We start from the raw sequence: 115,343 nt of genomic DNA on the forward strand, positions 1-115,343 counted from the left end.
CACCTGCTCGATGGAGAGACCGATGTAGCTCACGCCCAGCCCATCAGGGGTATGCGGCGGCTGAACGAATGCAACCGGCCGTTTACCGGCCGCACTGAGCGCGGGGCGTAACAATCGGAGTTCACCTACACCGGCTTGCTGCACCAGCAGGTCGACGAGCACGCCGACCGGCCAGCCACCGCCGGGCAACTCTGCAGACAGCGCCGGGTAGCCCGTTTCCACGACGCGCCCACGGCCGCGTGCGAGCTGCGACGCCCGCCACAAGGACGGATGTATCTCTTCGGCCGGAACGGTAGCGGTGGACATAGCGCACGAGAAAACCTGTATATTTATACAGTATCGTACACGCAAATTCGTAGACGTGAACTGTCACTTTTATTTGGGAAAAGGGCCGCGCAACATACCTTGCTCGGCCTCATATCTCGCTTCTATTGCTCATAGGAGGTTTTTCGTGAGAGCAGATGAATGGGTTCGGGAGGCTGAACGCGAATCGAAGCTCGTCGATGCCTTATTCAAGGCGCGTCACCTGATTTCGATGCACAACGGCATGACCGTGAGGTGTGACGGCGAGGAGTGGCTGCTCGATTTCGGCGAGGAGCTGAAGATGATTGACGCTACGTTGAAGACAGCTGGAATCAACACCCAACGCTTTTAGCGGTAGCGAATCGCCGGGAAGTCGCCAGCGGAATGACTGTGACGTTGCACGTCCGTCGGTTAGCATCGCGGGGACCCGGAGCCGCGACGTCTGGCCCCTTGTGAATTGCCGCCGCGACTTTGTCTGCTTGCATAGACAGCTCCCGCAGGGCGCCGCTTATTGCCGACGACTTCTTGTAACATTCTCGCCTTGACCAATCCTCGCCCAGGCGGCGCATCAGCAGACAGGCATCGAATGGATATTTTTTACTACTGGCAGAAGTTTGAGCAAAATCTCAAGAACGGCGACGTCGGTTATTTTGGCTCCAACAATCCGAAAATCGTGCAACTCGCAGAGCGATTGCCGAAGCGCATCTGGGTGTTCAAAACGCCGAAGGGGATGAAGGGGTCTATCCAGGTGCTCGGTTCCCTGCTTGTCAGTGAAGAACCGCGTGTGGCTGTGGCTACCGATTATCCCAACGTAATCCACTGTGACCCGTTTTCGCCCGAATCCGTGATTTTCACAGACTCCGATAGCCACGAGCGCATCTCGGAGGTCTCAGCCTACTTCCAGTATCGATTCCATACTGCGTTCAGTGCCAACTTCAATGGCGATGCGGGGGTACAAGCTATGGAATCGAACGTCGTGCGCGGGCTCGAGCAGATGGTTGCAGGGTGGAATCGATGCCAGATGCTGGCGCGCGTTAAGGACCGTAAGAAGGTCCAACCAATCAATCCGTTTGCGCACCAATCGCACTGACCAAGGGTTTGGTGCTACATCACGCGCTCTAGGTAAGGTCTCGGCTGCAGATGACTGAACCGAACTGCGAGTAAGGAGAAGCTGTGAAGAAAATTGGACTTGCTTTACTGGTGGCCGCCGCCGCGCCGAGTGCGTTCGCCGTTGGGACGTACACGGAAGTTTGGAATCCGCCGGAGGCACGTGCGACCACGCCTCGGCACGTCAGGGCTGCGCACAAGTTCGCGAGTCATCGTCATGCGGTTCCGCGTGCGGTAAAAGTGCATGCGCGGCGCGCGCTGATGCCAGCGCCGAAACTCGTGGCGCACGAACGCCACATGCAAGAAGTCGCCCCAGCGAACGAGCCAGACATGTCGGAGATTCCGCACCAGCTAACACCCGAGGGCAATGTCCTTCGCGTGAGCTCGCGCGGGGCATCGGCAAGGGTCCGGCGCTGATGGGCTCAGAGCGCTATAACGGGTACAGCGTTTGGGGTCATGCGATTCTGCAGCAGGTAGATATTCTTCAGCAAGAAAGGTACGCCGCGAGCGGTACGATTACCCAGACCGGCAAGCTGGTCGAGACGTCAGGCGTTCTTGGCTATTTTGATACTGACGAGCAAGCGCTACAGGCGGGACTTGACTGGGCACGAGCATGGGTTGATGTCCACGGTTAGTGCACCCGGATGTCCAAGTGGGACAGCATATTGACATGCCGTCGCGGCGGAAATATAAGTTCGCTAGCTAAAGATGTCTTTAAGTTCTTTCTTCGAATGAGAAGCTTGCTCTGACGTCAAAGCCATCGATTGGATGGCAGTCTTTTTACACGGCAGAGGGTGGTCTGAGGAACACGTAAAAAGAGTCTTTTTCCTAAAGGGTCTTTTTCAAACCACGAAACGTCTGAGCAGGCGCGAGCATCGTTTACGTCAATAGAAGGCCCTGCGGCTATCGCTGGAGTACGCATGTGCTGCGGACAATGGTAAGGTTCGTGCCGCCGTTTCGGGGAAGCACGGGTCCGGCCCCCAACGTGAAGTTGTTTGCCCATATCACAACACAGCGCATGCCAAGCACTTTTCACTGGCTAATCGAAAGCAATTCCACCGTTCTTTAGCTTAGCGGAAAGCCACCCCCAAAGGTCTTTCGCAAGAAATCGGCGAACAGTGTTACCGCGCGAGGTACATGTGCCCCATATGGACGGACGACATGCAGTCGTGACGCAAATGTTCCGACCGGACGCCAATTTGGCAGCAGCACCTTTAACTTGCCAGACTGCAATGCCGCTTGCGCACTGAAGTCTGGTAATAGAGCGATACCCAGGTGTTCAAGTGCCGCATCGCGCAACACCTCGCTGTTATTGGCGGAAACCGGACCATTTACCGTCACGCTAACGCGCGATAGCTCTGCACGCCGACCAATCTTCTCAAACGACCATACACCTGAGCCCAACGTACGCGGATAGAAGAGGCAAGCATGCTGCGCGAGCTCCGAGGGCGTTTCGGGTATACCGCGTCGTTCAAGGTAAGTCTTAGAGCCAACAATCACCGAGCGCGTCTCACAGAGCTTCCAAGCCACATGGGTTTCAGGCACATGGGCACTGTGCCGAATGGCTAGGTCGAAGCCTTCACTGGCAATCGAGGTCAGTCGGTCCGATAATTCGATTTCAACACGCACCTCTGGATTTGCCCGCGCAAACTCGGCGAGTTGGGGAACGAGCTGTTGTCGTGCAAATGCGACTGGCGCAGTAACGCGGACGGTACCGTTCGCAACTTCGGACATTTCTTTCACGCTCGCGAAGCTTGCCGCGATGTGCTCGAACTGCGCGCGAGTGTCCTCTACGAGGCGCTTTCCCGCTTCCGTGAAACGCACGCTGCGCGTCGTCCGCTGCACCAGCGCTACGCCGGCTACACGCTCTAGTTCCGCGATACGCTGACTCATGGCCGCCTTGCTTACGCCGAGGCGAGTCGCTGCGGCCGTGTAACTGCCCTGCGACGCCAGCACATTGAGCCAATGCAGATTCGTCCAAAGCGCTTCAGCTTTCTGCGTGTCCATGAGGTACTCCTTGCCTTTAACGACCAATCATTATCCTGTGCGTTGCCACTGCGCACTGCGGTTGCCTTGGATAGCACAAGGCCGACACTAAAAAATTTGGTAAGTATGAACGCGAGAAGAAAGCAAACGCCGCTACACAGGGGAACTCCCTGCACAGCGGCATCACCGCCTTATGGCGACATCAGCTGATTGCTCCGACACTGGACGCGATTTACTTGGCCACAGGCATTGTGAATTCAGCACCCTTTTCGGTGCTTTCAGGCCAGCGTTGCATAATCGACTTCTGTTTCGTGTAGAAGCGCACGCCTTCTTCGCCGTACGCGTGCATGTCGCCGAACAGGCTGCGCTTCCAGCCGCCGAAGCCGTGCCACGCCATCGGCACCGGAAGAGGCACGTTGATGCCGACCATGCCCACTTCGATTTGGCGACCGAACTCACGCGCCACGTTGCCATCACGTGTGAAGCAAGCAACGCCGTTACCGAACTCGTGGTCGTTGATAAGCTGGACGGCCTCCGAAAAGTCCTGCACGCGCACGCAGGCAAGCACCGGCCCGAAGATTTCCTCCTTGTAGATACGCATCTCGGGCGTCACGTTGTCGAACAGCGTACCACCCGTGAAGAAACCATTTTCATGGCCAGCCACCTTGAGGCCGCGTCCATCCACAACGAGTACCGCACCCTCTTCGACACCGGTGTTGATATACCCCTCGATACGGTCACGCGCTTCGCGTGTGACGATAGGTCCCATTTCCGCGTCGGCTTCCATACCGTTCTTAATGACCAGTTGCCGTGTGCGCTCCGCAAGGCGCGGAACAATCTTGTCCGCAACATCGCCTACCAGCACAGCAACGGAAATCGCCATGCAGCGCTCCCCGGCAGAGCCATACCCTGCGCCGATTAGCGCGTCCACAGTCTGGTCAACGTCAGCGTCGGGCATCACAACCATGTGGTTCTTTGCACCACCCAGTGCCTGCACGCGCTTGCCGTGCTTCGCGCCGGTTTCATAGATGTAGTTTGCAATCGGCGTCGAGCCGACAAAGCTCACAGCCTTCACATCTCGGTGTGAGATGAGCGCGTCCACAACCACCTTATCGCCTTGCACGACGTTGAACACGCCATCGGGCAATCCAGCTTCTTTGAGAAGGCGCGCCATGAAGAGTGATGCTGACGGGTCGCGCTCGCTGGGCTTCAGGATGAACGTGCAACCAGCAGCGATTGCGACCGGGTACATCCAGCACGGCACCATGCAGGGGAAGTTGAACGGTGTAATGCCCGCCACCACGCCGAGAGGTTGGCGTACGGTCCAGTTGTCCATGCCGGTCGAGACTTGTTCCGTATAGTCACCCTTGAGCAATTGCGGAATGCCGCAGGCGAACTCGATTACGTCAATTCCACGCGCCACTTCGCCTTGTGCGTCGGCGAACACTTTGCCGTGCTCCGCTGTGATGATTGCCGCGAGTTCTTCCTTATGGCGGTTCATCAGTTCGAGGAACCGAAGCATGACGCGTGCGCGGCGAATCGGTGGCGTGTCGCGCCACTTCGGAAACGCTGCCTTGGCACTCGCGACGGCAACGTCCACGTCGGCCGCTTCGCCCAACAGAAGGCGGCGCGCGACTGCGCCAGTCGCGGGGTTGAACACGGGTTGAGCGCGGTCGCCAGTTCCGCGCTCGGTCTTGCCACCAATGAAGTGCACCACATCCGCGGAATCGGTATAGGCCTGCATGTCATCTCCTCATGAGTCGGTTAATGACAGCAGTGTAAAGAGACGATTCACGCGCGAAAAGGCACGATGGCTGAATTGTTTGTTTTGATTTTCGAACAATCACCAGCATCATATGGAAACTATGCAGCAACAACCGTGCGCTCTCGTCTGCACTACTTCATCACTAGGAATGCGAATAGAGGATAGCCCTAGCTCCGTTTTGGGACCTCTCACCTAAGCGACGCGGGTACCATAAATCGATTGAAGCTGCCTTCTTTGCACTCGACCGCTCGCTCCCGATACATTCAATCGAACCAAACTAATATGGGCGCTCCACGACATGTGCAGCACTGCGAGCTCTCCAAGCCAAAAAAGCTGACGCGAAGTGAAGCCGACTTGCGCCAACTCGTCACGCTACCTCTACGTTTCCGCTGATGCCACAATATTAAAAGCGGAGCCGCCGAGTGCCTAAGCTGAAGATGTCGAAAAAACGGAGGAAAACATGCGACTAGCGCACGTAGCTTTGTGGACGCGCGACATCATTGGTGCCGCCGACTTCTGGCAGCGCTATTTCAATGCCGAAGTCGGGCCACTTTATCGAAGCGCACGCCGCCCCGGCTTTACATCTTGCTTCGTCCGCCTAGCGCTGGACCAGTTTCAGATTGAGCTAATGAGCGCGCCGTGGGTTGAGGAAAAATCGACGGATGAGCGCCTCGGCTGGAACCATATTGCCATTTCTCTTGGTGACGTCAACGCAGTCGACGTCCTGGCGGAGCGTTGCAGAACAGATGGAATCCTGTTGTCGGCACCCAGGCTCACCGGTGACGGCTACTACGAGGCGGTGATAGTGGCCCCAGATGGCACGCGAGTCGAAGTCACCAGCTGAGAGCGAAAGGCTCGAGCGCCGATGCATGAGCAAAATAGGGCTGCAACGCCCAAATCATTGGAACGACACGACCATTCATCGACCCAATGTCCCTTCTAGTAGAACCAGGTATTCGCATAACGGCCCGCGAAATTGATAATATCGGCGGACCCTCGTCAGGGTAACCCCGTAAACAGACGCCAGACCTTCGCACACTGACGCACCAAGTGCGTCGCTTTGCTGCATCACGGGTACGCATGCGAACTATCGGCCCTCAATTTTGACAACGTACACTGCATTCGACTTGTGACGCATAGCCGCGCCAGCTCCCCGAACACAGATTTTGCCCTGACAAGGCACCCCCAGCTTGGATGCTTGATGAGGGATGGAATTGTCCACTATGTAGCATCCCAATCGCGCGAGGCGGGTCAGACAGACCAGCGTGTAACACGCGCTTCTCTGGTTTCCCCGATACGCTACGCGACTTTCAAGGCGACCACCTCCGCCTTACCAAACCGCGAACGTCGCACCACACGAAGACCCATTGAAACGCGGTACTTACTGCGCAAGAAAATCTAAGTCGGCTAATCCTATGCTCAGAATATTTCCAATAACACCGAGTTTGGCGCCCACATATCTATGCCACGCTGCTGCTGGCGCGCGTGATGAAACATATAAATCATTGAGAAGCACTGCGAGGAGGTCTTGAGGACATGGAAAGTATCGTAACCCGCGTAGCACACGAAGCGATGCGGTCCACAAACCAATCTGCCGACGCCGAATATTCGACGAGCCTGAACCGCGCACTGAGTGTTAATGACCTCATCGCGTACGGCATGGTCTACATGTTGCCCATCTCGCCGTTTGCCATGTACGGCATCATCGCGAGCGTCGGCAATGGCATGGTGCCGTTGATTTACATCCTTAGCGTGGTCGCTATGGGCTTTACAGCGCGCAGTTATCAGGTGCTGAGTAAGGAGTTTCCGAATGCAGGCTCGGCGTACACGTACGCACGGCACGGCATCGGCGAAGCGGCGGGCTTCTTTGCGGGCTGGCTACTGTTCCTGGACTACATCATCAGCCCTGGCCTGCTGGCAATCATCAGCGCCGCGGCGATGCATAGCTTCATTCCAGAAGTTCCGCGTTGGGCATGGATTCTCGGGTTCATCGGAATCGGGACGTTTCTCAACCTCGTTGGTGTCTCGGTTACAGCCAAAACGAACCGTGTCTTCCTCGTCATCATGATGGCGGTGCTCGTCGTCGTTCTCGGTGCGGGTCTCTACGCCCTCTATACAGGGAAGGGCAACGGAGGGCTGACCCTCGGTGCTATCTACAACCCACACACCTTTACTTGGGCCGCAGCAGGCAGCGGTATCCTCGTCGCCTCACTGAACTTCCTGGGCTTTGACGCCATCACGACCCTTGGTGAGGAAGTACGCCCTCAGCAGAAGCACCTACTCGGCTTTGCTGGAATGGCAACACTGGGGATTATGGCGGTTCTTTTCGTTGTGCAAACTTGGGTCGCCGCTGACCTCGCGCCCGGCACACATATTCTCTCTCCCGACACCGCGTTCTATGACATCTCGCAATACGCTGGAGGTAACTGGCTGTTCGGGCTCACGTCCATCGGCACCGCTCTCGCGTTTGGCATTCCTTGTACGATTGTCTCGCAGCTGGCCATTGCGCGAATCATTTATGCCATGGGCCGAGACCGCCAACTGCCCCACGTGTTCGCACGTGTGAGCACCAAGAGTCAGCAACCCTATGTTGCCAACCTCTTTGTGGCTGGGGTGTCGCTTGTCGTTTCTCTCGCATTCCAGGACCATCTCGACGAGCTCGCACTCTTCCAGAACTTCGGTGCACTGTCGGCATTCATGCTCGTCAACGTATCCCTGATTGGATACTTCTGGTTCAAGAAGGGCTCACGCGATATCCTCTCGCACATGGCTCTGCCTCTCATCGGTCTGGCCATCATCGTAGCCCTTATGTCCGCTATGCGACTGGCAACGTTGCAAATGGGCATGACGTGGCTGGCGCTTGGCCTCGTCTACTTCCTCGTCATGCGATATGCTTTGGGTCGCAAAGTCGCTATCGAAGTCTAACTCGTCCGATGCGAGCGGCGGGCTACTCAAACGGGGCGGTCGCCACACGACCGAACAAAGACCATCTGCCGGCGGCACGGCAATGGCCAGCGCTAAGTCCGGGGTGATTGACAATCCTCCGGACTTCTTGATTTTCTGCCAACAAACGCCGGACGACGAGTATCGCCTCAGCCGATAGCAGCATAGACAGCGTCACGAACATCTTGAGGAAAACGCCCTCCGACACCCTCCCACGTTGTGTTGGTCAACGACACGACCGTAAGCCCGTTTGTGGGGTCGAAAAACCAGTTGTGTCCGTACACTCCGCCCCACCCTACTGTTCCGACACGTTGCGGGGTCTTCATCACGGAAGGGTCCGTTAGCACAGCGCCCATATAACCAAAGCCCCACCCATCGCATTGCGCTCGCAGGCCTGCTCCGACGTGGGCAGCAGACATCAGGAGCGATAGTTCCGCTTTAATGAACCCTGCGCCGTCCTTTCGTACCACCTCGAGGACCTTCAGGATGTCCGACGCGGCCCCTACCATCCCCGCGCCACCCGATGGAAATTCTCCAACCGTATGGACACGCTGCGGAGAGAACCGGATTGCGCTTACACCTTCAGGCGGCACAACCTCTGCCGGCTCGGGCATCACCATCAACTGTCCCGTGCTATCGGCGTATGGAACCGCAAGCGCCGATTCTGATTGCACATAAAATGCCAGAGAGTCCAATCCAAGCGGGCCGGATATCAGCTCGTCGATGGCGTCCGATAGTGCGCATCCCGTCGCGCGCTCGATGATTGCACCAACGACATCAGTTGCAAGGGAGTATCGCCACGCGGTTCCCGGCTCGAATTGAAGCTTCGCTGTCGCCAACCTTCGGAGATTTTCCTCGAGGCTCAGGCCAGAGCAGTCGAGTCCATCAGAGATGCCCAGTTGCTCATATTCCGACCCAGTCGGCTCCTGAAAACGGTAGCTGAGCCCAGATGAGTGCGAAAGCAGATGATGCAGAGTAATTTCCGGCACACGTCCATCGGTGAGCGATGGTCGAAAATATGGTAACCAACGTTTGATTGGTTCGTGCAGGCTGAGAGCCCCGAGGTCTACGAGCTTCATCGTTGCGAGGCTAACGACTGGTTTCGTCACGGATGCCAGTCGGAAGCATGTTCCGATGTGTATCGGTATCGCAAGAGCTCTATTTGCAAAGCCGGCTGCCTCCTGGGCAATGACCTCGCCATCCCTCGCAACCAAAACCACACCGCCTGCGATGCGCGCCTGATTGACGGCTAGAGTCAACGCAGCACGCACACGTCGGCCGACTTCACTCTCGAGTCGCCCTTCTTCGCTCATTCACGTTCTCCTGCGTTGATATTAACTAGTGGAACGAATCCGACATCCGCCGATGCGAACCCTCGCGCGCAATTGCGCGTCCGCGAACTCGATTGCAGCATCCAGACAGACTACAATTAAGCAACGCTTTGAAACGTCGCGGCCGCAGTGATTTACTCCCGCTCCGGCTCTCAACGCCTCGCTCTCAGGCTCAAAAAATTATGGATTTAGTCGAACGCTATCTTCAGTTTGCTGGCTCGACCCTTGACGAAACTGGCCAAATTGGCGTCCGGTATTTCAGGCAGCCAATCGACATTGCGCAGAAGGCAGACGCCAGCCCTGTCACGGTTGCGGACATCGAAATTGAAGCAATGATTCGTGACCGGATTGCGCAAGCCTATCCATCGCACGGCATACTTGGAGAGGAGCAGGACTCCGTCAATCCATCGGCAGAGCTTTGCTGGGTGATTGACCCTATCGACGGCACAAAAAGCTTTATCAGTGGCATGCCTCTCTGGGGCACCCTTATCGCCCTGCTGAAGGACTCGCGTCCCGTTTTCGGCATCATCGATGTCCCAGCGCTTGGCGAGCGCTACGTCAGCACGTTAGGACGCGGAACAGAGCGCAATGGGCAGTCAATCAGAACGAGCAACTGCGATGAGCTTCGCGCTTGCAACATGTTCGCAACCTCGCCGGACATGTTCAGTGCCACGGAATTCCAGGTGTTTGACTCACTGAGCCGCCGGGCGCGATTCAGAAGATTCGGCGGCGATTGCTATACGTACGCCATGCTCGCGGCCGGGAAAATCGATGCTGTCATCGAAGCGGGTCTAAAACCTTACGACTACCTTCCCGTCGCACCGATTGTGACCGGAGCCGGAGGCTTTATGACTGATTGGAACGGCAAACCGTTGACGCCATCAAGTGACGGCCGTGTCATCGCCGCCGCAACCCCGGAGCTGCATCGTGCTCTGCTGGAAGAAACGGTTAAGCTCCAGCAGACAGAGATTAAATTCGCCGCCTCGTGAAGGCATTCACGTTCAGAGCCACAACCGCCGACCCGCGCTTTTTCACTCTGCGAGCGTCGCTCCCGAGTGTGTTCTAAGCGCGTGCACCGGTCGCGTCGCAACCGGTGCACAACTCACTCGTTCGCGTTGAGCCTACGTCTCAGCGAAACGCGCACCGATTCCCTATTACTTGGCCGTCGCAGTCGAGACGGGAGCAGCCTTGCCGTAGGGAACGTCGATGTTGCCAAGGCGACGCAGGCGGATGTTAGCCTGCTCCGCATGACCGGAGAAGCCCTCAAGAATGCACAGGCGCGAGCAGTACTCGCCCACGAGCACGGATGCTTCATCGGTGAGGATGCGCTGATACGTGCAGGTCTTCAGGAACTTGCCTACCCACAGGCCGCCAGTGAAGCGCGCGGCGCGTGACGTCGGCAGCGTGTGGTTCGTGCCGATGACCTTGTCTCCATACGCGACGTTCGTGCGGGCGCCGAGGAACAGCGCGCCGTAGTTGCGCAGACGGTTCAGAAAGAAGTCCGGGGCGCGCGTCATCACTTGCACGTGCTCCGACGCGACGCGGTCCGATTCGCGAATCACTTCTTCATCGTTTTCGCAAATGATGACTTCGCCGTAGCCTTCCCACGCCTTGCGAGCAATTTCGGCGGTATCGAGTTGGTTCAGCAAGCGCCCAACTTCCAGGAGCGTCTTTTCGCCAAGTTCCTTCGACGTAGTGATGAGCACTGCCGGCGAGGTCGGGCCGTGTTCGGCTTGGCCAAGCAGGTCGGTCGCGACAAGCTCGGCATCCACCGAGTCATCCGCAATAATCAGGGTTTCGGTCGGACCCGCGACCAGGTCGATACCAACCTGACCGTACAACTGGCGCTTCGCTTCAGCGACATAGGCGTTACCCGGACCGACGATGACGTCCACTTGCGGAAACTCGCCGATGCCCAGCGCCATTGCGGTCACGGCTTGCACGCCGCCGATGCAGTAAATCTCATCGGCACCGGCAAGATGGATTGCAGCGATAACCGGCGCGCTCGGGCGGCCTTCGAAGGGGGGCGACGTTGCGATAACGTGACTCACACCGGCGACCTTCGCCGTTACGATTCCCATATGCGCCGACGCAACCAGCGGATACTTGCCGCTCGGGATGTAGCAGCCGACCGTCTCGACGGGGACATTTTTGTGACCAAGAATTACTCCCGGCAGCGTTTCAACTTCGATATCACGCATGGACGACAGTTGATGGCGCGCAAAGTTGCGAACCTGCTCTTGTGCGAACTTGATATCCGTGATTTCTTGCTCGGTCAACTCCGCAAGGCAAGCATCGATTTGCTCTTGCGTGAGGCGAAACTGCGTGGGATTCCACTTGTCGAACTTCGAAGAATATTCACGCAGCGCTTCGTTCCCGCGCGCCGAGATGTCGGTAATCATTTCTTCGACAATGCGACGGACCTGCTTGGTGTCAGCTTCGCCAGTGGGTTGCGTGGTAGCCGACTTCAGATAAAACGACATGATTGCCCCTTATGATGCAACTCAGAAATTGAGTGGATTTCTTCAACGATAAAATTCGTGCGTAGCTGGGACTCTGTATGTAGAGTCCAAAAGTATTTCGTGGGAAAGCGCGTCACTTTTGAAGCGCACAGCCAGTATCGGTGGAGAAAAACGCCAACTCAATTTCGCGAGATACCTCCAAGATGACGCACTGTGACGCTATCTTGGATTGCGCGACATCCACGTTCATTGCGGGAAAAAACTCTTGCATCTCTAATTGCAATGGCGTTCGTTCATCGGTGAGTTGGCAAAATCAGTTACCGTGAAAAATGAGTCGAGGACCACTATTGGCGTGCGGGAAGTCGAACGAGTTCATTGAGTTGGTAAAGATAGACGCCCACACCCGCACGCCATCTCAAATGTGGAGACGAAAGCAAACTATCTTTCGGACTATGCGAACAGGACTGACGGCGCAGAGGCTTGTTACGCGACGTGAAACTGCAAATCCCCCTGTCGAACAGCCGCGTCGGTCTCCTTCCGCGCAATCATCACCTCGACCAACGCGGGTCCAGTGCTATCGAGCGCACGTCGGAATGCCCCCTCCAGCTGCGAAGCATGCTCGACACGCCACGCATCAAGGCCAAAGCTTCTTGCGATTTCCGCAAATGCCAAAGAGTAAGGGCGTCCATCCGGCAAGGAAAATTCGCCAATGCTCGGCCGTACGCCGAGCGAACCCACCGCACCGGATACAAACTCTGGCCCACTTTGATTGAAGACTACGAAAACCACAGGAATGCAATGCATGACGCTGACCGCCATTTCCTGCATCGATTGGAGAAAATCGCTGTCTTCAACCACGCATACGACTTGCCTCGCAGGCATCGCGAGCTTTGCGCCTATGGCAGCAGGAACAGCCCAACCACCGGCGACCGATACTCCCGGAGAAAGGAAGGTGCGGGGAACATAGACCGGGAAATGCTCCCGCGCAATGTCAGCAATGGCGCCCGACCCGACAACCGCAATGGCATCGCGGTACAGCACTTTACGAAGTTCGAGAAAGGGGCGAGGCGCGCGAATAAAGGTTTCGTGCGCCCCAGACTTGCTGGCGACTGCACTCCGGCACTGCTCACGCAGCTCGCGCATGAGTTCAATGAATGCCTGTCGACGGGCGGCTGTAGCTCGCTTCGGCTTTCCGTTCAGCGCGGACTTGAGGTCGACTAACGCGCTTTTCGCATCCGCGACGACGCCAACCTCGACGGAACAGTGCTTCCCGATTTCGTCCCGCTCGACGTCAATTTGAATCAGCTTTTTCCCTGCCAGCTCGTGTCCGCTGCACCCGTCTCCTTTAGCATTGGATAAGTCCGATAGACGGCTGCCCACCGCAACAACGACATCGGCCTTGCGCAGGAGCGCAGTTCCGCAGGAACTTCCCATCGAGCCCACAGACCCGGCATTCAGGTCATGGTCGTGAGGAATCACTCCAATACCGTTGCCCGCGACCAGCACAGGTACCGAAAGAGCCTCAGCCAATGCGATAAGCTCGGATGTAGCATCGGCAGCCACAACTCCCCCACCTGCGAGAAGGACAGGACGCTCTGCGCTGGCAAGAACACTAGCCGCCTGCTCAATGAGCCCCGGGCCCCCTCGCAACCTCTCTTGCGCGAGTCGGTTCTGGGGCGATTCAGAGGTCACATGGTCCGTGTGCTGCTGAATATCTACAGGGACTTCGAGATGGACCGGACCAGGCGTGGCCCCCAACACGCTGCTGAAAGCACGATGCATTGTCTGAGGCAATTCGGAGAAAACGCGCACCTTCAACGAATGCTTCAGGCTGCCTGACACAGAATCTGTGCCCCAGCCCGTGCAGGGCAGTGTGGAACCAGCCAAGACTGCGCTCGCGTCGTCACTCACCAAGTCTCCCGTGACGAGAAGCACCCCGCAGGAATCAGACAAGCAGTTGGAAAGGGCCGCTGCGGCGGTAAAGATTCCAGTTTTGGCAGGAAGAACAACGGCCATCGCGGTGCCACATGCGCGGAAGTAACCGTCCGCCATGTGCACAGCGCTCTGCTCGTTCACGACCCTGATGAAGGGAATACCGGCCCCTTGCACATTAAGACCCTCGAGAACCGCGCTGTTTCCGTAGCCGGGCACACCAGCGACATATTGCACTCCGTATGCGCGCAACTCCCTCGCGATGACCTGCCCGCCTGTTAACTTCACTCGACACTCCCGATATTTTGAAGCGTGAAAGGTGGCCTCGCATTGAGGCTAGCCTCTCGTGTACCAGTATTGGTGGTAAAAAAATGCAACTCAATTTCGCACTCGGCTGATTTCCGACGCACTCCGACGCACTGAGTGCCCCGTTAGCGTCCGACACCCTCTAACCCGCCACCGCACAGCCCCTGCCTGAGGACCTCGCGCAACCTTGACGGCCGCAAGGTTCCCTTGCGTCACTCAACCTCGTACGGCGCCGCTCAAAGAAAAGCCACCCTTGAAAAATCGCGACATCACGAAGTAGAGAACGATGACTGGCATCGAGTACAGAATGGAGAAAGCCGCAATCTGTCCATACCGAATCGTTGCGGAGCCAATGAAGCTGTAAATCGCAATGGGCGCGGGTTGGCTCGACTGGTCCGCAATCAACACAATTGGAATGAGAAAGTTGCCCCAAGCATTCACGAAGCTGAAAATGGCTGCAGATGCAATGCCAGGCATGGCCAGCGGAATGATGACTGAGCGAAGGATGCGAAAGGTACCAGCCTGCTCCATGCATGCCGCTTCTTCAAGGTCACGCGGAATCGCATCGATTGTGTTCTTGATGAGATAGATGGCGAACGGGAGCGAGGTGACGCCCAGCAGTACCGCTGTCGGCACCATGGAGAGCATGTCGTATTTCGCGAACATTTTGTAGACGGGCACGATGAGAATCGTGACAGGTACGCCTGAGAGAAAAAGGATGCCCAGCAGAATTGGCCCCTTCCATGGAATGCGATGGCGTGAGAACGAGTACGCAGCCAAGATTCCTGCTCCCGTTGAAACTACTGATGCTATCGTCGAGACAATTACGCTATTCCAAAGCGCTTGCGCATTCCCCTGCGCCAACGCGTCCACGAAATTGTCCAGCGTCAGCGTAGGCATCTGAATCTGCCAACCGGCGTGCTTGTCGACAGCACCCACCACAAGCCACAAGACAGGGATAACGAAGTACGCGCCGATGAGCAACAAAATGATGTTGGCGAAAAGTTTGCCAGACACCGGCTCGGCGCGGCGCTTGGCGCGCCCCGCGGGACGCGCGGAGTCTCCCGCCATCTTCTGAGCAGTCAATTCCATTTTGTGTTCCTTCATGATGCTTGTTCTCTAAGTTAGGCGGCAAGGGCCTTCCGCTTGCTCTTTCGAATCTGCCCCGGACGATATTGACGGGCGATGAGCACGAAAGCCAATCCCAGTGCTGAAGAGAGCAGCACAATGACGTTGCCAAGAAGCGCGCTGTAACCCAGCCGATGGAACTTGAAGCCCTGCAGATACGAGTAGATAGGCAGGATGTTGGTCTGGTTGTTGGGGCCGCCGCCGGTCATCAAATAGACGAGCGTAAAATTCGCGAACGTCAAAAGAGTCATCAGGAGCGCCGACATCAAGATGGTCGGCTTGAGCATCGGCAGCGTCAGGCGGAACAATCGCTGGGCGGCATTCGCGTTTTCAAGAATCGCCGCCTCGACCATCTCAGTCGGAATGCTCCGCAGCGCCGCAGAGAACATAATCATTGACAGGCCTGCGAGCGACCAGACATTTGCAACAGAGACAACCAACATCGGGTAGGTGTAAAGCAGGTCATGATTTACGTCACCCAAAAGGCGCGGAAATGTCCCTCCGCTCGTCGTAGCTGCGTACCAGATGACCGCAATCGTAATAGGTGGGAGGTTCCACGCGAGAATAGCCAGCCCAGACACCGCTTTACCAAGCGCGCCGCTTGCCTTTTGTATTAGGAGTGCCATCGCAAGCCCCAGGATGGTCGAGCCGAACGCTCCTGAGCCCACAACAAAGACCACCGTTTGCCAGAGCGAGCTCGTGAAAACATCATCACTCAGAAGCGTCTGGACATTTTGCAGTCCGGTGAACCAGTAGTTGACAGCGTGCGGCCCGATGAGCTGCAGGTTGGTAAATCCCAGGTAGATTGCGTAGAGGATGGGAAGCGCTAACAGCGAAAGCAAAAGTATGGCTGCGGGCGCCAGCAATACAAGGCTCACTGGACGAAACGTGGTCTGATTCATTTGAAAACTCTCCAGAACTTGCGCTGGCCGCCCGCGAGAAGCAGCCAGCGAACCGCACCGACTATCGCGCGGCCATCAACTTGTCGTTACCAAGCTGGTTCGACAGTTCGCTCTTCATCATGCGGACGGCATCATCCACGCTCATCTTCGGCTTCAGCACGAGGGCCTCGGTCGCAGCTTCGAACGCGTGCGCCCAGACCGGATAGTCCGGGTCGGCCGGCACGCTCTTCGCTACCGCGAGCAGCTTGCCGAATTGCTCCTGATACGGCGGCGCAAGTTCGGTGTACTGCTTGTCCGTCCAGTAGCTCTTCTGCGCCGGAACAAAGCCAGTCCAGTTCGCACCATCGATGGCGTGTTGGTTTCCGACAATCAACTGAACGAGTTGCCACGCGAGGTCAGGATGGGCGGTCTTCTTGTAGATGGAGACGTCCCAACCGCCAAACGCGCTGGCATAGCCCACGCCACCGCCCGAGACAGTCGGCAGCGGCGCGAAACCGACTGACTTCGCGGCTTCCGGCCAGCACGGTGAACACATAGACTTGCTCCAGGCGGCCGGGACGTAGTTGCCTACCAAGGCAATACCAATGTGGTGCTTCGGGAACTCGGGCGTTGCGAGCGCCGGCGAGTTTGCGTTCAGAATCAGCGAAGACGGTGCGAGTAGCCCTTCAGCCGAAGCTTGGCGGTAAAAGTTCAGGACTTCGCGAATTCCCTTGGTATCCACGGCCCACTTGCCAGACGCGTCCTTAATCGTCGGGTCACTCGATGCCATCAAAAGGTTGGCTGCCCCCAAAACCAGCGCCGAAGTGCCACCGGCGGGCCCCGTAATCGCCCACAACGGCCAAACCCCCGGGTCGCTCTTTTTAATCTTGCGTGCCGCATCAAACACGTCTTGCCAGTTTTTGGGCTTCCAGTCAGTTGGAAGGCCGGCCTTCGCAAAGACTTGACGGTCGTAGAGCAATCCCGACGTGTTGACGCCTTGGCTGACACCGATGACATCCTTCCCCGCAGTGGATTCCTGCTTGACCGCGTCCGGCACATCCTTCCACCAAGGGGCATTTGCGACGTATTGGTTGAGCGGCAAGAGATAGCCGCTCGCGGCCCACTGCGCCATCTCCTGGGCTGGCAATTGCGCGACATCAGGGGCGGCGCCCGAGTTGCCATAGGACATACTGACCTTGGTCACAATGTCGTCAAAGCCACCGGGAATCGGAACGAGCTGAACCGTGACACCAGGATGGGACTTTTCGAAATCAACCTTGATGTCGCCCCAGAACTTCTTCGTGAGCTCCGGGGTAACCATCACGTACTCGGACCCGTAAGCGAGTTTAAGTACGGTATCTGCATGGGCAACGTTGCAAAGCAACGAACCAGCGGACAACATCGCTGAAGCCACTGCGACCAACTTCTTACTGCTGCGAGCAAAACAACGCATTGCTGGACTCCTAGTGTCTAATGTTGAAATCAACCTACGCTTCCACCCCGCATTAGTGCCGGAGGCTCTTACCGGTATTCGCGTCGAAGTAATGAAGGTCAGCAGGGTCGAAAACGAGGTCCACCCGCTCGCCGAGTGCCACAGGCGAGAAGCTGGGGAATCTCGCATCAACCACTGTCCCGTTAATCGCAACACGCACGAAGTTCTCCGACCCGGTCGTCTCAATTGCCTCGACGACACCGGATGTCCGAACATCGCATCGTGCGGGAGCATCCTTGACCCAATGGATGTCGTCTGGACGGATGCCAATCTCGATTTTTGAAGGCATGGAGCCGTTGAATTCAGAGCGTTGAGCCGGAGGAAGGCGGAACTTCGCGCCGAGGGCGTGACAGTCAGCATCTGCGGACGCGAGGCTGATTTCGCTGGGCGCGATGTTCATCCGCGGAGAACCGATGAACGTTGCAACGTATCGGTCCACGGGGCGTCGGTAGAGGCGTTCCGGCGTATCAACTTGGAGGAGCCTGCCCCCAGAGAACACCGCAATGCGGTGACCCATTGACATCGCCTCAACCTGGTCGTGCGTGACGTAAACCATCGTGGTGCCGAGACGGCGCTGCAAGTCAGAGATTTCACTGCGCATGTGAGTGCGCAATGCCGCATCGAGGTTTGAGAGTGGCTCATCAAGCAAGAAGAGGCGCGGCTCGCGAATCATCGCGCGGCCGAGCGCAACACGCTGCCGTTGGCCACCGGAGAGCTCAGCGGGACTGCGCGAGAGAAGGTTGTCGAGTTTCAACATCGAAGCGACCTCACGGATGCGCTTCTCGATATCCTTGGGGTTTGACTTGCGCACCTCCATCCCAAACGCGAGGTTCTTGTAAATCGACATGTGCGGGTAAAGCGCGTAGCTTTGGAATACCATGGCAATGTCGCGCCGACCGGGAGGCAGGGCGGTCACATCCTTGTTCCCAATTGAGATTCGACCGTCCGTGAGGTCCTCAAGTCCGGCCAACATGCGAAGGGTCGTTGATTTACCGCAACCCGATGGTCCGACGAAAACGAGAAATTCTCCGTCCTCGACGTCCAGGTTGAGGTCCGATACGACGTTGGTTTCGCCGAACGTCTTGTAGACGTGCTCGAATTTTATCGATGCCATTGCGCTGGTCCCGCTTAACAGAGTGGAATGATGCGAACGTCGCCCTCGTGCACTTACAACGGGAGGTCTCGTGAAGGCCTATGCACTGGGAAGCGGTTCAATGTGAACGCAGTTTCAGCATCCAAAATGCTGGTCTCAATTTCGCAACCAAGCCAAACCTGACGCAAACTGACGCAAAGAGTTTTGGAGATTGCTGCAGCATTGCTCGAACTTGCTTTCATCTCCGCTGGACAAGCCCGCCTGGAACCGGCGGTCCCTTTCAAGCCGCTCTCCCCGTACCCCGAAGCTCTGCAGGTAAAGTGCGAATAGGACTAACCCGTACACAACGCCTTGAGCCTCTTCTCGAAATGGACCCAGTTGGTTTCCGCCCGAAAATCCCACCCAGGTACGAACGGAATATAGGCAATGACTGAGCGAGCCAAGGTTGAGCACAGGCCGGGGCATCAGGGCTCGTCCACCCTGTCGGCGCTCGACATACGCATTAGAAGGCTCAGAAGCAGGGTCTCATATTGCGTCGCTTGCTAAGGTGTCGTCCCGACGAAGAACTGCTGTCAAGCTCCTAGCAGGTGATGTGTCGATGCGCTTCGAGCGGTCGGCGCGAAGGTGTGCGCTCGTCCATTCGTGCTTCACGCGGGCTGCCTGCGGCGACCTATAGGGACTTGAATCGAGCACAGAGACCGCGTAAGGCATGATGGCCTCGGTGTCTGCCACCGCTGCAAATTCGACTTCGCGCAACTCGCCAGAAAAAAGGCGCAGGGCCTAAGCCCTGCGCCAAGAGGCTCGCAGGGGCCTCACGCATGGAGAACTGACGCTCGCGTCGACGAGTCGTTCCGGGATAACAATCAGGCAGCAGTGTTACTCAGCGGCAATTCAATAGCCGTGGTTGCACTTCTCGTCTTTCTGTCCTGCTTAATCATTCGACTCGCCTTCTCGGCAATCATCACCGTCGGGGAGTTGGTGTTTCCGGAGGTAATCGTCGGCATATTCGATGCGTCAACAACGCGTAGTCCGTCCACCCCGAAGACACGCAGGCGCGAGTCGACAACAGCGCCCACCTCGCCCTTTCGTCCCATCCGACAGGTTCCCACCGGGTGAAAAATCGTCGTACCAATATTTCCCGCGGCGCGAACAAGCTCCTCGTCAGTTCGGTATTGTTCCCCGGGAAGTATCTCTTGGGGCTCGTACTTCTCGAGGGCGTGAGCAGAGACGATACGACGCGTGTACTTGAGCGCATTCACGGCGACTGACTTGTCGAACTCGGTAGACAGATAGTTTGGGGCAATGGTGGGTGTGACCGACGCATCGGGCGATTTGATGTGAATCGTGCCTCGCGATGTCGGTCGCAACTGGCAAACCGATGCCGTGAAAGCGTCGAACGCGTGCAACGGTTCGCCGAATTTTTCGAGGGAAAGCGGTTGGACGTGATACTGGATATCCGGGCGCGCGCTCGGACCGTCCGTCCCGGAGTTTGCGAACACGCCGAGTTGTGACGGAGCCATCGCCATCGGACCGCTGCGCTTGATGAGATACTCCATGCCAATCGCGAGCTTTCCCCACCAGTTTGCGCTAAGCGTATTGAGAGTCTTCGCCCCAGAGACACGATAAGCCATGCGCAGTTGCAGATGGTCTTGCAGGTTCTCCCCAACTCCCGCAAGATTGCTCACAACATCAATACCAAAACGTTTGAGCAGCGTTGCGTTGCCCACCCCAGACAGCTCCAGGAGCTTCGGCGAATTGACCGCCCCTGCGCTGACGACGACTTCAAGATTTGCCTTCGCGCTCAGGTCCTCACCATTGACCTGGAAATGTACGCCGTTACAGCGTTTGCCGTCGAACGTCAGACGCTGCGTCATAGCCCCGGTTATGACGGTCAGGTTGGGTCGCTTCATCGCAGGGCGCAGAAACGCCTTGGACGCGTTCCAGCGGACTCCGCTCTTCTGGTTCACATCAAAATAGCCAACGCCAGAGTTGTTGCCACGGTTGAAGTCTTCAGTAAAAGGGATGCCAGTTTCTTGCGCAGCAAGTGCAAATTCTTCAAGAATTTCCCACTTCAGACGCTGCTTCTCAACACGCCACGGTCCACCTTTACCGTGTGCGTCACTAGCACTGCCGTGATAGTCCTCGCTATCTCGAAAGATTGGCAGGACAGACTCCCAGTTCCACGTCGAATCTCCAGTCAGTTTGGCCCAGTCGTCATAGTCCTCGCGCTGCCCTCTCATGTAAATCATGCCGTTGATAGACGAACAGCCACCAAGAACACGCCCGCGTGGATAAGACAGCGCGCGACCGTTGAGTCCGGCTTCCGCTTCCGTCTTCATGCACCAATCAGTGCGCGGGTTACCGATGCAGTAGAGGTAACCAACCGGTACGTGTATCCAGTGATAATCATCGGCACCACCTGCCTCAAGCAGCAAGACTGAGACGTCAGTGTCCTCGGACAACCGACTCGCAAGGACACACCCGGCCGTTCCAGCACCAACGATAATGTAGTCGTAACTACCTACGGAGCGTCTCGCCTCCCTATCTCCGACCTTTCCTGCCTGCATCACGTCTCCTGATTGCATCTGCGAGCCCAGGACAAGAGCAAACTGGTCCTCTCTACGCCTGCTTCCGTTGTCAGCTAGCGCCTGACTCGATAACTTCGCAAACCTCCCTACGGGTCAGCTCACATTGAGCGACAGTGGGACGATTCGCGTCTTCGACAATGTTGCAGTCAAACATCCTCCGTTTCCATTCCGCGGTCCTTCGCATAGCTTCGCGACGCAATGCTTCCTAGTGACGCACATCCTGCGTCAGCATGCGAAGCCATTTTTCAATCCTGCGAAATTGAGCCCGGATTTATGGCTGCCAACACTGCTTGTCACGCAACGAGCGTTGAACGCTGTGTTGCGTTGCTATTTGCAAGACCATCCGCCGTATCGAAGTGGAACCAATAACATTCTCAGACAACAGGAATCAGACATGAAGAAACTTACCGCGCTGGCCGCTGCATGCGGGCTCGCATTCTGTCTCAATGCGCATGCCGACAATAGCGTCACGCTCTACGGGATTCTGGATGCAGGTATCGGCTATATCCACAACAGCGGAGGGCAGAGTTCCCAGTGGAAGATGTCGACCGGAAATGTTTCGGAGAACGAGTGGGGTCTGCGCGGGACAGAGGACTTGGGAGGGGGACTGAGTGCAAACTTTGATGTCGAAAACGGATTCGATATCGCCTCAGGGCAGTTGCATCAGAACGGTCGTTTGTTTGGCCGCCAAGCGTGGGTTGGTCTCACGGCGCCATCATGGGGTGCCGTGACCCTTGGTCGCCAATACGACCCCATTTCTGACCTTCTTCAACCCCTCACAGCGGACTCATTTACCGGAATCTTTGCAACGCCAGGCGACGTCGACAACTACGACAGCAGCGCCCGGTTCGACAATGCAATTAAGTGGGTGAGCCCGGTTTGGAGTGGAGTAACTCTCGAGGCGATGTATGCCTTTGGTGGTGTTGCTGGCACCACCGGCTCCGGTCAGGTCTATTCTGGCGCAGCCGCGTATACTCACGGCCCGTTCTCGATTGCAGCTGGCTACATTCATATCGATAACGGCAACGCCACCCTGTCTTCGCGCGGCACATCGGCATCAGATTCGTTGTTCAATAGTGCGGTCAATGCTGCTTACGCGTCCACTCAGTCTATCGACATCGCGCGTATCGGCGGTCAATATGTAATTGACCAAGTGACAGTTGGAGCAGCTTACAGCTTCTCCAAATACGCGCCAGACGGAAGCTCTACGTTCACGGAATCACAAAAGTTCCAAAACGGCTCGGTCTTCGCGACCTGGCAAGTTACTCCGACATTCCAAACGACGGTCAGTTACAACTACACGAAATCGACCGGAGATTCCTCTGCCACATATCATCAGGTCGCTGCCGGCGTTGACTATTTCCTCAGCAAACGAACCGACCTTTATGCAGTTGCGGCATATCAGCATGCTAGCGGCCAAAACGGTGCCGGCGCAGCTCAAGCAGTAATCGGCTCTTACGATGTAAATTCCGGCGCTAGCTCTCAGGTCCTCGTCGTTGCCGGTATCCGTCAACGCTTCTGACAAACCTTGCGATTGCCACATGTGGTGTCATCATATGTGGCTATTCAATTTCTCGTATGTGAAGCAGTACATATCGTTTTTAGGCTGGCGTTGTCGTCAGGTAGCATTCGTGGACTATTGCGACAGACTGGGGCGCGAAGCCTTTCTTCGCGAACCTCACTTTGGCCTTCGCTGTCACATTGGCTGTCAAGCTAGTTCGGTGCCGGTCGCTCAAATCTCACGATTCACACTACACAGGAACGCGAGTCGATGACATCCTGCAGTTTCACTAATTCCTGCCCATCCGTAACCGGCTGGCAGCAACATGCGACCAGAGCCGCGTTCTTCGCGGCCGGCTTTGCCGTTGCTGCATGGGCGCCGCTGGTTCCATTCGTCAAGAACAGACTCGCAATCGACGAGGCGACACTAGGCTACCTCCTTCTTTGCCTCGGCGTCGGGTCAATCCTCGCAATGCTCAGTTCTGGAAATATCATTTCCAGGTTCGGATGTAAGCGCGTCATGAATCTGTCGATGGTGGTTGCTGCGGCAATGCTCAGTCTGCTTGGCACAGTGGATGGGCTCTACCAGACAGCCTTGGTGCTCGCAATATTCGGCGGCGCAATCGGAACGATGGACGTTGCAATGAACGCCCACGCTGTCGCTGTCGAACGACGCACGGGTCGGCGCATGATGTCGGGATTCCACGCGCTCTACAGCGTCGGTGGCCTCGCGGGCTCGGGCGGGGCAGCAGCAGCTCTATCAGCCGGCGTAACGCCGGCCACCACCGCTATCGCCGCAGCATCTGCCCTCATCATTGCACTCGCCATTTTCGGGCGACATTTCCTGAGCGAGAAGAACCAAATGCAAGGCTTGTCACTTGTTCTGCCGCGAGGGAGCGTCCTGCTGCTCGGTAGCATGTGCCTCATGCTGCTGCTCGTCGAAGGCGCGATGCTCGATTGGAGCGCTCTGCTCCTCTCCGGCTCCAAGGCAATGCCCGCATCGCATGCCGGTATTGGTTATGCGGTCTTTGCAGGCACCATGACGGCGATGAGACTCACGGGCGACTGGACCGCAGCAAAGCTGGGGGCGCGCCGCGTGGTACGCGCGGGAAGCGCACTCGGCGCCGCAGGTGTCGCATTAGCAGTCCTCGCGCCCGGCCCGGGCCTCACCATTTTCGGCTTCGCGCTTATGGGCGTTGGCTGTGCGAATGTGGTCCCGATACTCTACTCGGCGGCAGGAGCCAGCAAGTCCATGTCAGCTGAACATGCCATCGCGGCGACGGCAACGCTTGGATATGCAGGCACCTTGACCGGACCTGCTGCCATAGGCTTCATAGCTCATGGAGTCGGCCTGCCTGCTGCCTTCGGGCTCTTGGCCGCGCTGCTCGTAACCGTTTGCCTCGTATCAAATATTGTTCCCAAACACGAGCAGACTGACGCACTCGATTGACGGCAACGACGCACCTTTGCAGGGTGAGAGCGCTGCTAGCATAACCACTAGGCCGTCCTGCGTCACTTTGCGTCAGTTTCGACGTGGTTGCGAAATTGAGCGGAAGTTATTGGACGCAAATACTTGCGACATCTGCTCAAGCCGCGTTTGACTGACGCAGTCCTCGGCGCACTAACCCCAAATATCCAGAGTGACCATGCAAAGAAATCACGACGTTATCGTAATCGGCAGCGGAGTGGGAGGTGGCACAGTAGCTCGCCGCTTGGCCGAGAACGGGATTAACGTTCTGGTGCTCGAGCGCGGCGACTGGGTTCCCCGCGAAGCCGATAACTGGAGTGTCTCGTCCGTCTTCCACGAAAAGAAGTACACGGCCCACGACAGTTGGCTCGACGGCGAAGGCAGAGCATTCCGTCCGAACATCTACTACAACGTCGGTGGATGCACGAAGTTCTATGGTGGTAGTCTGATTCGCTTTCGCGAGAAGGATTTTGGCGTCCTCGAGCACGAAGAGGGGATTTCTCCAGCATGGCCTATCAGCTACGCCGATATCGAGCCGTACTACTGCGAGGCCGAATCCATCTTTGATGTCCACGGTGACGACAATGGAGACCCCAGCGCACCATGGCGCAGCCGCCCTTACCCGTCTCCAAAGCTAGTTTCGGAACCCTTGGTCCAGCGTATGGCCGACAGAATGCGTCATCTCGGGGCAAGTACCTCCGCACTCCCAGAAGGCATTGATTTCGGCCCCGGCGGGAAATGCATTCGCTGCAGAACGTGCGACGGATTTCCCTGCAAGCTAGGCGCGAAGAGCGATGCTGAGACGGCGTTGATTCAACCGGCTCTTGCGACAGGCCGCGTGGAGCTCGCTACGAATTGCTACGTCGAACGGCTTCTGCTTTCAGCGGACGGGAAGCGAGTTGATGGCGTCGAAGTGAAGCGCAACGGACAAGTCGAAATCCTGCAAGCGGATGTTGTGGTGGTCGCGTGCGGTGCCATCAACAGCACGGCGCTACTGCTCCGTTCGGCGTGCGACTCAGCTCCTGACGGTGTCGCAAACGGCTCCGGTGTTGTAGGCCGCAACTATATGGCTCACAACCAGACGGCTCTGATGGGTCTTGCGTTCGAAGAGAACGATACAGTCTTCCAAAAGACTCTTGCGCTGAACCAATACTATTTCGGTGACGCGGATTATCGCTTCCCTCTCGGGCACGCGCAGATGCTTGGGAAGCTTCAGGGCGGCATGCTTTCGGCGAATGTGCCGTTTCTGCCAAAGGCTGTGGGCTCGACCATGGCCCGCCATAGCATGGACTGGATTGCGTTCTCAGAAGACCTGCCCGACCCCGAGAACCGCGTCGTTCTGCGCGACGGCAAGATTCAGCTCGGAATCAAGCGAAACAACCTCAAGCCGCACCATCGCCTCGTCAAGAAATTGACGTCGTTGCTGAAAAAGTCTGGATATCCCATCGTTCTGGTAAAGCCACTGATTCGTCATTCAACATCGCACCAATGCGGCACCGTCAAGTTCGGCGTCGACCCGACAACGAGTGCTATCGACCCGTACTGCCGGAGCCATCAACACGAGAACCTCTTCGTGATTGATGCCTCATTCATGCCATCTTCCGCAGCGGTTAATCCCGCGCTGACCATCGTAGCGCAGGCGCTGCGTGCGACTGACCACATGCTGAAAAGGGACTTCGGGACGCCCTCACAGCACTCTGCTTGACACGTGTGACCCAGGACTGCGGTGAGCACACTAGCCAGGCCTTGTTTAGCCGATAAATAGAAAACGTAAACCGTGTCGCGGAAACGCGCGCATTTGAATCAAATTGCCATGCAAAGGAGCGATTCAATGGCTGAAAAGAAGGAAATGACCGGCGGTCAAATCGTCGTCGAGTATCTTATCCGGGAAAAGGTGCCTTACACGTTCGGCATCCCCGGTCACGGCAACACAGCGCTGCTCGACGCGTTTGTTGACCGCCAGAAGGAAATCACCCTCGTCCCGGCAATGCACGAGCAGGGGGCCTCGCACATGGCCGACGGCTACTATCGCGCGACCGGCCAAATCGCGGCAGTGTGTTCGTCGATTGGCCCCGGTGCCACAAACACCCTCACAGGCGTTGCAACTGCGTTCGCTGATTCGTTTCCGCAACTGCTGATTACCGGCGGCGTGCACACGTACATGACCGGCAAGGGCGTGCTGCAGGAAATCGACCGTCCGCACGGCGACAACTTTCCGCGCATGGCTGAACCCGTCGTCAAGCGCTGGTGGCAGCCGAGCCGGGTTGAGCAGATTCCTAGCGTGATGACGCAAGCGTTCAACGTCATGCTCGAAGGCCGTCGTGGGCCCGCACTTATCAACCTGCCGCAAGACCTGCAGGCTGATTCGGCAATGGTTGAACTGCCGCCGCCGCAAACCCATCGCGCGCACGGCCGCCTTCATGGCGACCCCGTTGATATCAGCAAGGCCGCGAAGCTTCTGCTTTCCGCCGAACGCCCGGTCATCCTCGCCGGTGGCGGCGTGATTGCAGCCGAAGCGACTGAACTCCTCGTTGCTATCGCTGAATACGTTGGCGCAGCGGTCACGACTTCGTTCATGGGCAAGGGCTCCATCACTGAAGACCACCCGTTGTACGCTTGGCCCTGCGGTGACCTCGGTTCCATCCCGGGCAATGCGATGACGCGCGAAGCCGACGTCATCCTGTCGGTCGGGTGCCGTTTTAGTGACCGTATCACGTCGTCGTACCGCCCGGGCGTTACGTTCGACATTCCGAAGACCAAGCTAATCCAGGTTGACATCGATGGCTTTGAAATCGGCAAGAACTACCCGGCCGAAGTGGGTATCGTCGGCGACGCAAAGGCAATCCTCTCCGCCCTGCTCGACGAAATGCGCGACCTCGCAAAACCACGCGATTACCAGAACGCTCCGCAGTTCAAGCGCCTTCAAACACTCAAGTCCGAATGGCTTGAGCATCTGCGTCCGCTGCGCGAATGCAATCACTCGCCGATGACGGTCTCGCAAGTTCTGTTTGAAGCTCGCAAGGTCCTGCCGCGCAACACCATCGTCGTCACCGATTCGAGCAACCCGCAGAACCAGGTGTTCAACGAGTTCCCAGTCTACGGCGCGAAGCAGCACATCACGCCCGGGGGCTTCTCGGGCATTGGTTTCGCGCTGCCTGCAGCGATTGGTGCAAAGCTCGGCGCACCGAACCAGCCGGTGGTCGCAGTCTGCGGTGACGGTGCTTTCCTGCAAACGGGTCAAGAACTGGCAACGGCTGTGATGATGGGCATCCCTGCGGTGTTCCTCATCATCAACAACGGCGGCTGGGGGGCCATCCGTAACCTGCAACTCAATATGTTCGGTGAAGACCGTGAAATTATCACGGGCTTCAAGACGCCGGACGGCTCACCGTGGTCGGCGCATATCGCGAATTTCGCGAAGTCGCTGGGTGCAGAAGGCGAACGCGTAGAGGACCCGCGTCAAATCGGCGCTGCCCTGCAACGCGCGATTCAGTCAGGCAAGCCGTATGTTGTCGAAGCGATTTGTTCGATTGAGCGGCCGTACAGCAACATGCATCCGACTGGCTGGTGGGACATCACCGTTCCGGCTTACCTCGGCGACCTCCGCGACAAGTACGTCGAAGGGCGCGGCTTCTAAGAGCTCGAGCATCAACTGATGAGCAAAGGTGCGGGACGGGCCACGCCGTTTCGCACCGCTCACTCCTGAATGCGCAGCCCCGCATCGAGATGCTAAACCTTCACGCTCGTACCTGAAATATCCGCAAACGACTTGAGATTGTTGGGTCGTACGCCGCTGCCGTACCACGTGGTTCTTTGACACGCCGAACCGCGTCATTGCCGGCCCGCGTGACAGCGTCAAATAGCAAGCTTCATCAATTGCGCCGGCTTGGCCGAGAGTTCGTCGCGTGCACGTCATGCGCTACAAGACAGGCTGACTAAGGTCCGCGCGGGACTTATCACGTGCCGCCTGCGTCGTTGCCTTGCTAGCTCCTTGAATTCCTACTGCTGGGGACTGAAATGAATCGTCGACTACGACTTGGGATGGTGGGCGGTGGCCAAGGCGGCTACATTGGATGGGTACATCGACTCGCCGCACGGCTGGACGACTGTTACGAGTTCGTCGCAGGAGCGCTGTCGTCGGATGATAAAAGAGCACAAGAGAGCGGCCGCGCCCTGTTCCTCGACCCGTCGCGCATTTATACGGACTTCCGCGAGATGGCCGCGGCGGAAGCTCAACGTCCTGACGGTATCGATGTGGTCGCTATAGTGACCCCGAATCATCTACACGCTCCGGTCGCGAAGGCATTCCTGGAGGCAGGCATCCACGTAATGTGTGACAAGCCACTCGCGCTATCGTTGGCCGAGGCCATTGAAATACGCGACCTGGCTCAATATAAAGATAAGCTGCTCGGCGTGACGTATACCTACTCGGGATATCCGATGGTGCGCCACGCGAAGGAACTCGTAGCGGCAGGAGAATTGGGCAAAGTCCGATTCATCGCCGTGGAGTATGTTCAGGACTGGCTGACGGAGCCCGTTGAACTGCAGGGAAACAGACAAGCCGAATGGCGCACGGACCCGAGCCGTACCGGCGCAGGTGGTTGCCTGGGCGATATCGGCACCCATGCGTATCATCTGGCGAGCTTCGTGACCGGAATGCTTCCCGACGAATTGTCGGCTGACGTCGCCTCCATGGTCGCAGGGCGCAGGGTGGATGACCATGTGCAAGCGACGCTCTTTTACCAATCTGGCGCGCGCGGCAACCTCATCGCCAGCCAGATTGCCGCCGGTGAAGGAAACGCGCTGCGCTTGCGCGTATATGGGACCAAGGGCTCAATCGCCTTCGACCAGGAACATCCCGACTTCCTCTGGCACACTCCGCTTAACGGAAACACTATGCGGCTTACAAAGGGGCGAGCCCATAGCCCTGCTGCAGACCATGCTGCACGCTTTCCTGCTGGCCATCCTGAGGGCTTCTTCGAGGCATTCGCCCAGCTTTACCGCGACGCGGCGCTTCAAATCGCGGCCAAGCTCGAGAACAGCCCGATTCCGGTCAGCAGCACCCTCCTCACGGACGTCAATGACGGTGTCGAGGGCATGCGTTTCGTCGAAGCTGCGCTCCGCAGCCATGCAGGCGGTGGTTCGAGAGTCACTATCCGCTGAAGGCCCTCAGATACGACCGAACAATTCCTTGTTGCTACCCCGTTTTTAAATGAGCACCTTGCGGTGCTCAGTATGATTGGGTATGTTGGGGTGCGAACGCTGCACGCCACCGTGAAGGCGTCCCCTCCCACATTAGATTGCCACTAAGTTTATGGACCGACCGCAAGACCGCACCAATCTCCAAAAGAACCTTGTGCTACTGGTCGAGTCATGTAGCTCAGTTGCCGGTCTATGCCGTAGCCTCGACATTAACCGGCAACAGTTCAACAAGTACCTCGCCGGCCAGCACGCCCCTTCGCACAAAGTGCTTCAGAAGATATCGCGCCACTTCATGATGGAGGTTCCTGACCTTTACCGTCAGCCCGCCGACTTCAAGCAGTTCTATGAAGGTTTCGAGAGCGAACTACCGATGGGACTTCGCTCGTCCTCACAATTCGCCAACTTTTTACCGTTTGCGAAAGCGTCGGTCGAGCCTCTGCGCGATTATTTAGGCGTTTACTACCGCTACCATAACTCGTCAATCTATAAAGGGCGGATTCTTCGGTCGGTTACATGCCTTTACGAGGCTGAGTCGACAATCCAGCACGTCACTGTCGAGCGCTTTCCGCTGCTGGACGGCAGCGGAAAGACGGGTTACTCCTTCACGTACTATGGATTCTGTTTCCTGATTGGGGACCGAATATTCATGGTTGACTTTGAAGGTCAGCAGCAAAACGAGCTCACCTTCTCGATATTGACTCCCCAGCACCGTCGGCCTATCCGTTTCTTGTATGGCCTGGTCTCCGGCGTAGCCTCATCCTCCTATCGCCAACCGTTTTCGACCAGACTCGCGTTCGGTTTCTGCGATAAGGGAAAAATCAAGAAGAAGCATCTGCACAACGCGACGGTTCTTTTGCCTAGTGATTCATCGCTGCCATTAGAAGTCCGCGAATACATGGCCGGTGACAATTCGACAATCATTTGGGGTGGCGAGGGTTAAGCGCTCGTCGCTCCGGCAGGCTTGCTAGCTCCTTCGATTTGCTCGCAAGCCGACAACTGAAGTGTCAGGATGGGCTACCGTAGACTCCGTAGTATCGGCAAAAGTGGAAGTCCCACCCCCCTGATGCTCGTCGGGGCGCCAGGACCAGAGCCAAATGGCCACCACCGAAAGAAACAGACCCACGATAAGTACCACAGCGACTGCGCCGAGCGCGGTGTCCGGTACAAGCTGCCTGAACAACTCATAGAGCGACAAGTTACCAGCAAGGGGCAAGGCATCCATCTATCTTCTCCCGGGGCGCGAAATTGCAGCAAGGTGACAAGAAGTCTCCCCCGCTGAAAATCACCAATCAACTTCGCAATCTGTCGCAAACATGCGCTAAACGACGCGGCGAGCATGTTCACAGATACCCCGTCGCCTAAGTTCCACCAACCCGAACGTCCTGCGCCAGTATGCGTCACTCCCGGACCACGTTGCGAAGTTGCGGCTGAAGTTTTGAAGTCAAATACTCTTTGTTAGCGACGGCCCACCGGTAAAACAGTATATCCGCGCGGCCGCGACGCCAAAACAGTACTATCCTCATATGAGACATAAGACGTGAGACGGCTTCTCATTGCTGCAGCGGTGCTTACCTTGACTGCATATCTGACGCGCACCTATCCCATGGGTGTTGCAGCGGGCACCCCTAAACGGTTTGGCCTCGAAATCGGGAAGCTCGAAGGGTAAACCGCAGCGGCGCTCAGTTGCGCCGTGCGGCGGAGACCCTCGCTCAATATGGACGTAGAAAATGAAACTCAAAGACACTCATCACGAGCAGATTCATGTGCTCGCGCCCCTTCGTGGCTCACGCGGATAGCGACTATCACCTAAAGCGCCCAACACTCGCGCTGTTGCACTCGCGCTGTTGACAAGATGACATCATCTTCATGCAAGGCTTGAATGAAATGAACGGTAAAGACACGAATTTGCTCGCGGCCTTCTGGACGATTGCAGGCGACACGCACCCCAATGACTCAGAATGGATTAGCCCAGACAGCCTCCAAATGCGAGCTGAGGCCGCATCCAAAGCTGGCTGGAAGGGGATTGGCCTAAGCCTGGACGATTGCCGCTACAGCGTGCAGAAGTACGGTCCCCCGGGAGTGCAACACATTCTCACGGACAACGGCCTGGAGTTCTTCGAACTCGAAATCTTGATGGACTGGTACACGACCGATGGCCGTCGCGAAGCATCTGACCGCGCACGCAGAGAATTCCTTGAATTCGGTAGCGAGCTAGGGATGTGCAATCTGAAGGTCGGAGTGAGCCACCTTGACCTGACTCCCACGAACCACAACCAGATGGCCGATGAGTTCGCAAAGCTCTGCGAAGACTTCGGTACCATTAACGCGACGGTTGGCCTTGAATTCATGCCGTTTTGCAAGGTCGCGAGTCTCGCAGACGCACTGCCCATCGTACGGGGCGCTAACCAGGAAAACGGTGGCCTCATCATTGATATCTGGCACGTGGTCCGCAGCGGCACTACCTATGAAGATGTTGCCGCGGTCCCGGCCAATCTTATCAAGGGCATTGAACTCAACGACGCTAACGCAAGCGCAATTGGCACACTGATGAATGACTCGACGTATCACCGGAAGGCTTGCGGTGAGGGAGAGTTTAACTGCCCATCCTTCATCAACGCCGCCAAAAAAGCTGGATTCCATCAGAATTACTGGGGAGTGGAGATTCTCTCCGACTTCCTTCGGAAAGCGCCCGTCGATGTGCGTGCCAAGCACGTCTTCGACACGACCATCGCTCAGTTCAATCCGGTTTGACCCACACGCGTCAGGCGCGATGCACGTTCACGCCACCTTCATCGTGAACACACACTCTGCGTAAATCAATCAAGCCCGTATGTTGTTTCCACGGGCTTCTGCACTTGCGTCAACTGAAGACGAGCGTTTCCAGTTGCCGCTTCATATCCTTCACCACGGCATAGCTGTTGCCTTGCTGTTGCTTTTTGCAGAAGGTCTCACTGCACCACCAGCCGTTGAAGCCCGTCGACTTCACAGCATCTGTCCAATCTCTCAGGTTCAACACACCGCTTCCCGTCGGCACATCTCGCAAAACCGTCTCTACCGGTATGCCACCTAGATACGGCAAGGAGTCGCATACGTGCACACCATAAATGTGTTCGCGCTCAACTTTCGAAAGCTGTTCCGGCGTTGCTCCCGATGTGTAGCAATGCCAGAAGTCGATAACCAGCTTCAGGTTTTCGCGACCGACTAGCCGCACAACTTCAACCTGCTCTTCAATGGAGTTGAGGGGAGCCCATGAGAGTGCTTCAAGGTAGACCGTCAAGCCGTACTCACGCGCGCGGTCAGCGATTTCCGTCAAATTCTTCACGGTCAGCTTCACTTGGTCGTCGTGGCGGTGCTGAAGAAGCCCGGTGTAACGATTAGAATAGCCCTTCTCGCTGAAGTCCATGACCGCCTGGACGTCCAACGGCCCAGAGACAATCTGCACTCCTTTGGCTCCGATGGCATGCGCCAAAATGAAAAGCTCATCCGCTTCCCGAAAGAGCTCCTTCCCGGCGCGGCCTTGCCGCTCGATGTCGACAAGAGCCCCAATCCCGTGGATGACAAAGCCGTCAAGCTCGTTTCGCAGGTCATCAACCGAATAGCCCGCATCGAGATATCTTCGCGCTTTGTCCTGCGATATCTCCACCGCCGAGTAACTTGCGCTTCGCGCGATATCAAGTTCCATAACCAACGTGGAATGCTTCGCGCCAGTCGTATTGAAGGTGATACGGTTTTTATCGAGGAACACCTTTGACTCCAATAATTTCGGCGGCTCGGTGTGGCACACCAATCTACGCTGGTCCGACTATCCGTGGTACTCGGTCAGCATCAACGTTGGACTGGAAAGGCTCCTTCCGCGGATGATGTCTGCTGCCTTCTCCCCAATCATTGTGCAAGCGGCGTTCGTGTTGCCCGACGGAATCTGGGGCATCACTGACGCATCTGCCACTCGAAGATTCTCAATCCCTTGAACTTGTAGTTCAGGGTCAACCACACTGAGTGCGTCGCTGCCCATTCGACACGTCCCGACAGGGTGAAGCGCCGCGCGCGCGTTCTTGCGAAGGTATTCGCCGAGCTCCGAGCGACTCTCGAACTGCTTACCGGGATAATGCTCGCGTTCGATGTATGGTCGTATCGCCGGTTGACTCATGATTTCCCGGCCGATAAGAAACCCTTCAGTCAGCCTGTCAACATCGTGTTGCTCCACCATATAGTTGGGCACAATCCGTGGCGGGTCCCCTGGGTCCGCACTGCGCAGCAACACCTCTCCCCGCGAATGCGGTTGCACATGTTCGAAATTCAGCGTGCACCCGGCCCCCCCCGGAACACTTTCAGTGCCTTCTTCAACACCCGCGCCCACAATAAAGAAATACTGCAGGTCAGGCGGCAGGTCGGTTTGCGTCCCTCGACAGAAAGCGCCCCCCTCAATGAGATTGGACGCGATGGGACCACTGCGCGCGACTGCATATTGAAGTGCGGCCCAAGCTTTCCAGTGCAGCTTTTTAAACTTGTCATAGCTGTCCGAGCCCGCCTTCATCTGATAAACGAGTGACATTTCGAGGTGGTCCTGAAGATTCCTGCCAACACCAGGAAGGTCGGCATGCACCTTGATGTCATGCCGTTCCAGCAGCGTGGCGTGGCCAATGCCAGAGAGCATCAGGAGTTTGGGCGTATTGATAGTCCCCGACGAAACGATGACCTCGCTATCCGCAAAGGCCTGCTTCCTCTCACCTGCAATGGCATATTCGACACCGACAGCCCGTTGCTTATCCACCAGAATTTTGAGCACCTTCGCCCCGACCAACACAGTAAGGTTTCCCCGCCTCTCCGCCGGCCGCAGGTAGGCACTCGCCGAGCTTGAGCGCAGACCATCCTTGACCGCGACCTGATATAGCCCACAGCCATCTTGCACACCTCCGTTGAAGTCAGGGACATACTGAAGCCCGGATTGTTGGCAAGCTTGCAGCCACTTTCGTGTTAGCGGATGGACACTCGCTGGGAAGCTGATACCGATGGGACCATCTGTGCCGTGGTGTTCGTTTGCGAAATCTGCATTGCTCTCCGCGCGTCGGAAGTATGGGAGAACGTCGCGGAACGCCCAGCCGCGAGCACCGGCGGCTTGCCAACTATCGTAGTCTTGCGGGTTGCCCCGCACATACACCATGCCATTGACAGAGCTACCGCCACCAAGGACGCTCGCCTGCACCATGGTGTCGTACTCTTCACGCTCGTAGCCGACTGCAGGCTCCCAACGGTAACGCTTAAGTAGCTCGCCCTGCGCAGTCTTGTAGTACGTGCCAGGGAATCGAATATACGGGCTTGAGTCCCTGGGACCCTCCTCAAACAGAATGACCGTCACCGATGGGTCTTCCGAAAGACGCGACGCGACGATGCAGCCTGTAGTTCCCCCACCCACGACCAAATAGGTTGCTGTCGTTGAACGAAGCTTGTTCATCTTGTATTTCGAGAATAGTGAAAAGACAGCTTCGCGGCATGACTCGCGTTGCGTCTATGAGATAGAGCCTCTTCGAACGCTCGCCCAGTGGCGCCAGAAACTCGACTAACCAACCGCAGACGGATTTCGGTCGATATGAACAAGTATTTTCGACCAAATATCCGCGTTCAATTTCGCAGTTCCGCTGTTAGCGACGCACAGTGACGCATATGTGCTGAGCCCGCCGGCTAGCCATCCGACTGACAATGGCAGCGCGTCACTTAGCTTCAGCAACTCACGAGAGTGCGAAATTGACCAAAAAATTTTGAACGAAGACGCTAAGCCTCTGGTCTCGAACCTGTCGAGAACGTCTTGGATTAGACCGGCGCATGATGGGGCACATCGTGGAGTACTGCCGCTAATGGCCTTCGATACGCCATCTACGGCTGCCCCAAGATTTAACAGAGGATGGAAATCTCAAGCCCTTCACTTCGCACGCACGCATGCATCCAATTGACATGTTCGCCTTGGTGGATTCTGCGCTGCCAGCACAATGGATTGGTTTTGTTGCACTTGGCGCAGTGGCGATTTTGACTGCTATCAGCATTGCTTTTGTTCTCACCGAAATCAGAAGCACGCGCAAAACTAGGTAGTTGACTATGTGGGGCCAAATGCGTTGATGTATTTATGTCTTGATAAGCTATGGTCACGGCACCGAGGCCTGATACTAAGCCTAACTCACAGAATGTCGCTCTAACGAGCGTCTCACGGCGAGCGGCGATTGAATGTAAAGCTGAGGATGAGATGCTTGCAATGAGAGGACGTCCCCGTTTTTTTGCCGAGGGGCGGCTACCGACCTTCACCCTGATGTCGCAGGGTCGAGGTATTGCGTGCGCGGTAACTCGCGATGCGCTGGAACGACATTTTCTGTTTCGACGGGAATCCGATGACGCAACGCTTGTCTCGGCTTTCGAACGCGGACTCAGAAGAATACTGGAGGTGGCCGACAGGAAAAGTCGGGCATTGCAGGGTGCTCGCATTCTCGTGACGGCCGCAGACCTCGGAACGGCATGAGGTGCATAATGGTACGTGGCCAAAAGCCGCAAATCACGGTGAAACCGCGTTGAGGTTCGGGAGCAGCTCGCATGGAAGTGAACGTTTTTTTTCACTCCCTGAGCAGGTCGTCTTCAATCTGAGTGCGAAGTACTGCGTCCTCGCCGCATCTCGTTTCGCCTTATAGCTGCGTGCCGAATTCTCGTCGATGACGGTCTCGCCGTCTTTACCAACACTTCCCCGCAGTTCGCTGCGTTGAAGGAGTCGGAGCACATGTGCTCGACTGACGAATATGACGTGTGCTACCTCGTCTACCGTCCCACCAGACCTCCGATACGGCGCTTCCTGAGATGCGCGACGACGAGGCAACGCCAGCAGCAGCTAGCTCTCGCGCAACACGAGCAGCACGGCGATGCACAAGCGAGCCTTCGTGCAGTTGGCTGTTACCAAGCCAGCAAGACACGCAGCCGTTGCATAAGCCAGTCCGTTTCAACGCGCGCCGTCCACCCTTTGCGTTCAATTGCTCTCCTCATGCGGTTTAGGGTAACGTCGCGCGAATGCTGAGGATGCTTCGCCGCGTCTTCAAGGGTCTTTCGAATAAGCTGCTGCGCGAGGTCTTCGCACATGTCCCACCTGACCCATCGCTCCTCCGCGGTCAGGCCGACGATAAGCCTGCCGTCAATCCATCTGCCCGCAAGTTTTGGCTGCGTTCCTGACAGCAAGGCGGGTGTGGGGTCCCAAGGAAAACCGTCAGGTACCTGCGAGGTCAACCGTTCATCGCGATGGCACCTCTCAGCGTCGCGCATCAGTTCGGCGACACTAATGTCTTCATCTAGCCGGTCCCATCTAAGACCAGCACCGGACGCAGAAATGCGGAAATCGCATCGTTGCTCAGGGGTTGCCACCCATAACTTCGAAAACCTCCGCAAAGGAATTCGCAGTATGCCTCCGTGTTTCAGAAAGACATTCAGACTATCGTCTTCCACATTTACTTTGATTGCTATCGGTCGAATGCGACTTATCATGGTACCGCTCTTTAGCGGCGAGCGCTTTGCGCGACGAGATGGGTGATAACTCGCTTCGCAACGTCCACAAAGCTCCTCGCTTTGCCGGTCGGGACCGTTTCTGATTGCAAAGCGGTGCCTGGAGCAGCGACGATTCGAATCTGAACGTACTCACCGACGACCGCGATTTGCACGCACGCTTCAGGTGTCGCTTTGTCATCCCCGACCGCTTGACGTTCAACGAAAAGGCTAAATGTGCGAGCGTCTGGGTACGGACCTAGCGGCCATTCGTAGCCATGCACATGCAGTGCCGTAGACGCGCTGTCCCACATTGGCTTCCTTGGGTCCACGTCGGCCGCAGCCGTGTAAAGCGGGTCAACGCCTTTTGGTTCAGCCTCGTGACTTCCGTTGTACATTCTGACGGAAGTGCGCGACCACTCCGCAGCCCACGCCGCGGCCATTCGACTTACTAACTTGAATCCCTCTTTGTTCTTCAGCACTTCGAGCGGGCTTCGCTCACCAAGGCTTTCACGCGGAGAAGTTAGAAAGTCCAGCCGTGCGTCCGACGGCGCTGTCGCAATGACCCGGCAAATTTCGGATACGCTTCCTCGCTGATTTGCCGGAACTGCTAGGGAAGCGGCGAAATACTTCACGCCGTCCACTTCAAGCATGAAAACACTGTCGTCTGAGAGAAGCGCGGCAAGCCTTTGCGGGGTTAGGCTGCCGCGTCTGCAAAATTCCGCTTTTGAAATCAAGTCCCCGTTTGCAATCATCTCGCGCCGAGAGGTCAACGCCTGCTGCCACAAATTCGCGCGCAGGATATCCTCGCTAACATCTTCGCCCGCTTCCAGATAAGCCTCTAGAACAATATGCTCAATACGCGCGATGACTTCATCTGGCAAGTATCCAACCTTGATGCGGTCCGTCGCCGCCAGCTGGAAGTTGTTTGCAGCAATTTTGCGCACAAGCGCGGACGCAACGAACTGCGCGAGGTCGAACTCCGCGTCAATGCGCCGCATCGCAATGTCCCAACCGCTATCAGCCACGAGCTACTCCAGACGCAGAAGGCAAAATGGGCATTTCTCGTATCTTCACGGTTGCGGCTCCTTAGGCATCCGCTTGCTGCTTCGCTCGTAAGTGACAGTCCTGCTACCCAGCGAAATGCGTCGCGAAATACGACGTCGCCCTGTATCCGCTATTGCAAGCATAGGTACCTGGGTGGTTTTTCCTGCGTTGTAGTCCCGAGCGAGCTGGCCGTAGCCGACATCTATGTCTAGCTTGCGAAAAGCTTCTGCCGCGATTTCCTCAAACGTCGCTGCCGGTGCAGGTTCGCCGGTGAATTTGTTAAGTCGTGTCTTGGCGTAAATTCCGAGCCCGACTCGTACCAGCCGCTTGGTCTTAACCAGCTTGGACAAGACTCGGCTAAGTTGCGCCGGGCTCCCAAGAGCGGCAAGCTCCGAACGCAGAATCACAACGCTGTGCCGCCTAGCAATTGAACGAGTCACTCGGTCCTTGAGTTTCACCGCGATTGTTCTCAATTCGTATCGTTGACCGCCAGTGCCCCCGAGGTCGGCAACTGTCCCATACCAGCATGTATGGCACGGCGCACCGCGCATTCAGCATCAGCCACCTCAGATTCCAATGTGTGAGCCCGATAGAGACGAGGCAACGCATAGCTTTATTGCCTGTCTCCGCGACGCATGCGCTGCATCAAGTCCGCGACCGCAGGATGGTGTTCCCTGCTTGCAAGGTGAAGTAGGACGGCGAGGCCAATCTCGGTAGGTGAGTGAGACGGGTCGACGCGCATGCGTGCGATTTTTACCAATGACTGGCCAGTAGCAACAGCCTCACCTCGAATTCGCCCCGATGTGTCGATAGATACGGTGAAGCGCGCGGCCGCATCTTGCACTTGCCTACATTCGCGTTCGACGAAGACAGTAATATTCGTTACGCGGGCGCGCTTTGCGCGTGCTGCCGGCTCAAGACGCGCAACCGCATTTTCGTCAGACACGAGCTGCGCGCTTTCGTATCTCGCCAGGGCATGGTATGCGTCGACCCAAATGTCGGTGCCACCGCCATGCTGAACGCAACGTCCGTATAGAACCTGAGCCCATTGCAAGTTAGACCCAAATTGCCCTGTGTACACTCCAATTACGATGCCCTCGTCCTGTCGAAATATCGTGTTCTCAATCGCATAAACTGCCATCACTATTCCCGCTGATACATGGCAGCCAGTTTTGCTTGCAGTTCCGCTAGCACCACTGGCGCGCTAATTCCTAAGACCTCATGTGTTCGTATCAGCTTCTCCCGACACCATGTTGGCCAGTGCAGGTAATCGTCATCAATAGCCAACCAATCATTCGGCCTGCGGCGCAAGACGTCTGCCCAGACTTGCATTCCCCGTGGCGCTTGCCGAAACAAGTCCACGTCCATTGCTTCGTGATACGTCGCACCTATGACTCGAGCTCGCAATTCTGGCGGCAATTTGCGCGCGACCCTCACAACGCTTTTGTAAACGCGTACCCACGACGTCGACAACACGATTCGAAGGTCTGGATACGGCAACAACACCTTTTCAAGTACTCCTACGTTCTCGAACAGTTTGTGACCGGTGGGCGATTCGATGTACGGCCCTCTACCAGGGCGCAGATGGACATTTTCAGGATGCAACACCCCGTCAAAGTCCAAGTACAGGATGAATCCGCCCGTTGCCGCCGGTGGGGGCACAGCGGGCGGTGGTGCTGACAAGTCGTTCATCTGCCCATCTTTGTGTTGTCGTACAGCCCGACTTCTTGCGAAATACGCGCTAGCTCGCGAAGCGCCCTGCGTGCAATTCTCTGCGGCTTGCGTCGGTAAGCTTCTGCTTTTGTCCGAGGCACGAACCTACGACCGCGGCGCACTGTTACTGGCCGCAAAGTGTGTTTCCGCAACAGCTTTTTGACCACGTACACCCGCGACACGAAAAGCAGCCGTGCCAACTCGGCAATTGACATCAGGTCGTGACTTTTGGCGGTAGCCATTCATGAAATCCTGCCTCTCTCCGGTCCAAGTTTGTGGAGTTTTCGGGTTCTTTGGCTGCTCCGCTGGCAAGCAGCAGTCACATCTTCGATTTCGATGTTTCCATCCCGAGGCCGTGTGCCAACAACTAGAAGCGGACTCCGTCGTCGCCGTGGATAGCTCTGACGAGCCCTAGGTCGGTCGGCGAAGCGCTTCAGAAACTCAAATACATCTTTTACGACGTATTTTAGTCTTTTACGCTCTGTACGCAAGAGGCTTTTGACGGAAAACTCTGTCCTTCTTAGAATTTTCTAAAAAATTGCATGTTGTTAAGGAAGGCTTTTGGTCTCTCGATTAGCTCTGAACGCAAGGCGCGAAATTTGACGCAGGCGCAACTAGCTGAGCTGGCCGACGTCCACCTGTCCGCCCTGAGCGCACTCGAGCGGGGCTTACGACCTGCCAGTCTGGATACCTTGGAGACTGTTTCGCAGGCGCTTGGCGTTCCGCTTTCAATCCTGTTCCGGCGAGCGGAAGACCTGCAACAAACAAACCCTGACCGATAGATGGACTGGCCGCAGCGTCGCCTTGGCAAAGTGTTCAGAGACTCAATTGCGCTTTTTTTAGACGAGATACAGACGAGGGCCTGTCAAGTTAAGCCCAGGCGTCACCGATGATTTTTACGCGGACGGCGTTCGCGAAGGCCACGATGTGATTGATGAACGGCGTCTGACTTGTTCGACAGTCAAAGAGGTGGATTGGCAAGCCAAGCTTCGACGACATCTTGACGCCAACGAAGAAGCTCGCGGTCAGATAGAACCGCACGGGGTGGCAGCAGCCAAGGGCGGTGTCTTGCTCGCAGGATGATTGTGCGCAGAGATAGGCCGAGGATGTCGGCAAGTTCGCTGGAGTCAAGGTAGCGGTACGGCGTAGAGGTGGAGGCTGATTTCATTCAGCCTGTAGACAGCCGACTTTAGCAGCCTATGGCTTCAACGCATGACCATCTTATGTAGGTCCTGCGTTTGCCTCTCTGGTGCCCGCACGCATGCCATGAAAGCAATTTGATAAATTTGTAACGTGGATGGCCGCCGTTTCACATCATGAAATGATGTGTAAACCTTGAAAACCATCAGTCCTCGCTGCGCGAGGATTGACAACGGCACAAACCAAAAAAGCTAACTGCCGGAATTCGACCGCCATGTGCTGGAGACCTTGCGCGAGCCCCTCGAGGCCGGCCGCATCACCATCTCGCGCGCCGCGCTGCAGGCGGATTTTCCAGCTGCCTGCCAGTTGATCGCCGCAATGAACCCGTGCCCCTGCGGATGGCGCGGCGACCCCAACGGTCGCTGCCGCTGCACGCCGGAAATCGCGGCGCGTTATCTGCGCAAGCTGTCCGGGCCGCTGCTCGACCGGATCGACATCCAGATCGAGATTCCTGCGCTCACGCCGGCGGAGTTGTCCGCACGTTCCACCGTCGCCGGTGAATCCAGCGCTTCCATCGCACTGCGGGTGAATGCCGCCCGCGGACGGCAACTGGCAAGGCAAGGCAAAACCAATCGGGAGTTGGGCGGACGGGAAGTGGACGAGGTCTGCCGCCTCGACGCCGCCGGTGAAGCTTTGCTGCGCCAGGCCGGCGAGCGCTTCGGCTGGTCGGCGCGTGCTTACTACCGGGTTCTGAAGGTGGCGCGGACCATCGCCGACCTCGCCGGCACCGCCATGCCGAGCGTCGCGCAGATCGGTGAAGCCATTCAATATCGGCGGGCTTTTGGGTCGGTATAAGGCGAAAAATCGGCTGTCAAGACTTGACTTATGCACATGCGCGCGTTCCAGACAGATCTGGAAACATCTGAAAGGCACACGCAAGCATGCATTCCAAAGGCATTGATTCAATTGAACTTTTTTGACTGATCCGAGCGGACTGAATCTGACAGAATGCCCACGGGATGGGCATCTCCGGCAAAAAATGCGAAGTTCTCAACAGAGTTATCCACAGGACCTGTGAGTAATCGGAAAACTTCAACGTAAACCGGGAATTAGCGCGCGATGCTACGAAGAAACTTTCACTGTGCACTGCAAGCTGTCGCGCGCGGAAGCGGCTAAAACTACCGGCTCAATACAGCTGGAACGACGAAAAAAACTGGTCGACCTGCTCCTGCTGCAAGGGCTTCGACGCAATGATCGCGGCCTGATACACGTGGCGGCCACGCGCCACCAGTCGCGCGTAGACGGTGCGCGTCTCGTGTGCCGAGCCGGCCTCACCGCTCAGCTTCATTTCCAGACCCGGCACCTTACCGCCGGCGGCGAGCGGGATTTGCACCGCGTGCGTGTCAGGCGCGGCGCCGACGTTACGGGCGAGGCCCGTGCGCAGGAATTCGAGGGCGGCACGCTGCGTCGCTTCGTCGTCGCTCGGCAGCATCACGGTGCCGACCGCGAACACGGCGTTGCCGGCTTCGGCTGTCTGCATCGTCATCTGCATAGGCTTACCGTCGATCTGGACCGCGCGCTGGTCGTTGTCCGGCTTCGCCGGCAGGTCGACCGTGTAGCCGTTGTCGTTATTCATGATGGTGCGCCAATCGAAAGTCGGCGAACACGCGGCCAACGCACCGCCCAACGCCAGCGCACAGGCCACCGTGCGGAACCCCGCAAGCGCTCGCTGCCAGCGAGACGCGGCGCCGGCCGGGCGGCCGTCCGCCTGGGTGACATTGACGTATGAAGAACGGATAACTGGACGGCCAAACGGGACTATCGAAATTCGGGCGAAGAAGCGAAAAGCGGTTCGGAGCATGGGGACAGAAGATCGGGCGGCCAGGAACGTAAAGTCTTATTATCGCTTCCCGGGCGGCCCGCTGCCGTGCAGCCGGAATGGGGCTACAATAGCGACGCTCGGCCGCAGCGGATTTAATCGTCCAGAAGCCGGTCCAAACGCAGTCCCAAAGCAGTCCCAAGCCAACGCACTGTCCCGCGCGCTCCGCGCGACTTTCGAGGTTCCGTTCATGAGCTCCACCCCGTCCACCGCCGCACGGCGCGCGAATCCGCTTCGCATCATCATCATTGCCGTCGTGGCTGTCGCGATTGCGATTGCCGGCTATTTCGCGTTCGCCGGCCAGCAGCGCGTGCCCGATGCGACCTTTACGTTGCTGTCGGGCCAGAAAGTCTCGACCGCCGACCTGAAAGGCAAGGTCTACCTGGTCAACTTCTGGGCGACCAGTTGCGACACCTGCATGAAGGAAATGCCGCAGATGGTCCAGACCTATAACCGCTTCAAAGGCAAAGGCCTCGAATTCGTCGCCGTCGCGATGAACTACGACGCGCCGATGTACGTGGCCAACTACACGCAAACCCGCCAGTTGCCGTTCAAGGTGGCCATGGACGACGGCTCGGCCGCCAAGCAGTTCGGCAACGTCCAGCTCACGCCGACCACCTTCCTGGTCGACAAGGACGGCAAGATTCTGAAGCGCTACGTCGGCGAGCCGCAATTCGCGGAACTCGACCAGTTGCTGGAAAAAGCGCTGAACGCGGCCTGATTGCCGCCTGGTGTGAGCTTGGTGGTGTCCTGCTTGCCACCTCGCTGGAACCTGATTGCACGAAAGTCTGAAGTAAAACCCTCTGCTCCAAACACGCCGGCGGCGAGGTCCGACCTCCTCGCCGCCGGTGCTTCAAATCCTCACCGTTCCCCTTCCCCTTTGGCCGCGAGGCCATATCGCTTGATCTTCTCGTAAAGCGTCGCCTTTCCTAGCTGCAGCTTGTCCGCCGCAACCGCGACGACCCCGCCGGCCTGCTCCAACGCCTCCGCGATCACCGCCCGCTCGAATTGCTCGACCCGCTCCTTCAACGGATGCGTCGCGGCGTCGTCGGCGGCGAGAGACATGACGGGGTCGTCGGCCACGCCGAGCACGAAGCGGTCGGCGGCATTGCGCAGTTCGCGCACATTCCCTGGCCATTCCCGTTGCATCAGGCTGGCACGCTGCCGGTCGGTGAGAATCGGCGCCGAGCGCTGATAGCGCACCGCCGCATCCAGCAGAAAGTGTTCGAAGAGCGGCACGATGTCCTCACGGCGCTCGCCCAACGGCGGCAGCGCGATCGTCACCACGTTCAGCCGGTATAGCAAATCGCGACGGAACGAGCCGTCCGCGACATGCTCGGCCATGTCGCCCTTCGCGGCGGCCACCACGCGGCAATTCACGCGAATCGGCTGATTCGAGCCGAGTCGTTCCAACACACCGTCCTGCAACACGCGCAGCAACTTGACCTGCAACGCGAGCGGCATGCTCTCGATTTCGTCGAGAAACAGCGTGCCGCCCGAAGCATGTTCGAGCTTGCCGATCCGGCGTTTCGCCGCGCCGGTGAATGCGCCGGGTTCATAGCCAAACATTTCCGACTCGAACATCGGTTCCGGCAGCGCGCCGCAATTCACCGCGATAAACGGTTTGTCACGGCGGGGCGACAGTTCATGCAGACTGCGCGCGATCAGCTCCTTGCCCGCACCGGTGTCGCCGTTGATCAGCACCGATGCGTCGGTCGGCGCGATATTCGCGATCAGCCGCCGCACCTGCTCGATCGCCGGACTACGGCCGATGATGCGCGGCGCCACCGTGTTCTGCCCAGCCAGTTCACGACGCAGCGCAAGGTTCTCGAGCACCAGCTTGCGACGTTCCAGCGCACGTCGCACGGTTTCGATCAGCCGTTCGGATGCGAAGGGCTTTTCAATGAAGTCGTACGCGCCGTCACGCATCGCCTGCACGGCCATTGAGATATCGCCATGGCCCGTGACCAGAATCACCGGTACGTCCGGCGCGCGCTCGTGGCACTGCGCGAGCAGTTCGAGCCCGCTCGCGCCAGGCAAGCGAATATCGCTGACAACCACCCCTGAGAAATCCGCGCTGATCATCTTCGCCGCGGATTCCGCCGATGCATGGCCGACCACCTCGAAGCCCGCCAGTTGCAGGCTCTGCACGCTAGCGCGCCGCACCAGTTCGTCGTCTTCGATATACAGCACCTGCAAGCCGTCGTTCAGCATGTTGTTCTCGTCTGATTCAGGAGCCCGTGGTGAGCGGGTCCGATGCGTGGCTCGTCTGCACGCGCGCGCGGCGCAGCGTCAACACGAATAATGCACCGCCGTCCGGCGCATTGCGCGCCACCAGTGTGCCACCGCAGTCACGCGCAATCGACGATGAAATCGCAAGGCCGAGCCCCAGCCCCTGACCCATTTCCTTCGTCGTGAAGAACGGTTCGAACAGACGCGGCAGCACGTCGTCGGGAATGCCCGGGCCGTTGTCGCGCACGGCGAACGACACGTTCGACTCGGCGGCTTCGATCTCGATCGAAATGCGCGGCGGCGTCATCCCCGCGGTGGCGTCGAGCGCGTTACCGAGCAGATTGATCAACACCTGTTCGAGCCGCAGATCGTCGCAATTGGCAACCAGATCGGAGAAATCGTCGGCGAGATTCAGCGGCGTGCGCGCACCGGTGCCGGCATCGAGCAAGGCGAACTCGACGTCGACGCCTTGCAGGCGCTTTTGCAGCAGCGCGATGACATTACGCAGCGCTCGCATGACCGGCGCTCGCGCACTGCGCGGCCGCGCGCGGCCGACAAACAACTTCAACTGATTAGTGATCTTGCCCATGCGCTCGGTGAGCGCCGCGATCGCTTCGAGATTTTCGCGCGCCGAGGCCTGGTCGCCGCGTTCGAGCAGCACGCGTGTGTTGTCCGAGAAACCGCGCAGCGCCGCAAGCGGCTGATTCAATTCATGCGTGATGCCCGCCGCCATCTGCCCCAGCGCGGCGAGCTTACTGGCCTGAATCAGTTCGTCGTGCGCGGCGCGCAATTCCTGCTCGGCGCGCGTTCGCTCGGCGACTTCCTTCTGCAACTGTTCGTTCGCCTGCGAGAGATCCGCGGTGCGCTCGGCCACTCGCTGGTTCAATTCCGCGTAGGCCTTTTGCAGCAGCGAACGGCTGCGCATCACTTCGCGCACCCGGGCACGGCGCATTCGCCAGTAGAACGCGAACAATACCAGCGATACGTAGCCGAAACCGGTCACGATGGTCGCCTTGCGCGCGTCGGCGTCGACCGGACCGACGGGCGACAGCGTGATCAGATGCCAGTCCGGCTCGCCCATGCCGCGCCGTGACGCCAGATAGCGCGGCGCATAGCGGCCGCCGCCGATGCGCACGATCTGCGCATTGCCTTCGAGCGTGCGCTCGATCGACACAGGCAGCGGCGCGATCGGTTGCTGCGCATATTGGCGCGCCTGGTAGATCGAGTCGGCGACTCGCCCCGACAACGGCCGGATCGTGTGATATTTCCACGCCGGCATCGACGACAGAAAGATCACGCCGTGATCGTCGGCGACAACCAGGGGCTCGGATGCATCCGCACCCTGAAACCATTCGAGATCGAGTTTGACGACCGCCACGCCGACGATCTTGCCGTCACGCCGCACCGGTTGCGAGATGTAGTAACCGGGCGCCTGCGAAATCGTGCCGATGCCGAAGAAGCGGCCGACGCCGCCCTTCACCGCATCGAGAAAATACGGCCGGAATTGATAACCCGCGCCGATGAAGCTGCCCGGCCCGCGCCAGTTGCTCGCGGCGACGCAATAGCCGTCGAGCGGAATGATGTAGGTGACCGTTGCCCGCGCGTGGCGGTTGAGGTCGTCGAGATAGAGATTGGCGCGCTCGACGTTGGCAGGGCTGGGATTGACCAGCACGTCTTGCACAATGGGATGTTCGGCCAGCAGATAGGGCAACGATTCGTAGCGCTCGAGCGTGCTTTTCAGCGCGCTGGTCGTGCGATCGACCCGGACCGCGGCGTTGCGCCGCAAATTGTCGATCCCGCTCTGCCACGCGATGCTGTATGTGAGCCCGCACGCCACCACGAGCCCGGCGACGAGCGCGAAGAGGATCAGCAGGCGGCGCGTCACGTTGGCAATTTCCGATCGGTGAGGATCGGATATTGTGGCATAAGGCGCCGCGCCGTCGGCGTATGCTTCGTCGGCCGACGGCGCGGGGTCCGGGCTCGCGGCCGCCGCTTTCATGGGTGGGCGTCCGCGGCCGAAGTCGTACTCGAGACGGTTGCCAGGCTTAAGCCCCGGCCGGCTCTTTGACCGCCACCTGCCCCCGCAACGCGGCGTTCAGCTTGTTGCGGTCCAGCTCCTTTTCCCATGCCGACACCACCACCGTCGCGACACCGTTGCCGACGATGTTCGTCAGCGCGCGGCATTCGCTCATGAAGCGGTCGATACCGAGAATCAGCACCATGCCCGACAGCGGGATGGTCGGCACCACCGCGAGCGTGGCAGCCAGCGTGATGAAGCCTGCGCCCGTCACACCGCTCGCGCCCTTCGACGTCAGCATCGTCACCGCCAGCAACGTGAGCTGCTGTGTCCACGTGAGGTCGATGTTGGTGGCTTGAGCGATGAACAGCACGGCCATCGTCATATAGATGTTGGTGCCGTCGAGGTTGAACGAGTAACCGGTCGGCACCACGAGGCCCACCACCGAGCGCGAGCAACCCAGCTTTTCGAGCTTCAGCATCAGTTGCGGCAGCGCGGCTTCCGACGAGCTCGTGCCGAGCACGATCAGCATCTCTTCCTTGATGTAGCCGACAAAGCGGAAAATGTTGAAGCCCACCGCACGCGCGATGATGCCGAGCACGACCACCACGAATACGACCGACGTCAGATAGAACGTGCCGATCAGCTTGAGCATAGGCAGCAGCGAACCGATGCCGTACTTGCCGATCGTGAACGCCATCGCGCCGAATGCGCCGATCGGCGCCAGCTTCGTGATGATGCGCACGATGCCGAACAACACGTGCGAAAGCCCGTCGATGAAGTTCGTGACGACCTTGCCCTTCTCACCGGCCGTGGCCAGCACCGCGCCGAACAGCAACGCGATCAGCAGGATCTGCAGGATTTCGCCTTGTGCGAAAGCCGACGAGAGCGTGTCCGGAATGATGTGCATCAGGAAGTCGACCGTGGTCTGGCCGTGCGCCTTCGCGGCATACGACGCGACCGCCTTGCCGTCGAGCGTGGCCGGATCGATGTTGAAACCGACGCCCGGCTTCAGCACGTGCGTGGCGATCAGACCAAGCACCAGCGCGAACGACGAGACGATTTCGAAGTACAGCAGCGCCTTGCCGCCGACGCGTCCGACCTTCTTCATGTCCTCCATGCCGGCGATACCGGTCACCACCGTACAGAAGATGATCGGCCCGATCACCATCTTGATCAGTTTGATGAAACCGTCGCCGAGCGGCTTCATGTCGACGGCGAAGTCCGGCGAATAATGGCCGAGCGCGATGCCGATGATGATCGCCACGATCACCTGGACGTACAGCACTTTGTGGATAGGTTTCTTCACGATGTTTCCTGCGATATGGGTGAGCTCAAGGCCTGCCACGCTGCGCATCATGCGAACGAATAGTCGTCACGCCTGTGCACGGCATTAGGCCGCGACAAGACGACGAATTCAGAAATACCGGGAGGGGAAATCAGACATCGTTGTCTCCTTGCTTTAGTTGTCGGACCGTTGCGGCCGCGTGATCTAAATTGCAAGGTCGATGCCAGCTTGATGCACGGCGAATCGCCTTGATTTTTATAGGTTTTTTAGCGTGTTACAGCACGCCCTGTCCGGGATTCCGGAAATCCGGACGAGGGGTGTCGGGAAACCCGGAATCCGCACAGGCAGAGAATCCGGGAAAACCCGGAGAGCCTTTTGGGCTGGGGCTTTCGCTCATTCCAGCAGAAACTGCCCGGCCCGCGCGTGGGAAGTTCGCACGCGTCAGCAGACAACGCTCAGCGGTGAGCGGTAAGCGCTGCCCACACCCACGTCAGGCACTAATGTTCGGTCTATGCACCGCCCTCTTCCAGTACCAACAAGTTCTCGTGCGAGAAACCCAGCGATACCGGTTGGCCCCGTTCGGGCAAGCCGCGATTCGGGTCGTTGAACACATCGAGTGAAATCACCGCGTCTTTCACACGGGTTCTGATACGCACCACCGCGCCGAGGAAATTCACTTCTTCGACGGTTGCATTCAGCGTGTTGCGGCCCGGCACGGCCGGCTCGAGCACAATGGCTTCGGGCCGCAGCGCGAGCATGCGTTTCTTGCCCGCGTCGTCCGCCGGCAATTCTTGCGTGGTGGTCAGTTCCTGACCGTCCACGGCCATCTTGCCGGTCTTCGGGTCGATCACCTGCCCCGCCAGGATGTTCAGCGTGCCGACGAACGACGCGACAAAGCGCGTGCGCGGATAGTTGTAGATCTCCGAAGGCGTGCCAACCTGTTCGACACGCCCTTCGTTCATCACCACGATGCGGTCCGAAATAGACAGCGCCTCTTCCTGATCGTGCGTCACGAAAATCGACGTGATACCCAACTCGCGCTGCAACGCCCGAATGTCCTGCCGCAACGAAATGCGGATTTTCGCGTCGAGCGCCGACAGCGGTTCGTCGAGCAACAGCACCTGCGGCTTGCTGGCGAGCGCGCGCGCCAACGCCACGCGCTGCTGCTGGCCACCCGACAATTGCCACGGATAGCGTTCGCCGAGATGCGGCAGCTTGATCAGCTGCAACATCTCCTCGACGCGCTTCTTGATCTCCGCCTGCGGACGGTGCGTGATCTTCAGCCCGAAGCCGATGTTATCGGCCACCGTCATGTTCGGAAACAGCGCGTACGACTGAAACACCATGCCGACCTTGCGCTGCCGCGTGCGCAGGTGCGTCACGTCCTTGTTATCCAGCCGGATGACGCCACGTGTCGGCGTTTCGAAGCCGGCGATCATCCGCAGCACCGTGGTCTTGCCACAGCCGGATGGTCCAAGAAACGTGATGAATTCGCCGCGCTCGATCTTCATGTCGAAGTGATGCAGCGCCGTGTTCGCCCCGAAGGACTTATGCAGATTTTCGATCTCGAGGAATGCCATGATTCACTGCCTTAGTCGATCAAATGAGTCCGTCAAACTTTCTGGCCGCTAAGCGCGCGGGCCGAGCCGAATACCTGAATCAAACCCATCGACGCCCACGTAATCACGAACGCGATGATCGCAAGCGCCGATGGTTCATACGCGCGGTTCGCGCCGATCAATTGCAGATACGGGCCGAACGCGGGGCGGTCGAGCAGACTCGCCAGCGTGAACTCGCCGATCACCACGGCAAAGGTGAGAAACGCGCCGGACAGAATGCCCGAGCGGATATTCGGGAAGATCACCTTGAACAGAATCGTCGGCCAGTTCGCGCCGAGACATTCGGCGGCTTCGGTCAGCGAGCGCACGTCGACCGCGCGCAAACCGGCGTCGACCGCGCGGTACATGTACGGCAGCGAGAGCGTGACGTAACCGAATACCAGCAGCAGGTCGGTCGCGCGTTCATTGGCCGTGAGCGGCAGAATCGAACTGCTGTTATAGATGCGCAGATAACCGAACACGATCACGATCGCCGGCACCACCAGCGGCAACAGCGTGATGAATTCGACGACCGGCCGCAGCTTCGGCAGCCGCAACTGCACGTAGTACGCGGTCGGCACCACCAGCAAAACGCCGACAATGATCGTCAGCACGGCCATCAGGATCGAATAGCCGAACGAAGCCTGAAACCGCGGATCGCTCAACACGACGCTATACGCTTCGAAGCTGTACACACCGCGCTTCATGCGCAGGCTGAATTCGAAGGTGGCGAGCAACGGAATCAGAAAGTACAGCGAACCGACAATCATTGCGGTCCACGCACCCACACGCGACTGGCTTTTCATCGACGCCCCCTTTCAGCGCGTGAACGCAGCCAGATGTAGCCGCCATTCGACAGGCCCGTCACGAGCACCATGCCGAGCGCGAGCGCGTAGCCGAGGTTCTGGTTGTGCATCACGTCGCCGCGAATCTGCGCGTACAGCAGGATCGTGACGATGTTCAGCGAACTGCCGGTCAGCGCGTAAGCCGTGGCAACCGCGCCGAACGAATTGGCGAACAGCAACAGCGTCGCGCCGAGCACGCTCGGCCAGAGCACCGGCAACGCTACGTGGCGCCAATATTGAAAAGCTGTGCCGCCGAGGCAGTCGCAGGCTTCGCGCCATTCGCGTTTCAAGCCGTCGAGCGCGGGCGTGATGATCAGCACCATCAACGGAATCTGGAAGTACAGGTAGGTCAGCGTCAACCCGGAGAAGCTCAGAACACTGAAGCCCGTCGAGTACAGATTGAGGCCGAGGTACTTCTTCAACAATACGGTCACGAGACCGACACGCCCAAGCGTACAGATAAACGCGAACGCAAGCGGCACGCCGGCAAAATTCGAGGCGACGCCGGAGAACGTCATCAACGTTGGACGAATCCAGCCGGGCAATTTGCCTTGCACCGCAGCCCACGCGAGCAGCGAGCCGATCAACGCGCCGCCGAACGCGGAAGCGGCGCTCACCTTGAAGCTGATCCAGTAGGCGTCCAGCACCGTGGGCTGGAGCAGATCACGGAAATTGCCAAGCGTGAAGTGGCCTTGCGAATCCTGAAACGCACCGACCATCAGAAAGCCGGTCGGCAGAATCAGGAACAACAGGGCGAAGGTGAAAAACGGCACCACGCCGATCCAGGCGAGAAATTGCGACGCGCGGCCCGGACCGTTGACGCGAGGCGTTGGCGTGGGCACAGGCGGAACCAGCAATTCCGGCTGCACCGATCCAGCATCCGATGAAGCGCTCATAACTCACCCTTAGGCAATCTGGCTAACGCGTGGCGCGCCGCTCTCGTGGAGCGGCGCGCTACCTTTGAAACTGCGCGTTGCGGTTAGAAACGGCGGCGTGTGCGGCATGCCATAGATCGCCGCCGCACTGCCGCCGCAACCGCGTGCGCCGCGACGATTACTTGACGTTCGCGCCGACCGTTTCGTCCCAATGCTTCGTGATGGTGTCCTTATAGGCGTCCTGTTGGGACAGCGTCGGGAACACCACATTCTTGTACGACGACGGCGGCGGCAGCTTGTCAAGCAGCGCTTGAGGAACCTTCTTGCCCGCCACCAGTTCGTTATAGCGCATCGGATGGCAATAGCCGGTCAGCCAGCCGATCTGGCCTTCGTCGGAATACAGGTATTCCATCCACAGCTTGGCGGCGTTCGGATGCGGTGCGTAGGCGCTGATCGCCTGAACGTACACACCGGCGACCACGCCCGTCTTCGGAATCACCACCTGCACCTTCGGATTGCCCTTCAGCGTATCGCGGTCGGCCAGCGCGTTGTAGTCCCAACGCACGACGATCGGCGTGGTGCCTTGCGCGAGCGATGCGGCCTTGCCGATCACCGGCACGAAGTTGCCGTTCTTGTTCAGGTCGGCGAAATACTTGAGGCCGGCCTTGTCGGCCTTGCTCACATCACCCTTGCTTTGCGACAGGCCCGCGGCGAACACGGCCTGGATTGCCTGATTGGCCGTACGCGGATCACCGGCCAGCGAGACGGCGTTCTTATAGTCTGACTTGAGCAGATCGCTCCAGTCGGACGGCACCTTGTCGATCATGTCGGCGTTCACTTCAAACGACAGCACGCCGTAGTAATCGCCATACCAATAGCCATCGGCATCTTTCGACTCTTTGGGAATCGAGTTCCACGAAGCGACCTTGTACGGCTGCAGCAAACCCTCGGCCTTCGCGGTCGGACCGAACGACAGACCCACGTCGATCACGTCAGGCGCCTGCGGACCCTTGTTGCCCTTGTTCGCCTTGATGGCTTCGACTTCGTCGCCCGAACCCGCATCCGGATTCAGTTCGTTGATCTTGATGCCGTACTTCTTCTGAAAGCCGGCGACCAGTTCACCGTAGTTGCACCAGTCGTGCGGCAATGCGATCACGGTGAGTTGGCCTTCCTGCTTGGCGGCTGCGATCAACGCGTCGAGCGGCGCGGCCGAAGCGCTGCTTACGCCAGCTGCGGCGACACCCGCGGCGGCCGACATCGAAAGTAAACGAGCTAACGCTGTGCGCTTCATAGTCTTCCCCATCCTCTGCCGAAATTGCTACGTTTGGAAAATTTCTAATTTCTGGCTCCAGGGGTGCACGCCTGTGCAAGCTCGCACTCGCGCACCCGCGCCATGCTCAGTCTGGCTTAGCTTGGATTCGCCGACGCCGACAACATGTCGTGTTCCAGTCTGTCGATGCGATCTGTACAAATCATGTCGACGCCCCATTGCGCGAGCAGCGTGGCCCGCTCGGGATCGTTCACCGTGTAGGCCAGCACGCGCAGTCCGGCCGCCTTGATCTCGGCGACCAACCGCTCGGTCAGGTACCGATGGCTTGCGTGCAACGACACGCAGTCCAGTTCCCGCACGATGCGCAGCCAGTCATCCGGCACCTCTTCGAACAGCATGCCGCGCCGTAGTGAGGGCGCGGCATCACGCGCCGCTGCGAGCGCCTCGAATGAAAACGATGACAGCAGCGGCGGCGTCTGCCCTTGCCACAAAGTCAGGGCGCCGCTTGCAACCAGGCGCCCGGTGATGTCGTCACGCCCGGGGCAGGGTTTGATTTCGATGTTCGCGGCAATGCCATCTCGTGCGCAGCGTCCGGCGGCCTCAGCAAGCGTCGGCAGGCGCGTACCGGCGAACTGCGGCCCGAGCCAGGCGCCGGCATCGAGCGCAACCAGTTGATTCCACGTGTGTTCAGCAGCGGCGCCATAGCCGTTGGTGGTGCGCTCCAACGTGTCGTCGTGCAACAGAAACAGCTGGTTGTCGGCGGAGAGCTTGGCGTCGAACTCGACCATGCGGTAACCGTAGCGCACGCATGCGTCGAAACCGGCCAACGTGTTCTCCGGCGCCAACGTGCCGCCGCAGCGATGCGCAACCAGCCTCGGATAGGGCCAGTCTGCGGATAAGGTGCGATCAATCCCGTTTCCCACGTCTCGTTACCTTCCAGATAGAGCGGGTTAAATATGCTCTCGACACGTTCTCGACTGCCACTGCCGTCATGCCACCATTGCGCCCTGCAGCCTCAACGCGTGAGCCCCGCGCGTAGTATCGCGCCATTGGGCGACACTGCGATAGCTGGCCGCACGGCCAACGCCGTACCCGCCGCAGTTCTATGGTCAGGATGCCGAACCGTGCCGCTTCTTTCCGCTTCCTGGCAGCGCCGCACGCAGCAGCGAATGATTCAGACGGCAGATCCCAAGGTTCATTATGGCGACGACATGAGTCGATTAAATTGCCAAAAAACGCCGCAAAATGCTCGAAATCGGACATTTCAATTCCTTTTCGAACATTTGATGTTCGAAACAGGCGCCGCGCTTCGATCTGCGAAGGCTAAGGTGAAATACACAAACTTGCAAGCTGCCAAAAAAATACAACACAATTCGGCTAAAGTAGTACGCTTGTCATTGTCCGGACACACATCCATGCCCACGATGGCACTATTAAAACAAGCCGTGTGAACGCGCATTCGCATCCAAGGAAAAATGCATGTGGCAGGAAGACCGTCATCAAAGAATTCGTGCGTTGCTGTCCACACTTCAGCGTGTGTCGACCGAACGGATCATGGCCGACCTTGGGGTATCGCGCGAAACGGTGCGGCGCGATCTGCTCGACCTGGAGGCCCTCGGTGAATTACGGCGCGTGCATGGCGGCGCGATCAAACCCGCCGACGAGGCGCCGATCGCCGAGCGCGCCCATATGCGCGTCAAATCCAAAACGGCGATTGCCAAGGCAGCCACTGGTCTGATCGCAAGCGGCCAGACACTTTTCATCGACGCGGGCACGACCACCGCGGCGCTCGCTGAAGAGCTGGCGAAACTGGCGAACCTGACGATCGTCACCAATTCCATCGACGTCGCGCTGAAAATGCGCGCCGTGGATCAAACGGAAGCGGCCAACGAAGTGATTCTGCTCGGCGGCTCGATCAGCGATCGTGCCATGGCGACCACTGGCGCCACCACGGTGCTCGACATCCAGCGCTATCGTGCGGATATAGCCCTGCTCTCGCCGGTCGGCATCGATCATCGGCATGGCGCGACCAACTACGATCACGCTGAAACCGAAGTGGCGCGCGCCATGGTAGCCAACGCGGACCGCGTGGTGATCCTCGCCGACTACAGCAAGATCGGTCAGCGCAGCCGGATTTCGTACTGTCCGGTCGATCAGATCGACGTGCTGGTCACCAACAAAAAGGCGGCCGAAGCCGCCGACTTTGCTGCGCTGAAAAAGAAGTTGGAAGAGATTGTTCTGGCTTAGGACACCGGCATGTTCTGGACGTCGCTCGAATGCTTTGTGAGAGCGGCACAAGCGGCTTTGGTACGGTCACTAGCGTAGCTGGCGCTAGTAAGCGACGCGCGCGACCAACACCGGCGAGCCGCTCATTCCTTCACATGCATGGTGTCGAGCGCGCGCTTGCGCAAGCGCGTATCGTGCAGCGCGCCGGCCGCGTCGAGCACCGGATAGGCCGTCGAACAGAACAGTGAATTAAGCCGCTTCATGTCGCTGATCAGATCCAGATGCAACGCACTGGTCTCGATGCTACGCAAGGTTTGCCCGGCGAGCCGGTCCAGATGCTTGTACGAGTACGCGCGCTCAAGATCGCGAAAGCGCTCCTTCTCCGCCAGCAGTCGCTCGGCGCAACGCAGATCGTTATTCAGAAACACCGACAGGCCAAGCTGCAGATTGCTGACCAGCCGCGCCTGCAGGTCGTCCAGTTCGCCCAGCCCCTCCTCTGAAAACGACAGCCGGTGCGCGATCTTCTTCTCCTCGATATCGCGGACGATCCGCTCGATGATGTCGCCCGCATGCTCCAGGTTGATCGTCAGCGAGATGATGTCGGTCCAGCGGCGGCTGTCGGCCTCGTCGAGTTGCTCGCGGGAGATGAGCGTCAGATAGGTTTTGACCGCGGCGTAGAGTTCGTCCACGTCGTCGTCCATACGGACCGTTTCGCGCGCCTTCTCGAGGCTGTTGTCATGGATCAGGCCCGCCACGTTATCAAGCATGGTGCGCACGATGTCGCCAATGCGCAGCACCTCGCGTGCCGCGTGCGCGAGCGCTAGCGTGGGTGTAGACAGCGCGGCGGCATCCAGGTGCAGCGGCCGCAGCTCGCCGTTGGGCAGAGGCCGGTCCGGCAGCACTCGCGTGCAGATGCGCGCCACCTGATCGATCAGCGAAAGACAGGCGCAGCAACGCAGCGTGTTATAGATCACGTGAAAGCCAACCACGGCTTCGCGTGGATTCGCGATCAGCACCGGTAGCCCGCGCACAAGCAAGGGCGCGAACGGCAGGATCAGCAACGCACCGGCCAGCTTGAATGCCAGACTGCCCAAGGCCAGACGCCGCGCCGCCGCATTTTGCGCGAGCGTGCCCATCAGCGCCAGCAGGCCGCTGCCGAGATTCGCACCGATCACGAGACACAGCGCCACCTTCAGCGAAATCACACCGGACGAGGCAAGCGTCGCTGTCAGCAGAACCGCCGCGAGACTCGAATAGGACAGCATGGCAAAGGCCGCGCCGACCAGTGCGTCGAGCATGGTGTCGCCGGTCAGCGCGCCGAACATCACGCGTACACCGGCGCCTTGCATCATCGGCTGAGCCGCTTCGACGATCAGGTGCAGCGCTAGCAGGATCAAGCCGAGCCCGATCAGCGTACGGCCGACCTGGCCGAGGCGCGTTTGCTTGCGCGACAGAAAGAGCGGCACGCCGAACAGGATCAGGATCGGCGACAGCCAGGACAGATCGAGCGTGAGCAACCGCGCCATCAGTGCCGTGCCGACGTCGGCGCCGAGCATGATGGCGAGGCCGCTGGTGAGCGGCAGAAGACCTTGCGCAGCGAACGACGTGACGATCACCGCCGTCGCATTGCTGCTTTGCACCAGGCTCGTGACGCCGACGCCCGAAAGGAAGGCACGCCAGCGGCTGCTGGTGCTGCGCCCGAGGACGCTGCGCAGATCGGCGCCGAGCACGCGCAGGATACCGGTACGTACGATGTGCGAGCCCCACACGAGGAGCGCCACACCAGCCAGAAGGTTAAGAAGAATCAACATAAGGCACTGCGCATCCGTTCCACTGCCATGACCCGAACCGCATGCCACACGAACCGGCACCCGGGGTGTTTATGACAGTAGTGTTGCACATTTTTGCCTTATTGTAATTTTGTGCATTTAAATATACGCTCGTGCCAAACTGTGGATTGCTGTGTACCGGCTCATCGTCCGGACTGCAATTCGCTCGATCACTTAGTTTGCCCACTTCACCACAAGGACTCTGGATGAGCCGCAACCTTGCGCTGTTCGACCTGGACCATACGCTGCTGCCGCTCGATAGCGATCAGGCGTGGGCCCACTTCATCGCCGAATTGGGCATAGAAGGCGCTGCGCAGCACGCGGAAGAAATCGACGACTACTACCGGCAGTATGTGGCCGGCACGCTCGATATGACCGCTTACCTGAACTACACATTGGCGCCGCTGGCTCGCCACTCGCGCGAGCAGCTCGACGCGTGGCATGCACAGTTCATGGAGGACGTGATTGCGCCGTCCATCCTGCCGGCCGCGCGGGCACTCGTGCAGCGTCACATCGAAGCGGGCGACCTGTGCTGCATCGTCACCGCCACCAACGTGTTCATTACGAAGCCGATCGGCAAGGCGCTCGGTTTCGACCATCTGCTGGGGATCGATCTCGGCACCGAAGGCGGGGATCCTTCGGCGCGCTTTACCGGAAACGCCGTCGGCGTACCGACCTTCCGGGAAGGCAAGATCACGCGAACCGAGAGCTGGCTGGCGTCGCTCGGCCATCGTCTGCAGGATTTTCCGCAGAGCTGGTTCTATAGCGATTCAATCAACGACGTGCCGTTGCTCGAGCGCGTCACCGATCCGGTTGCGACCAATCCCGACCCGCGTCTGCGCGCCATTGCCGCGGAACGCGGCTGGCCAGTGATTGAATTATTTGCTTGAGACTGTTGTTCGGGCCGGCGGTTATACACGCCCCTTCCACGGCACCAGCCGCCGCTCCAGCGCACGCATGCCGAGATCGAACAGCCACGCGATCAGCCCGATCAGCACGATGCCCATCACCACCACATCGGTACGCAGAAAGCTCGATGCATTGAGCACCATCTGACCGAGGCCGGCAGTGGCCGCGACCATCTCGGCGGCAACCAGGGTGGTCCAGCCAAAGCCAATGGCAATCCGCAAGCCGGTCAGGATCTCGGGCAACGCCGCCGGCAGGACCACATAGCGCACGATCTGCGCGAAGCGGCCACCCAGCGAGTACGCCGCATGAATCTGCTCGATGGTCGCACTGCGCACACCGGCGCGCGCCGCCATGGCGATCGGTGCGAAACAGGCGAGATAGATCACGACGATCTTCGCCGTCTCGTCGATGCCGAACCAGATCACCACTAGCGGCAGATATGCAAGCGGTGGCAGCGGCCGGTAGAACTCCAGCGGCGGATCGAGCAAGCCGCGCGCAACCCGGCTCACGCCCATCAGGATGCCGACCGGCACGGCCGTGACCGCAGCCAGCGCGAACGCGCCGAACACGCGCAGCGCGCTCCATGCGAGATGTTCGGAGAGCGGCAAGCCGCCCTGAATGCGCCCGTGCCAGGCATCCAGAAACGCGGCCCAAACGGCCTCGGGCGTCGGCAGAAAGAGCGGAGGCAGCCAGTGCAGATGCGTGGCGAGCCACCAGAGCGCCGCGAGTGTCGTGACTGAGCCCGCGCTCAGCGCCGCAGTCGGGCCTTCGCCCGGCAAGCGCCAGCCGCGCACCGGTCGTGCTTTGCGCTGCGGCGGCTCGTTTGTCTGGGTCAGAGGCACGGCGGCGCTCAACGATTCACGTGAAGCCGTCACGACAGCACCTCTTCCTGGTTGTGCTCATTTCGTTCGTGCAAACGGCGCACCAGCCGTTCGCGCCATTCAATGAACTCCGGCGACGACTTCACCGCCCGTGCGTCGCGTGTTTCGAGAAAGTGCCGCGCGAACGGCAGGTCGTAGCTCTCGGCGATACGGCCCGGCCCCGGCGTCATCACGACGAGGCGAGTCGCCAGAAACAGCGCCTCCTCCACGCTATGCGTAATGAAGAACACTGTCTTGCGTGTACGGCCCCAGACGTCGAGCACGAGCTCCTGCATCGACTCGCGCGTCATCGCGTCGAGCGCGCCCATCGGCTCGTCCATCAGCAGCACTTGAGGATCGCTTGCCAGCGCGCGTGCAATGCCCACGCGCTGCTGCATGCCGCCCGACAACGCGTAAACCCGCGAGCGCGCATGTTTCTCGAGCCCAACCAGCGCCAGCATCTCCAGCGCGATGCGCTCGCGTTGCGCCTTCGGCACACGCTGAAAACGCAAGCCGAGCGCAACATTGTCGAGCACGTCGAGCCAGGGCATCAGCGCGTACTTCTGAAACACGACACCGCGATCCGCGCCTGGCCCAAGCACGGGTTCGCCGTTCAGGCGCACCTCGCCTTCGGTCGGCTGAATGAAACCGGCGATGCAATTCAGCAAGGTCGTCTTGCCGCAACCGGACGCACCCAGCGCGACGACGAACTCACCCGGTTCGATATGCAGATCGACGTCAGCGAGCGCGATGTGCGGCGCCGTGCCACGTGCGCCTTCGTAGGTGACCTGCAGCCGCCGGATTTCAAGACCGCTCATCGCCGTGCCTCATAGTGCTGATGCTGATACTGATGAATAGCCACGCTCACACGTTACTGCGCCGCGCGCTGCACGAACTGCGGATCGACGCCAGTCGAGTAGTCGGCCAACACGTTTTGAATCGTGCCTTGCGTCTTCAGGAACGCAGCGGTCGCGGCGAGCGATTTAGCCGCGCCGGACTGCGCACCGCCCCCAAGCCATGCATTCGAGGCCTGCTGGGCCGGCGTCGGGAATGCATACAACGCGAGGCTCGCCGGCACTTCCTGCGCGGTGGCGCCGGACTCCTTTGCAACCGCCTCGACTTGCGGCGACGTCGCGGTCCATGCCGACGTGTGATCGCGATAGCTCGCATCGGTCGCGGCCAGCACCTTCACGAAGCGCGCGACAAACTCGGCATTCTGGCTAGCGAACTTGCGGTCGACGACAAAGCCGTCGAAAGTCGCCTTGCCCGTTTGCTGCGCAACCTGACCCGATGTGATCAGCACCTTGCCGTTCTTCTTCACCTTCGCCAGTACCGGGTCCCAGATGTAAGTCGCGTCGATGTCGCCACGCTCCCACGCCGCCGCGACCTCAGGCGGGCGCAGATTGACGATCTTTACATCAGACGGATTCACACCGGCGCTCTGCAGCGCAACCAGCGTATGAAAGTGCGAGGTCGACACGAACGGCACGCCAATCTTCTTGCCCTTCAGACCCGCGACGCTGGTGACGTTGGAACCGTCTCGCGCGACCAGTGCTTCGGCGTCGTTGATGTTGTCCAGAATCCAGAACAGCGAAATATCGACGCCTTGCGACAGGCCGGCGGCGATCGGACTCGACCCCGCTTCGCCGAGTTGCACCGAGCCGGAAGCCAGCGCGCGGATGACGTCAGCGCCGCTGCCGAGCTTGCGATAGGTGACCTTGTAGCCCGTGGCTTTCTCGACCTCGCCGGTGGCCTGCGCATAGCGCCACGGCACGACCATGTCCTGATACGCGATCACGACTTCTTTGGTCTCGGCGTGTGCAACGGAGGAAAACGGCGCGGCGAGCGCGAACAGCGTAGCGAACGCGGCGAGCGGACGGAGGAAGCGGTTCATCGAGAAGCCCCTTTAGCGTATGTTGTCTGGGAGGCTTTCGACTATAGGGAGTTTGCCCACGGGCGGTTCTAATTAATCCGCGATTGCTAATGACGTTGTTCGAGCATTGCTTTTCACGTTGAGTTGGATCGGTGTGACTGTTTTGATCAGCAGCGGATCGGTTCAAGCGGATGTTGGCGGATTGGAATGTCCTAATGCAAGCTGGCCATTCGGCGGATTGTCGTGCTTCTGCGACAGCGGCATGATCAGCGGGTTACTTTCAATTCGCATTCCTATGGTCGATTTTCTTATCCGCTTGAGCTGGTTGTTCTTCAATGTGGCCGTGCCTGTATTTGCGCCGGTTGCATTGCTTCCTCTGTTGAATTTTTCGCGCTACTACCGGCACGCGGCGCGAGGTATTACGCGGCGATCCATTCAGGACGGCCAGCTTTTCTGGGTCGTCATTTCGATGTGTGCGAGCGCGTGCTACGAGATTGGTAGTGCTTTGAGCGAAGCGTCGACGCACAGCACGTTAGTGCTCATGTTGGCCGCACTTCTCTGGCATGTGCTCTTCATCGTCGCAGCGTCAGTCCTGGTATGCCTGGGTGCGGCTGACGCAGCGGTTCGTCCAGCGCGTCACGCGGGAGAACAGGAGCGGGATAGTTGGCTGATGTGGTTCTCGATGCTCATAACCGTTGCCATAGCAGTCTCTTTTTCCGCATCTCATTATTCGTTTACCTAACTAAATTCAATGCTCTGAGCTATACTTTTCTCCTTAGTCTCAAGGAAATCCAACATGCCCAACTTGATCGACCGCCTCATCGAAGACCGCGCACTGCGCCACCGCTTCATCCTCTTTCTTTACCCGTTCACGATCATCGGCACAATAATATCCGTTACTTGCAGTCTGCTCGCGCGTCATTACCGCTAGGCAACGCAGGCAGATCACAAAGCGGAACTGCTGAACCGCTCACTCCCGCGCCCCAAAAAACAAAGCCCGCAACACGTGCGGGCTTTGCATTTTCAAACTGACAACACACTGAACCGTTAGACCACTCCGGCTCCATGCGCCTGCAGATCAGCGTGGTAGCTCGAGCGAACCATCGCGCCCACCGCGGCGTGCGTGAAGCCCATCTTGTACGCTTCTTCTTCGTACATCTTGAAGGTGTCCGGATGCACATACGAGCGCACCGGCAGATGGTGTTCCGACGGTTGCAGATACTGGCCAATCGTCAGCATGTCCACGTCGTGCTCGCGCAGATCGCGCATCACCTGCAGAATTTCTTCTTCGGTTTCGCCAAGGCCGACCATCAGGCCCGACTTGGTCGCAACGTCCGGATGCAGCGCCTTGAAGTCCTTCAACAGCTTCAGCGAGTGCGCATAGTCCGAACCGGGGCGCGCTTCCTTGTACAGACGCGGTACCGTTTCGAGATTGTGGTTCATCACATCAGGCGGGGCGGCGTTCAGAATGCCGATTGCGCGATCCAGACGGCCGCGGAAGTCCGGCGTCAGAATTTCGATGCGTGTTTCCGGCGAAAGCTCACGCGTCTGACGGATACATTCTACGAAGTGAGCTGCACCGCCGTCGCGCAAATCGTCACGGTCAACGCTAGTGATCACCACGTACTTCAGCTTCAGCGCGGCGATGGTGCGCGCCAGATTGCCCGGTTCATCCACGTCGAGCGGATCGGGGCGGCCGTGGCCAACGTCGCAGAACGGGCAGCGGCGCGTGCACTTGTCGCCCATGATCATGAACGTCGCGGTGCCCTTGCCGAAGCATTCGCCGATATTCGGGCAACTTGCCTCTTCGCACACCGTGTGCAGGTTGTGCTCGCGCAGAATCTGCTTGATTTCGTAGAAGCGCGAATTACCGGTGGCCGCTTTGACGCGGATCCAGTCCGGCTTCTTCAGCTTTTCGATCGGGATGATCTTGATCGGGATGCGGGCGGTTTTGGCTTGCGCTTTCTGCTTCGCGGTGGCGTCGTAGGCAGCGGCGGAGGCCGGCACGGCGTCGGGAGCGGGAGAAGCGGCGAGGTTCGCGGTAACGTCAGTCATTCGTTCGGTCCAGTCAGGCGGTGAGAGCACCGGCCTGCGGTTGGGCGACGGCCGCGGGACTGCCGTCGAGGTTTGCGGTGAGGCATGCTGCAAAGGTACGAGCCACGTCGTCCCAGCCGGCGGCAACGCCCAGCGTTGCCATATCGACTGTTTCGAGCCCCGCGTAGCCGCATGGGTTGATGGCCAGGAACGGCCGCAGATCCATATTCACATTCAGGCTCGCGCCGTGATAGCTGCAGCCGTTGCGGATTTTCAACCCCAGCGCGGCGATCTTGGCGCCGGCGTGCAACCCGGCGTCCGGCCCGGGCGCCACGTAGATACCCGGGGCGCCCGCCTTGCGTTCTCCGGCGAGATTATACGCCGCGAGGGTGTCGATCACGGCCTGCTCGATCCGCGTAACCATCTCACGCACCATCAGCTTGCGTCGGCGCAAGTCCAGCAGCAGGTAGGCAACCACCTGTCCGGGTCCGTGATACGTGATCTGTCCGCCCCGGTCGACTTTGACGAGCGGAATGCCACTGTCGGCGGCCAGCAGATGCGCCGGATCGCCGGCCTGACCTAGCGTGAAGACGGGGGGGTGTTCGACCAGCCAGATCTCGTCGGGTGTATCGGCGGTACGCGCGTCGGTGAACGTACGCATCGCTTCGAAACTGGCTTCGTAGGGTTCGTTGCGGAGCCAGCGCAGCGTAAGCGGCGCCGGGGCGAGCAAGGGAGATGGGGAAACCGGGGTGGCGCACATGATCCCGACAGTTTACCGAAATCTGGCAATCGCCGCCGGAACTGGCTTGGCCAAGGTGCGGCGGCGCCCTGCGGATCCATGTTGGACGTGTTGTTTCGTACAGCGTCGCGCCAGTCAGGCCGTCCTTCCCATGCCACTGGCTCTTCCCGGCGGCAACGCTCATTTCTTGCACGCGTCATTCAACTGCGGTGCGCCGCAGCCCTGTGGCGCAACCAGCGCTCATACCCAACATATTCACACCGTGCGCCAGCCCCCACGCAGGCGGGCCGCCAGCCGTTCGCCGACCCGCGCGAGCCAGTTCAGCGCACGCTCATCGCAGCGCGTGGGCACCGAAAACGCGACTTTCGCATGCGTGCTGCCCTCGGCGCTCAACCACAGCCGTTCGCCGCGCCGCAACCGCAGCGTGTGGCCGTGCTGCAGCCAGTAGTCTTCCGTGTCGTCGCTGCGCGTGACCCACACCGCGCCGCCGTGCACGACCAGCTTGGTGCTGCGCGCCACCTTCATAGGAATGGTTTCGCCGTTGCGAATTTCAAAAGCGATACTAGAGGAAATTTCTCGCATGATGCCCTCGCCAAAATTCGTTTCATGGCTACAATCGTAGGCGTAGCAAGGGTTTACGCAAAACGATCTATTTTCACCTCTTTGTGAGAAATATTGCGATGGACCTCCGGCAATTGCCCCCGCTAAATGCCATCAAGGCGTTCGAAGCCGCTGCCCGCCACGAGAGTTTTTCGCGCGCCGCCGACGAACTGTTCGTCACGCACGGCGCCGTCAGTCACCAGATCCGCGCGCTGGAGGCGGAGTTAGGCATCACGCTGTTCGCTCGCGACGGCAAGCGCGTACGGCTCACGGATACGGGCCGCCGCTATGCCACGCGCGTGCGCACCGCGCTGATGGCGCTTGCCGACGCCACCCGTGAGGTCCGCGCCGGCGACCGCGAGCGGCGTCTTGTCGTGTCCATGCTGTCCTCGTTTGCGGCGCGCTGGGTGACGCCTCGCATCGGCAGCTTTATCGAGGCGCACCCACAGTGGGACCTCGAACTGCTGTCCACCAACGCGCTAACGGACTTCGCACGTGACGACGTCGACGTGGCGATCCGCTTCGGCTACGGCAAATATTCGGGGCTGCATGCGGAGTTGCTGCTGGAGGAGATCTTCTTTCCGGCGTGTGCGCCGAATTTCAACGGCGGCAAGCTGCCGCAAACACCGGCCGATCTCGCCAAGGTCCAGCTGCTGCGCTCGGACGACGAACTCTGGCGCCCATGGTTCGACGCCGCCGGCCTCACCGACTGGCAAGAACCGAAGCGCGGCGTGTTGTATCAGGATTCGTCGAATCTGCTGCAAGCGGCCATCGACGGCCAGGGGGTCGCGCTCACACGCCGTTCGCTGGCGATGCACGAGATTGCGGCAGGCCGCCTTGTGCGGCTATTCGACGTGGACGGACCGAGCCCGTGGCAGTACTACTTCATCTGCCCGCCGCAAATGCTCGAAACCGCACGCGTCAAGGCATTCCGCGACTGGGTATTCGAAGAGGTAGGACGGTTCAAGCAGCTTTTCGAGCGCGCTTGCGAGGCCGGGCCTGCAGCAAGCGCCAATCTGGCGGCGAACGCATTGCGCGTCACGCCGTAACACGAGGCATCGTTGGAGCGGTTTGCAGTGCAGGCGCCAAAGTCGAAGTCGGCGCCCGCTCGAACCCCGCTTTAAAGTACAACCTTCACCATCGGATGGCCAGTGAGCGCGCGATAGATATCGTCGAGCTGCGCCTGGCTCGTCGCACGCACGGTAACCGTCAAACCTGTGTAATTGCCGCCGCTGGACGGCCGCGTTTCCACGCGCGCGGGGTCGACTTCGCTATCGAACTGCCGAACCACCGTGACGATCGTCTCGGCGAACTCGGGATGCGACTTGCCCATGATCTTGATGGGAAAATCGCACGGAAACTCAAGCAATGATTCTTTCGCGGGATTCACTTTCTACTCCTTGCTGCGCTTCTTGCGCTTCCTTGGCCTTGGCACGCTGATAGGCCGCGTACAACGCCGCAAACACCGCGCCCGGCTTGCCGTCACCAACCGGCTGATCGTCGAGTTGCGTGACCGGCAACACTTCCTTGGTGGCGGAACTGGCCAGAATCTCGTCGGCGGCACGCAGTTCGGCTTCGGCGATCTCGCGCGCTTCGAAGCGGATGCCGCATTCGCTCGTCAGCTCCTCGATCAGGCTATAGCGAATCCCTTCGAGAATCTTGTGGCTGCGCGGCGGCGCATACAACACGCCGTCCTTCACCATCCAGATATTCGAAGACGACCCTTCGGTCAGCATGCCGTCGCGAAACTGGATCGTCTCGAACGCGTCATTTTCGGCCGCGTACTGGGCCATCAGAACATTGCCGAGCAGCGATACCGATTTGATGTCGCAATTGAGCCAGCGGCGATCTTCAGCGGTAACGCAGCGCACGCCCTGCGCGCGCTGCGCAGCGTCCGGCAGGTTCAGCGGCGTGACCATCACGAACACAGTCGGCTGAATACCAGCCGGGAACGCGTGACCGCGCTTCGCGACGCCCCGCGTGATCTGAACGTAGGCAATCGCGTCCTGATCCGCGCGCAGGCCGGCGTCCGCTTCATTGGCCGCGACCACGCGATCGATCAGCTCGCGCCAGCCGGCGTCGTCGAACGGATTGACGATACCGATCTTGTCCAGCGAACGCGCGAGTCGCGCCAGATGATGCCTGAAGCGAAACGCCGTACGGCCGCTCCCATGCGGATACAACGGCGCGACTTCGTAAATTCCGTCGCCGAAAATAAAGCCGCGGTCGAGAACCGGCACACGCGCTTCGGACAAGGGCACCAGCTCGCCGTTCAGATAAACGATCGGGTCGAGCGAAACATCGGAAACAGCGGTCATCGCAATCGGGCTCTTACTTCTTCTTGTTGAACATCAGCATCAGCGAATCCCACACGCGGCCCACTACGCCGGCTTGCGGCACAGCCTGCAACGCGACGATCGGGAATTGCGCCAGCACCTTGCCGTCGGCCACGAGCTTCGCCGTGCCGACCTGCTGACCGTTCGCGATCGGTGCGATCAGCGGATCGATCTGCTCGATCTGCGGCTTCACCTTGTCGCCCATGCCCTTCGGCACGGTGATGTACTGATCGCCCTTCACGCCGATCTGCACGGTGTCCTGCGCCCCCTTGTAGACGCGCGGCGTGCCCACCACCTGGTTCGCCTTGTACAGACGCACCGTGTCATACGCGGTGTAGCCGTAGTTCAGCATCTTCAGGCTGTCCTGCACGCGGTCGTGTTCCTTGACCTCGCCCATCATCACCGAGACGAGACGGCGCGAGCCGTCGGTCGTGCCCGGCAGCGAACGCTTCGCGCTGGCGATCAGGCAATAGCCGGCGGCTTGCGTGTGACCGGTCTTCAGGCCGTCCACCGTCGGGTCGATCCACAGCAGACGGTTGCGGTTCGGCTGCTTGATCTTGTTGTACGTGAATTCCTTGACCGAGAAGATGTTGTAGTAGTCGGGGAAGTCACGAATCAGACGCGCCGACAGGATCGCGAGGTCGCCCGCCGTCGTGTAGTGCTGCGGGTCGGGCATGCCGTTCACGTCGGCGAAATGGGTGTTCTTCATGCCGAGCTTCTGCGCTTCGGTGTTCATCATGTTGACGAACTGCGACTCGCTGCCGCCCACCAGTTCGGCCAGCGCGATCGCCGCGTCGTTACCCGACTGGATGATCATGCCGTACACCAGATCGTGCACGGTCACCGGCTTGTTCGCCTCGATGAACATGCGCGATTCGTCCGTGCGCACGCGGCGTACCGCTTCGCTCGGCATCACCGTCTGGTCCATCGTGATCTTCTTCGTCTGCAGTGCTTCGAAGACGAGGTACGCGGTCATCAGCTTGGTCAGCGAGGCCGGTTCGACGCGTTCGTCGGCATTGCCCGAGGCGAGCACCTGATTGCTGGTGGCGTCGACGAGCACCCAGGAGCGCGCGTTCACCGCGGGCGGCGGCACCTGCGCGAACGCCGTGCTGGCAACCAGCGTGGCCGGCAGGACGAGGCCGAGGGTGACGGCGCGGCTAAGCGTAGAGGGAACGAAAGAAGAAACTGATGGGAATGACGTGCGGCCGGAGGTGGAGAAACGCATAGGGTCGATTCGTGCGGAAAAATACATCGCGCGCAGGGCGCACAGATTGGAGGAGCCGGTCGGCGAGCGTCAGGCCGTAAAAACGGCGCGGCGCCCGTTGGACTTCCGGCGACGCGATCGGTTCGCGCAGCACGCCTCGCATCCGGCACCGCTGCGCGCGCAAATCAGCTACGCGTCGCGCGAACTGCCGGGTGGGCCCGGGTGGGCAGTGCTGCGCCCAAAAAAGAGCGCCCATTATACGCGCGCTATCCTGGTATCTCTGATCAAAGGGCGGCGATTAATTTGCGTTTGCACGTACCTGTACCCCGGAAAACACGCGCGGAGCACACCGCGCGTGCCCCATCAACGCCACGCGTCGACGATGATCCGCTTCAGGACGTGCAGCTTGCGATGCAGAAAATGCTCTGCCCCCGGAATCACGACGACCGGCAATTCCTGCGGCCGCGCCCAGTCGTAAACCGACTGAATGGGAACGGTATCGTCGGTTTCGCCGTGAATCACCAGCGTGTTTTCCGGCACGGGTGCGACTTCCCAACGGCTCGCCGCGGTGCCGACGAATACGATCCGCTCGATCGCCTGGCCTTCTTCGCGCAGCTTCGCGGCCACGTGTGACAGCACAAACGTGCCGAACGAAAAACCCGCCAGTACGAGGGGCAGATCGCCCTGCCCTGCTTGCGCGCGCATGTGATCGAGCACGGCGCGCAGATCATCGCGCTCGCCGATACCGGCGTCATGTTCGCCCTGCGTTTCGCCCACGCCCCGGAAATTCGACCGGTACGTCACGTAGTTCAACTGCACGAGCGTGCGTGCGAGCGTCTGCGCGACCTTGTTGTCCATCGTGCCGCCGAACAGCGGATGCGGGTGTGCGACCAGCGCGATGCCGCGCGGCGCGGCGCCGTTCTCGCGCATTGCGTCGGGCAGATCCAGCGCGACCTCGATCTTGCCGACCGGGCCGTCGATCAGATATTTCTTCGTATGGGTATTCATGGCGAGGCTTATTGATCGATTTTCAGACGCTCGACGATTTTGCCGTTCACAAGGTGCGAATCGACGATTTCATCGATGTCGCTCTCGTCGACATAGGTGTACCAGACACCTTCCGGATACACGACGAGCGCCGGGCCGAGTTCGCAACGTTCGAGACAGCCGGCCTTGTTGATACGCACCTGACCGGGACCGGCAAGGCCGAGTTGTTTCACGCGTTTCTTCGCGTGTTCCTGCATCGCCTGCGCGTTGCAATTCGCGCAACTCGGGCGCTCCGCGCCGGGATCGCGTTGATTGAGACAGAAGAAGACGTGGTACTTGTAGAAGGAATCCATGATGTCCAGGGACGAGGCTGTAAAAGTGGGGATGGCGCTTGAAGCGCCGCGGCGCGCCTGTTGTGCGGACGATTATAACGAGCGGGGCTGGCGGTCGCTGAACGGCGGTCGCAAGGCGGCTCGCGGGCCGGCTGGGTTGGCGGCGCGCCTTGTGGCCTACACCCTGAGTGTGATGCGGCACGATGCGACTCGTTCAACTGCACGCATGCGTCGCCCGTGCTTCACACCCACGTCACGCGTGCTTTATACCCGCTTCATGCGCGCTTCACGCGCCGCTTGAGCCACGCCTGTTCGACGAGATAGGCGAGCCACACCAGCGCCGCATACGGCCAGACCCATGCGATCCAGTGCGCGAGACCGTTGAAGTGCAGATACCGCCCCTGGCGCCAGTCGGCCAGAACGGCATCGAAATACGGATTGACCGGCAGCAGATTGACGAACACCAGCGCAACCGTGAGCGCGCAAGCCGCGAGTGCCGCGCGCGACCTGCGCCGCAAGCGCAACGCCAGCAGTGCCGCGACGCTGCCGCACATGAGGCCCGCCATCGCGCCGGGCGTCGCCCAGTCGAATGCAAGGCCGGATTGAGATTGCAGAAAGGTGGCGCCCGCCTTGACGCACAAGGTCGTGACGATAAACACGATCAACAGGCGCACGAGCGGCGCATGGCGGCGCACCGGCAGCGAAGCCAGGGCGAGTGCGGCGAACAGATTGAGCGTGGTGATGACGGCTTCCCAGGCGTCGTCCGGCAGCCAGGCGGCCACCAGTGCCGGCCACGCGCCGACGTGCCAGGCCGGCGGCGTCCATGCGAGCAACGCGTCTTGCGTCGTCGAATCAAAACGCAGCCACAACTCGCGCGGCCAGTTGCCGAGGCCGAAGAGGCGAGGCGCGGGGTACATCGTCGCAAACGGCCACAAGGCAACGAGACACGCGAGCGCCGCCGTGTCGCGCTCGAACCAGAGAAGTCGCACACGACGCAGCAAGCCGCGATCGAGCAACGCGCCAGTAGCCGGCGACATGATCGCCGCGCCGAGCAGCGCGCCAAGTGCATTGGCGGCGAGGTCGAGGTTGGAGGCGACCCGCGTCGGCAGATAGGTTTGTACTGCTTCCATCACGCCCGATAGCAACCCACCGAGCACGAAAGCCAACGCGACCGCCAGCGTGCCGCGCCAGCGCGGATACACCGCGAGCACCACCAGCGCGCCGAACGGCATATAGCCGAGCACGTTCGTGACGACGTCGAACGCCGTCAGGTACTGCGGCATGGGGTCGGACAGATAGGCAAACGGAGCGAGGCCGAGCGAACGCCAGCCGGAAAACGGATACCACGAACCGTAGACGATCAGCGCCGCGTACAGCCCCAGCGCCTGCCGGGCGAGCGCCGAAGGACGGCGCTGCCAGGGTTTGACGCTCATGCAGCGCTCCGTTGCGTGCGCTGCATGCCGGTCATTGCGCGGCGACCAGCGCCTGCACGCCAAGCCACGCGGCAATCTGCGCGACGAGGTCGTCGCTGGCCGCGGCGAGCGCCTGCGCGCCACCGGCGGCGTCCGCCGAACTGGACGGCGCGCGCGCGATAAAAGTACGCTGGCCGATCACCTTGCCGCCTTGCACCAGCGTGGCGCGCGCGGTGACCGCGGCGTGGCTTTCCGACTGGCTATCGAAAACCTGTTCGAACTCACTCAGATCGACCTTCAGGACCGGAGCGCGCACGCCGTCGGCTCCGGTCAGCACGGTGCCACGCGAACTGAGCGCACCGCGCAGACGCTGGGTCAGCAGTTGCGACGGCGCCATGGTCCAGTGGCTATTCGCATACGACGCCGTCTGCTGCGCGTCGGCGTAGCTGAGCCGGTAAATCAGCTTGTCGGACTCGAGGTTGTCGGGCGCGGTGACGTCGAGCACCTTCACAGCCGGCAGCGTGCCAGCCGAGGCCGCCGGATTGGGCGGCCCGAGGTCGTAGCGGATGTTCGAGATCGCTGCGGGGTTACCGGCACAGCCTGCAGCCAGCAGGCCGAACGCGAGCAGCATGGCAAGCGCTGCGCTCGAGGACAGCAATCGGTGGGTCAAGCGTGACATGACAATCTTCCTTTCTTCAAACCTTCAAACTATTTAGCAACGGGCGCTGCAGCACGCGCGGCGGGCCATGAGAAACCGGCCTCGCCAGGCCCCGGCGCCGCGTTCGGCGCACCGAACAGCACGCTGCGCGGATTGGTGCTGAACATGTCGGCAGCACGGTCCACTGAACGGGCCGCGGAGCGCACGTCTTCGGCAAGCGAATTGACGCGCGGCAGCGTCTCGTAGCCGACGCGCGCCGACAACTCCTGTATCGAGCTATCCATCGACACCAGCGCGTCACCCGCCTGCTGCGCCGCCGTCCCGACCTTGTTCAGGTTGGTCTCGAACGGGCCGTCCGGGCGGTTCAGACTGGTGATCAACTGATTGGTCGATGCCAGCGTGCGGTCCAGTTCGTTGATCGTGGCGGGCAGCTTGCCGGTAATCGGCGCGATCTGCTGGGTCAGCGTGGCGACGCCGTCGGCGGCCTTCTGAATGCTCGCCGCCGTGCCTTCCAACTGGTCAACCATTTCCGGCGACAACAGATTGTCGACGTCGTCGGTGACTTTTTCGAGTTTGCGCAGCAAGACGTCGCCGCGCTGCTGCAACTGATCGAGCAAACCCGGACGCATCGGCAATTGCGCTACATCTTTCACCGACGACGCGAGCGGCGTCGGATCGCGCCCGTTGTCATCCAGCTGGATGAAGGCGATACCCGTCACGCCCTGGAAGCCCAGGCTGCCGAAGGTGGAATGCGTAATCGGCGCGTGCGTGTCGACGAGGATGCGGATCAGGATTTGCCCAGGATGATCCCGATCGAATTTGATCGACTGCACCTTGCCGACGTCGAGCCCGCGATAGCGCACCGCCGCGTCGGTATAGAGCCCCGTGACGTTGGTGCGCGCGATCAGATCGTACGGCACCCGCACGGAACGATCGACGTTGAACAAAAAAGCCGCCACTGCGATTGCAACCAGCAGGACCACGGTGAAGAGCCCTGCCCAGAAGGCATGTGATTTATTTTCCATTGTCAGGTTCCCTGGTTCACAGCGGCAATTCGGACGACGCCGATTCGAGCGCCGCGCGCGGCAGCTTCGCACGGCGCTCCGGCGGCAGCGCCTGCAGCGCGCGACGCCCGCGCAGGCCGAGGAAATATTCGCGGATAAACGGATGATCGACGCCCGCCGCCTCTTCGACCGGCGCGGCGACCAGCACCTTGCGATCCGCCAGCACGGCGACGCGGGTGGACAACGCGATCATCGTGTCCAGATCGTGCGTGACCATCACCACCGTCAGGCCGAGCGCGCGATGCAGCGCGGAGATCAGTTCGACGAATTCGTCCGACGCCTGCGGATCGAGGCCGGCAGTCGGTTCGTCGAGAAACAGCAACTCGGGTTCGAGCGCGATGGCGCGCGCGATGCCCACGCGCTTGATCATGCCGCCCGAAAGCGCCGACGGCATCTTCGACGCATGCTTGCACGGCAGGCCGACCATCTCGAGCTTGAGCATCACGATGTCGCGCAGCAGATCGTCGGGCACCTTGCCGAGTTCGCGCAACGGCTGCGCGATGTTGTCGAACACCGAGAGCGACGAGAACAGCGCGCCGCGCTGAAACAGCATCCCTGAGCGGCTGCGCATGAGCAGCGCGTCTTCAGGCGAAATGGTGGCAATGTCCTGACCAAACAGCTTGATCGTGCCGGAAGACGGTTTTTCGAGCCCGAGAATCTGCCGCACCAGCGTGGTCTTGCCCGACCCCGAGCCACCGACGATCGAGACGATCTCGCCGCGCCGCACATCGAAATTCAGATGCTGATGCACGATGTTGCGGCCGTAGCGCTTGGTGATGTCGATCACCTCGATCACCGGCTCCGCAATCTCGGGCATCGGCTGGCCGCGCACGGCCTGGGTGAGTGGCGCGATCATCCTAGCCCCACGTTCTGGAAGAGGATCGCGAACACCGCGTCCGCGAGAATCACGATGGTGATGGAGGTCACCACCGAGGTCGTCGTGCCTTCGCCGAGGCTTTGCGAATTGGCCTTGATACGGAAGCCGAAATGACAGCCGACGATCGCGATCAGCATGCCGAACGCGACGCCCTTGCCCAGACCGATCCACAGATTGGCGACCGGCACGACGCTCGGCAATGCGCGCGCGAAGTAGCTCATGTCGATGCCGAGCACGATCTTCGCGGCGAGCGCGCCGCCGGTCAACGCGATGATGTTGGTCCACATCACGAGGAGCGGCATGGCCACGCCAAGCGCGACCACGCGCGGCAGGATCAGCCGCAGCCCGTGCGGAATGCCCATCACGCGCATCGCGTCGAGTTCTTCGGTGACACGCATCACGCCGATCTGCGCGGTAATCGCCGAGCCGGAGCGCCCCGCCACCAGAATCGCCGACAGCACCGGCCCCAGTTCGCGAATCACCGACAGCCCAAGAATATTGACGATGTACTGATTCGCGCCAAAAAGCCGCAATTGCTGCGCCGACAAATAGCTCAGCACGATGCCGATCAGGAACGCGACCAGTGCGGTGATCGGCAACGCCTTGGTACCGGCGTTATAGATGTTGGCGGAGATTTCGGTCCACGGCGTGATTTTCGGTTTGCGCAGGATCGCGAAGATATCGAGCACGACCTGCCCGAGCATGCCGAATCCGCCGTACAGGTGCTCGAAAAACGAGAAGATCGCGAGGCCCAGCCGGGTGAACGGGTCGAACTTGACCACCGGCTCGGCCTTCTCACGCACCGTGTCGAGCAGTGCGATGCGTTCGAAAATATCGCGTTGCGTATCGGTGAGCGTGGTGTCCACGGGCATCTTGTGGCCCCACACGCGCCATAGCGCCTGACCGCCGACATGATCCATCCGGTCGATGCGCGACAGATCCCACTGGCGGATGCCTTCAGCGCCGGCCAGCGAGCGCAACAAAGGAATCACATGACCGGTGGCCTTGTCGCGCGCGAGGGCGAGCGCCGTCCACTGGCCCGAAAGCCGGACGATCTTGCCTTGGCTGCCGGCCGCGACTTCAAGGCCGGGCGGAGTGTCGTAGTTCAAGGATCGCTGGAATCTGGTTATCGGATTAGGGGCCATTGTAACGAAGGCGCGGCCGTTGAACCGTCCTCACGGGCTCACAGCGTTCGCTGTCGCTACAATATGAGGCATGAACGCTTCCAAGACCCCACCCCAAGCCGCTGCGGCTTCCGACTGGCGTATCGACCGCGAGCGCGCCGTCGCGCTATTCGGTCCGCACGCGCATGACTGGCCGATCGAAATCGTCGAGGAAACCGGCTCGACCAACGCCGACCTGATGACGCGCGTCAAGGCATTGCCGCGCAAAGCCGGCGCGCTGCCGCGGCCGATCGTGCGGGTCGCGTATCTGCAAACGGCGGGGCGCGGCCGCCGTGGCCGTCCCTGGTATGCGGAACCGGGTAATGCGCTGCTGTTTTCGGTGGCGTGTGTGCTGCCGCGCCCGCTCGAAGGGCTCGCGGGCCTGAGTCTCGCGGTAGGCGTGGCGCTGGTCGACGGACTGCGCTCGTTGCCGGTCGCAGGGCCGGGACAGATCGCGCTGAAGTGGCCCAACGACGTCCTGCTCGAGGGCGACAAACTGGCCGGCATCCTGATCGAGACCGCATGGAGCACGGACAACGCAAGCGCCGTGGTGATCGGTATCGGCACTAATGTGAAGGGCGCGGACGAGCTCGCCGCCAAGGTCGGCGCGCTCAACGCGGACGTGCCGGCGCAAGCGCGCGGCACCACGCCGACCGCACTGCAACGCGCGCTGCCGAATGCGAACCTCACCGATACGCTGGCGGCGGAACTGAACGCACTCGAACCCGCGCTACAGCGCTTCGGCGCAGATGGCTTCGCGCCGTTCCAGGCGCGCTGGAACGCGGTGCACGCCTACGCAGGCCGGGAAGTCGTGCTGCTGGAGCAAGGTAAAGAGCTGGCGCGCGGCGTGGCGGCAGGCGTCGACGAACGCGGGCAACTGCTGCTCAACACAGCGGCCGGGCGGCTGACCGTCGCGACCGGTGACGTCTCGCTGCGTCTGGCCGACGGTGCGGCATGACGAGCGGCGCGCCTTATCTGTTGATCGACGCGGGCAATAGTCGCATCAAGTGGGCACTGGTGCAGCCGGACGGTGTACAGGTCGCGGCCGGCGCGCTCGCGCACGGCGGCGCCGATGAACCTGACTGGTCGAATTTGCCGACGCCGGGCGGCGCATGGTTGTCGAACGTCGCGGGCGAAAATGTCGCGGCACGGATTGCCGCACGACTCGACGCCCACTGGCCCCACCTGCCGCGTACGACGATCCGCGCCTGCGCGCAGCAATGCGGCGTGACCAATAGCTACACAACGCCGCAGGCACTCGGCAGCGATCGCTGGGCTGGCCTGATTGGGGCGCACGCGGCGTTTCCCGGCGAGAACCTGCTTATCGCGACGTTCGGCACGGCGACCACGCTTGAGGCACTGCGTGCGGACGGTTGCTTTGTCGGCGGTCTGATTGCGCCGGGTTGGACCCTGATGATGCGTTCGCTCGGCGAGCACACGGCGCAACTGCCTACACTCGACGCTCACGCCGCGCGCGGCTTGCTCGATGCGGACACCCCGTCTGACGGCGAGCGCCGCGGCCCGTTCTTCGCAACCGATACGCCACGCTCGTTGTCGGCCGGATGCACGTTGGCGCAAGCTGGGCTGATCGAGCGCATGTGGCGTGACTTGCAGGACGAATGGCAGGTGCCGGTACGCCTGGTGGTAAGCGGCGGCGCCGTGGACGAAGTGACAAGTGCGTTAAAAGTGCCGCATACTCGCCACGATTCGCTGGTGCTATCGGGGCTTGCTCTGATTGCTGCCGAACGCGCGATGGAGCGCGACGCCTGAGCCACGGCCTTTCGGAGAAAAGCGGGATAGCGTTGGAATAGCGGTGACTGAACCTATGGACGGGGAATACTAAAGATGCTGCGCTGGCTGATCGCCATATTGTTTCTTGCCAACATGCTGGCATTCGTCGCGATGCGTGGTGTATTCGGCCCGACACCCACAGCCGGCGGCCGCGAGCCGAACCACCTGAACCGCCAGCTCCATGCGGAGTGGCTGAAGGTGCAACCCGTCACAGCAGCTGAAGCCGCCGACCAGCCAGTCGTTGGTGGCCCGGCGCCAGCGGCGCCGATAGCGGCATCGGCGCTGCCGCAGTAAAGATCACCCTTGCGCGCGAACCTTCTTCAATAACGCGGTGGTCGAGCGCTCATGCTCGAAGGGAATCGCCAATGCCTTGCCGCCCCAGCCCCGCACAATGGCCGACTCCGGCAAAACATCCATGTCGTAGTCGCCGCCTTTGACGAGCACATCCGGCCGCAGCGCCGAAATCAGCTCTACGGGCGTCTTCTCGCCAAAGCAAACCACGTAGTCGACGCTCTCCAGCGCCGCCAGCAAGGCCATCCGATCAGCTTCGTTATTGATCGGCCGGTCATCGCCTTTGCCTAGCATGCGCACCGAAGCATCGCTATTGACGCCGACAATGAGGCAGGCGCCGAGCGCTTTAGCGTCGGCGAGATAAGTCACATGCCCGCGATGCAGGATGTCGAACACCCCGTTGGTAAACACAACCGGCGCCGGCATCGAAGCACGGAGCGTCACCAGCGCGTCGCGCGTAAAAATCTTGCGTTCAAAAGTGGCGGCCATGACGGAGTCGCAAAGAAAAAAGAAATGCCGCCACGATACACGCCGGGCGGCATGAAGCAAAACGGCCCGGCAAGCTCACGCCTGCCGGGCCGTTCCTGAAACGTTACAACCGCAAACCTGAACCCATCAAGCCGGCTGTTCAGCCGATTTCTGATCGGCCTGCAAGCGTGCGACGACTTCCTTGCGATAGCGGTTCAATTCCTGCGCCGTGTTGAAGGTGCGCTCGAACAGAATGGACAGGTTGTGCAGAATCCGCTCCACCACCTTCTTTTCCCAGCCGTCGTCAAAACGGATCTGTTCGTCGAGCCAGCGTTCGAGCCATTCCGGATCCGGCAAACGCGATTGAATCGTGTCGCGCGGGAACAGCGCCTGGTTCACGTGAAGGTTGGTCGGATGCAGCGGCTTTTCCGTGCGGCGCGCCGAGGCCATCAGGACGCCGATCTTGGCGAACGCAGCACGCGCGATGTCGCCGGTTTGCACCATTGCTTTTTTCATGTAGCGCAGATACGCGCCGCCATGACGCGCTTCGTCGCGCGAAATGGTTTCGTAGATGGCCTTGATGACCGGCTCGGTGTGCCATTCGGCAGCACGGCGATACCAGTGATTCAGGCGGATTTCGCCGCAGAAGTGCAGCATCAGCGTTTCGAGCGGCGGCGCCGGATCGAATTCGAAGCGCACGGCGTGCAGCTCTTCTTCGGTCGGGCACATTTCCGGCTTGAAGCGGCGCAGATATTCCATCAGCACCAGCGAATGCTTCTGTTCTTCGAAGAACCACACGCTCATGAATGCGGAAAAATCGCTGTCGTGATGGTTGTCACGGAGGAACATTTCCGTGGCGGGCAACGCCGACCATTCGGTGATCGCATTCATCTTGATCGTCGCGGCCTGCTCGTCGGTCAATAGCGATGCATCGAACTTGTCCCAGGGAATGTCTTTCTCCATGTCCCATCGAACGGATTCGAGCGATTTATAAAGTTCCGGATAAAGCATGGTGTTCATAGTCCCACCCCTGTTCTGCGCATACTGTCTGTGTCTGTCACTACTACGTGTAGCACTTTTGCTGAAGACGAACGAAACGCACTGTTTTGTGCGCCGTTTATCGGCCAAGCATTCAATTTTACGCGGTAATCGGCTGCCTAGATGCACCGGGCAGCAAAGAAGTCCGGCGTTTGCGCGGCGCCGTTAACCAGAAGTTACGCGCTGCGCGGCCAACCGTGGGTGAGGGATACCCTATGCCTGAGGTCGAGCCAGTCTGCGATGAATCCGCACCGTCCAGCCCTGCGCCGGTGGTACCGGCGGCGAGTGAAGCAGGCGAGGCTGGATTGGTTGTTTTCAGCGCACGCCCAAAAGCCAAATGAAGCTTACACAATGATAGCACGCTGACTTTACGGTTCCCGTGCCCTGGCAGACGCAATTCCGGCGGCTAATTGACTTCTCTCAATAAATGCCCCGATTCGCGGAGTGTGGCCGACGATCGGGGTCAAACCCATGACAGGCGGTGAATTTACTTCGGTTGCACCACCGGCCGGTCGGACTTTGCGCTGTCGTTGCGTGGATCACGCGTAGCCCGCTTCGTTCTTGCCGCTAGACAGATTTTTTCGTCGCTCGCGGAGCGGCGCTCGCACTGCCTGCGCGCTTCGCGGACGTCGAAGTCGACGTCGCTGCCCGTTTCGCCGCCGGCCGTTTGGCTGCGGTCCCGGCGTCCGCGACGCTCCCCTCGGGCGCGTCATCCGCATTGCCTGCCGATGCCGAAGCACTCGTCGCGCCTTCTTCTGGCGAGTCCGTTGCCGACCCATCCGCTGTGGCGGCTGCCGTGGCTGCCTGCGTCATCGCAAACTGGGCGATCTGATTGAACTGCGATTGCAGCAGATTCCACCAGGCCGAGGCGTCGAACGGAGGTGTCCCGGCGGCCTCGCCTTCTTCAGTTGCCGGCTCAGGTGCGGCCGATGGGCTTGCACTAGTCGAACCCGAAGAAGCCTCCGGATGCGGCCAGCCGGTCGGCGAAGGACTCGGCGCGGCAGCCGGCTGCGCCATCGACGACTGCGCGAACGCACCGAACGCACGCAACGTAGCGAGCGTGGCGCGCTGCACTTCGAGCGCCTGAATGGCGGACTGCAGCATGTTCAGATTCAGCTTGAGCCACTGCTCGACCGCGCGCATGTCGGTGATGCGCTTATCGAGTTCTTCGACGTTGGTCAGTGGCGCCATCATGTCGGACATCATCGACAGTGACGGCCCAAGGCTGCTGCCGGGCTGCGCGCCTGAAAACGCCGAGCCAAACGGCGAGAGACGCATCATGCCCCACATCTGTTCGAGCACTTCGGCGGGCGGAAAACCGGGAAAGCCCGGAAAGGGCGGCGTGGTGCCAGGTGTAGCGGTCATGCTTGTCGCCTCGCTGCATAAAGGGAAGGAATAGCGCCGTCCCGCGCGCGTCTAGTCTAATTCGATCATACCGCGCGTGGCGCTGCGAACCGCGCTTAGTTTGGGCTGTGGTTTGCCCCGCTCACGCTGCGCCTCACGGTACCGGTTGGCGGGGCTTTGCGCGATACAAGCCGGGCCGCAGTTTCAGGAATGCCCATCACCCGACGTGCCGCCGCCAGGCGTCTGCCGTGTGTGCTTCGGCTGCCCGCTCCACGGGTCCGCGCCGCCAAAATCCGGCGCGCGCCGCTCGCGCAGCGAGTTCACGCCTTCGCGCACATCCGGCCCGGCGAAACCCATGAATTCCAGTGCCAGCGACGTATCGAACGCCGGCCCCGCCGAACGCAGCCAGTTGTTCAGCGCGTACTTGGTCCAACGAATTGCCGTTTGCGATCCGTTGGCCAGCTTCTGTGCGACTTCGAATGCTTTGGGCCGCAGATCGTTTTCGTCGACGGCGAGTGACACGAGGCCAATCCGTTCCGCCTCCTCGCCGCTCACCGGCTCGCACAGCAGCAGGTAATACTTCGCCTTCGCCATGCCGCACAGGAGCGGCCAGACGATGGCCGCGTGATCGCCGGCGGCCACGCCCAAACGCGTATGACCGTCGATAATGCGCGCCGACTTCGTCGCAATCGAGATATCGGCGAGCAGCCCGGCCACGAGCCCCGCGCCGACCGCCGGACCGTGCATCGCCGAGACGATCGGCTTGCTGCAATTGATCACGTTGTAGACCAGATCACGCGCCTCGCGCCACACGCGGGCGCGGACGTCGAAATCGGTCGCCATGTCTTCGACCAGTTGCAGATCGCCACCGGCCGAAAAGCCCTTGCCCTCGCCACGAATGATCGCGACACGCGTTTCGGGATCCCGATCGATGTCGCGCCAGATTTCGGCGAGTTCGAAGTGCATTCGTGCGTTAGCGGTGGCCAGCCCGCTTCTGTTCGCGCCCTCGCCGCTCATCACGACTTCGAGCACGCCATGCGGATGGCGGTGCAATTGCAGCGACTGGTAGTGCGCATAAAACGCGTCGTTACTGTGTGGTGCCTGAGACATGATGAGCAATCCGTCTATCGGTGTAGCTGTTGAAACCATCGCCTTAGGCGCATATTCCGCCCATTCGGCTGGTTCGCGCCGTGTCAGCGCGAACCTCGCACAACTCAATGCGGCTGATAAACCCACTTCGCATTCTGGATTTCGACCATCACGCGCGCCCGTTGATCGAGTCCGAGGTGATCCGCAGCGCTCATGTTGACCACGCCGTTGGTGTCCGCGAGACCCCGTGTCGCTTCCAGCGCATCGCGCAACGCCCGGCGAAATTCCGGCGTGCCGGGCGCGGCCGCCTTAAGCGCGATCGGCACCGCGTTGCTGAGCAGCATGCCGGCGTCCCACGTGTACGAGCCGAACGCCGACACGCTGCCCGGCCCGCGCAAGGCTTCGAAGCGCGCGATGTAGTCGAGCGCGAGACGTTTGGCCGGATGGTCAGCCGGCAATTGCGCAGCGACCAGCACCGGGCTCGCCGGCAGGAACGTGCCGTTGCAATCGGCGCCGCACACCCGCAGGAAGTCGTTATTGCCGACCCCGTGATTGTGATAGATCAGCCCTTTGTAGCCGCGTTCCCTGAGCGTCTTCGGCGGCAGCGCGGCGGGCGTGCCGGCCGCGCCGACCACCACGGCATCCGGATGGGTCGCGAGAATCTTCAGAATCTGGCCGGTCACGCTCGGATCCGTGCGATTGAAGCGCTCGCTCGCCACCATGTTGATGTGATGCAATTGCGCGAACTTCGCGACTTCGGCGTAGAAGGTTTCGCCGAGCGCATCGGCCTGGCCGATGAACGCGATCGTTTTGACGCCGTGCCCACTGGCGTGCTCGGCGATCGCCGAGGCCATCATCGCGTCCGTCTGCGGGGTCTTGAATACCCAGTGGCGCTTCGCATCCACCGGTTCGATGATTTTCGCCGACGAGGCCAGCGAGATCATGGGGGTTTCGCCATCGGCAACCACATCGATCATGGCGAGCGAATTCGGCGTGATCGACGAGCCGATGATTGCGTCGACGTGATTCTCGGAAATCAGCTTCTTGGTGTCCTGCACGGCCTGCGTGGTGTCAGACGCGTCGTCGAGCACGATGTATTCGACGCTCTGGCCACCGATCTGTTTGGGCAGCAGCGTGGCGGTATCGCGCGCGGGAATGCCGAGCGACGCGGCCGGCCCGGTCAGCGACAACACGAGGCCGATCTTCACCTGCGCAAGGGCGAAGGCGGGTAGCGCGGCACACAGCGCGGCGGCAAGACGGGCAAGTCCGCGCCGCGATGGTGTTGCGCATACGCTCGCTGTGCGAGTGCCCGTGGTTCTTCGTTCGGTGGCTTTAAATCGTGGCATGCTGTCTCCTCACCTCGGTTTTTCGTTTTGATGTATTGCCGATGTGCTGCTTGTGTGTTGCTTATGTGTTGCTTGTGCCCTGCTCACATGCTGCTTCGCGCTGATTTTGCGTTGACTTCGGTTTTGCGTTGACTTCGCGATCGACGCACAGCCGTTATCCCGAGGCCGCCGCCGCGCCAGTCAGTGTAGCGGCGTGCCGTGGCTGTGGCATCGGGCGAAACCCTTTCGTAGGCTTAGAAGCGCCCGCACACGCGCCCCCGATGCCGCGTGCCGCACAAAGCCGGCGCTTCAACCTGGCGCCTCAATCCAGCGGTGCGATGCCCTGATCGATCGAACCGAAAATCGACTTGCCCGCTTCGTCGAACATCTCGATCCTCACGGTATCGCCGAACTTCATGAACTCGGTTTGCGGCGCGCCGTGCTCGATGGTCTCGAGACAGCGTTTTTCAGCGATACAGCAATAGCCGCGCTTCGCGTCCTTGTTCGACACCGTACCTGAGCCAACAAGCGCGCCGGCGCGCAGGTTGCGCGTTTTCGCCGCGTGCGAAATCAGTTGGCCGAAGTGGAACACCATGTCGGTGCCGGCGTCCGGCTGGCCGACCTTCTTGTTGTTCCAGTGGACGATCATCGGCCGGTGCAGGCGCCCTTCGCGCCAGCTCTCGCCGAGTTCATCGGGCGTCACGGCGACCGGGGCGAACGACGTGGCCGGCTTGCTCTGGAAAAAACCGAAGCCCTTCGCGAGTTCGGCGGGGATCAGATTGCGCAGCGAGACGTCGTTGACCAAAGTCACCAGACGGACGCTCCTGAGCGCCTGGTCGGGCGTGGCGCCCATCGGCACGTCTGTGGTGATCACCGCGACTTCCGCTTCGAAGTCGATGCCGAATTCCTCGGATGCGCACAGCACATCGTCTTTCGGGCCGATAAAGTCGTCGCTGCCGCCCTGATACATCAGCGGATCGGTCCAGAATTCCGGCGGCATTTCCGCGCCACGCGCGCGGCGCACCAGTTCAACATGGTTCACGTACGACGACCCGTCGGCCCATTGGAACGCGCGCGGCAGCGGCGCCATGCATTCCTTGGCGTCGAACGGGAAGGTGTTGCGCGCGCGGCCCTGATTGAGCGCGTCGTACAGGTCTTGCAGTTGCGGCGCGTAGAAGGCCCAGTCGTCGAGCACGCGCTGCATGGTAGGCGCGATCGCGTCGGCGACGGCCGCGGTGTGCAGGTCGCGGGACACAACGATCAGTTGACCGTCGCGCGTGCCGTCCTTCAGCGTGGCAAGTTTCATAGGGGAGTGAACCGTTAGTGACGATAGAGGGAATCTATTCTACGATGGTGAATCGGCTCGACCCAAGCGCCGTTGCGCGGCGGCAGTTTGCGCCACATGGCCGGACGGCGATGGGGTCTACCCTGACCCGCCGCTATCACTTTCTTTAAAACGCGCTTGAAGCGCCTCGCTCATGCCTCCAATTGCCCGCTCCGGCGCGATCCGTACCGACTCCGCTGAACCGCTCGAAATGACCGAAGTGCCCGAATCCGACGACGAAAGCGTCGAAACCGGCGAGGAAAAGCTGCGCTCCGGCATTCAGTCGATCGAAGTCGGCTTCAGATTGCTCGAAGTGTTGACCCACGAGCCACGCGCGATGATGCTGCGCGACCTGGCGCAGCGTGCCGGCATGAGTCCGGCGAAAGCGCACCGCTATCTGGTGAGTTTTCTGCGCCTCGGCGTGGTGGCGCAGGATCCGCTGTCGGGCCGCTACGAACTGGGCGGCTTCGCGTTGCAATTGGGGCTCGCGCGGCTTGCCCGCGTCGACGGCGTGAAGCTCGCGCGCATTGCGCTCGCCGAACTGCGCGACCGGCTCGATCTGACGGTGGGCATCGCGGTGTGGGGCAACCAGGGGCCGACGATGGTCCACTGGATGGAATCGAGTCATCCGGCCAAGGCATCGCTCAAGCTCGGCGACGTGATGCCGCTGCTCAGTTCCGCCACCGGCCTGCTGTTTGCCGCCTATCTGCCGTCGAGCAAGACCGCCGCGATGCTGGAGCGCGAACTGGCCGATTCGCGCCGCGCGTCGCACATGGGCGGGCCGCGTACGCGGGATGAGGTCGAGCGGGTGCTGGCGGACGTGCGGCAGCACGAAGCAGCGCGTGTGGAAGGCATGTTGCTGCCGACCATTCACGCGTTCTGCATGCCGGTCTTCGACTCGACGGGCGATCTTGCGCTGGGCCTGGTCGCGCTCGGTCACGAAGGTGCGTTCGATATCCGTTGGGGCGGCGAGATCGATACGGCGCTGCGTGAATGTGCGCAAAAGCTTTCGTATGAGCTCGGGTATAGTGCGACGCCACGTTGACGCGACGCCTATCCCGTTACCGCCCGCACGTTCGAATCCATGTCCTCACCTTCCGCCACACGCCGCGCTGATCGAACGCCGCCCGTCGGGCCGCGCGCCGGTTTGCGGGTGGGGCGATGGCTTGCGGTTCTTCTGGCGGTGGTCATCCTGCACTGGATTGCGGCGCAATGGGTCGAGCGCAACCGCGCGACGCTGAATCCATCAGACAACGCGCATGTTCCGGTGCAGGTTGCGCTGCTGAAGCCCGAGCGTATCGAGCGCAAACCCGCCGCCGACGCGCAGCAGGCTGCAGCACCCGCTGCAGCGCATAAGGCCGTCGCGAGCAAGCCGCGCGAACACGTGCTGACGGCGACGCAACCGGCAAAGCAGGCACCCGCGGTCGTGGCCGCATCGGATGCCACGGCGAGTGCATCGGCTGCAGCGAGTCACCCCGATGCCAATGCCAATGCGGGCGCAACCGCCGCCGGCACGGCCAGTGCTCCCACCGCTGCGAGCGCGCCTCAGGCTTCAACGGGCGTGAAATTCTCCGTTCCGCCGTCCGGGGAGCTGCAATACGACACGTTCTACAACGGCGTGCGCAACCAGCCCGGCACCATCCACTGGACCAGCAATGCACAGAGCTACGAGATGGTCGTCTCCGTGCCGCTGCCGTTCGTCGGTACGTTCGTGTATTCGAGCCATGGCCGCATCGACGCATTCGGTCTCGCGCCGGATCAATATGTCGAAAAGCGCGGCCGTCGTCCGGAAGACGTGGCGATCTTCAATCGCAGCGACAAAAAGATCGTCTTCACGCGGACTCCGGCCACGCTGCCGCTGCCCGACGGCGCGCAAGACCGTTTCAGCATGGTGATGCAACTTGCCAGCCTGGTGCGCGGCGACCCTGCCGCCTATAAGCCGGGCGTGACGCGGCAATTCTTCGTGGTTGATAACGACAGCGGCGAGAACTGGCCCGTCGAAACAATCGGCGACGAAACCATCCGCACCGCGCAGGGCTACCTCGAGACGCGACACTTCAAACGCTTGCCTCGCCATGACGGCGATTTGCGCCGCATCGACGTATGGCTCGCGCCATCGCTTGGCTGGCTGCCCGCGCGAATCCTGCAGACCGAGCCGAACGGCACGCAATTCGAACTGGTGTGGCGCGGCAAGCTCAATGCAGACGGTAGCGATCCGGCCGACAGCGTGGACGGTACGAATGGCTCAAGGGGTTCTAATGGCGTTGACGGCTCGAGTGGCTCTGGTGGCACCAATAGCATTGGCAATGCATCGCCTGACAATCCGGCAAACCCGTCACCCCCCAATACACCCTCAACCGCCCCCTCGGTCGATTCGACTGTGCCCGGCAACACGCCCGAAAAACCCTGAATCCGAGTAGGGTCTCGCACAGATCGCTGAAACTTCCGCGACGGGACACACTCGCACAATGAGCTGCACCGTTCGCGCGACCGCCCCATAGGTATAGTGAAGGCGGAAGACGCGCGCGCAAACGGCTCTTTCCACTGCGCCCCTTCAAGGAGCCCGCATGCAAGTGAAAATCAACGGTATCGAGACGCGCTATGTTCTGAGCAATGAGGGCGGCGGCCCATGGTTGACGTTCATTCACCAGCTCGGCGGCGATCTGTCGGTTTGGGACCAGCTCGCCGGCTATTTCCGCGACAACTACACCGTGTTGCGCTATGACCTGCGCGGCCACGGCAAGACCGCGGTATCGAGCGAACCGTTCAGCGTCGCCGATCTGTCCCGCGATCTCGCCGCGCTGCTCGACGCGGTCGGCGCACCCACCACGCACCTTGTCGGCATGTCGATGGGCGGCATGATCGCGCAGCAATTCGCGCTGGACCACCCGTCGCGCGTCGACACGCTGACGATTGCCGACACCACGAGCGGCACGCCGCCCGAAGGCCGCGCAATATGGGACCAACGCGCGGCGGTGGCGCGCACGGAAGGTTTGGCATCGCTCGTGCCCGCGACACTGAGCCGCTGGCTGACGCCCGATTTTCAGGCCGCGCATCCGGAAGCAGTCGAGCCGATCCGGGAGGTGCTGAGCCATACGTTGCCAGAAGGCTACGCCATGGCGTGCGAAGCCCTGCGCGATTTCGATCTACGCGGTAAGCTGGGAACAATACGTTGCCCAACGTTGGCCGTGGGAGGCCGCCATGACACGGGCACGCCACCTGCTGCTACGCAGGCAATAGCAGACGCCATCCAAGGCGCGCAGTTCGAACTGCTCGAGGCCGCTCATCTTGCGCCCATCGAGCAATCTCACCGTTTTGCTGCACTGCTTGAAACGTTTCTTGGAAAGCCGGTCTAACCGGTAGGTTCGGAACTTCACAAGCGTCAATCCGGACCCACCCCTTGAATTCCACACCACAAGCTCCACCTATGGCGCAGGAATGGCCAAGAGCCAACGGAAATAAGGAGTGTCGCCATGCAAATGATCTATAACAGCCCCAACTATTGTGTCGTCGAGTTTCCGCCGCAGGAAGGCCCGCTGGCCATGAAATCAGGCGGCTACGAAATCGTCGACAAGAACATGCAGCGCGAAATCTACATTGATGGTGCAATGGCAGCGCGTTTCCGCGAGCATGTGCAGAAACTGATCGAAGAGGAGCCGTCGCTGGATGAAGTAGACGAATTCCTCGGGCAGTTCGACAGCCTGATGCATCAACCGGTGATTCTTCACTAACCGAAGGGTTTGACTTAACGGTTTGGCGACATCCATCGACCGCGCCGACCGGCTTAGCCGGCGGCCTTTACAAGTCGGTCAGCAGACGTAACGCGGCCCAGCAGGCTTTCACCTGACTGGGCCGTTTTGTTTCCTCTGTCGTTTCCCCCGTCGCTTCGACTTTTGTTTCCCCTGTCGTTTCCTCTGTTTGTTTCCGCTGCGGCCACAGCCCCGGCCACCGTTGCCGTGGCACGCGCATCCGCCTGCCGGGCCCGCGCCCGGCGGAACCGCCCCACTGCGGCTACAATGACAGGTTTCCCGAAAAAGCCGGCGCAAGCCCTTGTCCGCCATGAACCAGCCTGCTCAATCCGCCTCGCCAGTCCGTCCCGACGCCGCCTACACGCGTGGCGCGGCGCTGCCCGCGCTGCTCAAGTCGCGCATCCTGATTCTGGACGGCGCAATGGGCACGATGATCCAGCGCTACAAGCTCGACGAAGCCCGCTATCGCGGCGAGCGCTTCAAGGACTACGGGCGCGACATCAAGGGCAACAACGAGTTGCTGTCGATCACGCAGCCGCAGATCATCGGCGAGATTCACGAGCAGTATCTCGCGGCGGGCGCGGACATCATCGAGACCAACACGTTCGGCGCGACCATGGTGGCGCAGGCCGACTACGGCATGGAAGACCTCGCCATCGAGATGAATCTCGAATCGGCGAAGCTGGCGCGCGCTGCCTGCAACAAGTACTCGACGCCCGACAAGCCGCGTTTCGTCGCCGGTGCGATCGGACCCACGCCGAAGACGGCCAGCATTTCCCCTGACGTGAACGATCCGGGCGCGCGCAACGTGACGTTCGACGAACTGCGCGCGGCGTACTACGAGCAGGCGAAGGCCTTGCTCGACGGCGGCTGCGACCTGTTCCTCGTCGAAACGATTTTCGACACACTCAATGCCAAGGCCGCGCTGTTCGCGCTGGACGAGCTGTTCGAAGACACCGGCGAGCGTCTGCCGATCATGATTTCGGGCACCGTCACGGATGCATCGGGCCGGATTCTCTCGGGACAAACCGTCGAGGCTTTCTGGAACTCGCTGCGTCACGCCAAGCCGCTCACCTTCGGTTTGAACTGCGCGCTGGGCGCGGCGCTGATGCGCCCGTACATCGCCGAACTGGCGAAGCTGTGCGACACCTATGTGTCGTGCTATCCAAACGCCGGTTTGCCGAACCCGATGAGCGATACGGGCTTTGACGAATTGCCGGCGGATACGTCGGGATTGCTGAAGGAGTTCGCGCAGGCCGGCCTCGTGAATATCGCCGGCGGCTGCTGCGGCACGACGCCGGAGCATATTGCGGCGATTGCTCAAACGTTGGCTGGCGTGAAACCCCGCGTGTGGGCAAACTATCGGGAAACCGATACTGAAACGGCTTGATCGTGGCGCTCACCTGAACGGGAATCGATCGATGGCTGGCGTCACCAAACTGACGATTAAGGGTTTCAAATCAATACGTGAGTTGCGCGACTTTGAGTTGCGTGATCTCAACGTGTTGATTGGCGCCAATGGCGCGGGAAAGTCGAACTTTATCGGGCTGTTTCGGATGCTCGCGGAGATTTTTGCAGGTCGACTGCAGTTGTATGTGCAGCAGCAAGGTGGGCCGGATGCGCTGATGCATTTTTCGCGAAAGGCAACAGATGCGATTCATGTCGAACTGGCGTTCGGCGAGCTCGATAGCTACATGTTTGAACTGGTCCCTACGAACGATAATCGGCTAGTCATCTTGCGCGAGCAAGTTGGATTCTCGGACCAAAGCCGTCTACCCAAACTAGGGTGGAGTTCGGGCGGCGGCCCTGAGTCCGCCTTGAGCAACACGAACAGTCCGATTCATAACGTCGACCTTACCTCCGTCCTTGAGGGCACCCGCGTCTATCATTTCCACGACACCGGCGAAAAAGCCAAAGTCAAGCAACCTCACGCGCTCAACGACACGTTGCGCCTCAAGGCAGACGGCGCGAATCTCGCCGCTTATCTGCATATGCTCAAAATCGAGCATTCAGACAGCTACCGCCAGATCGTCGACACAGTCCGCCTCGTTGCGCCGTTCTTCGACGACTTCGTGTTTCGCTCCGATTCAGCCTCGAAGATCCAACTCGAATGGACCGAACGCGGCGACCCGGACACGCCGTTTACGGCTCACGCGCTGTCCGACGGGACGCTGCGCTTCATTTGCCTGAGTACGCTGCTGCTGCAGCCGTGGGATCGGATGCCTGCAACGATCCTGATCGACGAGCCGGAGCTTGGCCTGCACCCCTACGCCATCAACCTGCTTGCCGACCTGCTTAAACGCGCATCCGAACAAAAGCAGTTGATTGTCTCGACGCAATCGGTGGAACTGCTGAACCGAATGGAACCTGAGGATGTGATCGTAGTGGACCGCAAAGACAACGCGTCGACGTTCCACCGCCTCGATGCAACGCAATTGCACGACTGGCTCGACGACTACTCTCTGGGCGACCTCTGGAAGCAGAATGTCCTGGGCGGGAGGCCAGCGTGATGGTCGAGTTGATCGTGGTCGGCGAAGGCCAGACAGAGGAAACGTTCGTCCGCGACGTGCTGGCGCCCGCACTCAGCGCGAACCGGATTTACGCAAGCGCGCGGCTGATCAACACGTCCCGTGAACAGCGCGGTGGCGCGCTCAGTCTTGAGCGTGTCCGCAAGTTCATCGGCCACACCTTGCGCCAGCGCGTCGATACCTATGTCACGACCTTGATCGACCTGTACGGTCTCGATACGACGTTTCGCGGCGTGACTGGCAGCAAGGGCCAAGCGCCAGCCGCCCGTGCCGCACGTATCGAACATCTGCTGCACGAGGATGTCATCGCCTTCGCACAATGCCGACCGGAGCGTTTCATCCCGCACGTACAGCCCCACGAGTTCGAGTCGCTGCTGTTTTCGGACGTTTCGAAACTATGCGAAGTCGAACCCGGCTGGCAGCAACAAAGCGAGCCGCTCGTCGCGGCACGTGCTGCGGTCGACGATCCTGAATGGATCAACGATTCGCCGCACACTGCGCCGTCGAAGCGGCTCGAACAGTTACATCCGCGCTATCGCAAAGTCCGCCACGGTCCGGTTGCCGCCGCTCGCATTGGCCTCGACAGAATTCGCGCGCAATGCCCGCATTTCCGTCAGTGGTACGACCGCATTGCGGCGCTGCCCGCCATGCACGCGCAACGTTCCAACATCGAATACACGAGCTAACGCCATGACCGATCACACCATGCGCCTTTCCGGCCTCGAGCCGTTCAACGTCACGTCCGGGACGCTCTTCATCAACGTGGGTGAGCGCACCAACGTGACCGGCTCGAAGGCGTTCGCGCGAATGATCCTGAACGACCAGTTCGACGACGCGATCGCGGTCGCGCGGCAGCAGGTCGAAAACGGCGCGCAGATCATCGACGTCAACATGGACGAGGCAATGCTCGATTCGAAAGCGGCAATGGTCCGCTTCATGAATCTGATCGCGTCGGAGCCGGACATTGCACGTGTGCCGATCATGATCGACTCGTCGAAGTGGGACGTGATCGAAGCCGGCCTGAAATGCGTGCAAGGCAAGGCGATTGTCAATTCGATCTCGCTGAAGGAAGGTGAAGAAGCGTTCCGTCATCACGCGAACCTGATCCGCCGCTACGGCGCAGCCGCGGTCGTGATGGCCTTCGACGAACAAGGCCAGGCCGATACGTTCGAACGCAAGACGCAGATCTGCAAGCGCTCCTACGATTTCCTCGTGAACGAAGTCGGCTTCCCGCCGGAAGACATCATCTTCGATCCGAACATTTTCGCGATTGCGACCGGCATCGAAGAACACAACAACTACGCCGTCGACTTCATCAACGCCACGCGCTGGATCAAGGAAAACCTGCCGTACGCGAAAATCAGCGGTGGTGTGTCGAACGTGTCGTTCTCGTTCCGCGGCAACGATCCGGTGCGCGAGGCGATTCACACCGTGTTCCTCTATCACGCGATTCAGGCGGGGATGGACATGGGCATCGTCAACGCGGGTCAGCTCGGCGTGTATGCCGATCTCGATCCGGAGTTGCGCGAGCGTGTTGAAGACGTCGTGCTGAACCGCCGTGAAGACGGCACCGATCGTCTGCTGGAAATCGCCGACAAGTTCAAGACCGGCGCCGCGAAGAAGGAAGAGAACCTCGAGTGGCGCAATCAGCCCGTCGAGAAGCGTCTGTCACATGCATTGGTGCACGGCATCACCAACTTCATCGTCGAAGATACCGAGGAAGTGCGCGCCAAGATCGCCGCAGCCGGCGGCCGGCCGATCAACGTGATCGAAGGCCCGCTGATGGACGGCATGAATATCGTCGGCGACCTGTTCGGTCAGGGCAAGATGTTTCTGCCGCAGGTCGTGAAGTCGGCGCGCGTGATGAAGCAGGCGGTCGCGCATCTGATCCCGTACATCGAAGAAGAAAAGAAGCTGATGGCCGAAGCCGGCGCCGACGTGCGCGCGAAAGGCAAGATCGTCATCGCCACGGTCAAGGGCGACGTGCACGATATCGGCAAGAACATCGTTTCGGTGGTGCTTCAGTGCAATAACTTCGAAGTGGTCAACATGGGCGTGATGGTGTCGTGCAACGACATTCTCGCCAAGGCGAAGGTCGAGGGCGCGGACATCATCGGCTTGTCCGGCCTGATTACGCCGAGCCTCGAAGAAATGGCCTACGTCGCTTCGGAAATGCAGCGCGACGACTACTTCCGCGTGAAGAAGATCCCGCTGCTGATCGGCGGCGCGACCACCTCGCGCGTACACACTGCCGTGAAGATCGCACCGCATTACGAAGGCCCGGTGGTCTACGTGCCGGACGCGTCGCGCTCGGTTTCCGTGGCCTCGAGCCTGCTGTCCGATGAAGGCGCGGCGAAATACGTCGACGAGCTGAAGGCCGACTACGACCGCATCCGCGATCAGCACGCCAACAAGAAAGCCCTGCCGATGGTCACGCTCGCCGAGGCCCGCGCGAACAAGACCAAGATCGATTGGGCCGGCTACCAGCCGGTCAAGCCGAAGTTCATCGGCCGTCGCGTGTTCAAGAACTTCGATCTGAACGAACTGGCGAACTACATCGACTGGGGGCCGTTCTTCCAGACCTGGGATCTGGCGGGTCCGTATCCGGCGATCCTGAACGACGAGATCGTCGGCGAATCGGCCCGCCGCGTGTTCTCGGACGGCAAGTCGATGCTCGCGCGCCTGATCCAGGGCCGCTGGCTGCAGGCCAACGGCGTGATCGCGCTGCTGCCGGCCAACACGGTGAACGACGACGACATCGAAATCTACACCGACGAATCGCGCTCGGAAGTGGCGCTGACGTGGCGCAACCTGCGCCAGCAAAGCGTGCGGCCGGTGGTGGACGGCGTGATGCGGCCGAACCGCTCGCTGGCCGACTTCATCGCGCCGAAGGATTCGGGCGTGGCCGACTACATCGGCATGTTCGCGGTCACGGCGGGTCTGGGCGTGGACGTGAAGGAAAAACAGTTCGAAAAAGACCACGACGACTACAGCGCGATCATGCTCAAGGCGCTCGCCGACCGCTTCGCGGAAGCCTTCGCTGAAGGACTGCACGCCCGCGTGCGGCGCGACCTGTGGGGATATGCGAACGCCGAAACCCTCTCCAACGAAGACCTGATCGCGGAAAAGTACCACGGTATCCGCCCGGCGCCGGGCTACCCGGCCTGCCCGGATCACCTTGTGAAACGCGACATGTTCGACGTGCTGCAAGCCACTGAAATCGGCATGAGCGTCACCGAATCGCTGGCCATGCTGCCGGCGGCCAGCGTCTCCGGCTTCTATCTGGCGCACCCGGACAGCACCTATTTCTCGGTCGGCAAGATCGGCCAGGACCAGCTGGAAGACTACGCAAAACGCATGTCGTTGTCGAAAACAGACGCTGAGCGAGCCTTGGCGCCTTTGCTGTAAGCCTTGCGGGGCGGGAAACCCACTATATTGGGCACGCTAGGCTGAATATTTGCGGCAGTGTAATTTTCGGCTTTGTAGACTGAAACGGCATCAACCCGCCAGACGCGGCCAAAACGCGTCGGCTTATCAAATTGCAATCGTCAACGGAGAAAATCGTATGAAGAAGCTGACGCTGTTATTGACTGCTGTTTCGCTCGCCGCAGGCGCCTCGGTGGCGCTGGCCCAGCCTGCTGCCCCTGCCGCTTCCAGCTCGGTCAGTTCGTATTCGCCGCCTACGCAAAAGCACGTCAAGAAGCCCAAGAAGCAAAAAGCAAAGAAGGGTGCGTCGGCACCGGCAGCTGCCCCGGCAGACGCCGCCAGCCAGTAAGCAGGTTTGGCAAAGGGGCCGCAAAGCCCTGTGAAAGACAAAGAGCCCGCTGATGTGGGCTCTTTTCATTGACACGTCGTGGCCTGCGCCGCGAGAGGCGGCGAACGCCACCGCCGGCGGACCGCTAGCGGGATTAGAGACCCCAGACGATATCCGCGTTTTCCTTCTGCGCGGCGCGCAGCATGTCGAGGAACGGATACGCGCGCTGGGCGAGTCCCGGCGGGATCTCATGATGGTCGTGGCCGTCTTCACCTTCGTGGAAATGGCCGTCGTGCTCGGCACGTTCCTGTTTGTCGACGCTGATCGCCGATTCGAGTTTCGTGATCGCGACGCTCAGTTCGTCGTGGGTGATGACACCTCGCTCACCCAGCCGCTTGCCGACGATGCCAACCAGGTACTGAGCGAGGTTCTCCAGCATCATCACGTCCGGCGCGGCCCGGCATTTGAAAGTAATCAGCATGACTGTTCCCTTTTCGTTATGTTGGATCGACGCGTGGGCGACTCGACATCCGCCGCCGGCGCGCGTTACGTTGGCACGCCGATGAGGCACGGCGACCACGGCCCTTGGTGGGCATCTCATTGAACATATTAGCACCTGCTAAAATCCGTCTGGACGGAAAAGCGCGCCGCAATGCGCCGCGCGCGGCATGGCGAAGGTGGCGTGGCTGGGCCGGTTGGCCGCAATCCCGCCTGCTGCCGCACCAGGCCGCCGCAGCAAGCATCTGGGCCTGTCGCCGCGCACGCGCTAACCGCGTTGCACGCAACGTGCCTGATGACGCCGCGGTGGACGCCCCGGCGCGTCCCGGCCGGTGCACCGCCGCTTTCCACGCTTCTGACGAATCGGCTGCGCCTCGCGCGCGGCCGCCGCTTCTTCCGCATCACCGGATTGCCTCACTGGACTCGCAACAAGCATGCTGCCTGCACATAAACATACCCTCGAAACCCTGCTCGCCGACACGGTGAAGCAGGTTGCTGACGCAACCCAAGGCGCGAGCGAAGCCGCCTTCGTCTCGCCCACGATCACGCTGGAGCGTCCCAAGGTCGCCGCCCACGGCGACGTCGCCTGCAATGTGGCAATGCAACTCGCCAAGCCGCTGCGCGCCAATCCGCGCCAGTTGGCGCAACAGATCGTCGACGCGCTGCTCGCGCAGCCGCAAGCCAAGGGCCTCGTGGAAGCCGCCGAAGTGGCCGGCCCCGGCTTCATCAACCTGCGCCTCGCGGCCGCCGCCAAGCAGGCGGTGATCGCCGCCGTGTTCGCTGAAAAGACCGCCTTCGGCCGTTCGCAGCGCGACGCCGGCAAGCATGTGCTGATCGAGTTCGTCTCGGCCAACCCCACCGGCCCGCTGCACGTCGGCCACGGCCGCCAGGCTGCGCTCGGCGACGCGCTCTCGAACGTGCTGGCCTCGCAAGGCTGGGATGTGCATCGCGAGTTCTATTACAACGACGCCGGCGTGCAGATCCACACACTGGCCGTGTCGACGCAGGCGCGTGCCCGCGGCATTGCGCCCGGCGACGAAGGCTGGCCGGCCTCGGCGTACAACGGCGAGTACATTGCCGACATCGCGAAAGACTATCTGAGCGGGGCCACCGTGGCCGCCAGCGACGGCGAGCCCGTCACAGGCGCGGGCGACGTCGAAGACCTCGACGCGATCCGCCGCTTCGCGGTCGCCTACCTGCGCCGCGAACAGGACATGGACTTGCAGGCCTTCGGCGTGAAGTTCGACCAGTACTACCTGGAGTCGTCGCTGTACACGGAAGGCCGGGTCGAGAAGACCGTCGAGGCGCTGATCGCCGCCGGCAAGACCTACGAACAGGAAGGCGCGCTGTGGCTGCGCACCACCGACGACGGCGACGACAAAGACCGCGTGATGCGCAAGACCGACGGCACCTATACGTATTTCGTGCCGGACGTCGCCTACCACGTCGCCAAGTGGGAGCGTGGCTTCACCAAGGTCATCAACGTCCAGGGCTCGGACCACCACGGCACGATCGCGCGCGTGCGCGCCGGCCTGCAAGGTCTCGGCATCGGCATTCCGAAAGGCTATCCCGACTACATCCTGCACAAGATGGTCACGGTGATGCGCAACGGCGAAGAGGTGAAGATCTCCAAGCGCGCCGGCAGCTATGTGACCGTGCGCGACCTGATCGAATGGTCGGGCGGCGCGACGCCGGGCTCGGAAGCCGCCGTCGACCTGATCGACGAAGAGACGATTCGCCGTGGCCGCGACGCCGTGCGCTTTTTCCTGATTTCGCGCAAGGCGGATACGGAATTCGTGTTCGACATCGACCTGGCGTTGAAACAGAACGACGAAAATCCGGTGCACTACGTGCAGTATGCGCATGCGCGGATCTGCTCGGTCATCGCGGAATGCAAGGCGCGCTACAGCACGGACGAAAGCACGCTGGCCGCCGTGGACGTGTCGCCGCTCACCAGCGAACGCGCCATGGCCTTGCTGAACAAGCTCGCCGAGTTCCCGGACATGCTGCAACACGCGGCCGACGAACTCGCGCCGCACGCGGTCGCGTTCTATCTGCGCGACCTCGCCGGGGAATTCCACTCGTTCTACAATGACAGAGCCGAACGCGTGCTGGTCGACGACGCCGCCGAGCGCAATGCGCGCGTCGCGCTGCTTGCGGCCACGCGTCAGGTGCTGGCCAACGGTCTCGCGACGATCGGCGTCTCCGCTCCCGTCAAGATGTAAGTCCTCCGGCGCAACATGCATGCGGCCGTCGTTATAATCGACGGCCGTTCCAGGATTCTTTTTGCAGGTGATTCAAACGATGGCAAAACCACGCCGCACAACAAAGCAATCGCAATCGAAACAAACCGGGGGCACTTTTCTCGGCATCGTGCTGGGCCTGATCGTCGGTCTCGCGATCGCGGTAGTGGTGGCGCTGTATATCACCCGTGCGCCTACGCCGTTCGTCTCCAAGGTCGCGCCGCCCGCAGCGCCCGACACCGGCGCGAGCCAGGCGCAGCAATACGATCCGAACCGTCCGCTGCAAGGCAAGACGCCCGGCCAGCCGGTGCCGCAAGCCGCGCAACCGGCGCCGCCGAACACCGCACCGGGCCAGACCACCGCGCAGACGCAGTCGGGCATGCTGGAAGAACCGCAGATCGTCGAAGTGCCGCCGTCGAGCGGCAATGCGAACGGCACGGCAGTCGCACCGAAGCCCGCGCAGGATAACGGCACCGGCACGGCCACCGCACCGGTGAAGAAGCCGCAAGGCGCCAGCGCACCGGCCGCCACCGCGGCAGGCTCCGCGCCGAAGGGCACGTCGCCCACCACGGCCGCCAACGCCAAGCCGGGTTCTAGCGCGGCGCCGACAGCGGGTGACGCAAACACGGGCTACTTCCTGCAAGTGGGCGCCTACAAGACCTCGGCCGACGCCGAGCAGCAGCGGGCGCGTCTCGCCTTCCAGGGCTTCGAATCGAAGGTCACGCAGCGCGATGCGGGCGGCGTGACGTATTACCGCGTGCGTATCGGCCCGTTCTCGAAGTTCGAGGACATGAATTCGAGCCGCCAGCGTTTGTCCGACGCGGGCGTGGATACCGCCGTGATCCGCTTTACGAAACAATAAGCAAACAACACACAAACGGCGATTTGCCGGAACGCGCCGCCACCGAACTATCGGCGTGCGGCGCGGGTCACAAACACAACAGACAAGCACAATCGACAAGCATAACGACGACTAGAGCGTCTAACGCCGACATTGAAAACGGTGACGGGCATTTGCGTGGCGCCACCGCTTTACCGCCTACTTGGGTCAACACAACATGAAAAAACTGCTGAGCATTCTGTTCCTCTCGCTGGGCCTGGTTGCCGCCACGGCGCATGCATCGCCGGCCGCGCCGGTTTCCGGCAAGGACTACACCGTGCTGCCCACGCCGCAGCCTACGGACGTGCCGGCCGGCAAGATCGAAGTGACCGAATTCTTCTGGTACGGCTGCCCGCATTGCAACGAATTCAACCCGTACCTCGAAGCATGGGTGAAGAAGCAAGGTCCGGACGTCGTGTTCAAGCGCGTGCCGGTCGCCTTCCGCGACGACTTCATTCCGCACTCGAAGATGTACCACGCACTCGACGCACTCGGCCTCGCCACGCAACTTACGCCGAAGGTTTTCAACGAAATCCACGTCAACAAGAACTACCTGCTGACGCCGGAAGACCAGACCAAGTTCCTCGCGAAGAACGGCGTCGATCCGAAGAAGTACATGGACGCGTACAACTCGTTCTCGACGCAAAGCGCGCTGCAGAAAGACAAGAAGCTGCTGGATGACTACAAGATCGACGGTGTGCCGACGCTCGCCGTGCAAGGCAAGTATGAAACCGGTCCGGCTGCGACCAACAGCCTGCCGGGTACCATCCAGGTACTCGACTATCTGGTGCAGCAAGTCCGCGCCAAGAAGATGTAAAGCCGAGGCGCCGGAATGAGTTCACCCCTGAAGGTTTTCATTACCGGCGCTTCGAGTGGCATCGGCCTCGCGCTCGCCGCCGAATATGCGCGGCGTGGCGCGATTCTCGGCCTGGTTGCCCGCCGCGGCGACGCGCTCGCCGCTTTCCAGCAGTCCCATCCGCAGAATTCCATCTCCACTTATTCCGTCGACGTCCGCGACGCCGAAGCGCTCGCCGAAGCGGCCGCGCAGTTCATCGCGCAGCACGGTTTGCCGGACGTCGTGATCGCCAATGCCGGCATCAGCCGCGGCGCGGTCACCGGGCACGGCGATCTGCGCACGTTCCGTGAAGTGATGGATATCAACTACTTCGGCATGGTCGCGACCTTCGAGCCGTTCGCCGCCGCCATGGTCGCCGCAAAGAAAGGCACGCTGGTCGGGATCGCCAGCGTCGCCGGTGTGCGCGGCTTGCCGGGGTCGGGCGCGTACAGCGCGTCGAAGTCGGCCGCGCTCAAGTATCTGGAAGCATTGCGCGTCGAAATGCGGCCGCTGGGCGTCGGCGTGGTCACCATCGCGCCCGGCTATGTCCGCACGCCGATGACCGAGCACAACCCGTACGGCATGCCGTTCCTGATGGACGCCGACCGCTTCGCGGTGAAGGTCGCCGGGGCGGTCGAGCGTCAAACCGCGTTTGCCGTATTCCCCTGGCAGATGCGCATCGTGGCGATGCTGCTGCACGTGCTGCCGCGCTGGCTCTACGATCTCGCCTTCGAACGCGCGCCGCGCAAACCGCGCGCCGTCACCGAGTAAATCATGCAGCCTCGTGCGGTCGATGCAGCCGGCGTCGCGCACGAAACCGGCGTCGCGAATAGCCGCATCGTCTCGCTGGTGCCGAGCATCACCGAATTGCTGTTCGCTCTGGGGCTCGACAGGCAGATCGTCGGGCGCACCGGTTTTTGCGTGCATCCGCATGACAAAGTGCAGCAGGTACGCAAGGTTGGCGGCACCAAGGCCGTCAATATCGACGCGATTCGCGCGTTACGGCCCACCCATCTGATCGTCAATATCGACGAAAACGAACGCGATACCGTCGAGCAATTGCGGGCGTTCGTGCCGCACATCGTCGTCACGCATCCGCAGACACCGCAGGACAATCTCTCGCTGTACGCGCTGCTGGGCGCGATCTTCGACCGCGTGCCGGAAGCGCAGCGCTTGAGCGAGGCGCTCGAAGCACGTCTGCACGAGGCCGCCGCACAGGTATTTCCGGTGCAAAACGTGCTGTATCTGATCTGGCGCGAACCATGGATGACCGTCGCGCGCGATACCTATATCGCCGCGATGCTGAGACTCGTGAACTGGCAGACGCTGCCTGACGTGGAAGGCGGACCGGCAGGCGCCGCGCGTTACCCCACGCTCGACTTCGATCACGCACCATGGCTTGCCGGCGTCGATCGCATCCTGCTCTCCAGCGAGCCTTATCGCTTTACGCAAACGCATTGCGACGCGCTGAAACGCGATCCTCGCCTGGCGGGCAAACGCATTGAGTTGATCGATGGCGAACGGGTCTCGTGGTACGGCGTGCGCGCGATTGACGGCATCGCTTATCTGCTCGGGCGCGCGGCGGCACCGTAAGCGCCCGCGCCAAGCCGAGGTTACCGGGTAGCGTCGCCCGACGCTCGCATGAACCGAGTGACTACCGCACGCGCCTCGCGGCCGCCCCGGGCGACGCCACCGTGCGAGACCGCCCCCTTGCGCGCCAACGCTCGGACTCCATATGGATATGCAGATTAAATTGTTGTCGCCACAACCACCCTTCGATAAGCTTTCGCGAAGGCCGAGACGTGCATGTACTTGTCGTAGCCAGACCATGCGCCAGCGCCGGAAACGTATCACAATAAAGACGACGGCCAGACCGGTCGCCACCCGTCAACGGAATACAACCACACAACCAGACGCACTGCCTGACTGCGCTTGTTATGGGAGATCCTATGCGCTTCAAACTGCTCGCAGCCGCCGTACTGTTCACGGCGCCCGCGCTCGTGCTCGCCAAACCGCTGACCGTCTGTACCGAGTCGAGCCCCGACGGCTTCGATGTCGTGCAGTTCAATTCGCTCGTCACGACCAATGCGTCGGCCGACGTGATCTTCAATTCGCTGGTCTCGTACGACGAGGCCGCGAAGAAAGTCGTGCCTTCGCTGGCCGACAAATGGGACGTGAGCGCCGACGGCCTCACCTACACGTTCCATCTGCGCCCGAACGTGCAGTTCCAGACCACCGATTACTTCAAGCCCACCCGCGCACTGAACGCCGACGACGTCGTCTTCACGTTCGACCGCATGCTCAACGACAGCAATCCGTGGCACAAGGTGGCGGGCGCGAGCGGCTTCCCGCATGCGCAATCGATGGGCTTGCCGAAGCTCATCAAGTCCATCAGCAAGGTCGACGACAACACCGTCAAATTCGAACTGAACGCGCCGGACGCGACCTTCGTGTCGATCCTGACGATGGGTTTCGCCTCGATCTATTCGGCGGAATACGCCGACCAGTTGCTCAAGGCCGGCAAACAGGTCGACCTGAATGCGAAGCCGATCGGCACCGGTCCGTTCGAATTGAAGAGCTACACCAAAGACGCGGTGATCCGCTACGACGTGAACCCGGCCTACTGGGGCACGAAACCGAAGATCGACCGCCTGATCTACGCGATCACGCCGGACGCCACCGTGCGCGCGCAAAAAGTGAAAGCGGGCGAATGCCAGATCGCGTTATCGCCGAAACCGCAGGATCTCGCCGAGGCGAAGAGCGACAAGTCACTCGCCATCGTGCAGACACCGGCCTTCATGACCGCCTTCGTCGCACTGAACACGCAGAAGAAACCGCTCGACAACCAGAAGGTACGCGCCGCCCTGAACATGGCGTTCGACCGCACCACGTATTTGAAGGCGATCTTCGACAACACCGCGACGCCGGCCGTCAATCCGTATCCGCCTAACACGTGGAGCTACGACAAGGCCGTGAAAGCGTGGCCGTACGATCCGGTGAAGGCGAAGAAGCTGCTCGCGGACGCGGGCTATCCGAACGGCTTCGAAACGACGATCTGGGTGCGTCCGAACGGCAGCGTGCTGAACCCAAATCCGAAGGCCGGCGCCGAACTGCTGCAAGCCGACTTCGCGAAGATCGGCGTGAAGGCGGAAGTGAAGGTGATCGAATGGGGCGAATTGATCAAGCAGGCCAAGCAAGGTCAGCATGACACGCTATTCATGGGCTGGGCCGGCGACAACGGCGATCCGGACAACTATCTGTCACCGCTCTTCAGTTGCAATGCCGTGAAGTCGGGGATCAATTTCGCGCGCTTCTGCGATCAGGATCTGGACAAGCTGATCGCCGACGGCAAAGCGACGCCGGATCAAGCCAAACGTGCGAAGGCTTATGAGCAGGCGCAACAGATCATCCACGATCAGGCGCTGTGGATTCCGCTGGGTTACCCGACCGCAGCGGCCATCACACGTACGAACGTGAGCGGCTATCACGTGAGCCCGTTCGGCCGGCAGAACTTTGGAACGGTGGCGGTGCAGTAAAACTGTGCAGTAGCATGACTGCTTCACCGCTTGCAAAAAAGCCCGGTTGCGAAAGCACCGGGCTTTTTTTATCAGCAGACTCACTCGCTCACGCCGAGAACCGGATCACCCCGTCCGCATCCTGCGTGCGCTTCAACTCACCCGCCAGCCACAGCAGATGCAAGTGCGCCAATGCCTCGCCCATCGCAAATGTCATCTGATGGATGTCGAGTTGGCGCTTGAACATGAGCGGGACGATATCCGCAGCGCTCTGCGGCTTCTCCGCACAGGCCTCCCTCACTTCAGCCAGACGCGCGTCATGATGCTCACGCAGTTGCTGGATACGCGTGCGCACCCCGCGAAACGGCTTGCCATGCGACGGCAACACGAGCGTATCTGCCGGCATCGTCTCGTAGCGGCCGAGCGATTCCAGATACAGCGCGAGCGGCGTGCCCTCCGGTTCCATGTCGAACACCGAGACGTTGGTCGAAATACGCGGCAGCACCATGTCGCCGGAGATCAGCGTGCCCGTCTCTTCGCAATACAGCGCGCAGTGTTCCGGCGAATGGCCGAAGCCCGTCACCACGCGCCAGGTCTTGCCGCCGATCTTCACGCCATCGGCTTCGCGCAGGCGGCGGTACTGCCCCGGAATCGCCGGCACGAGGCTCGAGTAGTAGCTGGTGCGATTGCGCAGTTTCTCGAGCGACACCTCGTCGGTCAAGCCGTGACGCGCGAAGTGCCGCGCCGCGCCCTCACCGCCCGCATTCGAACCGTCGCCGGCGGCCATCACGCGGGCCTGCATGTATTCGCCGAGCGTCATCCACAAGCGCACGTCCCAGCGTTTCTTGTCACCGCCGCTGCAAATCCAGTGCGCAAGGCCGATGTGGTCCGGATGGCAATGCGTGACGATCACACGCAGCACCGGCAGGCCGTCGAGCACGGAGTCGAACACTTTCTCCCAGTTCTCCTTGATCGTGTCCGATGTAATCCCGCAGTCGACTACCGTCCAGCCTTGCTGACCGTCGATCTCATCGCGTAGCAGCCACAGATTGATGTGATCGAGTGCGAACGGCAGCGGCATACGCAGCCAGAACACGCCGGGCGCGACTTCCATCGCGTGGCCCGCTTCGGGCAGGGTGTCGTTGAACGGGTAGTCGAGTTGATGTTCGAGTGCATTCATTGTGGTTGCCTTCCTCCGTCGGCCATCCGGCATGGCGAGGTATGCGATGCCGGACAGCGTGGTTGCGGCCCGGTCGGGACATACCGGTACCGTAGTGCGCCGTAGTTGCGTTTCGATCAAGTTGACGATAACGTAAACGTCGATTCTATCGTTCAATCCGATTTTCTGCCCGGCTACGGGATGCCCCGATGAACACGCAATACACGATCACCGAGCTCGCGCGGGAATTCGACGTCACGCCGCGGGCAATCCGCTTCTACGAAGACCAGGGTTTACTCTCACCCAGCCGCGAGGGTTCGAGCGGCTTGCGGCGCGTCTATTCGGTCCACGACCGAACCCGGCTGAAGCTCACCCTGCGCGGCAAGCGCCTCGGCTTCACGCTGTCGGAAATCCGCGATCTGCTCGACGTCTACGAGTCGCCGACCGACACCGTGCCGCAATTGCACGCCTTCCTTGCCACGGTGGCGCGTCATCGTGACGTACTGGAACGTCAGCTGGAAGATCTGAATGCGACGCTCGAAGACCTCGCGCAATACGAAACTCAGGCGAGAGCCTTGCTGGAGAGCGGCGCACGCGAAACCAGGTCCGCCTGAGCGGAGATCGGCGCGAGGCGCCGCGGGCCCACCCGGACGATACAATCACGCGTGTCTTCACGACATGGGACGAATGCACGGTCGACATGAATCACTTCCCTAAACTGCTGTCGTCACAGATCGGCTTTGACGTCGCCCAGACGATGCTCGAAGGATTCGATCGGCACTACCGGATCTTCCGCGACGCCGCGATCCGTGCCAAAACGCTTTTCGAAGCCGCCGACTGGCATGGCCTGCAAACGCTGGCACGCGAGCGCATTACCTCCTATGATGATCGCGTCGAGGAATGCGTCGAACTGCTCGAAGACGAATACGACGCCGAAAATATCGACGACGAAGTGTGGCAGCAGATCAAGCTCCACTACATCGGCCTCCTGACCACGCACCGCCAGCCCGAGTGCGCGGAGACGTTCTTCAATTCGGTGTGCTGCAAGATCCTGCACCGCTCGTATTTCAACAACGACTTCATTTTCGTGCGCCCGGCGATCTCGACCGAATACATCGAGAACGACGAACCGGCGGCGAAACCGACCTATCGTGCGTATTACCCGGGCAAGGATGGTCTTGCCGCGACGCTCGAGCGCATCGTTACGAACTTCCAGCTGGAACCGCCGTTCGATGATCTGAAACGCGACGTCGAATGCGTGATGCAGACGATCCACGACGCGTTCGGCGTGTTCGACGAAGCGCCCAACTTCCAGATTCACGTGCTTTCGTCGCTGTTTTACCGGAACAAGTCGGCGTATATCATTGGACGGATCATCAACGGCGATTTGTTGCTGCCGTTCGCCGTGCCGCTGCGCCACGTGAAGCCCGGCGTTCTTGCGCTCGATACGGTGCTGCTCAAGCGCGACCAGTTGCTGATCATCTTCAGCTTCTCGCATTCGTACTTCCTGGTGGACATGGAAGTGCCGTCCGCTTACGTCGAATTTCTCGGCACCATCATGCAGGGCAAACCGAAGGCGGAAATCTATACGTCGGTGGGTTTGCAGAAGCAGGGCAAGAATCTGTTCTATCGCGATCTGCTGCACCATCTGAAGCATTCCAGCGACCCGTTCATCATCGCACCCGGCATCAAGGGGCTCGTGATGCTGGTGTTCACGCTGCCGTCGTTTCCGTATGTATTCAAGCTGATCAAAGACCATTTTCCGCCGCCGAAGGAAACCACGCGCGAGCAGATCAAGGGAAAGTATCAGCTCGTCAAACGGCATGACCGTTTGGGCCGCATGGCCGACACGCTCGAATATTCGAGCGTCGCGCTGCCCATTTCGCGGCTCGACGAAGCGCTGCTGCGCGAACTCGAAAAGGAAGTGCCGTCCCTGATCGAATACGACGGCGACAATCTGGTGATTCGTCACATGTATATCGAACGCCGGATGGTGCCGCTCAACCTGTTCCTGCAAAACGGCAGCGACGACGACGTCGAGCACGGCATCAAGGAATACGGCAACGCGATCAAGGAATTGATGCAGGCGAACATCTTCCCCGGCGACATGCTGTACAAGAACTTCGGCGTGACGCGTCATGGCCGCGTCGTGTTCTACGACTACGATGAAATCGAATACCTGACGGAATGCAACGTGCGCGCTGTGCCGGCGCCGCGTAACGAGGAAGACGAAATGTCGGGCGAGCCGTGGTACTCGGTCGGCCCGCACGACATTTTCCCGGAGACATACGGCACGTTTCTGCTCGGCGATCCACGCGTGCGCCGGTCCTTCATGCAGCATCACGCGGACTTCTTCGATCCAGCGCTGTGGCAGCGGCACAAGGATCATCTATTGAAAGGCGAACTGCCCGACTTTTTCCCGTACGACAGCAGCGTGCGCTTCTGCATCCGCTACCCGGAACGATTCGCCGATGCGGCGTCCAGACAAGCGGAGAACCCGGCAGATGAACGCACCGTGCGCGCGGCTTGAATCTCATGCGCCGCACGCATCGTTGAATGCATCGTCCGAACCTTATGCAACGACATCGACCGGTCAATCGGTCGAGCAAACGCCCAGACTCGACATGAACACGAACGCTTCACCTCCTGCCAATCCGCTTGCCCATCTGTTCGACAACAACGACGCGTGGGTGGCCCGCAAGCTGTCCGAAGATCCCGAATACTTCTCGCGCCTCGCGCATCAGCAGACACCCGAATATCTGTGGATCGGCTGTTCCGATTCGCGCGTGCCGGCCAACCAGATCATCGGGCTGCCGCCAGGCGAAGTGTTCGTGCATAGAAATATCGCCAACGTGGTAGTGCATACGGATCTGAACTGCCTGTCGGTGATCCAGTTCGCCGTCGATCTGCTGAAGGTCAAGCACATCATGGTGGTGGGCCACTATGGCTGCTCGGGCGTCGCCGCGGCGCTGCACGGCCGGCGCGTCGGTCTGGCGGACAACTGGTTGCATCACGTGCAGGACGTGCGCAGCAAACACGCCGCGTTGATCGAAGAATGGCCGCTCGGTGAAGCGCGCCACCGGCGGCTGGTCGAACTGAATGCGATCGAGCAGGTCATGAACGTCTGCCGAACCACCATCATCAACGACGCGTGGGCACGCGGCCAGGAACTGACCGTGCATGGCTGGGTATATGGCGTGCATGACGGCAAGGTGCGCGACCTCGGCATGACAATCAACGACCCTGCGGCACTCGATGCAACCTATAAGCGCTGCATCGCGTCCGTATCGGCCGGCGGTACGTACCAGGAAGACAACGATGCGGCGGCCGCCGACGCCGCTCAGCCCGGCGACGTGCCGGCTATCGTCGAAGGTGTGATCAAACAACTTAAGCATGAATGAAACCCGTATGAGTGAGACAAACATGAGCGAGACAAAGTCTGATCCGATCGTGATCGTAGGTGTGGCCCGTACGCCGATGGCGGCATTTCAGGGCGATTTCGCAACGCTAACCGCGCCGCAGCTGGGCTCGGTTGCAATCGAAGCCGCCGTGCAACGCGCCGGCTTGAAACCCGAGCAGATCGACGAAGTGGTGATGGGTTGCGTGCTGCCCGCCGGTCTCGGCCAGGCGCCCGCGCGCCAAGCCGCACTCGGCGCCGGCCTGCCGCTCGCCACCGGCAGCACCACCGTCAACAAGATGTGCGGCTCCGGCATGCGCGCGGCGATGTTCGCACACGACATGCTCGCCGCAGGGTCGGTCGACGTGATCGTCGCGGGCGGCATGGAGAGCATGACGAACGCGCCGTACCTGTTGCCGAAGGCGCGTAACGGCATGCGCATGGGCCACGGCCAGGTAATCGACCACATGTTCTACGACGGTCTCGAAGACGCCTACGAAAAGGGTCGCCTGATGGGCACCTTCGCCGAGGAATGCGCAGCTTCGTTCGACTTCACGCGCGAAGCGCAGGACGCGTTCGCCGTCGAGTCCCTGAATCGTGCGAAGCGCGCGAACGAAGACGGTTCGTTCACCTGGGAGATCGCGCCGGTGAAGGTGGAAAGCCGCAAGGGCGACGTGACCATCGATCACGACGAACAGCCGTTCAAGGCGAACCTCGACAAGATTCCGACACTCAAACCCGCGTTCAGCAAAACCGGCACGGTGACGGCCGCGAACTCGTCGTCGATTTCCGACGGGGCAGCCGCGCTCGTGATGATGCGTGAATCGACCGCAAAGCGTCTCGGCGTCGAGCCGCTCGCTCGCGTGGTTGGCCACTCCACCTTCGCTCAGGAACCTGCGAAGTTCACCACCGCGCCGGTCGGTGCGATTCGAAAGCTGTTCGAGAAGAACGGCTGGCGCGCCGACGAAGTGGATCTGTACGAGGTCAACGAAGCGTTCGCGGTGGTCACGATGGCTGCGATGAAGGAACATCATCTGCCGCACGACAAGGTCAACGTGAACGGCGGCGCCTGCGCACTCGGCCATCCGATTGGCGCATCGGGCGCGCGGATTCTCGTCACGCTGATCGGCGCGTTGAAAAATCGTGGTCTGAAGCGCGGTGTCGCGACGCTGTGCATCGGCGGCGGCGAAGCGACCGCGATGGGCATTGAACTGGTTTGATGCGCGATTACCAGGCGCTTGCAAGTTTGAGGTGATTCGATGAAGACAGTGTTGATCGTCGGTGCATCGCGCGGCATCGGCCAGGAGTTCGTGCGCCAGTACCGGAAGAGCGGCTGGCGCGTGCTCGCCACCGCGCGCGACGGCACCGCGCTCGACGCGCTGAAGGCACTCGGCGCCGAGACCTTCGCACTCGACGTCACCGCGCCCGAAGAAATCGCCGCGCTCGGCTGGAAGCTCGACGGCGAACGGCTCGACGCGGCGGTGCTGGTGTCCGGCGTGTACGGCCCACGCACCGAGGACATCGAGACGATTACCGCGGAAGACTTCGACCACGTCATGCATACCAACGTGCGCGGCCCGATGCAGTTGATGCCGATCCTGCTGCCGCTCGTCGAAGAAGCGGGCGGCGTGTTCGCGGTGATTTCCAGCAAGATGGGCAGCATCGGCGACGCAAGCGGCACGACCGGCTGGCTGTATCGGGCGAGTAAGGCCGCGCTGAACGACGCGCTGAAGATCGCTTCACTCGACGCCGCGCGCGCCACCTGTATTTCGTTGCATCCGGGCTGGGTGCGCACCGACATGGGTGGCGCACAAGCGGCAATCGATCCGGCGCGCAGCGTCACCGGCATGCGTGAAGTGATCGCGCAGGCCGCGGCCGCACACGACGCATTCAACGGCCGCTTCTATCAATACGACGGCACGGCGCTCGACTGGTGAAGAAACAAGTGGGAAGACTAATGAGGAGACCGAGCCATGGTGCTTGACCAGGATCATCTGATGGTCCGCGACGCGGTGCGCACGTTCGTCCGCGAAGCCGTTACGCCGTATGCGGCGCAATGGGACCGCGAGCGCACCTTTCCGAAGGACGTGCATCGCCAGCTCGCCGAACTCGGCGCGTACGGCGTGCTGGTGCCCGAAGCGTACGGCGGCGCCGGCATGGATGCGCTGGCGCTCGCACTGATCCTCGAGGAAATCGCTGCGGGCGACGGTGGCACCTCGACCGCGATCTCCGTCAACAACTGCCCGGTGTGCAGCATTCTGCTGGCCTACGGCAACGACGCGCAGAAACGCGACTGGCTCACGCCGCTCGCACGCGGCGAGATGCTCGGCGCGTTTTGTCTGACCGAACCGCAAGCAGGTTCGGACGCCTCTGCACTGCGCACCACCGCGACACGCGATGGCGACTCGTACGTGTTGAACGGCGTCAAACAGTTCATCACGAGCGGCAAGAACGGCAACGTCGCGATCGTGATGGCCGTGACCGACAAGGCGGCGGGCAAGCGCGGCATCAGCGCGTTTATCGTGCCTACCGATACGAAGGGGTACATCGTTGCGCGAGTCGAAGAAAAGCTCGGTCAGCATTCGTCCGACACCGCGCAGATTATTTTCGAAGATTGCCGCGTGCCGGCCGCGAATCTGATCGGCGCGGAAGGCGAAGGTTATCGGATTGCGCTATCGGGGCTCGAAGGCGGCCGCATCGGTATCGCGGCGCAGAGCGTCGGCATGGCGCGCGCCGCGTTCGAGGCGGCATTGGGCTATGCGAAGGAGCGCGAAAGCTTTGGCCAGCCGCTGTTTTCGCACCAGGCCGTGCAATTCCGCCTCGCCGACATGGCAACCCAACTCGAAGCCGCGCGCCAGTTGATCTGGCACGCGGCTTCGCTGAAAGACGCTGGACAGCCTTGCCTGACGGAAGCCGCAATGGCCAAGCTGTTCGCCTCTGAAGCCGCCGAGCGTATCTGCTCCGCTGCCTTGCAGATTCATGGCGGCTACGGCTATCTGAGCGACTTCCCCGTCGAACGCATCTACCGCGATGTGCGCGTGTGTCAGATCTACGAGGGCACCAGCGACATCCAGAAAATCTTGATCGCGCGCGGTCTTGGCTGAAAGTCTGATGAATAAGCCATTGTTGTCAATGCAACGACCGTCCGACTGCCCATGCGGCGCCGCCGCGCCCGATCAGCGCAGCGGCGCCACACCGCCGCGCTTCGCGCAATGCTGTGGCCGCTATATCGACGGCGGCGAAGCGGCCCCGCGCGCGCTCGAACTGATGCGTTCGCGTTACAGCGCGTATGTTGTCGGCGCAACGAATTATTTGCGTGCGACGTGGGCTCCGCATACCTGCCCAGCCGACCTCGACGCCGACCCTGCGGCACCCGATGCCCCGCGTTGGCTCGGACTGCAGATCAAGGCGTTTGCTGAAGCCGACGCCGATCACGCGACAGTCGAATTCGTCGCACGATACAAAGTAGGCGGCCGCGCCCACCGGCTGCACGAACTGAGCCGCTTCATACGCGGTGAAGACGGACGCTGGCGCTATGTCGACGGTGACGTGAGCGAATAAGCCGCACCTTTCCCATCCTTACGCGCCGCCAACGACGCGGATAGCGCCGTGATCACATATGGCCCTCTAACGAGGGCTTTTTTTCGTGTTGGCTCAACACCACAGCACCTGTGTTTCGACACATTACTTCGTGCAGCCAAACACCGTGCGACAGGCGCTTTGCCGCCTCCCGGCGCGCGAACGCGCCTCTGATCCGCAGGCGGCAATTATTGCGCCGCGGGTTCTCCTTTATTGCACAAAACAAAATTGTCGTGCCAGGATGAGGCCGTAGGTTTGTGACGTCACATTGCGAGAACAGGTCCATACCGATTCCGCAAAATGCGCAGGCGGCTGCCGATAGCCCACCAGCAGGGGGGCAGCGGTGGTTCCGGGCAGCATGTGTGGCGCTCATCATCGGCGCGTGGGGTCGCGTCGGCCGTTTGGGTTCATCCCGTGCGATCTCGATCAGCGTGCGTGCGCTTGGCGCACTACGTACGCGAGCGTGTTTTTGTTTGTCGAAAACGCCGATGAAAGGCAATTGTCAGCGGCGACGTTCGACAGGCAAAGCATCACGGTGTTCAGGCAGGTTTTTGAGGCAGGTGCGTCAATGGTGTTCAGCAAGGTTCTGACGAAGTGTGCGGTGACGTGTGCAACAGCGATGTGCGCTGTCGCACTCGCGCATGCCGAGCCGCTCGCCGACACCCAGGCGGGACCGCTTACTCGCGCCCACGTGCCGCGCATTGCGCTCGATGACGACGTCTATCTGCCCTCCGCCAGCCTCAACGAACAGATCATCCGCGTGCCGGTCGATGCCACCGGTACCGTCACGCTCGAAACCACGATCTACAAACCGGACGGCGCCGGCCCGTTTCCGATGATCGTTTTCAACCACGGCAAAATTCCCGGCGACCCGCGCACGCAGGAGCGCAGCGACCCGCTGCCGTTCGCGCGCGAATTCGTGCGCCGCGGCTACGTGGTGGTGGCCCCGAACCGCCAGGGCTTTGGTCATTCGGACGGCGCATATCAGCAGAACGGTTGCGACGTCGAACGCAACGGCGTCGGCCAGGCCGGCGACGTAGCCGCGACGATCGACTTCATGTCAAAGCAGCCGTATGTGGACGCAACGCACATCGTGGTGGCCGGCACCTCGCACGGCGGCCTCGCGACGATGGCTTACGGCACCGAGGCCGCACCTGGCGTGCGGGCCTTGATCAATTTCTCGGGCGGTTTGCGGCAGGACGCGTGCGCCGACTGGCAGGGCAACCTGACGCGCACATTCGGCGCGTATGGCGAGAAAACGAAGGTACCGTCGCTGTGGCTGTATGGCGATAACGATTCGGTGTGGACAGCGCCGCTGGTGGCCGGCATGTATGCCGCGTACGTCGCACACGGTGCGAGCGCCAGGATGGTGGATTTCGGCAACTACAAGAATGACGCGCATCGGCTCGTGGGCGACCGCGACGGCGTGCATGTGTGGTGGCCCGCGGTCGAGGCGTTCCTCGCTCGGGCGGGGATGCCTACTGGCGTTCAATATCGGGTTGACGATCCTTCTGCGCCGAAGGCGAGCGGTTTTGCTGCTGTCGATGCGGTCGACTCGGTGCCGTTTGTCGACGAAGCCGGACGTAATGGCTATCGCAACTTCTTGCATCAGTATCCTAGCCGGGCTTTTGCTGTGTCGGATACGGGGGCCTGGTCGTGGGCCGAGGGTGGTGATAATCCGATGTCGGTTGCTATTGCTAATTGCCAGAAGCAGAGTTCGGCGCCATGCCGGTTGTATGCGGTGGATAACGCCGTTGTGTGGGGGGCTCAGTCTTCGCAGACGGCGGATTCTGATTCTTCTTCGGCAGGTTCTGCCGGTGATCGGCGGGCTATTGCTAGTCGGAATTAAGGGGTTTGATTTGCCCTTGCGGGGCTTGTTTGCTTGTTTGTGATGTTGGGCTTTTGTTGTTTTCTTCTCTTCTTCTCCCCTTTGCGGTGTTTTTTTCTGTGCGCTTTCGGGAGTGCCTTTTCTTGATTTGTTAGTGGTCTATTAGTGTTGGCCCCTGTGCGGGGCGGCACTTACTTTCTTTGCCGCCGCAAAGAAAGATAAGCAAAGAAAGCGGCTCACACCGCTAACTCTTAAGCGGGTTCCTCGCACAGTTGCGGTAGTGGTGCATCTGGAATCTGTGTTCTCGCACATTCGGCGCGAGTGACAAGGTCGTCATTCTTCCAGCGGCGCTGCGCGCGCCGAAGAGCGCTTCATAAAACCATTAGCTACGTTTCAACGCCCGCGTTTCGCTCAACACCTCCGTTCGCCATCACATATCCTTAGGCACATGCACATGCACATGCACATGCATTGGCATTGGCATTGGCGCAGGCGTAGGCGTAGGCACAGATAGGCATATGTCTACTGCTACTGTCATGAGTCGTTAGTCACGAGTCAAGAGTCAAGAGCGTTGGAACACATTTCGTTCGTGATGAGGGTTGGCTGGATCACTGTAGAGGCGCCGCGCCGAGGCGAAGCCGATGGCTCTCACCGACCTCAACTGGAGCCGTGGGTTTCCCATGCAGACCCATCCGCGACGCACGTAGTGCGGAGTGGGAACTGATGACACCTTTGTCACTAGAGGCTGAAGGTGCGGGGGCACGGATTCCAGATGCACCACTACCCTATGCAAGCCACGGCCCCCGCTTAGCACTAGCGGTTTGAGCCGCTTTCTTTGCTTATCTTTCTTTGCGGCGGCAAAGAAAGTAAGTGCCGCCCCGCACAGGGGCAACGCTAATAGACCACTAACAATTGAAAAAAAAGCCAACACCACAGGCACACAAACAAAAACCCCCAAACAAAAAGAACCCCTCAAAAAAAACCGCCGCAGGCAAAAAACCAACCCTAAACCCCAAATTCCCGCCCACAAGGCGCAACTACTTTGCCGTCGTCAACTCCGCCGATCAGCGACCTTCAGAACGAAACAGAAACCACCTGCATCGAACAGCGCCAAACCCCGGCGCCGCAGGCAAAAACCCAGCCCAAGCCCCTAGTGCACAGCGAGAAAGAAACCGCTAATCTCGACCCCGCACGCCTTTCCAAGGCCGCGCGCAGCGCACAGAAAAACCGCAGCGCGAATGAAAAGGCCCCAAAAAAACCAGCCGTGCAACGAGCAAAAAAGCACCTCGGAGTACCTTTTGGAAAAGTCAGCATCCCCTGAAGACTGGATCACCCGCAGCCTGCGCGCCGTCTGGCACCCCTGCACCCAGATGAAGCACCACGAGCGCCTGCCGCTCATCCCGATCGCACGAGGCCAGGGCGCGTGGCTCTACGATCGCGCGAACAATCGTTATCTGGACGCGATCAGCTCCTGGTGGGTCAACCTGTTCGGCCACGCCAACCCGCGCATCAACGCGGCATTGAAAGATCAACTCGATACGCTTGAACACGCGATGCTGGCCGGTTGCACGCACGAACCGGCCATCGAACTCGCGGAGCGTCTCAATGCGCTCACCAGCCACACGCTCGGCCACGCGTTCTTTGCGTCCGACGGCGCATCCGCCGTCGAAATCGCGCTGAAGATGAGCTTCCACTCGTGGCGCAATCGCGGCTTCGCGGACAAGCAGGAATTCGTCTGCGTCGCCAACAGCTATCACGGCGAAACCGTCGGTGCGCTCGGCGTCACGGATGTCGCGCTCTTCAAGGACGCCTACGATCCGCTCATCCGCAACGCGCACGTCGTCGCATCGCCCGATGCACGCCTCGCGCAATCCGGTGAAAACGCCGCCGACGTCGCACGCCGCGCGCTCGATCAGGTTCGCTCGTTGTTCGACGCACGCGCCACGAAAATCTCCGCGCTGATCGTCGAGCCCCTCGTGCAGTGCGCGGCCGGCATGGCCATGCACGACGCGTCGTATATCGCCGGCTTGCGCGCACTCTGCGACCAATACGGCGTGCATCTGATCGCCGATGAAATCGCCGTCGGCTGCGGACGCACGGGCACCTTCTTCGCGTGCGAGCAGGCCGGTATCTGGCCGGATTTCCTGTGTCTGTCGAAAGGGATCAGCGGCGGGTATCTGCCGCTTTCAATCGTGTTGTCGCGCGATGAAATCTTCGACGCCTTCTATCACGACGACACCGCGCGCGGTTTTCTACACTCGCACTCGTACACCGGCAATCCGCTCGCGTGCCGCGCGGCGCTCGCTACGCTCGATCTGTTCGCAAGCGACAACGTGCTCACCGTCAACGCCCAGAAATCCGCGAAGCTGAAAGCCGCGCTCGCGCCACTCGCCGAACACAAGCAGGTGCGTAATCTGCGTCAATGCGGCACGATCTTCGCATTCGACGCAGTCATCGACGACGCTCAGCAAGCCAAAACATTCTCGCGCCGCTTCTTCGAAAACGCGTTGCAGCGTGAACTGCTGCTGCGCCCGATTTCGACCACGGTGTACCTGATGCCCCCCTACATCCTCGACGACGAAGAACTCGCGCTGCTCGCCTCGCGCACGCGCGAAACCTTCGAAGCAACGCTTGCGGAGACCCGCTAATGCATCTGCTCGACACACTCACCGAAGGTCTCAAGGAGATCGACGAGCGCGGTCTGCGCCGCCGCCGCCGGACCGTTGACACGCCGTGCGCCGCGCATATGACAGTCGACGGCCGTGCGATCATCGGCTTCGCCAGCAACGACTATCTCGGTCTCGCCGCGCATCCGAAACTGATCGCCGCCATCGCTGAAGGTGCAGAGCGCTACGGTGCCGGCAGCGGCGGCTCGCATCTGCTCGGCGGCCACTCGCGCGCCCATGCGCAACTCGAAGACGATCTGGCCGAATTCGTCGGCGGCTTCGTCGACAATGCGCGCGCGCTCTATTTCAGCACCGGCTACATGGCGAATCTCGCGACGCTCACCGCGCTCGCCGGCCGCGGTACGACGCTCTTCTCCGACGCGCTGAATCACGCGTCGCTGATCGATGGCGCGCGCTTGTCTCGCGCCGACGTGCAGATCTATCCGCACTGCGATATGGAAGCCTTGAGCGCGATGCTCGACGCGTCGGATGCCGAAGTCAAAGTCATCGTCTCCGATACGGTATTCAGCATGGACGGCGATATCGCGCCGCTGCCGCGTCTGCTTGAACTCGCGGAACAGCACGGCGCGTGGCTGATCGTCGACGATGCGCACGGTTTCGGCGTGCTCGGTCCGCAAGGCCGTGGCGCGGTTGCAGACGCCGCTTTGCGCTCGCCGAATCTGATTTCGATCGGCACGCTCGGCAAGGCCGCGGGCGTGTCCGGTGCATTCGTCGTCGCGCACGAGACCGTGATCGAATGGCTCGTGCAGCGCGCGCGTCCGTACATCTTCACGACCGCGTCGGTGCCCGCTGCGGCACATGCGGTGTCGGCGAGCCTGCGCATCATCGGCGGCGAAGAGGGCGATGCGCGCCGTGCGCATCTCCAGCAATTGATCGAACGCACGCGCGCGATGCTCAAAGCCACGCCGTGGCTGCCGGTGGATTCGCACACTGCCGTGCAGCCGCTGATCATCGGCGCGAACGATGCCACGCTCGACATCGCGGCCACGCTCGATCGTGCCGGGCTATGGGTGCCGGCCATCCGTCCGCCGACGGTGCCCGCGGGTACGTCGCGGCTGCGCATTTCGCTTTCCGCCGCGCATTCGCAGGCGGATCTGGACCGGCTCGAAGCGGGCCTTCAACAACTCGGAGCGAAGGCGGCATGATCGGTTCGAGTCAAAGCGCGCTGTCCTTATTCGTCACCGGTACCGATACGGAAATCGGCAAGACGTTCGTATCCGCTGCGCTCTTGCGCGGTTTCGTTCGCGAGGGCCTGCAAGCCGCCGCGATGAAGCCGATCGCCGCGGGCGCGTTTGAAGTCGACGGCATGCTGCATAACGAAGACGCCGATCAACTCGATGCCGCGTCGAGCGTCCTGCTGCCGCCTGCGATTCGCACGCCGTATCTATTGAAGGAACCGGCCGCGCCCCACATCGCGGCCGCGCTGGAAAACGTCACGTTCGATATCGACCATATCGTCGATTGTCATGCGCAGGCTTTGAAGCAAGCCGAGATCGTTGTCGTGGAAGGCGTGGGCGGTTTTCGCGTGCCGTTGACCGCGACGCAAGACACCGCCGATCTCGCCGTCGCGCTGAAGCTGCCAGTCGTGCTGGTGGTGGGCATGCGCCTCGGCTGCATCAGCCATGCGCTGCTCACCGCCGAAGCGATCACTGCGCGCGGTCTCACGCTCGCCGGCTGGGTGGCGAATCGCGTCGACCCGGACATGACGTTCCCCGACGAAAACATCGCGTCGATTCGCGAGCATCTTGCGCGTGAACACGACGCTCCGTTGCTCGGCATCGTGCCGCATTTGAGCCCGGCTTCGCCCGAGTTCGCGGCGGATCAACTCGACATCAACCGGCTCCTGCAGACGCTGCGCCACGCGCAGCGCTGAAAACCCATCACATCCATCCATGAGGATTGACGACATGACGCAACTGAACATCGCCCCGGCGCCAGCCGACACGGCCGCATCGAATCACAACGCCAACAACGCTGCGGCAGGCGCCAAGCCGGTGGCCAAGTGGCGCGTCGCCGACCTC

Annotated in this window: 104 protein-coding genes and 2 pseudogenes (2 of these 106 cut by a window edge); 54 read left to right on the forward strand and 52 right to left on the reverse strand. The window is 60.5% G+C overall.

What is annotated here, in order from left to right; genetic code table 11:
• Positions 1-306 (reverse strand): annotated as a pseudogene (gene imuA / locus PQQ95_RS21105) (translesion DNA synthesis-associated protein ImuA) (its annotated part extends 159 nt beyond the left edge of the window); the annotation flags it as partial.
• Between the two features lie 145 nt (positions 307-451).
• Here imuA and PQQ95_RS21110 point away from each other — a divergent pair.
• The 3 genes from PQQ95_RS21110 to PQQ95_RS21120 all read left to right on the forward strand — a co-directional run bounded on the left by PQQ95_RS21110 (position 452) and on the right by PQQ95_RS21120 (position 2,045).
• Complete coding sequence (locus tag PQQ95_RS21110; protein ID WP_408440181.1) at positions 452-655, forward strand: hypothetical protein; 204 nt, start codon at positions 452-454, stop codon at positions 653-655.
• Between the two features lie 234 nt (positions 656-889).
• Positions 890-1,393, forward strand: a complete 504-nt coding sequence (locus PQQ95_RS21115; protein ID WP_408440183.1) for a hypothetical protein — start codon at positions 890-892, stop codon at positions 1,391-1,393.
• A gap of 433 nt (positions 1,394-1,826) precedes the next feature.
• Entirely contained in the window at positions 1,827-2,045 is a 219-nt protein-coding gene (locus tag PQQ95_RS21120) for a hypothetical protein (protein WP_408440185.1), read from the forward strand.
• A gap of 430 nt (positions 2,046-2,475) precedes the next feature.
• On the opposite strand, the gene PQQ95_RS21125 is transcribed toward PQQ95_RS21120, so the two are convergent.
• Positions 2,476-3,417: a LysR family transcriptional regulator gene (locus PQQ95_RS21125; protein WP_408440188.1), complete on the reverse strand. Its 942-nt coding sequence runs from the start codon at positions 3,415-3,417 to the stop codon at positions 2,476-2,478.
• A 211-nt stretch (positions 3,418-3,628) separates the two neighbouring features.
• Positions 3,629-5,140: a CoA-acylating methylmalonate-semialdehyde dehydrogenase gene (locus PQQ95_RS21130; protein ID WP_408440190.1), complete on the reverse strand. Its 1,512-nt coding sequence runs from the start codon at positions 5,138-5,140 to the stop codon at positions 3,629-3,631.
• A 481-nt stretch (positions 5,141-5,621) separates the two neighbouring features.
• Here PQQ95_RS21130 and PQQ95_RS21135 point away from each other — a divergent pair, with 481 nt between their 5' ends.
• Both PQQ95_RS21135 and PQQ95_RS21140 read left to right on the forward strand, forming a co-directional pair.
• On the forward strand, positions 5,622-6,005 hold the full coding sequence (locus PQQ95_RS21135; RefSeq protein ID WP_408440193.1) for a VOC family protein: 384 nt from the start codon (positions 5,622-5,624) through the stop codon (positions 6,003-6,005).
• A gap of 692 nt (positions 6,006-6,697) precedes the next feature.
• On the forward strand, positions 6,698-8,086 hold the full coding sequence (locus PQQ95_RS21140) for an APC family permease (RefSeq protein WP_408440196.1): 1,389 nt from the start codon (positions 6,698-6,700) through the stop codon (positions 8,084-8,086).
• A 167-nt stretch (positions 8,087-8,253) separates the two neighbouring features.
• Here PQQ95_RS21140 and PQQ95_RS21145 read toward each other — a convergent pair whose 3' ends face one another.
• Positions 8,254-9,417, reverse strand: a complete 1,164-nt coding sequence (locus tag PQQ95_RS21145; RefSeq protein ID WP_408440199.1) for a serine hydrolase domain-containing protein — start codon at positions 9,415-9,417, stop codon at positions 8,254-8,256.
• 200 nt (positions 9,418-9,617) lie between these two features.
• On the opposite strand from PQQ95_RS21145, the gene hisN reads away from it, so the two are divergent.
• Positions 9,618-10,424: a histidinol-phosphatase gene (gene hisN, locus PQQ95_RS21150; protein ID WP_408440202.1), complete on the forward strand. Its 807-nt coding sequence runs from the start codon at positions 9,618-9,620 to the stop codon at positions 10,422-10,424.
• 165 nt (positions 10,425-10,589) lie between these two features.
• On the opposite strand, the gene hisD is transcribed toward hisN, so the two are convergent.
• The 7 genes from hisD to PQQ95_RS21185 all read right to left on the reverse strand — a co-directional run bounded on the left by hisD (position 10,590) and on the right by PQQ95_RS21185 (position 21,296).
• A complete protein-coding gene (gene hisD, locus PQQ95_RS21155) occupies positions 10,590-11,918 on the reverse strand; it encodes a histidinol dehydrogenase (protein WP_408440205.1) in 1,329 nt (442 codons plus the stop codon).
• 462 nt (positions 11,919-12,380) lie between these two features.
• The gene (locus tag PQQ95_RS21160; RefSeq protein WP_408440208.1) at positions 12,381-14,117 is read right to left on the reverse strand and encodes a thiamine pyrophosphate-binding protein; all 1,737 of its coding nucleotides are present in this window, start codon (positions 14,115-14,117) and stop codon (positions 12,381-12,383) included.
• Positions 14,118-14,351: 234 nt separating this feature from the next.
• Complete coding sequence (locus PQQ95_RS21165) at positions 14,352-15,242, reverse strand: carbohydrate ABC transporter permease (protein ID WP_408440211.1); 891 nt, start codon at positions 15,240-15,242, stop codon at positions 14,352-14,354.
• A 17-nt stretch (positions 15,243-15,259) separates the two neighbouring features.
• Positions 15,260-16,165, reverse strand: a complete 906-nt coding sequence (locus tag PQQ95_RS21170) for a carbohydrate ABC transporter permease (RefSeq protein ID WP_408440213.1) — start codon at positions 16,163-16,165, stop codon at positions 15,260-15,262.
• A gap of 61 nt (positions 16,166-16,226) precedes the next feature.
• Positions 16,227-17,597 (reverse strand): ABC transporter substrate-binding protein, encoded by a 1,371-nt coding sequence (locus tag PQQ95_RS21175; RefSeq protein ID WP_408440215.1) that lies wholly within the window; start codon positions 17,595-17,597, stop codon positions 16,227-16,229.
• 52 nt (positions 17,598-17,649) lie between these two features.
• Positions 17,650-18,750, reverse strand: a complete 1,101-nt coding sequence (locus tag PQQ95_RS21180) for an ABC transporter ATP-binding protein (protein WP_408440218.1) — start codon at positions 18,748-18,750, stop codon at positions 17,650-17,652.
• An 842-nt stretch (positions 18,751-19,592) separates the two neighbouring features.
• Positions 19,593-21,296, reverse strand: a complete 1,704-nt coding sequence (locus PQQ95_RS21185) for a GMC family oxidoreductase (RefSeq protein ID WP_408440220.1) — start codon at positions 21,294-21,296, stop codon at positions 19,593-19,595.
• Positions 21,297-21,711: 415 nt separating this feature from the next.
• On the opposite strand from PQQ95_RS21185, the gene PQQ95_RS21190 reads away from it, so the two are divergent.
• The 7 genes from PQQ95_RS21190 (at position 21,712) to PQQ95_RS21220 (ending at position 32,238) form a co-directional block, all read left to right on the forward strand.
• The gene (locus PQQ95_RS21190) at positions 21,712-22,839 is read left to right on the forward strand and encodes a porin (protein ID WP_408440223.1); all 1,128 of its coding nucleotides are present in this window, start codon (positions 21,712-21,714) and stop codon (positions 22,837-22,839) included.
• A gap of 249 nt (positions 22,840-23,088) precedes the next feature.
• A complete protein-coding gene (locus tag PQQ95_RS21195; protein ID WP_408440225.1) occupies positions 23,089-24,267 on the forward strand; it encodes an MFS transporter in 1,179 nt (392 codons plus the stop codon).
• Between the two features lie 196 nt (positions 24,268-24,463).
• Positions 24,464-25,990: a GMC family oxidoreductase gene (locus tag PQQ95_RS21200; protein WP_408440227.1), complete on the forward strand. Its 1,527-nt coding sequence runs from the start codon at positions 24,464-24,466 to the stop codon at positions 25,988-25,990.
• A 126-nt stretch (positions 25,991-26,116) separates the two neighbouring features.
• Positions 26,117-27,922: a thiamine pyrophosphate-binding protein gene (locus PQQ95_RS21205; RefSeq protein WP_408440230.1), complete on the forward strand. Its 1,806-nt coding sequence runs from the start codon at positions 26,117-26,119 to the stop codon at positions 27,920-27,922.
• 380 nt (positions 27,923-28,302) lie between these two features.
• Positions 28,303-29,448 carry a Gfo/Idh/MocA family protein gene (locus PQQ95_RS21210; RefSeq protein WP_408440233.1) on the forward strand — a complete coding sequence of 382 codons (1,146 nt, stop codon included), beginning with the start codon at positions 28,303-28,305 and terminating at the stop codon, positions 29,446-29,448.
• A gap of 331 nt (positions 29,449-29,779) precedes the next feature.
• Positions 29,780-30,427: an XRE family transcriptional regulator gene (locus PQQ95_RS21215; RefSeq protein ID WP_408440236.1), complete on the forward strand. Its 648-nt coding sequence runs from the start codon at positions 29,780-29,782 to the stop codon at positions 30,425-30,427.
• Between the two features lie 926 nt (positions 30,428-31,353).
• On the forward strand, positions 31,354-32,238 hold the full coding sequence (locus PQQ95_RS21220) for a sugar phosphate isomerase/epimerase family protein (protein ID WP_408440238.1): 885 nt from the start codon (positions 31,354-31,356) through the stop codon (positions 32,236-32,238).
• A 109-nt stretch (positions 32,239-32,347) separates the two neighbouring features.
• Here the strand turns inward: PQQ95_RS21220 and PQQ95_RS21225 are convergent, their stop codons facing one another.
• Positions 32,348-33,232 (reverse strand): sugar phosphate isomerase/epimerase family protein, encoded by an 885-nt coding sequence (locus tag PQQ95_RS21225; protein WP_408440241.1) that lies wholly within the window; start codon positions 33,230-33,232, stop codon positions 32,348-32,350.
• Between the two features lie 57 nt (positions 33,233-33,289).
• A complete protein-coding gene (locus tag PQQ95_RS21230) occupies positions 33,290-34,939 on the reverse strand; it encodes a GMC family oxidoreductase (RefSeq protein ID WP_408440244.1) in 1,650 nt (549 codons plus the stop codon).
• 846 nt (positions 34,940-35,785) lie between these two features.
• Here PQQ95_RS21230 and PQQ95_RS21235 point away from each other — a divergent pair.
• Positions 35,786-35,992: a DUF1488 family protein gene (locus PQQ95_RS21235; RefSeq protein WP_408440552.1), complete on the forward strand. Its 207-nt coding sequence runs from the start codon at positions 35,786-35,788 to the stop codon at positions 35,990-35,992.
• 422 nt (positions 35,993-36,414) lie between these two features.
• Here PQQ95_RS21235 and PQQ95_RS21240 read toward each other — a convergent pair whose 3' ends face one another.
• The 5 genes from PQQ95_RS21240 to PQQ95_RS21260 all read right to left on the reverse strand — a co-directional run bounded on the left by PQQ95_RS21240 (position 36,415) and on the right by PQQ95_RS21260 (position 39,995).
• The gene (locus tag PQQ95_RS21240) at positions 36,415-36,996 is read right to left on the reverse strand and encodes a DUF2442 domain-containing protein (protein ID WP_408440247.1); all 582 of its coding nucleotides are present in this window, start codon (positions 36,994-36,996) and stop codon (positions 36,415-36,417) included.
• A gap of 11 nt (positions 36,997-37,007) precedes the next feature.
• Positions 37,008-38,021 (reverse strand): hypothetical protein, encoded by a 1,014-nt coding sequence (locus tag PQQ95_RS21245; RefSeq protein WP_408440250.1) that lies wholly within the window; start codon positions 38,019-38,021, stop codon positions 37,008-37,010.
• 45 nt (positions 38,022-38,066) lie between these two features.
• Positions 38,067-38,591: a DUF6088 family protein gene (locus PQQ95_RS21250; RefSeq protein WP_408440253.1), complete on the reverse strand. Its 525-nt coding sequence runs from the start codon at positions 38,589-38,591 to the stop codon at positions 38,067-38,069.
• Positions 38,592-39,183: 592 nt separating this feature from the next.
• Positions 39,184-39,732 (reverse strand): HAD domain-containing protein, encoded by a 549-nt coding sequence (locus PQQ95_RS21255; protein WP_408440255.1) that lies wholly within the window; start codon positions 39,730-39,732, stop codon positions 39,184-39,186.
• On the reverse strand, positions 39,729-39,995 hold the full coding sequence (locus PQQ95_RS21260) for a hypothetical protein (RefSeq protein WP_408440258.1): 267 nt from the start codon (positions 39,993-39,995) through the stop codon (positions 39,729-39,731). Before PQQ95_RS21260 ends, PQQ95_RS21255 begins: the two co-directional genes overlap by 4 nt.
• Before the next feature lie 300 nt (positions 39,996-40,295).
• On the opposite strand from PQQ95_RS21260, the gene PQQ95_RS21265 reads away from it, so the two are divergent.
• Both PQQ95_RS21265 and PQQ95_RS21270 read left to right on the forward strand, forming a co-directional pair.
• Entirely contained in the window at positions 40,296-40,535 is a 240-nt protein-coding gene (locus PQQ95_RS21265; protein ID WP_116118788.1) for a helix-turn-helix domain-containing protein, read from the forward strand.
• Between the two features lie 613 nt (positions 40,536-41,148).
• Positions 41,149-41,748: pseudogene (locus PQQ95_RS21270) on the forward strand (ATP-binding protein); the annotation flags it as partial.
• A gap of 331 nt (positions 41,749-42,079) precedes the next feature.
• Here the strand turns inward: PQQ95_RS21270 and PQQ95_RS21275 are convergent.
• Positions 42,080-42,598 carry a hypothetical protein gene (locus tag PQQ95_RS21275; protein ID WP_408440554.1) on the reverse strand — a complete coding sequence of 173 codons (519 nt, stop codon included), beginning with the start codon at positions 42,596-42,598 and terminating at the stop codon, positions 42,080-42,082.
• A gap of 364 nt (positions 42,599-42,962) precedes the next feature.
• Here PQQ95_RS21275 and PQQ95_RS21280 point away from each other — a divergent pair, with 364 nt between their 5' ends.
• Positions 42,963-43,493, forward strand: coding sequence for a TlpA disulfide reductase family protein (locus PQQ95_RS21280; protein WP_097391089.1), 531 nt, complete (start codon positions 42,963-42,965; stop codon positions 43,491-43,493).
• A 140-nt stretch (positions 43,494-43,633) separates the two neighbouring features.
• Here the strand turns inward: PQQ95_RS21280 and PQQ95_RS21285 are convergent, their stop codons facing one another.
• From PQQ95_RS21285 to ugpQ, 8 genes are all read right to left on the reverse strand, one after another.
• Positions 43,634-44,986 (reverse strand): sigma-54-dependent transcriptional regulator, encoded by a 1,353-nt coding sequence (locus PQQ95_RS21285; RefSeq protein ID WP_408440262.1) that lies wholly within the window; start codon positions 44,984-44,986, stop codon positions 43,634-43,636.
• 16 nt (positions 44,987-45,002) lie between these two features.
• A complete protein-coding gene (locus tag PQQ95_RS21290) occupies positions 45,003-47,003 on the reverse strand; it encodes a sensor histidine kinase (protein WP_408440265.1) in 2,001 nt (666 codons plus the stop codon).
• A gap of 46 nt (positions 47,004-47,049) precedes the next feature.
• Positions 47,050-48,330 (reverse strand): dicarboxylate/amino acid:cation symporter, encoded by a 1,281-nt coding sequence (locus PQQ95_RS21295; protein WP_408440268.1) that lies wholly within the window; start codon positions 48,328-48,330, stop codon positions 47,050-47,052.
• Positions 48,331-48,818: 488 nt separating this feature from the next.
• Positions 48,819-49,889: an ABC transporter ATP-binding protein gene (locus PQQ95_RS21300; RefSeq protein ID WP_408440271.1), complete on the reverse strand. Its 1,071-nt coding sequence runs from the start codon at positions 49,887-49,889 to the stop codon at positions 48,819-48,821.
• Between the two features lie 32 nt (positions 49,890-49,921).
• Positions 49,922-50,713 (reverse strand): ABC transporter permease, encoded by a 792-nt coding sequence (locus PQQ95_RS21305; RefSeq protein ID WP_054035688.1) that lies wholly within the window; start codon positions 50,711-50,713, stop codon positions 49,922-49,924.
• Positions 50,710-51,648: an ABC transporter permease gene (locus PQQ95_RS21310; RefSeq protein ID WP_408440274.1), complete on the reverse strand. Its 939-nt coding sequence runs from the start codon at positions 51,646-51,648 to the stop codon at positions 50,710-50,712. Before PQQ95_RS21310 ends, PQQ95_RS21305 begins: the two co-directional genes overlap by 4 nt.
• A 157-nt stretch (positions 51,649-51,805) precedes the next feature.
• Positions 51,806-52,918, reverse strand: a complete 1,113-nt coding sequence (locus PQQ95_RS21315) for an ABC transporter substrate-binding protein (RefSeq protein ID WP_408440276.1) — start codon at positions 52,916-52,918, stop codon at positions 51,806-51,808.
• A gap of 116 nt (positions 52,919-53,034) precedes the next feature.
• Positions 53,035-53,820: a glycerophosphodiester phosphodiesterase gene (gene ugpQ, locus PQQ95_RS21320; RefSeq protein ID WP_408440279.1), complete on the reverse strand. Its 786-nt coding sequence runs from the start codon at positions 53,818-53,820 to the stop codon at positions 53,035-53,037.
• A 201-nt stretch (positions 53,821-54,021) separates the two neighbouring features.
• Between ugpQ and PQQ95_RS21325 the strand changes: the two genes are divergently transcribed.
• On the forward strand, positions 54,022-54,348 hold the full coding sequence (locus PQQ95_RS21325) for a hypothetical protein (protein WP_408440282.1): 327 nt from the start codon (positions 54,022-54,024) through the stop codon (positions 54,346-54,348).
• A gap of 28 nt (positions 54,349-54,376) precedes the next feature.
• Positions 54,377-55,144, forward strand: coding sequence for a DeoR/GlpR family DNA-binding transcription regulator (locus tag PQQ95_RS21330; protein WP_408440285.1), 768 nt, complete (start codon positions 54,377-54,379; stop codon positions 55,142-55,144).
• Between the two features lie 122 nt (positions 55,145-55,266).
• Here PQQ95_RS21330 and PQQ95_RS21335 read toward each other — a convergent pair whose 3' ends face one another.
• Complete coding sequence (locus PQQ95_RS21335) at positions 55,267-56,934, reverse strand: Na/Pi cotransporter family protein (RefSeq protein ID WP_408440288.1); 1,668 nt, start codon at positions 56,932-56,934, stop codon at positions 55,267-55,269.
• 224 nt (positions 56,935-57,158) lie between these two features.
• On the opposite strand from PQQ95_RS21335, the gene PQQ95_RS21340 reads away from it, so the two are divergent.
• On the forward strand, positions 57,159-57,842 hold the full coding sequence (locus PQQ95_RS21340) for a histidinol-phosphatase (protein ID WP_408440291.1): 684 nt from the start codon (positions 57,159-57,161) through the stop codon (positions 57,840-57,842).
• A gap of 21 nt (positions 57,843-57,863) precedes the next feature.
• On the opposite strand, the gene PQQ95_RS21345 is transcribed toward PQQ95_RS21340, so the two are convergent.
• Genes PQQ95_RS21345 through tauA form a run of 3 tightly spaced genes read right to left on the reverse strand, consistent with a single transcriptional unit; the run spans position 57,864 to position 60,615 of the window.
• Positions 57,864-58,703 (reverse strand): ABC transporter permease subunit, encoded by an 840-nt coding sequence (locus tag PQQ95_RS21345; protein ID WP_408440557.1) that lies wholly within the window; start codon positions 58,701-58,703, stop codon positions 57,864-57,866.
• A gap of 29 nt (positions 58,704-58,732) precedes the next feature.
• On the reverse strand, positions 58,733-59,539 hold the full coding sequence (locus PQQ95_RS21350; RefSeq protein ID WP_408440294.1) for a taurine ABC transporter ATP-binding protein: 807 nt from the start codon (positions 59,537-59,539) through the stop codon (positions 58,733-58,735).
• A 53-nt stretch (positions 59,540-59,592) separates the two neighbouring features.
• Positions 59,593-60,615: a taurine ABC transporter substrate-binding protein gene (gene tauA / locus PQQ95_RS21355; RefSeq protein ID WP_408440297.1), complete on the reverse strand. Its 1,023-nt coding sequence runs from the start codon at positions 60,613-60,615 to the stop codon at positions 59,593-59,595.
• 133 nt (positions 60,616-60,748) lie between these two features.
• On the opposite strand from tauA, the gene PQQ95_RS21360 reads away from it, so the two are divergent.
• Positions 60,749-61,336 (forward strand): hypothetical protein, encoded by a 588-nt coding sequence (locus tag PQQ95_RS21360; protein ID WP_408440299.1) that lies wholly within the window; start codon positions 60,749-60,751, stop codon positions 61,334-61,336.
• Positions 61,337-61,390: 54 nt separating this feature from the next.
• The gene (locus PQQ95_RS21365) at positions 61,391-61,525 is read left to right on the forward strand and encodes a hypothetical protein (protein WP_408440302.1); all 135 of its coding nucleotides are present in this window, start codon (positions 61,391-61,393) and stop codon (positions 61,523-61,525) included.
• Between the two features lie 116 nt (positions 61,526-61,641).
• On the opposite strand, the gene lipA is transcribed toward PQQ95_RS21365, so the two are convergent.
• The 3 genes from lipA to PQQ95_RS21380 all read right to left on the reverse strand — a co-directional run bounded on the left by lipA (position 61,642) and on the right by PQQ95_RS21380 (position 63,949).
• Positions 61,642-62,649: a lipoyl synthase gene (lipA, locus tag PQQ95_RS21370; RefSeq protein WP_408440305.1), complete on the reverse strand. Its 1,008-nt coding sequence runs from the start codon at positions 62,647-62,649 to the stop codon at positions 61,642-61,644.
• Between the two features lie 13 nt (positions 62,650-62,662).
• Positions 62,663-63,388, reverse strand: a complete 726-nt coding sequence (lipB, locus tag PQQ95_RS21375; protein ID WP_408440308.1) for a lipoyl(octanoyl) transferase LipB — start codon at positions 63,386-63,388, stop codon at positions 62,663-62,665.
• 234 nt (positions 63,389-63,622) lie between these two features.
• A complete protein-coding gene (locus tag PQQ95_RS21380; RefSeq protein ID WP_408440311.1) occupies positions 63,623-63,949 on the reverse strand; it encodes a DUF2917 domain-containing protein in 327 nt (108 codons plus the stop codon).
• Positions 63,950-64,047: 98 nt separating this feature from the next.
• Here PQQ95_RS21380 and PQQ95_RS21385 point away from each other — a divergent pair, with 98 nt between their 5' ends.
• Positions 64,048-65,016 carry a transcriptional regulator GcvA gene (locus PQQ95_RS21385; RefSeq protein WP_408440314.1) on the forward strand — a complete coding sequence of 323 codons (969 nt, stop codon included), beginning with the start codon at positions 64,048-64,050 and terminating at the stop codon, positions 65,014-65,016.
• Between the two features lie 71 nt (positions 65,017-65,087).
• Here PQQ95_RS21385 and PQQ95_RS21390 read toward each other — a convergent pair whose 3' ends face one another.
• The 10 genes from PQQ95_RS21390 to PQQ95_RS21435 form a co-directional block, all read right to left on the reverse strand.
• Entirely contained in the window at positions 65,088-65,357 is a 270-nt protein-coding gene (locus PQQ95_RS21390; protein WP_408440316.1) for a DUF493 family protein, read from the reverse strand.
• Positions 65,329-66,285, reverse strand: a complete 957-nt coding sequence (locus tag PQQ95_RS21395; protein WP_408440319.1) for a D-amino acid aminotransferase — start codon at positions 66,283-66,285, stop codon at positions 65,329-65,331. Before PQQ95_RS21395 ends, PQQ95_RS21390 begins: the two co-directional genes overlap by 29 nt.
• 13 nt (positions 66,286-66,298) lie before the next feature.
• A complete protein-coding gene (locus PQQ95_RS21400) occupies positions 66,299-67,528 on the reverse strand; it encodes a D-alanyl-D-alanine carboxypeptidase family protein (RefSeq protein WP_408440322.1) in 1,230 nt (409 codons plus the stop codon).
• A 342-nt stretch (positions 67,529-67,870) separates the two neighbouring features.
• Positions 67,871-68,515 (reverse strand): alpha/beta hydrolase, encoded by a 645-nt coding sequence (locus PQQ95_RS21405; RefSeq protein WP_408440325.1) that lies wholly within the window; start codon positions 68,513-68,515, stop codon positions 67,871-67,873.
• A gap of 8 nt (positions 68,516-68,523) precedes the next feature.
• Positions 68,524-68,847 (reverse strand): (2Fe-2S) ferredoxin domain-containing protein, encoded by a 324-nt coding sequence (locus PQQ95_RS21410; RefSeq protein WP_063494611.1) that lies wholly within the window; start codon positions 68,845-68,847, stop codon positions 68,524-68,526.
• A gap of 254 nt (positions 68,848-69,101) precedes the next feature.
• Positions 69,102-70,259, reverse strand: coding sequence for a VanZ family protein (locus PQQ95_RS21415; RefSeq protein ID WP_408440327.1), 1,158 nt, complete (start codon positions 70,257-70,259; stop codon positions 69,102-69,104).
• Between the two features lie 31 nt (positions 70,260-70,290).
• Positions 70,291-70,917, reverse strand: coding sequence for an ABC-type transport auxiliary lipoprotein family protein (locus tag PQQ95_RS21420; protein WP_408440330.1), 627 nt, complete (start codon positions 70,915-70,917; stop codon positions 70,291-70,293).
• A gap of 29 nt (positions 70,918-70,946) precedes the next feature.
• Positions 70,947-71,921 (reverse strand): MlaD family protein, encoded by a 975-nt coding sequence (locus PQQ95_RS21425; RefSeq protein WP_408440333.1) that lies wholly within the window; start codon positions 71,919-71,921, stop codon positions 70,947-70,949.
• 16 nt (positions 71,922-71,937) lie between these two features.
• Positions 71,938-72,816, reverse strand: coding sequence for an ABC transporter ATP-binding protein (locus tag PQQ95_RS21430; protein ID WP_408440335.1), 879 nt, complete (start codon positions 72,814-72,816; stop codon positions 71,938-71,940).
• Positions 72,813-73,946: an MlaE family ABC transporter permease gene (locus tag PQQ95_RS21435; RefSeq protein WP_408440337.1), complete on the reverse strand. Its 1,134-nt coding sequence runs from the start codon at positions 73,944-73,946 to the stop codon at positions 72,813-72,815. Before PQQ95_RS21435 ends, PQQ95_RS21430 begins: the two co-directional genes overlap by 4 nt.
• A gap of 106 nt (positions 73,947-74,052) precedes the next feature.
• On the opposite strand from PQQ95_RS21435, the gene PQQ95_RS21440 reads away from it, so the two are divergent.
• From PQQ95_RS21440 to PQQ95_RS21450, 3 genes are all read left to right on the forward strand, one after another.
• Positions 74,053-74,958 (forward strand): biotin--[acetyl-CoA-carboxylase] ligase, encoded by a 906-nt coding sequence (locus tag PQQ95_RS21440; RefSeq protein ID WP_408440338.1) that lies wholly within the window; start codon positions 74,053-74,055, stop codon positions 74,956-74,958.
• The gene (locus PQQ95_RS21445; RefSeq protein ID WP_408440341.1) at positions 74,955-75,770 is read left to right on the forward strand and encodes a type III pantothenate kinase; all 816 of its coding nucleotides are present in this window, start codon (positions 74,955-74,957) and stop codon (positions 75,768-75,770) included. The genes PQQ95_RS21440 and PQQ95_RS21445 overlap by 4 nt, the downstream gene beginning before the upstream one ends.
• Positions 75,771-75,845: 75 nt before the next feature.
• Positions 75,846-76,085: a hypothetical protein gene (locus PQQ95_RS21450; RefSeq protein WP_408440344.1), complete on the forward strand. Its 240-nt coding sequence runs from the start codon at positions 75,846-75,848 to the stop codon at positions 76,083-76,085.
• Positions 76,086-76,088: 3 nt separating this feature from the next.
• Here PQQ95_RS21450 and rfaE2 read toward each other — a convergent pair whose 3' ends face one another.
• The 6 genes from rfaE2 to PQQ95_RS21480 form a co-directional block, all read right to left on the reverse strand.
• A complete protein-coding gene (gene rfaE2 / locus PQQ95_RS21455; protein WP_408440346.1) occupies positions 76,089-76,571 on the reverse strand; it encodes a D-glycero-beta-D-manno-heptose 1-phosphate adenylyltransferase in 483 nt (160 codons plus the stop codon).
• A 126-nt stretch (positions 76,572-76,697) separates the two neighbouring features.
• Positions 76,698-77,570 (reverse strand): ferritin family protein, encoded by an 873-nt coding sequence (locus tag PQQ95_RS21460; RefSeq protein WP_028198988.1) that lies wholly within the window; start codon positions 77,568-77,570, stop codon positions 76,698-76,700.
• 585 nt (positions 77,571-78,155) lie between these two features.
• A complete protein-coding gene (locus PQQ95_RS21465; protein WP_408440348.1) occupies positions 78,156-78,953 on the reverse strand; it encodes a PhaM family polyhydroxyalkanoate granule multifunctional regulatory protein in 798 nt (265 codons plus the stop codon).
• 183 nt (positions 78,954-79,136) lie between these two features.
• On the reverse strand, positions 79,137-80,042 hold the full coding sequence (locus tag PQQ95_RS21470) for an enoyl-CoA hydratase/isomerase family protein (RefSeq protein WP_408440349.1): 906 nt from the start codon (positions 80,040-80,042) through the stop codon (positions 79,137-79,139).
• A gap of 104 nt (positions 80,043-80,146) precedes the next feature.
• On the reverse strand, positions 80,147-81,367 hold the full coding sequence (locus tag PQQ95_RS21475; protein ID WP_408440352.1) for an ABC transporter substrate-binding protein: 1,221 nt from the start codon (positions 81,365-81,367) through the stop codon (positions 80,147-80,149).
• Positions 81,368-81,668: 301 nt separating this feature from the next.
• On the reverse strand, positions 81,669-82,652 hold the full coding sequence (locus PQQ95_RS21480; RefSeq protein ID WP_408440354.1) for a fumarylacetoacetate hydrolase family protein: 984 nt from the start codon (positions 82,650-82,652) through the stop codon (positions 81,669-81,671).
• 172 nt (positions 82,653-82,824) lie between these two features.
• Between PQQ95_RS21480 and PQQ95_RS21485 the strand changes: the two genes are divergently transcribed.
• The 9 genes from PQQ95_RS21485 to PQQ95_RS21525 all read left to right on the forward strand — a co-directional run bounded on the left by PQQ95_RS21485 (position 82,825) and on the right by PQQ95_RS21525 (position 92,722).
• Positions 82,825-83,715, forward strand: coding sequence for an IclR family transcriptional regulator (locus tag PQQ95_RS21485; protein ID WP_408440357.1), 891 nt, complete (start codon positions 82,825-82,827; stop codon positions 83,713-83,715).
• A gap of 39 nt (positions 83,716-83,754) precedes the next feature.
• Complete coding sequence (locus tag PQQ95_RS21490; protein WP_408440360.1) at positions 83,755-85,080, forward strand: DUF3108 domain-containing protein; 1,326 nt, start codon at positions 83,755-83,757, stop codon at positions 85,078-85,080.
• Positions 85,081-85,237: 157 nt separating this feature from the next.
• Positions 85,238-86,026 carry an alpha/beta fold hydrolase gene (locus PQQ95_RS21495; RefSeq protein ID WP_408440363.1) on the forward strand — a complete coding sequence of 263 codons (789 nt, stop codon included), beginning with the start codon at positions 85,238-85,240 and terminating at the stop codon, positions 86,024-86,026.
• Positions 86,027-86,143: 117 nt separating this feature from the next.
• Positions 86,144-86,401, forward strand: a complete 258-nt coding sequence (locus tag PQQ95_RS21500; protein ID WP_007179533.1) for a BTH_I0359 family protein — start codon at positions 86,144-86,146, stop codon at positions 86,399-86,401.
• Positions 86,402-86,729: 328 nt separating this feature from the next.
• Complete coding sequence (locus PQQ95_RS21505; protein WP_408440560.1) at positions 86,730-87,809, forward strand: homocysteine S-methyltransferase family protein; 1,080 nt, start codon at positions 86,730-86,732, stop codon at positions 87,807-87,809.
• Between the two features lie 31 nt (positions 87,810-87,840).
• Entirely contained in the window at positions 87,841-88,929 is a 1,089-nt protein-coding gene (locus PQQ95_RS21510; protein WP_408440366.1) for an AAA family ATPase, read from the forward strand.
• Positions 88,929-89,633 (forward strand): DUF4276 family protein, encoded by a 705-nt coding sequence (locus PQQ95_RS21515; protein WP_408440369.1) that lies wholly within the window; start codon positions 88,929-88,931, stop codon positions 89,631-89,633. The genes PQQ95_RS21510 and PQQ95_RS21515 overlap by 1 nt, the downstream gene beginning before the upstream one ends.
• A gap of 4 nt (positions 89,634-89,637) precedes the next feature.
• Positions 89,638-92,355, forward strand: coding sequence for a methionine synthase (gene metH, locus PQQ95_RS21520; protein ID WP_408440372.1), 2,718 nt, complete (start codon positions 89,638-89,640; stop codon positions 92,353-92,355).
• 157 nt (positions 92,356-92,512) lie between these two features.
• On the forward strand, positions 92,513-92,722 hold the full coding sequence (locus PQQ95_RS21525) for an acid-shock protein (RefSeq protein ID WP_408440375.1): 210 nt from the start codon (positions 92,513-92,515) through the stop codon (positions 92,720-92,722).
• A 133-nt stretch (positions 92,723-92,855) separates the two neighbouring features.
• Here PQQ95_RS21525 and PQQ95_RS21530 read toward each other — a convergent pair whose 3' ends face one another.
• Entirely contained in the window at positions 92,856-93,182 is a 327-nt protein-coding gene (locus tag PQQ95_RS21530) for a DUF1840 domain-containing protein (RefSeq protein ID WP_408440377.1), read from the reverse strand.
• Positions 93,183-93,633: 451 nt separating this feature from the next.
• On the opposite strand from PQQ95_RS21530, the gene argS reads away from it, so the two are divergent.
• The 6 genes from argS (at position 93,634) to PQQ95_RS21560 (ending at position 100,693) form a co-directional block, all read left to right on the forward strand.
• Entirely contained in the window at positions 93,634-95,424 is a 1,791-nt protein-coding gene (argS, locus tag PQQ95_RS21535) for an arginine--tRNA ligase (RefSeq protein ID WP_408440380.1), read from the forward strand.
• A gap of 61 nt (positions 95,425-95,485) precedes the next feature.
• Positions 95,486-96,304, forward strand: a complete 819-nt coding sequence (locus tag PQQ95_RS21540; RefSeq protein ID WP_408440383.1) for an SPOR domain-containing protein — start codon at positions 95,486-95,488, stop codon at positions 96,302-96,304.
• Between the two features lie 196 nt (positions 96,305-96,500).
• Entirely contained in the window at positions 96,501-97,139 is a 639-nt protein-coding gene (locus PQQ95_RS21545; RefSeq protein WP_408440386.1) for a thiol:disulfide interchange protein DsbA/DsbL, read from the forward strand.
• A 15-nt stretch (positions 97,140-97,154) separates the two neighbouring features.
• Positions 97,155-97,928 carry an SDR family oxidoreductase gene (locus PQQ95_RS21550; protein ID WP_408440388.1) on the forward strand — a complete coding sequence of 258 codons (774 nt, stop codon included), beginning with the start codon at positions 97,155-97,157 and terminating at the stop codon, positions 97,926-97,928.
• Positions 97,929-97,931: 3 nt separating this feature from the next.
• The gene (locus PQQ95_RS21555; RefSeq protein ID WP_408440390.1) at positions 97,932-98,750 is read left to right on the forward strand and encodes a cobalamin-binding protein; all 819 of its coding nucleotides are present in this window, start codon (positions 97,932-97,934) and stop codon (positions 98,748-98,750) included.
• Between the two features lie 356 nt (positions 98,751-99,106).
• Positions 99,107-100,693, forward strand: a complete 1,587-nt coding sequence (locus PQQ95_RS21560) for an ABC transporter substrate-binding protein (RefSeq protein ID WP_408440391.1) — start codon at positions 99,107-99,109, stop codon at positions 100,691-100,693.
• Between the two features lie 88 nt (positions 100,694-100,781).
• Here PQQ95_RS21560 and PQQ95_RS21565 read toward each other — a convergent pair whose 3' ends face one another.
• Positions 100,782-101,852, reverse strand: a complete 1,071-nt coding sequence (locus PQQ95_RS21565) for an MBL fold metallo-hydrolase (protein ID WP_408440394.1) — start codon at positions 101,850-101,852, stop codon at positions 100,782-100,784.
• Between the two features lie 188 nt (positions 101,853-102,040).
• On the opposite strand from PQQ95_RS21565, the gene PQQ95_RS21570 reads away from it, so the two are divergent.
• The 13 genes from PQQ95_RS21570 to bioB all read left to right on the forward strand — a co-directional run.
• Positions 102,041-102,445: a MerR family transcriptional regulator gene (locus PQQ95_RS21570; RefSeq protein WP_408440396.1), complete on the forward strand. Its 405-nt coding sequence runs from the start codon at positions 102,041-102,043 to the stop codon at positions 102,443-102,445.
• An 86-nt stretch (positions 102,446-102,531) separates the two neighbouring features.
• The gene (gene aceK / locus PQQ95_RS21575; RefSeq protein WP_408440399.1) at positions 102,532-104,361 is read left to right on the forward strand and encodes a bifunctional isocitrate dehydrogenase kinase/phosphatase; all 1,830 of its coding nucleotides are present in this window, start codon (positions 102,532-102,534) and stop codon (positions 104,359-104,361) included.
• A 94-nt stretch (positions 104,362-104,455) separates the two neighbouring features.
• The gene (can, locus tag PQQ95_RS21580) at positions 104,456-105,232 is read left to right on the forward strand and encodes a carbonate dehydratase (RefSeq protein ID WP_408440563.1); all 777 of its coding nucleotides are present in this window, start codon (positions 104,456-104,458) and stop codon (positions 105,230-105,232) included.
• Positions 105,233-105,239: 7 nt separating this feature from the next.
• A complete protein-coding gene (locus PQQ95_RS21585; protein WP_175051900.1) occupies positions 105,240-106,448 on the forward strand; it encodes an acetyl-CoA C-acetyltransferase in 1,209 nt (402 codons plus the stop codon).
• Positions 106,449-106,487: 39 nt separating this feature from the next.
• Complete coding sequence (locus PQQ95_RS21590) at positions 106,488-107,165, forward strand: SDR family oxidoreductase (RefSeq protein WP_408440403.1); 678 nt, start codon at positions 106,488-106,490, stop codon at positions 107,163-107,165.
• A gap of 36 nt (positions 107,166-107,201) precedes the next feature.
• Positions 107,202-108,332 (forward strand): acyl-CoA dehydrogenase family protein, encoded by a 1,131-nt coding sequence (locus PQQ95_RS21595; RefSeq protein ID WP_408440406.1) that lies wholly within the window; start codon positions 107,202-107,204, stop codon positions 108,330-108,332.
• 7 nt (positions 108,333-108,339) lie between these two features.
• On the forward strand, positions 108,340-108,789 hold the full coding sequence (locus tag PQQ95_RS21600) for a YchJ family protein (protein WP_408440409.1): 450 nt from the start codon (positions 108,340-108,342) through the stop codon (positions 108,787-108,789).
• Between the two features lie 586 nt (positions 108,790-109,375).
• Positions 109,376-110,656, forward strand: coding sequence for a dienelactone hydrolase family protein (locus PQQ95_RS21605; protein WP_408440412.1), 1,281 nt, complete (start codon positions 109,376-109,378; stop codon positions 110,654-110,656).
• Positions 110,657-111,677: 1,021 nt separating this feature from the next.
• Positions 111,678-111,956 (forward strand): hypothetical protein, encoded by a 279-nt coding sequence (locus PQQ95_RS21610; protein WP_408440415.1) that lies wholly within the window; start codon positions 111,678-111,680, stop codon positions 111,954-111,956.
• Positions 111,934-113,283 (forward strand): adenosylmethionine--8-amino-7-oxononanoate transaminase, encoded by a 1,350-nt coding sequence (bioA, locus tag PQQ95_RS21615; protein WP_408440416.1) that lies wholly within the window; start codon positions 111,934-111,936, stop codon positions 113,281-113,283. The genes PQQ95_RS21610 and bioA overlap by 23 nt, the downstream gene beginning before the upstream one ends.
• Positions 113,283-114,467, forward strand: a complete 1,185-nt coding sequence (bioF, locus tag PQQ95_RS21620) for an 8-amino-7-oxononanoate synthase (RefSeq protein ID WP_408440418.1) — start codon at positions 113,283-113,285, stop codon at positions 114,465-114,467. The genes bioA and bioF overlap by 1 nt, the downstream gene beginning before the upstream one ends.
• Positions 114,464-115,195, forward strand: a complete 732-nt coding sequence (gene bioD, locus PQQ95_RS21625; RefSeq protein ID WP_408440420.1) for a dethiobiotin synthase — start codon at positions 114,464-114,466, stop codon at positions 115,193-115,195. The genes bioF and bioD overlap by 4 nt, the downstream gene beginning before the upstream one ends.
• Before the next feature lie 34 nt (positions 115,196-115,229).
• Positions 115,230-115,343, forward strand: the 5' end (the start) of a protein-coding gene (gene bioB, locus PQQ95_RS21630) for a biotin synthase BioB (RefSeq protein ID WP_408440422.1). The gene runs 975 nt beyond the window's last position; 114 of the gene's 1,089 nt are visible here — the first part of the coding sequence; it begins with the start codon at positions 115,230-115,232; its stop codon lies beyond the right edge, outside the window.

It is taken from the genome of Paraburkholderia caffeinilytica, from assembly GCF_046030355.1.
Classification (GTDB): domain Bacteria; phylum Pseudomonadota; class Gammaproteobacteria; order Burkholderiales; family Burkholderiaceae; genus Paraburkholderia; species Paraburkholderia caffeinilytica_B.

What these genes read in the sequence shown, in the direction of transcription:
- PQQ95_RS21115 (WP_408440183.1), top strand. Translation starts at nt 890, where the DNA reads ATGGATATTTTTTACTACTGGCAGAAGTTTGAGCAAAATCTCAAGAAC.
- PQQ95_RS21120 (WP_408440185.1), top strand. Translation starts at nt 1,827, where the DNA reads ATGGGCTCAGAGCGCTATAACGGGTACAGCGTTTGGGGTCATGCGATT.
- PQQ95_RS21125 (WP_408440188.1), bottom strand. Translation starts at nt 3,417, where the DNA reads ATGGACACGCAGAAAGCTGAAGCGCTTTGGACGAATCTGCATTGGCTC.
- PQQ95_RS21130 (WP_408440190.1), bottom strand. Translation starts at nt 5,140, where the DNA reads ATGCAGGCCTATACCGATTCCGCGGATGTGGTGCACTTCATTGGTGGC.
- PQQ95_RS21135 (WP_408440193.1), top strand. Translation starts at nt 5,622, where the DNA reads ATGCGACTAGCGCACGTAGCTTTGTGGACGCGCGACATCATTGGTGCC.
- PQQ95_RS21140 (WP_408440196.1), top strand. Translation starts at nt 6,698, where the DNA reads ATGGAAAGTATCGTAACCCGCGTAGCACACGAAGCGATGCGGTCCACA.
- PQQ95_RS21145 (WP_408440199.1), bottom strand. Translation starts at nt 9,417, where the DNA reads ATGAGCGAAGAAGGGCGACTCGAGAGTGAAGTCGGCCGACGTGTGCGT.
- hisN (WP_408440202.1), top strand. Translation starts at nt 9,618, where the DNA reads ATGGATTTAGTCGAACGCTATCTTCAGTTTGCTGGCTCGACCCTTGAC.
- hisD (WP_408440205.1), bottom strand. Translation starts at nt 11,918, where the DNA reads ATGTCGTTTTATCTGAAGTCGGCTACCACGCAACCCACTGGCGAAGCT.
- PQQ95_RS21165 (WP_408440211.1), bottom strand. Translation starts at nt 15,242, where the DNA reads ATGAAGGAACACAAAATGGAATTGACTGCTCAGAAGATGGCGGGAGAC.
- PQQ95_RS21170 (WP_408440213.1), bottom strand. Translation starts at nt 16,165, where the DNA reads ATGAATCAGACCACGTTTCGTCCAGTGAGCCTTGTATTGCTGGCGCCC.
- PQQ95_RS21175 (WP_408440215.1), bottom strand. Translation starts at nt 17,597, where the DNA reads ATGCGTTGTTTTGCTCGCAGCAGTAAGAAGTTGGTCGCAGTGGCTTCA.
- PQQ95_RS21180 (WP_408440218.1), bottom strand. Translation starts at nt 18,750, where the DNA reads ATGGCATCGATAAAATTCGAGCACGTCTACAAGACGTTCGGCGAAACC.
- PQQ95_RS21185 (WP_408440220.1), bottom strand. Translation starts at nt 21,296, where the DNA reads ATGCAGGCAGGAAAGGTCGGAGATAGGGAGGCGAGACGCTCCGTAGGT.
- PQQ95_RS21190 (WP_408440223.1), top strand. Translation starts at nt 21,712, where the DNA reads ATGAAGAAACTTACCGCGCTGGCCGCTGCATGCGGGCTCGCATTCTGT.
- PQQ95_RS21195 (WP_408440225.1), top strand. Translation starts at nt 23,089, where the DNA reads ATGACATCCTGCAGTTTCACTAATTCCTGCCCATCCGTAACCGGCTGG.
- PQQ95_RS21200 (WP_408440227.1), top strand. Translation starts at nt 24,464, where the DNA reads ATGCAAAGAAATCACGACGTTATCGTAATCGGCAGCGGAGTGGGAGGT.
- PQQ95_RS21205 (WP_408440230.1), top strand. Translation starts at nt 26,117, where the DNA reads ATGGCTGAAAAGAAGGAAATGACCGGCGGTCAAATCGTCGTCGAGTAT.
- PQQ95_RS21210 (WP_408440233.1), top strand. Translation starts at nt 28,303, where the DNA reads ATGAATCGTCGACTACGACTTGGGATGGTGGGCGGTGGCCAAGGCGGC.
- PQQ95_RS21215 (WP_408440236.1), top strand. Translation starts at nt 29,780, where the DNA reads ATGATGGAGGTTCCTGACCTTTACCGTCAGCCCGCCGACTTCAAGCAG.
- PQQ95_RS21220 (WP_408440238.1), top strand. Translation starts at nt 31,354, where the DNA reads ATGCAAGGCTTGAATGAAATGAACGGTAAAGACACGAATTTGCTCGCG.
- PQQ95_RS21230 (WP_408440244.1), bottom strand. Translation starts at nt 34,939, where the DNA reads ATGAACAAGCTTCGTTCAACGACAGCAACCTATTTGGTCGTGGGTGGG.
- PQQ95_RS21235 (WP_408440552.1), top strand. Translation starts at nt 35,786, where the DNA reads ATGTCGCAGGGTCGAGGTATTGCGTGCGCGGTAACTCGCGATGCGCTG.
- PQQ95_RS21240 (WP_408440247.1), bottom strand. Translation starts at nt 36,996, where the DNA reads ATGATAAGTCGCATTCGACCGATAGCAATCAAAGTAAATGTGGAAGAC.
- PQQ95_RS21250 (WP_408440253.1), bottom strand. Translation starts at nt 38,591, where the DNA reads ATGCGCGGTGCGCCGTGCCATACATGCTGGTATGGGACAGTTGCCGAC.
- PQQ95_RS21255 (WP_408440255.1), bottom strand. Translation starts at nt 39,732, where the DNA reads ATGAACGACTTGTCAGCACCACCGCCCGCTGTGCCCCCACCGGCGGCA.
- PQQ95_RS21260 (WP_408440258.1), bottom strand. Translation starts at nt 39,995, where the DNA reads ATGGCTACCGCCAAAAGTCACGACCTGATGTCAATTGCCGAGTTGGCA.
- PQQ95_RS21265 (WP_116118788.1), top strand. Translation starts at nt 40,296, where the DNA reads ATGTTGTTAAGGAAGGCTTTTGGTCTCTCGATTAGCTCTGAACGCAAG.
- PQQ95_RS21280 (WP_097391089.1), top strand. Translation starts at nt 42,963, where the DNA reads ATGAGCTCCACCCCGTCCACCGCCGCACGGCGCGCGAATCCGCTTCGC.
- PQQ95_RS21285 (WP_408440262.1), bottom strand. Translation starts at nt 44,986, where the DNA reads ATGCTGAACGACGGCTTGCAGGTGCTGTATATCGAAGACGACGAACTG.
- PQQ95_RS21290 (WP_408440265.1), bottom strand. Translation starts at nt 47,003, where the DNA reads ATGAAAGCGGCGGCCGCGAGCCCGGACCCCGCGCCGTCGGCCGACGAA.
- PQQ95_RS21300 (WP_408440271.1), bottom strand. Translation starts at nt 49,889, where the DNA reads ATGGCATTCCTCGAGATCGAAAATCTGCATAAGTCCTTCGGGGCGAAC.
- PQQ95_RS21305 (WP_054035688.1), bottom strand. Translation starts at nt 50,713, where the DNA reads ATGAAAAGCCAGTCGCGTGTGGGTGCGTGGACCGCAATGATTGTCGGT.
- PQQ95_RS21310 (WP_408440274.1), bottom strand. Translation starts at nt 51,648, where the DNA reads ATGAGCGCTTCATCGGATGCTGGATCGGTGCAGCCGGAATTGCTGGTT.
- PQQ95_RS21315 (WP_408440276.1), bottom strand. Translation starts at nt 52,918, where the DNA reads ATGAAGCGCACAGCGTTAGCTCGTTTACTTTCGATGTCGGCCGCCGCG.
- PQQ95_RS21330 (WP_408440285.1), top strand. Translation starts at nt 54,377, where the DNA reads ATGTGGCAGGAAGACCGTCATCAAAGAATTCGTGCGTTGCTGTCCACA.
- PQQ95_RS21335 (WP_408440288.1), bottom strand. Translation starts at nt 56,934, where the DNA reads ATGTTGATTCTTCTTAACCTTCTGGCTGGTGTGGCGCTCCTCGTGTGG.
- PQQ95_RS21340 (WP_408440291.1), top strand. Translation starts at nt 57,159, where the DNA reads ATGAGCCGCAACCTTGCGCTGTTCGACCTGGACCATACGCTGCTGCCG.
- PQQ95_RS21350 (WP_408440294.1), bottom strand. Translation starts at nt 59,539, where the DNA reads ATGAGCGGTCTTGAAATCCGGCGGCTGCAGGTCACCTACGAAGGCGCA.
- tauA (WP_408440297.1), bottom strand. Translation starts at nt 60,615, where the DNA reads ATGAACCGCTTCCTCCGTCCGCTCGCCGCGTTCGCTACGCTGTTCGCG.
- PQQ95_RS21365 (WP_408440302.1), top strand. Translation starts at nt 61,391, where the DNA reads ATGCCCAACTTGATCGACCGCCTCATCGAAGACCGCGCACTGCGCCAC.
- lipA (WP_408440305.1), bottom strand. Translation starts at nt 62,649, where the DNA reads ATGACTGACGTTACCGCGAACCTCGCCGCTTCTCCCGCTCCCGACGCC.
- lipB (WP_408440308.1), bottom strand. Translation starts at nt 63,388, where the DNA reads ATGTGCGCCACCCCGGTTTCCCCATCTCCCTTGCTCGCCCCGGCGCCG.
- PQQ95_RS21380 (WP_408440311.1), bottom strand. Translation starts at nt 63,949, where the DNA reads ATGCGAGAAATTTCCTCTAGTATCGCTTTTGAAATTCGCAACGGCGAA.
- PQQ95_RS21385 (WP_408440314.1), top strand. Translation starts at nt 64,048, where the DNA reads ATGGACCTCCGGCAATTGCCCCCGCTAAATGCCATCAAGGCGTTCGAA.
- PQQ95_RS21395 (WP_408440319.1), bottom strand. Translation starts at nt 66,285, where the DNA reads ATGACCGCTGTTTCCGATGTTTCGCTCGACCCGATCGTTTATCTGAAC.
- PQQ95_RS21400 (WP_408440322.1), bottom strand. Translation starts at nt 67,528, where the DNA reads ATGCGTTTCTCCACCTCCGGCCGCACGTCATTCCCATCAGTTTCTTCT.
- PQQ95_RS21405 (WP_408440325.1), bottom strand. Translation starts at nt 68,515, where the DNA reads ATGAATACCCATACGAAGAAATATCTGATCGACGGCCCGGTCGGCAAG.
- PQQ95_RS21410 (WP_063494611.1), bottom strand. Translation starts at nt 68,847, where the DNA reads ATGGATTCCTTCTACAAGTACCACGTCTTCTTCTGTCTCAATCAACGC.
- PQQ95_RS21415 (WP_408440327.1), bottom strand. Translation starts at nt 70,259, where the DNA reads ATGAGCGTCAAACCCTGGCAGCGCCGTCCTTCGGCGCTCGCCCGGCAG.
- PQQ95_RS21420 (WP_408440330.1), bottom strand. Translation starts at nt 70,917, where the DNA reads ATGTCACGCTTGACCCACCGATTGCTGTCCTCGAGCGCAGCGCTTGCC.
- PQQ95_RS21425 (WP_408440333.1), bottom strand. Translation starts at nt 71,921, where the DNA reads ATGGAAAATAAATCACATGCCTTCTGGGCAGGGCTCTTCACCGTGGTC.
- PQQ95_RS21430 (WP_408440335.1), bottom strand. Translation starts at nt 72,816, where the DNA reads ATGATCGCGCCACTCACCCAGGCCGTGCGCGGCCAGCCGATGCCCGAG.
- PQQ95_RS21440 (WP_408440338.1), top strand. Translation starts at nt 74,053, where the DNA reads ATGAACGCTTCCAAGACCCCACCCCAAGCCGCTGCGGCTTCCGACTGG.
- PQQ95_RS21445 (WP_408440341.1), top strand. Translation starts at nt 74,955, where the DNA reads ATGACGAGCGGCGCGCCTTATCTGTTGATCGACGCGGGCAATAGTCGC.
- PQQ95_RS21450 (WP_408440344.1), top strand. Translation starts at nt 75,846, where the DNA reads ATGCTGCGCTGGCTGATCGCCATATTGTTTCTTGCCAACATGCTGGCA.
- rfaE2 (WP_408440346.1), bottom strand. Translation starts at nt 76,571, where the DNA reads ATGGCCGCCACTTTTGAACGCAAGATTTTTACGCGCGACGCGCTGGTG.
- PQQ95_RS21460 (WP_028198988.1), bottom strand. Translation starts at nt 77,570, where the DNA reads ATGAACACCATGCTTTATCCGGAACTTTATAAATCGCTCGAATCCGTT.
- PQQ95_RS21465 (WP_408440348.1), bottom strand. Translation starts at nt 78,953, where the DNA reads ATGACCGCTACACCTGGCACCACGCCGCCCTTTCCGGGCTTTCCCGGT.
- PQQ95_RS21470 (WP_408440349.1), bottom strand. Translation starts at nt 80,042, where the DNA reads ATGTCTCAGGCACCACACAGTAACGACGCGTTTTATGCGCACTACCAG.
- PQQ95_RS21475 (WP_408440352.1), bottom strand. Translation starts at nt 81,367, where the DNA reads ATGCCACGATTTAAAGCCACCGAACGAAGAACCACGGGCACTCGCACA.
- PQQ95_RS21480 (WP_408440354.1), bottom strand. Translation starts at nt 82,652, where the DNA reads ATGAAACTTGCCACGCTGAAGGACGGCACGCGCGACGGTCAACTGATC.
- PQQ95_RS21485 (WP_408440357.1), top strand. Translation starts at nt 82,825, where the DNA reads ATGCCTCCAATTGCCCGCTCCGGCGCGATCCGTACCGACTCCGCTGAA.
- PQQ95_RS21490 (WP_408440360.1), top strand. Translation starts at nt 83,755, where the DNA reads ATGTCCTCACCTTCCGCCACACGCCGCGCTGATCGAACGCCGCCCGTC.
- PQQ95_RS21495 (WP_408440363.1), top strand. Translation starts at nt 85,238, where the DNA reads ATGCAAGTGAAAATCAACGGTATCGAGACGCGCTATGTTCTGAGCAAT.
- PQQ95_RS21500 (WP_007179533.1), top strand. Translation starts at nt 86,144, where the DNA reads ATGCAAATGATCTATAACAGCCCCAACTATTGTGTCGTCGAGTTTCCG.
- PQQ95_RS21505 (WP_408440560.1), top strand. Translation starts at nt 86,730, where the DNA reads ATGAACCAGCCTGCTCAATCCGCCTCGCCAGTCCGTCCCGACGCCGCC.
- PQQ95_RS21510 (WP_408440366.1), top strand. Translation starts at nt 87,841, where the DNA reads ATGGCTGGCGTCACCAAACTGACGATTAAGGGTTTCAAATCAATACGT.
- PQQ95_RS21515 (WP_408440369.1), top strand. Translation starts at nt 88,929, where the DNA reads ATGGTCGAGTTGATCGTGGTCGGCGAAGGCCAGACAGAGGAAACGTTC.
- metH (WP_408440372.1), top strand. Translation starts at nt 89,638, where the DNA reads ATGACCGATCACACCATGCGCCTTTCCGGCCTCGAGCCGTTCAACGTC.
- PQQ95_RS21525 (WP_408440375.1), top strand. Translation starts at nt 92,513, where the DNA reads ATGAAGAAGCTGACGCTGTTATTGACTGCTGTTTCGCTCGCCGCAGGC.
- PQQ95_RS21530 (WP_408440377.1), bottom strand. Translation starts at nt 93,182, where the DNA reads ATGCTGATTACTTTCAAATGCCGGGCCGCGCCGGACGTGATGATGCTG.
- argS (WP_408440380.1), top strand. Translation starts at nt 93,634, where the DNA reads ATGCTGCCTGCACATAAACATACCCTCGAAACCCTGCTCGCCGACACG.
- PQQ95_RS21545 (WP_408440386.1), top strand. Translation starts at nt 96,501, where the DNA reads ATGAAAAAACTGCTGAGCATTCTGTTCCTCTCGCTGGGCCTGGTTGCC.
- PQQ95_RS21550 (WP_408440388.1), top strand. Translation starts at nt 97,155, where the DNA reads ATGAGTTCACCCCTGAAGGTTTTCATTACCGGCGCTTCGAGTGGCATC.
- PQQ95_RS21555 (WP_408440390.1), top strand. Translation starts at nt 97,932, where the DNA reads ATGCAGCCTCGTGCGGTCGATGCAGCCGGCGTCGCGCACGAAACCGGC.
- PQQ95_RS21560 (WP_408440391.1), top strand. Translation starts at nt 99,107, where the DNA reads ATGCGCTTCAAACTGCTCGCAGCCGCCGTACTGTTCACGGCGCCCGCG.
- PQQ95_RS21565 (WP_408440394.1), bottom strand. Translation starts at nt 101,852, where the DNA reads ATGAATGCACTCGAACATCAACTCGACTACCCGTTCAACGACACCCTG.
- PQQ95_RS21570 (WP_408440396.1), top strand. Translation starts at nt 102,041, where the DNA reads ATGAACACGCAATACACGATCACCGAGCTCGCGCGGGAATTCGACGTC.
- aceK (WP_408440399.1), top strand. Translation starts at nt 102,532, where the DNA reads ATGAATCACTTCCCTAAACTGCTGTCGTCACAGATCGGCTTTGACGTC.
- can (WP_408440563.1), top strand. Translation starts at nt 104,456, where the DNA reads ATGAACACGAACGCTTCACCTCCTGCCAATCCGCTTGCCCATCTGTTC.
- PQQ95_RS21585 (WP_175051900.1), top strand. Translation starts at nt 105,240, where the DNA reads ATGAGTGAGACAAACATGAGCGAGACAAAGTCTGATCCGATCGTGATC.
- PQQ95_RS21590 (WP_408440403.1), top strand. Translation starts at nt 106,488, where the DNA reads ATGAAGACAGTGTTGATCGTCGGTGCATCGCGCGGCATCGGCCAGGAG.
- PQQ95_RS21595 (WP_408440406.1), top strand. Translation starts at nt 107,202, where the DNA reads ATGGTGCTTGACCAGGATCATCTGATGGTCCGCGACGCGGTGCGCACG.
- PQQ95_RS21600 (WP_408440409.1), top strand. Translation starts at nt 108,340, where the DNA reads ATGAATAAGCCATTGTTGTCAATGCAACGACCGTCCGACTGCCCATGC.
- PQQ95_RS21605 (WP_408440412.1), top strand. Translation starts at nt 109,376, where the DNA reads ATGGTGTTCAGCAAGGTTCTGACGAAGTGTGCGGTGACGTGTGCAACA.
- bioF (WP_408440418.1), top strand. Translation starts at nt 113,283, where the DNA reads ATGCATCTGCTCGACACACTCACCGAAGGTCTCAAGGAGATCGACGAG.
- bioD (WP_408440420.1), top strand. Translation starts at nt 114,464, where the DNA reads ATGATCGGTTCGAGTCAAAGCGCGCTGTCCTTATTCGTCACCGGTACC.